General features: G+C 50.2%; 94 protein-coding genes, 9 tRNA genes, 1 rRNA gene, 2 pseudogenes and 1 riboswitch (2 of these 107 only partly in view). Of the genes and pseudogenes, 86 read left to right on the top strand and 20 right to left on the bottom strand.

Annotated features, from left to right (window positions below):
- From ACR9FF_RS05030 to ACR9FF_RS05080, 11 genes are all read left to right on the top strand, one after another.
- Positions 1–2,722 (top strand): 23S ribosomal RNA (locus tag ACR9FF_RS05030); it begins 213 nt to the left of the window's first position.
- Between the two features lie 126 nt (positions 2,723–2,848).
- Positions 2,849–2,923, top strand: a tRNA-Glu gene (locus ACR9FF_RS05035).
- Positions 2,924–2,949: 26 nt separating this feature from the next.
- Positions 2,950–3,025, top strand: a tRNA-Val gene (locus tag ACR9FF_RS05040).
- Positions 3,026–3,042: 17 nt separating this feature from the next.
- A tRNA-Met gene (locus ACR9FF_RS05045) sits at positions 3,043–3,119 on the top strand.
- A gap of 21 nt (positions 3,120–3,140) precedes the next feature.
- Positions 3,141–3,217, top strand: a tRNA-Asp gene (locus ACR9FF_RS05050).
- Between the two features lie 17 nt (positions 3,218–3,234).
- Positions 3,235–3,310 (top strand) — tRNA-Thr (locus tag ACR9FF_RS05055).
- A gap of 20 nt (positions 3,311–3,330) precedes the next feature.
- A tRNA-Leu gene (locus ACR9FF_RS05060) sits at positions 3,331–3,417 on the top strand.
- Positions 3,418–3,420: 3 nt separating this feature from the next.
- A tRNA-Gly gene (locus ACR9FF_RS05065) sits at positions 3,421–3,495 on the top strand.
- Between the two features lie 10 nt (positions 3,496–3,505).
- A tRNA-Arg gene (locus ACR9FF_RS05070) sits at positions 3,506–3,582 on the top strand.
- Between the two features lie 19 nt (positions 3,583–3,601).
- A tRNA-Pro gene (locus ACR9FF_RS05075) sits at positions 3,602–3,678 on the top strand.
- Positions 3,679–3,780: 102 nt separating this feature from the next.
- Positions 3,781–4,770, top strand: a complete 990-nt coding sequence (locus ACR9FF_RS05080) for a Gfo/Idh/MocA family protein (protein ID WP_435169469.1) — start codon at positions 3,781–3,783, stop codon at positions 4,768–4,770.
- Between the two features lie 54 nt (positions 4,771–4,824).
- Here the strand turns inward: ACR9FF_RS05080 and ACR9FF_RS05085 are convergent, their stop codons facing one another.
- Positions 4,825–5,322, bottom strand: a complete 498-nt coding sequence (locus ACR9FF_RS05085) for an SEC-C metal-binding domain-containing protein (RefSeq protein WP_201008468.1) — start codon at positions 5,320–5,322, stop codon at positions 4,825–4,827.
- A 186-nt stretch (positions 5,323–5,508) separates the two neighbouring features.
- On the opposite strand from ACR9FF_RS05085, the gene ACR9FF_RS05090 reads away from it, so the two are divergent.
- The 5 genes from ACR9FF_RS05090 to ACR9FF_RS05110 all read left to right on the top strand — a co-directional run bounded on the left by ACR9FF_RS05090 (position 5,509) and on the right by ACR9FF_RS05110 (position 10,768).
- Positions 5,509–6,747 (top strand): aminopeptidase, encoded by a 1,239-nt coding sequence (locus ACR9FF_RS05090; protein WP_435169471.1) that lies wholly within the window; start codon positions 5,509–5,511, stop codon positions 6,745–6,747.
- Between the two features lie 20 nt (positions 6,748–6,767).
- Entirely contained in the window at positions 6,768–7,043 is a 276-nt protein-coding gene (locus ACR9FF_RS05095; protein WP_435169473.1) for a YqkE family protein, read from the top strand.
- A gap of 178 nt (positions 7,044–7,221) precedes the next feature.
- Positions 7,222–7,845 (top strand): ribonuclease H-like YkuK family protein, encoded by a 624-nt coding sequence (locus ACR9FF_RS05100; protein ID WP_435169475.1) that lies wholly within the window; start codon positions 7,222–7,224, stop codon positions 7,843–7,845.
- Between the two features lie 172 nt (positions 7,846–8,017).
- Positions 8,018–8,752 (top strand): metallophosphoesterase, encoded by a 735-nt coding sequence (locus tag ACR9FF_RS05105; RefSeq protein WP_201008466.1) that lies wholly within the window; start codon positions 8,018–8,020, stop codon positions 8,750–8,752.
- 135 nt (positions 8,753–8,887) lie between these two features.
- On the top strand, positions 8,888–10,768 hold the full coding sequence (locus ACR9FF_RS05110) for an ATP-binding protein (RefSeq protein WP_435169477.1): 1,881 nt from the start codon (positions 8,888–8,890) through the stop codon (positions 10,766–10,768).
- Between the two features lie 48 nt (positions 10,769–10,816).
- Here ACR9FF_RS05110 and ACR9FF_RS05115 read toward each other — a convergent pair whose 3' ends face one another.
- The 3 genes from ACR9FF_RS05115 to ACR9FF_RS05125 form a co-directional block, all read right to left on the bottom strand.
- Complete coding sequence (locus ACR9FF_RS05115) at positions 10,817–11,053, bottom strand: NHLP leader peptide family RiPP precursor (protein WP_435169479.1); 237 nt, start codon at positions 11,051–11,053, stop codon at positions 10,817–10,819.
- Positions 11,054–11,128: 75 nt separating this feature from the next.
- On the bottom strand, positions 11,129–12,061 hold the full coding sequence (locus tag ACR9FF_RS05120; protein ID WP_435169481.1) for a hypothetical protein: 933 nt from the start codon (positions 12,059–12,061) through the stop codon (positions 11,129–11,131).
- Between the two features lie 24 nt (positions 12,062–12,085).
- Positions 12,086–12,796: a hypothetical protein gene (locus tag ACR9FF_RS05125; protein WP_435169483.1), complete on the bottom strand. Its 711-nt coding sequence runs from the start codon at positions 12,794–12,796 to the stop codon at positions 12,086–12,088.
- A 330-nt stretch (positions 12,797–13,126) separates the two neighbouring features.
- Between ACR9FF_RS05125 and ACR9FF_RS05130 the strand changes: the two genes are divergently transcribed.
- Positions 13,127–13,693 (top strand): hypothetical protein, encoded by a 567-nt coding sequence (locus ACR9FF_RS05130; RefSeq protein ID WP_116393621.1) that lies wholly within the window; start codon positions 13,127–13,129, stop codon positions 13,691–13,693.
- A gap of 25 nt (positions 13,694–13,718) precedes the next feature.
- On the opposite strand, the gene ACR9FF_RS05135 is transcribed toward ACR9FF_RS05130, so the two are convergent.
- Positions 13,719–14,591: an SDR family oxidoreductase gene (locus tag ACR9FF_RS05135; protein WP_435169485.1), complete on the bottom strand. Its 873-nt coding sequence runs from the start codon at positions 14,589–14,591 to the stop codon at positions 13,719–13,721.
- A gap of 241 nt (positions 14,592–14,832) precedes the next feature.
- On the opposite strand from ACR9FF_RS05135, the gene efeO reads away from it, so the two are divergent.
- From efeO to ACR9FF_RS05165, 6 genes are all read left to right on the top strand, one after another.
- Complete coding sequence (gene efeO, locus ACR9FF_RS05140; protein WP_435169487.1) at positions 14,833–15,699, top strand: iron uptake system protein EfeO; 867 nt, start codon at positions 14,833–14,835, stop codon at positions 15,697–15,699.
- A 4-nt stretch (positions 15,700–15,703) separates the two neighbouring features.
- Positions 15,704–16,993, top strand: coding sequence for an iron uptake transporter deferrochelatase/peroxidase subunit (gene efeB / locus ACR9FF_RS05145; protein WP_435169489.1), 1,290 nt, complete (start codon positions 15,704–15,706; stop codon positions 16,991–16,993).
- 18 nt (positions 16,994–17,011) lie between these two features.
- Complete coding sequence (locus ACR9FF_RS05150) at positions 17,012–18,835, top strand: FTR1 family iron permease (protein ID WP_435169491.1); 1,824 nt, start codon at positions 17,012–17,014, stop codon at positions 18,833–18,835.
- A gap of 43 nt (positions 18,836–18,878) precedes the next feature.
- Complete coding sequence (locus tag ACR9FF_RS05155) at positions 18,879–19,091, top strand: hypothetical protein (protein ID WP_015842624.1); 213 nt, start codon at positions 18,879–18,881, stop codon at positions 19,089–19,091.
- Between the two features lie 105 nt (positions 19,092–19,196).
- Positions 19,197–20,678, top strand: coding sequence for a glycoside hydrolase family 26 protein (locus tag ACR9FF_RS05160; RefSeq protein WP_435169493.1), 1,482 nt, complete (start codon positions 19,197–19,199; stop codon positions 20,676–20,678).
- 69 nt (positions 20,679–20,747) lie between these two features.
- Positions 20,748–21,452, top strand: a complete 705-nt coding sequence (locus ACR9FF_RS05165) for a hypothetical protein (RefSeq protein WP_116393627.1) — start codon at positions 20,748–20,750, stop codon at positions 21,450–21,452.
- A 39-nt stretch (positions 21,453–21,491) separates the two neighbouring features.
- Here the strand turns inward: ACR9FF_RS05165 and ACR9FF_RS05170 are convergent, their stop codons facing one another.
- A complete protein-coding gene (locus ACR9FF_RS05170) occupies positions 21,492–22,343 on the bottom strand; it encodes a lipase family protein (protein ID WP_435169496.1) in 852 nt (283 codons plus the stop codon).
- Positions 22,344–22,766: 423 nt separating this feature from the next.
- Between ACR9FF_RS05170 and thrS the strand changes: the two genes are divergently transcribed.
- Positions 22,767–24,680: a threonine--tRNA ligase gene (gene thrS / locus ACR9FF_RS05175; RefSeq protein ID WP_435169498.1), complete on the top strand. Its 1,914-nt coding sequence runs from the start codon at positions 22,767–22,769 to the stop codon at positions 24,678–24,680.
- Between the two features lie 29 nt (positions 24,681–24,709).
- Here the strand turns inward: thrS and ACR9FF_RS05180 are convergent, their stop codons facing one another.
- Positions 24,710–25,876: a magnesium transporter CorA family protein gene (locus tag ACR9FF_RS05180; protein WP_435169500.1), complete on the bottom strand. Its 1,167-nt coding sequence runs from the start codon at positions 25,874–25,876 to the stop codon at positions 24,710–24,712.
- A 173-nt stretch (positions 25,877–26,049) separates the two neighbouring features.
- Here ACR9FF_RS05180 and ACR9FF_RS05185 point away from each other — a divergent pair, with 173 nt between their 5' ends.
- Complete coding sequence (locus tag ACR9FF_RS05185; RefSeq protein WP_127495733.1) at positions 26,050–26,619, top strand: general stress protein; 570 nt, start codon at positions 26,050–26,052, stop codon at positions 26,617–26,619.
- Positions 26,620–26,695: 76 nt separating this feature from the next.
- Here the strand turns inward: ACR9FF_RS05185 and ACR9FF_RS05190 are convergent, their stop codons facing one another.
- A complete protein-coding gene (locus tag ACR9FF_RS05190) occupies positions 26,696–27,958 on the bottom strand; it encodes an NAD(P)/FAD-dependent oxidoreductase (RefSeq protein WP_435169502.1) in 1,263 nt (420 codons plus the stop codon).
- A gap of 24 nt (positions 27,959–27,982) precedes the next feature.
- Positions 27,983–28,846, bottom strand: coding sequence for an AraC family transcriptional regulator (locus ACR9FF_RS05195; RefSeq protein ID WP_201008454.1), 864 nt, complete (start codon positions 28,844–28,846; stop codon positions 27,983–27,985).
- A 191-nt stretch (positions 28,847–29,037) separates the two neighbouring features.
- On the opposite strand from ACR9FF_RS05195, the gene ACR9FF_RS05200 reads away from it, so the two are divergent.
- From ACR9FF_RS05200 to ACR9FF_RS05215, 4 genes are all read left to right on the top strand, one after another.
- A complete protein-coding gene (locus tag ACR9FF_RS05200; RefSeq protein ID WP_336789432.1) occupies positions 29,038–30,210 on the top strand; it encodes a galactokinase in 1,173 nt (390 codons plus the stop codon).
- A 31-nt stretch (positions 30,211–30,241) separates the two neighbouring features.
- Positions 30,242–31,228, top strand: coding sequence for a UDP-glucose 4-epimerase GalE (gene galE / locus ACR9FF_RS05205; protein ID WP_116393637.1), 987 nt, complete (start codon positions 30,242–30,244; stop codon positions 31,226–31,228).
- Between the two features lie 36 nt (positions 31,229–31,264).
- Positions 31,265–32,854, top strand: a complete 1,590-nt coding sequence (locus ACR9FF_RS05210; protein ID WP_435169505.1) for a UDP-glucose--hexose-1-phosphate uridylyltransferase — start codon at positions 31,265–31,267, stop codon at positions 32,852–32,854.
- A gap of 249 nt (positions 32,855–33,103) precedes the next feature.
- Complete coding sequence (locus ACR9FF_RS05215) at positions 33,104–33,574, top strand: hypothetical protein (protein ID WP_127495729.1); 471 nt, start codon at positions 33,104–33,106, stop codon at positions 33,572–33,574.
- A gap of 247 nt (positions 33,575–33,821) precedes the next feature.
- On the opposite strand, the gene ACR9FF_RS05220 is transcribed toward ACR9FF_RS05215, so the two are convergent.
- Positions 33,822–34,049, bottom strand: a complete 228-nt coding sequence (locus tag ACR9FF_RS05220) for a DUF1128 domain-containing protein (protein WP_283094360.1) — start codon at positions 34,047–34,049, stop codon at positions 33,822–33,824.
- Between the two features lie 150 nt (positions 34,050–34,199).
- Here ACR9FF_RS05220 and yyaC point away from each other — a divergent pair, with 150 nt between their 5' ends.
- The 21 genes from yyaC (at position 34,200) to ACR9FF_RS05325 (ending at position 54,920) form a co-directional block, all read left to right on the top strand.
- On the top strand, positions 34,200–34,730 hold the full coding sequence (gene yyaC / locus ACR9FF_RS05225; RefSeq protein WP_435169508.1) for a spore protease YyaC: 531 nt from the start codon (positions 34,200–34,202) through the stop codon (positions 34,728–34,730).
- 34 nt (positions 34,731–34,764) lie between these two features.
- Entirely contained in the window at positions 34,765–35,592 is an 828-nt protein-coding gene (locus ACR9FF_RS05230) for an alpha/beta fold hydrolase (RefSeq protein WP_435169510.1), read from the top strand.
- Positions 35,593–35,613: 21 nt separating this feature from the next.
- Positions 35,614–36,261 carry a DUF6483 family protein gene (locus tag ACR9FF_RS05235; RefSeq protein WP_435169512.1) on the top strand — a complete coding sequence of 216 codons (648 nt, stop codon included), beginning with the start codon at positions 35,614–35,616 and terminating at the stop codon, positions 36,259–36,261.
- A 31-nt stretch (positions 36,262–36,292) separates the two neighbouring features.
- Complete coding sequence (locus tag ACR9FF_RS05240) at positions 36,293–37,480, top strand: class I SAM-dependent methyltransferase (RefSeq protein WP_317980742.1); 1,188 nt, start codon at positions 36,293–36,295, stop codon at positions 37,478–37,480.
- A 100-nt stretch (positions 37,481–37,580) separates the two neighbouring features.
- Complete coding sequence (locus ACR9FF_RS05245; RefSeq protein WP_244935629.1) at positions 37,581–39,260, top strand: histidine kinase N-terminal 7TM domain-containing diguanylate cyclase; 1,680 nt, start codon at positions 37,581–37,583, stop codon at positions 39,258–39,260.
- 166 nt (positions 39,261–39,426) lie between these two features.
- Positions 39,427–40,512 carry an HD-GYP domain-containing protein gene (locus ACR9FF_RS05250; RefSeq protein ID WP_116393650.1) on the top strand — a complete coding sequence of 362 codons (1,086 nt, stop codon included), beginning with the start codon at positions 39,427–39,429 and terminating at the stop codon, positions 40,510–40,512.
- 87 nt (positions 40,513–40,599) lie between these two features.
- Positions 40,600–40,959 (top strand): hypothetical protein, encoded by a 360-nt coding sequence (locus ACR9FF_RS05255; protein ID WP_435169515.1) that lies wholly within the window; start codon positions 40,600–40,602, stop codon positions 40,957–40,959.
- Positions 40,960–41,232: 273 nt separating this feature from the next.
- Entirely contained in the window at positions 41,233–42,105 is an 873-nt protein-coding gene (locus ACR9FF_RS05260) for a YitT family protein (RefSeq protein ID WP_435169517.1), read from the top strand.
- A 23-nt stretch (positions 42,106–42,128) separates the two neighbouring features.
- Positions 42,129–43,178 carry a thiamine-phosphate kinase gene (thiL, locus tag ACR9FF_RS05265; protein ID WP_435169519.1) on the top strand — a complete coding sequence of 350 codons (1,050 nt, stop codon included), beginning with the start codon at positions 42,129–42,131 and terminating at the stop codon, positions 43,176–43,178.
- Positions 43,179–43,191: 13 nt separating this feature from the next.
- Positions 43,192–43,689, top strand: coding sequence for a tRNA (adenosine(37)-N6)-threonylcarbamoyltransferase complex ATPase subunit type 1 TsaE (gene tsaE / locus ACR9FF_RS05270; RefSeq protein ID WP_127495751.1), 498 nt, complete (start codon positions 43,192–43,194; stop codon positions 43,687–43,689).
- A complete protein-coding gene (gene tsaB / locus ACR9FF_RS05275; protein ID WP_435169521.1) occupies positions 43,682–44,503 on the top strand; it encodes a tRNA (adenosine(37)-N6)-threonylcarbamoyltransferase complex dimerization subunit type 1 TsaB in 822 nt (273 codons plus the stop codon). The genes tsaE and tsaB overlap by 8 nt, the downstream gene beginning before the upstream one ends.
- Entirely contained in the window at positions 44,503–44,988 is a 486-nt protein-coding gene (rimI, locus tag ACR9FF_RS05280; RefSeq protein WP_201008442.1) for a ribosomal protein S18-alanine N-acetyltransferase, read from the top strand. Before tsaB ends, rimI begins: the two co-directional genes overlap by 1 nt.
- On the top strand, positions 44,982–46,031 hold the full coding sequence (tsaD, locus tag ACR9FF_RS05285) for a tRNA (adenosine(37)-N6)-threonylcarbamoyltransferase complex transferase subunit TsaD (protein WP_435169523.1): 1,050 nt from the start codon (positions 44,982–44,984) through the stop codon (positions 46,029–46,031). Before rimI ends, tsaD begins: the two co-directional genes overlap by 7 nt.
- Before the next feature lie 894 nt (positions 46,032–46,925).
- Positions 46,926–48,467 (top strand): 2-isopropylmalate synthase, encoded by a 1,542-nt coding sequence (locus ACR9FF_RS05290; RefSeq protein WP_127495716.1) that lies wholly within the window; start codon positions 46,926–46,928, stop codon positions 48,465–48,467.
- Positions 48,468–48,937: 470 nt separating this feature from the next.
- A complete protein-coding gene (locus ACR9FF_RS05295) occupies positions 48,938–49,666 on the top strand; it encodes an ABC transporter ATP-binding protein (RefSeq protein WP_116393663.1) in 729 nt (242 codons plus the stop codon).
- 47 nt (positions 49,667–49,713) lie between these two features.
- A complete protein-coding gene (locus ACR9FF_RS05300) occupies positions 49,714–49,932 on the top strand; it encodes a hypothetical protein (RefSeq protein WP_116393664.1) in 219 nt (72 codons plus the stop codon).
- Positions 49,933–49,962: 30 nt separating this feature from the next.
- Positions 49,963–50,883, top strand: a complete 921-nt coding sequence (locus ACR9FF_RS05305) for a polyprenyl synthetase family protein (protein WP_435169526.1) — start codon at positions 49,963–49,965, stop codon at positions 50,881–50,883.
- A 127-nt stretch (positions 50,884–51,010) separates the two neighbouring features.
- Entirely contained in the window at positions 51,011–51,184 is a 174-nt protein-coding gene (gene comX / locus ACR9FF_RS05310; RefSeq protein WP_015842656.1) for a competence pheromone ComX, read from the top strand.
- A gap of 43 nt (positions 51,185–51,227) precedes the next feature.
- Positions 51,228–53,621 (top strand): ATP-binding protein, encoded by a 2,394-nt coding sequence (locus ACR9FF_RS05315; protein WP_435169529.1) that lies wholly within the window; start codon positions 51,228–51,230, stop codon positions 53,619–53,621.
- Entirely contained in the window at positions 53,599–54,255 is a 657-nt protein-coding gene (locus ACR9FF_RS05320) for a response regulator (protein WP_435169531.1), read from the top strand. Before ACR9FF_RS05315 ends, ACR9FF_RS05320 begins: the two co-directional genes overlap by 23 nt.
- 248 nt (positions 54,256–54,503) lie before the next feature.
- Positions 54,504–54,920, top strand: coding sequence for a hypothetical protein (locus ACR9FF_RS05325; RefSeq protein ID WP_435169533.1), 417 nt, complete (start codon positions 54,504–54,506; stop codon positions 54,918–54,920).
- A gap of 50 nt (positions 54,921–54,970) precedes the next feature.
- On the opposite strand, the gene ACR9FF_RS05330 is transcribed toward ACR9FF_RS05325, so the two are convergent.
- Positions 54,971–56,899, bottom strand: coding sequence for an ABC-F family ATP-binding cassette domain-containing protein (locus tag ACR9FF_RS05330; RefSeq protein WP_435169535.1), 1,929 nt, complete (start codon positions 56,897–56,899; stop codon positions 54,971–54,973).
- A gap of 137 nt (positions 56,900–57,036) precedes the next feature.
- On the opposite strand from ACR9FF_RS05330, the gene ACR9FF_RS05335 reads away from it, so the two are divergent.
- From ACR9FF_RS05335 to tatC, 6 genes are read left to right on the top strand one after another with little or no spacing between them, the layout of a single operon-like run.
- A complete protein-coding gene (locus ACR9FF_RS05335) occupies positions 57,037–57,651 on the top strand; it encodes a 5-formyltetrahydrofolate cyclo-ligase (protein WP_435169537.1) in 615 nt (204 codons plus the stop codon).
- A complete protein-coding gene (gene moaC / locus ACR9FF_RS05340) occupies positions 57,651–58,118 on the top strand; it encodes a cyclic pyranopterin monophosphate synthase MoaC (RefSeq protein ID WP_015842663.1) in 468 nt (155 codons plus the stop codon). The genes ACR9FF_RS05335 and moaC overlap by 1 nt, the downstream gene beginning before the upstream one ends.
- A 37-nt stretch (positions 58,119–58,155) precedes the next feature.
- Positions 58,156–58,647, top strand: a complete 492-nt coding sequence (locus ACR9FF_RS05345) for a MogA/MoaB family molybdenum cofactor biosynthesis protein (protein WP_116393672.1) — start codon at positions 58,156–58,158, stop codon at positions 58,645–58,647.
- A complete protein-coding gene (locus ACR9FF_RS05350; RefSeq protein WP_435169540.1) occupies positions 58,644–59,663 on the top strand; it encodes a molybdopterin-binding protein in 1,020 nt (339 codons plus the stop codon). The genes ACR9FF_RS05345 and ACR9FF_RS05350 overlap by 4 nt, the downstream gene beginning before the upstream one ends.
- Positions 59,664–59,704: 41 nt before the next feature.
- The gene (locus tag ACR9FF_RS05355; RefSeq protein WP_015842666.1) at positions 59,705–59,926 is read left to right on the top strand and encodes a twin-arginine translocase TatA/TatE family subunit; all 222 of its coding nucleotides are present in this window, start codon (positions 59,705–59,707) and stop codon (positions 59,924–59,926) included.
- A 37-nt stretch (positions 59,927–59,963) separates the two neighbouring features.
- Positions 59,964–60,776 (top strand): twin-arginine translocase subunit TatC, encoded by an 813-nt coding sequence (gene tatC / locus ACR9FF_RS05360; RefSeq protein ID WP_244935623.1) that lies wholly within the window; start codon positions 59,964–59,966, stop codon positions 60,774–60,776.
- 68 nt (positions 60,777–60,844) lie between these two features.
- Here tatC and ACR9FF_RS05365 read toward each other — a convergent pair whose 3' ends face one another.
- Positions 60,845–62,080 carry a sugar phosphate nucleotidyltransferase gene (locus ACR9FF_RS05365; protein WP_435169542.1) on the bottom strand — a complete coding sequence of 412 codons (1,236 nt, stop codon included), beginning with the start codon at positions 62,078–62,080 and terminating at the stop codon, positions 60,845–60,847.
- Between the two features lie 312 nt (positions 62,081–62,392).
- On the opposite strand from ACR9FF_RS05365, the gene glgB reads away from it, so the two are divergent.
- Entirely contained in the window at positions 62,393–64,423 is a 2,031-nt protein-coding gene (glgB, locus tag ACR9FF_RS05370; RefSeq protein WP_435169544.1) for a 1,4-alpha-glucan branching protein GlgB, read from the top strand.
- 28 nt (positions 64,424–64,451) lie between these two features.
- Positions 64,452–65,885 carry a glycogen synthase GlgA gene (gene glgA, locus ACR9FF_RS05375; protein ID WP_435169546.1) on the top strand — a complete coding sequence of 478 codons (1,434 nt, stop codon included), beginning with the start codon at positions 64,452–64,454 and terminating at the stop codon, positions 65,883–65,885.
- Between the two features lie 41 nt (positions 65,886–65,926).
- Here the strand turns inward: glgA and ACR9FF_RS05380 are convergent, their stop codons facing one another.
- The 3 genes from ACR9FF_RS05380 to ACR9FF_RS05390 all read right to left on the bottom strand — a co-directional run bounded on the left by ACR9FF_RS05380 (position 65,927) and on the right by ACR9FF_RS05390 (position 69,758).
- Positions 65,927–67,675: an alpha-glycosidase gene (locus ACR9FF_RS05380; protein WP_435169548.1), complete on the bottom strand. Its 1,749-nt coding sequence runs from the start codon at positions 67,673–67,675 to the stop codon at positions 65,927–65,929.
- A gap of 41 nt (positions 67,676–67,716) precedes the next feature.
- The gene (locus ACR9FF_RS05385; protein ID WP_116393678.1) at positions 67,717–68,520 is read right to left on the bottom strand and encodes an SDR family oxidoreductase; all 804 of its coding nucleotides are present in this window, start codon (positions 68,518–68,520) and stop codon (positions 67,717–67,719) included.
- A gap of 362 nt (positions 68,521–68,882) precedes the next feature.
- Positions 68,883–69,758, bottom strand: coding sequence for a helix-turn-helix domain-containing protein (locus tag ACR9FF_RS05390; protein ID WP_435169551.1), 876 nt, complete (start codon positions 69,756–69,758; stop codon positions 68,883–68,885).
- 189 nt (positions 69,759–69,947) lie between these two features.
- Between ACR9FF_RS05390 and ACR9FF_RS05395 the strand changes: the two genes are divergently transcribed.
- Entirely contained in the window at positions 69,948–71,723 is a 1,776-nt protein-coding gene (locus ACR9FF_RS05395) for a beta-L-arabinofuranosidase domain-containing protein (RefSeq protein WP_435169553.1), read from the top strand.
- Here the strand turns inward: ACR9FF_RS05395 and ACR9FF_RS05400 are convergent.
- Positions 71,720–72,619, bottom strand: a complete 900-nt coding sequence (locus ACR9FF_RS05400; RefSeq protein WP_435169555.1) for an AraC family transcriptional regulator — start codon at positions 72,617–72,619, stop codon at positions 71,720–71,722. The genes ACR9FF_RS05395 and ACR9FF_RS05400 overlap by 4 nt on opposite strands.
- Positions 72,620–72,772: 153 nt before the next feature.
- Here ACR9FF_RS05400 and ACR9FF_RS05405 point away from each other — a divergent pair, with 153 nt between their 5' ends.
- The 17 genes and pseudogenes from ACR9FF_RS05405 to groL all read left to right on the top strand — a co-directional run bounded on the left by ACR9FF_RS05405 (position 72,773) and on the right by groL (position 103,109).
- Positions 72,773–75,496 (top strand): glycosyl hydrolase family 95 catalytic domain-containing protein, encoded by a 2,724-nt coding sequence (locus tag ACR9FF_RS05405; RefSeq protein WP_435169557.1) that lies wholly within the window; start codon positions 72,773–72,775, stop codon positions 75,494–75,496.
- Between the two features lie 12 nt (positions 75,497–75,508).
- On the top strand, positions 75,509–76,999 hold the full coding sequence (locus ACR9FF_RS05410) for an alpha-L-fucosidase (RefSeq protein WP_435169559.1): 1,491 nt from the start codon (positions 75,509–75,511) through the stop codon (positions 76,997–76,999).
- Positions 77,000–77,270: 271 nt separating this feature from the next.
- Positions 77,271–78,365, top strand: coding sequence for a glycoside hydrolase family 88 protein (locus ACR9FF_RS05415; RefSeq protein ID WP_435172037.1), 1,095 nt, complete (start codon positions 77,271–77,273; stop codon positions 78,363–78,365).
- A gap of 33 nt (positions 78,366–78,398) precedes the next feature.
- Positions 78,399–79,838, top strand: a complete 1,440-nt coding sequence (locus tag ACR9FF_RS05420; protein WP_435169561.1) for a glycosyl hydrolase family 28 protein — start codon at positions 78,399–78,401, stop codon at positions 79,836–79,838.
- 92 nt (positions 79,839–79,930) lie between these two features.
- Positions 79,931–82,231: a helix-turn-helix domain-containing protein gene (locus tag ACR9FF_RS05425; RefSeq protein ID WP_435169563.1), complete on the top strand. Its 2,301-nt coding sequence runs from the start codon at positions 79,931–79,933 to the stop codon at positions 82,229–82,231.
- Positions 82,232–82,485: 254 nt separating this feature from the next.
- On the top strand, positions 82,486–83,463 hold the full coding sequence (locus ACR9FF_RS05430) for an ABC transporter permease (protein WP_435169565.1): 978 nt from the start codon (positions 82,486–82,488) through the stop codon (positions 83,461–83,463).
- Positions 83,464–83,574: 111 nt separating this feature from the next.
- Entirely contained in the window at positions 83,575–84,459 is an 885-nt protein-coding gene (locus tag ACR9FF_RS05435) for a carbohydrate ABC transporter permease (protein WP_435169567.1), read from the top strand.
- Between the two features lie 54 nt (positions 84,460–84,513).
- Positions 84,514–86,136, top strand: a complete 1,623-nt coding sequence (locus tag ACR9FF_RS05440; protein ID WP_435169569.1) for a DUF3502 domain-containing protein — start codon at positions 84,514–84,516, stop codon at positions 86,134–86,136.
- 1,692 nt (positions 86,137–87,828) lie between these two features.
- Positions 87,829–91,053: pseudogene (locus ACR9FF_RS05445) on the top strand (LamG-like jellyroll fold domain-containing protein); the annotation flags it as partial.
- A gap of 981 nt (positions 91,054–92,034) precedes the next feature.
- Positions 92,035–92,628 (top strand): annotated as a pseudogene (locus tag ACR9FF_RS05450) (chitinase N-terminal domain-containing protein); the annotation flags it as partial.
- A 91-nt stretch (positions 92,629–92,719) separates the two neighbouring features.
- Positions 92,720–96,256 (top strand): LamG-like jellyroll fold domain-containing protein, encoded by a 3,537-nt coding sequence (locus tag ACR9FF_RS05455; protein WP_435169571.1) that lies wholly within the window; start codon positions 92,720–92,722, stop codon positions 96,254–96,256.
- Positions 96,257–96,294: 38 nt separating this feature from the next.
- Positions 96,295–97,854, top strand: coding sequence for a glycoside hydrolase family 43 protein (locus tag ACR9FF_RS05460; protein ID WP_435169573.1), 1,560 nt, complete (start codon positions 96,295–96,297; stop codon positions 97,852–97,854).
- Positions 97,855–98,775, top strand: coding sequence for a glycosyl hydrolase (locus ACR9FF_RS05465; RefSeq protein ID WP_201008414.1), 921 nt, complete (start codon positions 97,855–97,857; stop codon positions 98,773–98,775).
- Between the two features lie 346 nt (positions 98,776–99,121).
- The gene (locus tag ACR9FF_RS05470; protein ID WP_435169576.1) at positions 99,122–100,288 is read left to right on the top strand and encodes a YhgE/Pip domain-containing protein; all 1,167 of its coding nucleotides are present in this window, start codon (positions 99,122–99,124) and stop codon (positions 100,286–100,288) included.
- A gap of 34 nt (positions 100,289–100,322) precedes the next feature.
- Complete coding sequence (locus ACR9FF_RS05475; RefSeq protein WP_435169578.1) at positions 100,323–100,913, top strand: TetR family transcriptional regulator; 591 nt, start codon at positions 100,323–100,325, stop codon at positions 100,911–100,913.
- A gap of 219 nt (positions 100,914–101,132) precedes the next feature.
- Positions 101,133–101,414 carry a co-chaperone GroES gene (gene groES, locus ACR9FF_RS05480; RefSeq protein ID WP_127495685.1) on the top strand — a complete coding sequence of 94 codons (282 nt, stop codon included), beginning with the start codon at positions 101,133–101,135 and terminating at the stop codon, positions 101,412–101,414.
- A gap of 66 nt (positions 101,415–101,480) precedes the next feature.
- Positions 101,481–103,109, top strand: coding sequence for a chaperonin GroEL (groL, locus tag ACR9FF_RS05485; RefSeq protein ID WP_127495684.1), 1,629 nt, complete (start codon positions 101,481–101,483; stop codon positions 103,107–103,109).
- 106 nt (positions 103,110–103,215) lie between these two features.
- Here groL and ACR9FF_RS05490 read toward each other — a convergent pair whose 3' ends face one another.
- Positions 103,216–103,743 carry a DinB family protein gene (locus ACR9FF_RS05490; protein WP_435169580.1) on the bottom strand — a complete coding sequence of 176 codons (528 nt, stop codon included), beginning with the start codon at positions 103,741–103,743 and terminating at the stop codon, positions 103,216–103,218.
- 93 nt (positions 103,744–103,836) lie between these two features.
- A riboswitch (purine riboswitch) is annotated at positions 103,837–103,940 on the top strand.
- A 139-nt stretch (positions 103,941–104,079) separates the two neighbouring features.
- On the opposite strand from ACR9FF_RS05490, the gene ACR9FF_RS05495 reads away from it, so the two are divergent.
- Both ACR9FF_RS05495 and ACR9FF_RS05500 read left to right on the top strand, forming a co-directional pair.
- Positions 104,080–104,682, top strand: a complete 603-nt coding sequence (locus tag ACR9FF_RS05495) for a xanthine phosphoribosyltransferase (protein ID WP_435169582.1) — start codon at positions 104,080–104,082, stop codon at positions 104,680–104,682.
- 3 nt (positions 104,683–104,685) lie between these two features.
- Positions 104,686–105,960 carry a nucleobase:cation symporter-2 family protein gene (locus ACR9FF_RS05500; RefSeq protein WP_435169584.1) on the top strand — a complete coding sequence of 425 codons (1,275 nt, stop codon included), beginning with the start codon at positions 104,686–104,688 and terminating at the stop codon, positions 105,958–105,960.
- A 78-nt stretch (positions 105,961–106,038) separates the two neighbouring features.
- Here the strand turns inward: ACR9FF_RS05500 and ACR9FF_RS05505 are convergent, their stop codons facing one another.
- The gene (locus ACR9FF_RS05505; RefSeq protein ID WP_116393704.1) at positions 106,039–106,329 is read right to left on the bottom strand and encodes a hypothetical protein; all 291 of its coding nucleotides are present in this window, start codon (positions 106,327–106,329) and stop codon (positions 106,039–106,041) included.
- 258 nt (positions 106,330–106,587) lie between these two features.
- Between ACR9FF_RS05505 and ACR9FF_RS05510 the strand changes: the two genes are divergently transcribed.
- Genes ACR9FF_RS05510 through ACR9FF_RS05520 form a run of 3 tightly spaced genes read left to right on the top strand, consistent with a single transcriptional unit; the run spans position 106,588 to position 108,851 of the window.
- Positions 106,588–107,448 (top strand): ABC transporter substrate-binding protein, encoded by an 861-nt coding sequence (locus tag ACR9FF_RS05510; protein WP_127495679.1) that lies wholly within the window; start codon positions 106,588–106,590, stop codon positions 107,446–107,448.
- Positions 107,449–107,464: 16 nt separating this feature from the next.
- On the top strand, positions 107,465–108,136 hold the full coding sequence (locus ACR9FF_RS05515) for an amino acid ABC transporter permease (RefSeq protein WP_116393706.1): 672 nt from the start codon (positions 107,465–107,467) through the stop codon (positions 108,134–108,136).
- Entirely contained in the window at positions 108,129–108,851 is a 723-nt protein-coding gene (locus tag ACR9FF_RS05520; protein WP_116393707.1) for an amino acid ABC transporter ATP-binding protein, read from the top strand. Before ACR9FF_RS05515 ends, ACR9FF_RS05520 begins: the two co-directional genes overlap by 8 nt.
- A gap of 88 nt (positions 108,852–108,939) precedes the next feature.
- On the opposite strand, the gene ACR9FF_RS05525 is transcribed toward ACR9FF_RS05520, so the two are convergent.
- Positions 108,940–110,202, bottom strand: a complete 1,263-nt coding sequence (locus ACR9FF_RS05525; RefSeq protein WP_127495678.1) for an alkaline phosphatase — start codon at positions 110,200–110,202, stop codon at positions 108,940–108,942.
- A 142-nt stretch (positions 110,203–110,344) separates the two neighbouring features.
- Positions 110,345–110,839, bottom strand: coding sequence for a CAP domain-containing protein (locus ACR9FF_RS05530; RefSeq protein ID WP_127495677.1), 495 nt, complete (start codon positions 110,837–110,839; stop codon positions 110,345–110,347).
- A 108-nt stretch (positions 110,840–110,947) separates the two neighbouring features.
- Here ACR9FF_RS05530 and ACR9FF_RS05535 point away from each other — a divergent pair, with 108 nt between their 5' ends.
- The 5 genes from ACR9FF_RS05535 to ACR9FF_RS05555 form a co-directional block, all read left to right on the top strand.
- The gene (locus ACR9FF_RS05535) at positions 110,948–111,427 is read left to right on the top strand and encodes a GAF domain-containing protein (RefSeq protein WP_127495676.1); all 480 of its coding nucleotides are present in this window, start codon (positions 110,948–110,950) and stop codon (positions 111,425–111,427) included.
- 149 nt (positions 111,428–111,576) lie between these two features.
- The gene (gene yjcZ / locus ACR9FF_RS05540; protein WP_015842688.1) at positions 111,577–111,699 is read left to right on the top strand and encodes a sporulation protein YjcZ; all 123 of its coding nucleotides are present in this window, start codon (positions 111,577–111,579) and stop codon (positions 111,697–111,699) included.
- A gap of 139 nt (positions 111,700–111,838) precedes the next feature.
- Positions 111,839–112,843, top strand: coding sequence for a CobW family GTP-binding protein (locus ACR9FF_RS05545; RefSeq protein WP_435169589.1), 1,005 nt, complete (start codon positions 111,839–111,841; stop codon positions 112,841–112,843).
- 109 nt (positions 112,844–112,952) lie between these two features.
- Positions 112,953–113,432: a hypothetical protein gene (locus ACR9FF_RS05550; RefSeq protein WP_435169591.1), complete on the top strand. Its 480-nt coding sequence runs from the start codon at positions 112,953–112,955 to the stop codon at positions 113,430–113,432.
- Between the two features lie 302 nt (positions 113,433–113,734).
- On the top strand, positions 113,735–115,343 hold the 5' portion of the coding sequence (locus ACR9FF_RS05555; RefSeq protein WP_435169593.1) for an EAL domain-containing protein. Its footprint extends 818 nt past the window's final position; 1,609 of the gene's 2,427 nt are visible here — the first part of the coding sequence; the start codon lies at positions 113,735–113,737; its stop codon lies off the right edge, out of view.

Below are 115,343 nucleotides of genomic sequence, written 5' to 3' on the forward strand. Positions count from 1 at the left end.
CTGAGGAAGAGAAAACAAAAGTGATTCCGTCAGTAGCGGCGAGCGAACGCGGATTAGCCCAAACCAAGGAGCTTGCTCCTTGGGGTTGTAGGACGTCTCACATGGAGTTACAAAGTTGTAGATTAAACGAAGAGGTCTGGAAAGGCCCGCCAAAGAAGGTAAAAGCCCTGTACTTGAAAGTCTGCAGCCTCCGAGACGGATCCTGAGTACGGCGGGACACGTGAAACCCCGTCGGAATCCGGCAGGACCATCTGCCAAGGCTAAATACTCCCTAGTGACCGATAGTGAAGCAGTACCGTGAGGGAAAGGTGAAAAGCACCGCGGGAGCGGAGTGAAAAAGAACCTGAAACCGTGCGCTTACAAGAAGTCAGAGCCCGTTAAAAGGGTGATGGCGTGCCTTTTGTAGAATGAACCGGCGAGTTACGTTCACGTGCAAGGTTAAGTCGGGAAGACGGAGCCGCAGCGAAAGCGAGTCTGAATAGGGCGAATTAAGTACGTGGTCGTAGACCCGAAACCGTGTGATCTACCCCTGTCCAGGGTGAAGGTGCGGTAACACGCACTGGAGGCCCGAACCCACGAATGTTGAAAAATTCGGGGATGAGGTGGGGGTAGCGGAGAAATTCCAATCGAACTCGGAGATAGCTGGTTCTCCCCGAAATAGCTTTAGGGCTAGCCTCGGTTAAGAGTGTCGTGGAGGTAGAGCACTGATTGGGTGCGGGGCCCGCCAAGGGTTACCAAGTCCAGTCAAACTCCGAATGCCATAGACATGTTTACCGGGAGTCAGACAGTGAGTGCTAAGATCCATTGTCAAGAGGGAAACAGCCCAGATCATCAGCTAAGGTCCCCAAGTGTGTGTTAAGTGGGAAAGGATGTGGAGTTGCAAAGACAACCAGGATGTTGGCTTAGAAGCAGCCACCATTTAAAGAGTGCGTAATAGCTCACTGGTCGAGTGACTCTGCGCCGAAAATGTAACGGGGCTAAACACACCACCGAAGCTATGGCATGTACCGTATGGTACTTGGGTAGGGGAGCGTTGAATGCGGATTGAAGTCAGACCGGAAGGACTGGTGGACTGCATTCAAGTGAGAATGCCGGTATGAGTAACGAAAAGACAAGTGAGAATCTTGTCCGCCGAAAGCCTAAGGGTTCCTGAGGAAGGCTCGTCCACTCAGGGTAAGTCGGGACCTAACGCGAGGCCGAAAGGCGTAGTGGAAGGACAACAGGTTGAAATTCCTGTACCACCGTAAACCGTTATGAGCAATGGGGTGACACAGAAGGGCAGTGACGCAGGCTGATGGAATAGCCTGTCCAAGCAGTGAGGCAGAGTTGTAGGCAAATCCGCAACTCGCGTAAGCTAGGCTGTGATGGGGAGCGAAAATTGCAGTAGCGAAGGTCATGTACTCCGGCTGTCAAGAAAAGCCTCTAGCCAGGTGAAGGTGCCCGTACCGCAAACCGACACAGGTAGGCGAGCAGAGCATGCTAAGGCGCGCGGAAGAACTCTCGTTAAGGAACTCGGCAAAATGACCCCGTAACTTCGGGAGAAGGGGTGCCTCGGTAGGGTGAATAGCCCGAGGGGGCCGCAGTGAAAAGGCCCAAGCGACTGTTTAGCAAAAACACAGGTCTGTGCGAAGCCGTAAGGCGAAGTATACGGGCTGACGCCTGCCCGGTGCTGGAAGGTTAAGGGGAGCGGTTAGGAGCAATCCGAAGCTGTGAACCGAAGCCCCAGTAAACGGCGGCCGTAACTATAACGGTCCTAAGGTAGCGAAATTCCTTGTCAGGTAAATTCTGACCCGCACGAATGGCGTAACGACTTGGGCGCTGTCTCAACGAGAGATCCGGTGAAATTTTAATACCTGTGAAGATGCAGGTTACCCGCGACAAGACGGAAAGACCCCATGGAGCTTTACTGCAGCTTGATATTGGACTTTGGTACGATCTGTACAGGATAGGTGGGAGCCTGAGAAGCATGAGCGCCAGCTTGTGTGGAGGCGACGTTGGGATACCACCCTGATCGTATCGGAGTTCTAACCTGCTACCCTGAATCGGGTAGAGGGACCGTGTCAGGTGGGCAGTTTGACTGGGGCGGTCGCCTCCTAAAATGTAACGGAGGCGCCCAAAGGTTCCCTCAGAATGGTTGGAAATCATTCGGAGAGTGCAAAGGCATAAGGGAGCTTGACTGCGAGACCAACAAGTCGAGCAGGGACGAAAGTCGGGCTTAGTGATCCGGTGGTACCGAATGGAAGGGCCATCGCTCAACGGATAAAAGCTACCCTGGGGATAACAGGCTTATCTCCCCCAAGAGTCCACATCGACGGGGAGGTTTGGCACCTCGATGTCGGCTCATCGCATCCTGGGGCTGAAGTAGGTCCCAAGGGTTGGGCTGTTCGCCCATTAAAGCGGTACGCGAGCTGGGTTCAGAACGTCGTGAGACAGTTCGGTCCCTATCTGTCGCGGGCGCAGGAAATTTGAGAGGAGCTGTCCTTAGTACGAGAGGACCGGGATGGACGTACCGCTGGTGTACCAGTTGTTCCGCCAGGAGCACCGCTGGGTAGCCAAGTACGGACGGGATAAGCGCTGAAAGCATCTAAGCGTGAAGCCCCCCTCAAGATGAGATTTCCCAATTTAGTAAGACCCCTTGAAGACGACGAGGTTGATAGGTTCGGGGTGGAAGCACAGCAATGTGTGGAGCTGACGAATACTAATCGGTCGAGGGCTTATCCTAAAACAACCCCCAAAAAGTGAAGTTAAGCGTTGCAGCTTATTCCGATTACTTTTCGGGGACCCCGAAAGAAACTTAAGGAATTCATTAATTCGCATCCAGTTTTCAAGGCGCAAATCTTGAATACAAGGCCCGTTGGTCAAGGGGTTAAGACACCTCCCTTTCACGGAGGTAACAGGGGTTCGAATCCCCTACGGGTCACCAATTTCACCCCAAGGGTAAAAAAGTATGGAGGCTTAGCTCAGCTGGGAGAGCATCTGCCTTACAAGCAGAGGGTCGGGGGTTCGATCCCCTCAGCCTCCACCATACGAGTTTTGTAATGCCGCGAGGTGGAGCAGTCCGGTAGCTCGTCGGGCTCATAACCCGAAGGTCACAGGTTCAAATCCTGTCTTCGCAACCAATTTTTTTTCGAAAGTAGCATGGAGCTGTGGTGTAGAGGCCTAACATGCCTGCCTGTCACGCAGGAGACCGCGGGTTCGAATCCCGTCAGCTCCGCCATTTTTACAAAGTTTTATGCCGGTGTAGCTCAGTTGGTAGAGCAACTGACTTGTAATCAGTAGGTCGTGGGTTCGACTCCTATCGCCGGCACCATTTTTCAACACAATATGCATGCGGTCGTGGCGGAATTGGCAGACGCGCTAGATTCAGGTTCTAGTGGTGTAACAGCCGTGGAGGTTCGAGTCCTCTCGACCGCACCATATGCGGAAGTGGCTCAGCGGTAGAGCATCGCCTTGCCAAGGCGAGGGTCGCGGGTTCGATTCCCGTCTTCCGCTCCATAATTTTTTTGCGGCCTTAGCTCAGCTGGATAGAGCGTTTGACTACGAATCAAAAGGTCAGGAGTTCGAATCTCTTAGGCCGCGCCATTTTTTCTTAATTGAATAACGGGATGTAGCTCAGCTTGGTAGAGCACCTGGTTTGGGACCAGGGGGTCGCATGTTCAAATCGTGTCATCCCGACCATTTCAATTTATTGGAGTCAGCAGACGTACTTGGTACGTAGGGCGGGCTTTTTTTAGTTTATGGACAATTATGGACAACTTAAAGATGAAGAGGTGAATTCTTATGCTGCGTATTGGGATTATTGGCTCTAACTTTATTACGGAAACGTTTATGAATGCGGCACGCCTGGTAGATAAAGTTGAGGTAACGGCGCTATATTCGCGTACGGAGGAGCGTGCAAAGGCTTATGCGGATGCACAGGGCATTCCTCATACCTTCACGGATCTGGAAGAGATGGCGCAAAGCAATCTGATTGACGCAATTTACATAGCAAGCCCGAATTCGCTTCATGCCGAGTATGCGATTGCATTTATCAAGCATGGGAAGCATGTGCTTTGCGAGAAACCTCTAGCTTCCAATGCTGCTGAAGTGCAAGCCATGTTCGAAGCGGCGCGGGAGAATAAGGTGCTGCTGATGGAAGCCATGAAGTCGACCGTGATGCCTAACTTTGAAGCGATTCGCGAGAACCTCCACAAGATTGGCAAGGTACGTACTTTCTTTGCTTCGTTCTGCCAGTACTCTTCCCGCTATGACAAATACAAAGCAGGAGAAGTGCTTAATGCTTTCCTGCCGGAATTGTCGAACGGCTCCTTGATGGATATCGGCACATACTGCATATACCCGCTTGTCGTACTGTTTGGCAAGCCGGATAGCGTCAAGGCTAGTGCGGTTATGCTGGAGTCCGGCGTGGACGGCAAGGGCAGTCTAATCCTGAATTACGGGGATATGGAAGCCGTCCTGCTGCACTCAAAGATCTCGAATTCGAATATGCCTGCTGAAATTCAGGGTGAAGAAGGCAATATGGTTATCGAGAGAATCAGTCAGCCGGCCAGCGTTCGGATCCAATACCGTGACGGGCGTCCCGAAGAAAACATCAGCAGACAGCAAGCGGATAATTCCATGGTATACGAGATTCAAGCTTTTGCCGAGCTTATTGAACGCGGCGAGCTTGAATCGCCGGTTAACTCCTATGCCAACTCTCTTGTTGTCATGGAGATTATGGACGAGGCACGCCGCCAGATCGGGCTTGCATACCCTGCGGACAAGAAGTAAGCTCATAAAAAAAGCAGGCTGTTCCGGATGGAAAATCCGAAACAGCCTGTTCGATTATTGAGCAACCGCTTCCGGGGTCGGCTCGTTTTGCTCCAGCTGCTGCATAAGGAAGCCGGAAAGCTCCTGATAACGCTTAGTGATCGTAGCAGCGGATACTTCATATTTTTCGGCAAGATCGTTTTTGCTCTTACCGGATTCGGTAACCTCACAGACCATATATTCCAACGCCGCACAGAATGCGCCGGATTTGCGATACGATGGTTTCGTCATATTCGTGAAATCATGCCAGATCATAACCGCCATTGCGATATGGTTAGGCTTGTAATCCTGTTTCATGGAAGCAATAAGTTCATGCGCCAGTTCTGCATATTGCGGATTAGCCCACGTGGATTCGTGGTCAACCAAGTGAACCAGTTCAGCTTCTGTAAAATGACGAATTGCATTGGAGGCTTTGCTTGTTCTAGCCGATTGTTCGTCCTTCGACATGCAGCACTTTTTATATTTCAAGCCGCTGCCGCAGTGACATTGTTCATTTCTACCTAGTTTAGACATAAGAGCTCCTTCGTGCGAAAATCTTTTATGCAAGAGTACATTCCTATATAATAACATAAAAAGAGGTATGGAAAAACGAAAAACCTTCATTTTCCATTCTTTTCGTCCGGGGTAATAATTTTCATACGCCCGGGACAAGAAGCAAAGAATAGTCATTATACATATTTAGAGAGGTGTGAATGAGCGATGACAAACGTTGCATTCGTTAACAATTTAACCAAGTACGCTGAACTAATCGCACGAGTAGGCGTTAATGTACAAAAGAACCAGGAGGTATTTATTACAGGGGCTATCGATCAAGCTGACCTTGTACGGCTTGTTGCCGAGCAGGCCTATTTGGCTGGAGCAAGCAATGTCCATGTCGATTGGACGGATGACAGCTTGTCGCGCCTCAAATACGAGAAGGCTGCCGATGAGGTATTTACCCGTTTCCCGGAATGGGAGACCGCCAAACGGAATTCCTTCGTTGAGCGTAATGCCGTATTTATCTCCATCGTTTCCTCCAGCCCGGATCTGCTGTCGGGCATTGACTCGCAGCGAATTGCCAACTTCCAAAAGGCTGCTGGCCAAGGTCTGCAAGCATTCCGCAGAGCGGTTCAATCCGATAAAGTGAGCTGGACCGTTGTAGCCGCGGCCGGTAAAGCATGGGCTTCCAAAGTATTCCCGAGCGTTAACGAAGAAGAAGCCGTCAACCAGCTTTGGGAAGCGATCTTCAAGGCGGTTCGCCTCCACTCGGAAGACCCGGTGAAAGCATGGGAAGAGCATAACGCTACGCTTCATTCCAAAGCGCAAGCGCTCAATGAGAATCATTTTGTAAAGCTGCATTATACGGCTCCTGGTACGGATATGACGATCGAGCTTTCGGATAAGCATATTTGGGTTGCCGCAGGCAGCGAAAACCAGAACCATGTTTCCTTCATGGCTAACATGCCGACGGAGGAAGTATTTACGGTACCGCAAAAGACCGGGGTTAACGGTTATGTGTCCAGCACGAAACCACTCAGCTACGGCGGCAATATTATCGATAATTTCAAGATTACGTTTGAAGCCGGCCGGATCGTGAAGGTAGAAGCAGAGCAAGGCCAGGAAACTCTTCAAAAGCTTGTTGATACAGACGAAGGCTCGCATTACTTGGGCGAAGTTGCGCTTGTGCCGCATGAGTCGCCGATTTCGCAATCGAATATTCTGTTCTATAATACTTTGTTTGACGAGAACGCATCGAACCATCTGGCAATTGGCAGCGGTTATGCGTTTAATATCGACGGCGGGAAACAAATGTCTCCGGAAGAGCTGGCCGAGAACGGCGTAAATGCCAGCATCACGCATGTTGATTTTATGATCGGATCCGCTGAGATGGATATTGACGGCATCAAAGCCGATGGAACAATCGTGCCGATCTTCCGCAAAGGGAACTGGGCATTTTAAGAACGGTAGGTGAGGATGAAATGGCGAAGAAGAAAAGAACGGCACCTGCTGCGAGCCACAGGGCGAATACAAGCCCTCAGCAGGAGCAGGGGACAACGTTAAAGGATATGCTTAGCGCTGACGTACTGCAGAAGCTTAAAGCCCAATCTGACGAGATGAAGGCGGCTGAGGAGCAGCGGAAGCAGAAAGCGCGGACGGAAGCCGAGGAGGCCCGCAAGAAGGAACAGAAGCGCCTGGAGAGCGATATGAGCTATCTGCTGGAGAACAGCAAGCTGGATTGGCGAAAATATAAGTAAGAGCAGGGAAGAGGCCTCTAAGCCGCGAGACAACGCGGTTTAGGGGCCTTTTCTTTTTTTGGGTAAGGCAGAATCGTGCTTGTCATCATATAACTATTAATAATAATATACAACTCCTTTCGCATAGGCATGGTATAGAAGATCGGGATTTTGGCGATTGCTGAGAGAAAGGGCTGAAATGTACATTGTACAGGTGACGACGATGAGAAAAAATTTATCGGGTAACAAGCTCCTTCTTCCGGAAGAGCTGCGGTTCCAGAACGTGACGGAGAGCAGGCTTACGATTCATGAGGTGTACGATCGCATATTGAATTTTATGGCGAGTGATCCAAGGGCGGCGTATCATTTTGTCATTGGGACAGACAGCCAAGGTTTTAACGGATATACGAAGTTCGTAACAGGCATCATTATCCGGCGGATGGGGAAGGGCGCTTGGGCTTGTTACAGGCAGGTTGTTGTCCCGCGCGAGCTGACCTCCCTGAAGGAGAAGCTGACGATGGAAACGGCTTTGTCCCAGGAGGTTGCCTATTATTTCGTGGATGGCGCTATCCAGCGGATGGAAGAGGTGCTGCTGCCATTCGTTTACCAGGGAGCTTCGCTTGATTTATTTATCGATATCGACGCAGGAACAGAACCAACGATTAATAAGACATCGCTTTATGTAGAAGAGATGATCGACCGGGTAAAGGGGATGGGAACGTATCTGGCAAGAGTGAAGCCGGATTCCTACGCGGCATCGGCTTATGCCAACCGCCATACGAAGAAGCCTGTCCGATTCAAAAAGCGCCATGGTCTTGTTTAGATAGACGGCGTTTCTTTTTTTTTCAACAAGATGAACAAGGTTTAGCTTAACCGGGAGCAGGACAAGTTCTTAAGCAGCCGCAGGCCTTATGGCCTGCGGCTTTTTTACGTTTCGGAAGGTTTTTTTTCGATAGCTGTAGAATGAAATACGTATAGGGGAAGGATGGGATGTCATGGGAAAGGAAAGGACGCTAGTCATTAGCGATATTCATGGGTGTTACGATGCTTTTAACCGGCTGCTCGAGCGGGTTAATTACGAGCCGGTAAAAGATCAGCTCATTTTGCTAGGAGATTTCGTCAGCAAGGGGCCGGACAGCAAGATGGTTGTTGAACAATCGGCTAGCCTGGTCCGGGAGCATGGTGCCATTGCGGTTCAAGGCAATCACGACGAGCGTTTCGTGGATATTGTTCGCAACAAAACCAAAGAGGCAAGGGAGAAATTCTTCCGCCATGGCGGCCGTCAGACCGTGTACAGCTATCTGAAGGGAAGCGATATGACGGGCAGCGAGGAGGATCTGCTGAACAGGCTTAGAGAGACGGTTCTCGAGCGTTATCCTTATCACGCGGATTTCCTCGAGCAGCTTCCTTATTACTACGAGGATAAGCATTTCATCTATGTGCATGCGGGACTGAATCCGAAATACCCGAACTGGAAGGAACAGCCGAAGAGGGATTTCTTATACATTAAGGATTCGTTCCACAGGGCGGATACGGTGGTTGATAAAGTAGTCGTGTTCGGCCATACGAAAACCGTTGATCTGCATGGCAGAGCGGATGTCTGGTACGGCAAAGGCAAGATTGGAATCGACGGAGGCTGTGCCAGCGGCCTTCAATTGAACGCGCTTGAGATTATCGGCGAAGAGGTACGGTCATTCTCGGTGCCTGCAAGAAGAGCAGCGATATCATAGTAACAATCTGGAGCGGATATTCCGCTCCTTTTATTTTTAAGATTTTTAATATATAAGAGAAAGGTGAAGGATATAATCGAAAAATGTCGAACTTATGAGTAATAAGAACTATTTTCCAATATTTGAGGTGTAAAGATGAAGGCCTTTCTGAAGTATACGATTTTCATTTTATTATCTATAATAGTCATCACTTCAATAAGCCCCACAATCACCTTTGCGAATACAGAAGAATCAGCGTCGAAAATACGAATCACAGAGTGGCAGCTTCATCCGGGGAATGATGAGGATAACAAGATACCGCCTGCCGATGGCTGGATTACCGTGAAGGAAAACGAGAAGGAGCCGGTGTTGCCGAAAGGGACAAGTTCGTTATGGGTAAAGATTGAGCTGCCTTCAATCTCGTGGGCAAATGCAGGATTGCTAGTAAGTAAAGCATACGCTCAGAATGTTATTGCATATAGGAATGGAAGTAATGTATTTGAAACGAAAAGGAGTCATTCTTATGATGTAAATCGCTTTGTTGTTCCGTTGGAGCGTACATCCGAAAATGAAACCCTTTACATACATTTGGTAAATAAAACAGGCAATATCGGGATCTCGGGCATTGTTCTTGGTGAATATTCGAAGTTATACAGAGCTATTCTTATGAAAGATATAGACAATATCATTCTTGGAGCAGCTTTTATTTTCATTGCTGCGCTCATGTTTTTTTGTATGATTTTTTTGAAAAGGGTTCATGTAGCAGGCTGGAAATCACTTAGCAGTCTTGTTTTTTCAATTGGCTGCATACTGATTTTCTACTCGCCGTTTCTGTATACGATAAATGAGAACTATGGATTAGTTTATGCAACTGGTTTTGACCTGACATCTAATTTAATTTTGCCTTCTTTGTTCTTCTTTTTAGAGACATACTTTGGAAGAGGGAAGTTTTCAATCATTCGTATTTTTAAAATCTATGCTTTGTGGTTAATGATTGTATCTTCTATCTGTTTATTTTTGAACCTTCTGACGAACAATGCTTTTTATTATGTTTATTACTTCGTTGCAACCGCCATGTTTGCAATAGGGGTTATTGCTGGTTGTCTTCTCATATTTGGCATTCTAGTGGTTCACAGCTTCAAGAAGCATAAGGATGCGTTAATTCTTTCAACAGGTATCGGGATATTTATATTGTTTACTGTTGCAGACATTATTCAATATTATTCTCATTCTAGAAACTATGAGTTTACGTATTGGAAATGGGGAATAGTCTGTTTCGTGTTCACACTGGTAGTTATGTTGGGTAGACAGATTGTTCTTAGTTTCGAAAAAGTTGTTACATATTCCAGACAGTTAGAGATTTATAACAATGAGCTTCAGCGATCAGAGAAGTTGGATATGATTAGTCAGCTTGCAGCATCGGTTGCCCATGAAGTTCGAAATCCGTTGCAGGTTACACGGGGATTCTTGCAGCTCCTGGAAGAGAAAAGTGGCAGCAATAAAGAAAAGAACTATATGCTTCTTGCGATCAATGAGTTGGACCGTGCTTCCGAAATAATTACCGACTTTCTGACCTTTGCCAAGCCCCAGCTTGAGCATGTTTCTGTATTAAATATAGCCAATGAGTTCAAGCATATCGGTACTATTCTGATCCCACTAGCAAATATGCAAGGCGGCCAAATCAGATTAAATATACCCGACCATCTGCAAATTCATGGGAACTCCTCGAAATTCAAGCAGGCCTTTATTAATATGATTAAGAATAGTATCGAGGCTTTGAAAAATGAGGGCCGTATTGAAATAAGCGGTCATATGGAAGGAAACAGGGTTGTTATCTGCATAAAGGATAACGGGGAAGGCATGACCGAAGCGGAACTTGTTAAGCTTGGGGAACCTTATTATTCCAACAAATCTAAAGGTACAGGCCTTGGACTTATGGTTACCTTTAGCATTATTGAAGTAATGCAAGGGGATATCGTATTTAAGAGTACGAAAGGGATAGGAACAGAAGTTATGGTTACTTTCCCAACGGCGTAAATAGGAAAACCACTCCTAAATGGAGTGGTTTTTATTATTTGTTTTTAATTACCAAGATGGAAATTCTTCTGAAGATGCAGATTTTAATGCGGAGGGTTTCGGCGGGATCACCAGGTAGGCGTGATCTGGCGTTTCTTCCACGGCTGTTACTTCGATATGATCTGGAATTTCTACGCCAAACGCATCTTTGATAGCCGCTTTAGGGTCATTCAATAATTGTTGCTTGAATGCATCGTCTTCCCAAGCCTTTTGAATAATTTGATCCCTAGTAATCTGATTCGACAAACTAACCCCTCCAATTATGCTAATAAAATACTACTCGAGTAATAGAATTATAGCATAACTATTGGTTATATTATACTATTTTATCTGAAAATTCGACAAAATATAATCCAATCCGCCTGATAATAAAGTCCTTCTCGTCTGTTCTACCCGATTCGTGAAGCTTGCTATCCCTTCATAGGTGAATTGGCTGAAAGAAAGGAGCGGCGCGTTATCAATTTCGCCATTGCCCAGGAAGCTGAGAACTTCCTTGCTGCGGTTGCAATACTCCGTCATGAGACCACGGTCATAGATATAAGACTCGACTTCTTTCGTTAGAAGGGGGTGAACAGATTGACGCTTGGCATGAATCATGGATAACAGGCAGTTATAATTTCCCTCGGTCAAGTCATCCTCCCAATCGGTTAGATCATCCGCCATTTGAAGAAGAACAAGGCTGTAGTCAACAAGTTCTTCCACATTTGCAATCTTCTCCGGTTGGCCGGCAAGCAGAAGAACGCCGGTGCTTGCCAGCTTGAGTGGCGAAGCTTTTTTCGCGACCCGCACAATGTCTGTCATGAAATAATCATGCTTATCCTCATGAACAACGGCTGAAGCCCATTCGTTTACATAGCGCTGGCGATAACTCCAGAAAGGAGAGTTAGCGGCAAACAGTTCGCGAAGAATGGCTTCCAACTCGATATGGAATAAATGGGCGAGCGCGAGCTGTTCCTTCCAAGCAGCTGGAGTCTCGTCCATTACGTCGTCCTGCAGGAAATAATAGAGCATGCTGAACACATTGGATAGAGAGAGCATACGGCACTGATCGATAGGAATCGTAGCAGACTCATTAATCCAATAGGGCAGCAGATAACAAATATAGTTCTTGGAGCTCTCTCTCTCAAAGACATCAAACTTGCGGAGGTAAGCTAATCCGGACTCGTTAAATGGCTCGGGGAAATGAGCGATTCGGCGTTTGGCTTCCGAGAATACCAGTTGCAGCTCTGTACGATACGGATCAAAATAGTTCATGTGCCCGTTCCCCAATTGCAAACTTTATTCATCGCGCTTCATAACCTCCATCAAAGCAACAATCTTGACGGAATTGAATTCCTCCGGAGAAAGGCGAGAGAGAAGAGTTTCTTTAATGGACTGCTTCTCTTCCGGCGTCAAGCCGTCCTTCGCTTTATCGGCGAGCCCGGTTAATTCCTTCATGGAGAATTTGCTGAGCAGCAGCTCGGCCGCTTCATCTTTATTCTTCACAACAAGCTGGCCGCCTGTGGACGGCTTGTCCGCCGGCTTAGTATTTTCCTTACCACCGCTTGCCGCGTTACCGGAATTAGAACCTGATTGATCCGGCTTTTCCGCATTTGTACCTTCGGCTTTACCGCCGTTGCCGGCATCGGTAGAGACGGAGCCCTGCAGGGCTTCCACAGTTTTTTTATCAAAATATTTGGAGTTATCGGCGATGATCTGCTGAACGGCAGGATCCTTCTTGAACGACTCGATTTCATCGGTGGTCAGAATTTGATCGGCCATTTCATTCATCATTTTGTTGGATAAGTAGTGGAACCCGATCTTGTAACCCGCAAATCCGACGACGCCAACGATGACGATCACGGTCAGCAGTCTGGTCCATATCACCGTGCTTTTCTTTAATGGCTTTCGGGAGCCGCCGGGATACTTGATCCAGGCTCTGCCGTCCTTGCTTTTGTACTTTTGAATACCTACGAGACGGAGGGGCGTATTCACCTTTTTGAATTCCATTTGTACCGAAATCTCCTTTTGTATCCCAGCTGTAATGTGGCTTATTATACCATATATAAGTAGATTACTAGAAACCGATCTAGTCCCAATTCCTCACCTGATCATTCGAAAGAACTAGCGGCAAACTAATTTACACTTTCCTGCCTATTTGTTAAGTTTTGATTGAGAAATACTAATACTTCCATTAAGATAAGAGAAACACTAGGTAAATTTTCCAGAACAGGACCAAGGTCGTGGATAGGACTGTACCTCAGCAGGTTAATGAAACCATGGCTCCTGCATTAAAGTTAGATGAGAAGCGTTACTTCTTTAATGTGGAGGTTGTCGGGCATGACAAGAGAGCTGGAGGTTTACGTTGTCTTAACGGACACGGGAACATTATTTACGAGAACGATTAAGTGGTTTACGAAGGATCCGCTTAATCATGCGTCGATCGCGTTTGACAGCGGGCTAAACGAAGTGTACAGCTTCGGCCGGAAAAACCCGCAGAATCCGTTCTTCGCCGGCTTTGTGAGGGAGAATATGCGCGGGCAGTTATTCGCCGAAGCCAGATGCGCCTTGTACCGCTGCCGCATACAACCGGCTGCTTACGCCAAGATGCGCGGCGTTATTGCGGAGATGGAACGGAATAGGGAACTGTACCGGTATAATCTGATAGGGGTTATCGGACTGCTTTTTAACACTAGGATCATTAAGAGGGATTACGCCTATTTTTGCTCGGAATTTGTGGCATCGGTATTCGAGAAGAGTGGGGTCCATCTTGTAAATAAATCTTCGTTTCTTGTAACGCCGGGGGATCTAGAGAATACATCGAAGCTGGAGCTTGTGTACGAGGGCAGGCTGCAGGACTTATTAGATAAATGCATAAACGAGGAAGCTGGAAAACGCCTTGCGTAATAGACGCAAGGCGTTTTTGCTTTTTTTAACCGTTTACAACTTCGCCGCCGTTAATGTGGATGAATTGGCCGGTCACATAGCTGGAATCCTGGGAGGCCAGATATACATAAGCCGGGGCAAGCTCATACGGCTGACCGGCCCGTTTCATTGGCGTATCCGAGCCAAAGGTGGATACGGATTGCTCATCGAAGGTGGACGGGATAAGCGGAGTCCAGATTGGACCGGGAGCAATGCCGTTGATCCTTATGCCGCGTCCGGCCAGGTTGGTTGCAAGCGCTCTTGTAAAAGAGACGATGGCGCCTTTGGTAGCGGAATAATCAATTAAGGTCGGATTGCCTTTATAGGCGGTGATTGATGCCGTATTAATAACGGATGCGCCTTGCTTCAGATGAGGAAGGGCGGCTCTCGTCATAAAGAACATGCCAAATACGTTAGTCCGGAACGTCTTCTCAAGCTGCTTCGCCGTAATATCTTCAAGCCGCTGCTGCACATGCTGCTCGGCTGCATTATTCACAAGAATGTCCAGCTTGCCAAAGGTCATCACCGTCTGCTCAACGGCATTCCGGCAAAATGCTTCATCCCCGATATCTCCGGGAATTAACAGGCAGCGTCTTCCGGCTTGCTCGATCTCCTGTTGAACAAGCTTGGCGTCTTCATGCTCATTGTAGTACACGATGCTTACGTCGCAGCCTTCGAGGGCGAACGCCACCGCTACCGCACGGCCGATACCGCTGTCTCCTCCGGTAATAATGGCAGCTTTATTTTCAAGCTTGTTTGCCGCTTTATATTGATCGGTTTTATAGATTGGAAGCGGGTTCATCTCGGATTCTATGCCTGGTTGATGCTTCTGATGCTGGGGCGGGAAAACCGCGGTCTTGTTACTTGATGATTGTGACACAGGGTAAAGCCTCCTTTTCTGGATATCCGTTCTTGTCTATTAGTGTGGGAAGTTGGAAGGCCTGCTATACACTATGCTTGAGCGGAGGCGGAGGAATAGGCGAAAGCCTGTCCATATGCGACAAGTGTCTAATAAAGGGTTAGTGCTAAAAATGCTAATTGACAATGATTATCATTGTGAATATACTCATTGGTAGTTCATTACGGAATTATATATTAATGGGATGAGGGGTTAAGGATTCATGAAAATCAAGGTAGCTGCGGTAGTGCTGGCAAGCACGATCGTATTTGCGGGATGCGGCTCGAACAATAACAATGCGGATAATGCTAAAGAGGCTGCCGCGAATACTACAACAAATACAGAACAATCGGCGCCAAAGGTGGAGAACTGGGATGAGATTACCGGCCAATACCGCCAGTATGCTCTCGATCAAACCGATAAGCTGGTTGCCGAAACCGATAAATTTGTTCAAGCGGTGAAGTCCGGCGATGTAGAGACGGCGAAGTCGCTGTACGCGCCAACCCGGATGTATTACGAGAGAATCGAGCCTATCGCGGAAGCTCTTGGCGATCTGGACCCTAATATCGATGCACGCGAAAATGATGTAGAGGAGAAAGACTGGCGCGGTTTCCACCGCATCGAGCAGGCGCTTTGGGTGAACAACGCAACTGCCGGCGCGGAAGATTATGCTTCCCGGTTACTTGACGATACGAAGACGCTTCGTGCCTTGATCGAAACGGTAGACGTAGAACCTAGCTTGCTCGTAACGGGAGCGGTTGAGCTGCTAAACGAGGTATCCTCTTCGAAGGTAACCGGCGAGGAAGAGCGCTATTCGCATACGGACCTGTATGATTTTGCGGCTAACGTGGAAGGCGCGAAAAAAATCTACGAGCTGCTGAAAGCCGAGCTGAACAAGCAGGACGCTGAATTGGAAGCGCAAATCGGCACAAGCTTTGATAACCTGGAGCAGGCACTCGCAGCGTATAAGAGCGGGGACGGATACGTTTCCTATACCGATCTGAAAGAAGAAGATACCAAGAAGTTGAGCCAATTGCTTGACGCATTAGCTGAACCGTTGTCCCAAATGGGAACGATTCTGGGAGCGTAATGAGATGACAACAGACAACAAGAATAATCAAGCTGGAGACAGCATCTTGGAGAAACCGATCAGCCGTCGGGATATTTTGCGGCTGGCCGGTGTTGGAGGCGCCGGGCTATTGCTTGGCGCTTCAGGCGTTGGAGCGATTTTCGGAGCAAAAGGCAGCTCCGCCTCGGTTGCGGCCAAGGCAAGCAGCGAGGACAGGATAGAATTTTACGGCAAGCATCAGGCCGGCATAACGACACCCGCGCAGGATTTTCTGATGTTCGCTGCCTTTGATCTGTCAACGAATTCGATTGATGATGTGCGCAAGCTGTTCAAGGCCTGGACGGAAGCTTCCGCATCCATGGCAAAGGGCGAAATGATCGGGGAGGTCAATGATAATCTGAATCTTCCTCCTGCCGATACGGGCGAAGCCGCGGGACTGAATCCTTCAAAAACAACGATTACGTTCGGCGTAGGACCGTCCTTTTTTGACTCCAGATTTGGGCTTGCCTCCAAACGGCCGGCTGCGCTTGTGGATTTGCCGGCCTTTGGCGGCGATGAGCTGCGCGAGGAATGGTGCGGGGGCGACATTGGCGTTCAGGTGAATGCCAACGACATGCAGACGGCCTTCCATGCGATCCGCAATCTGGCCCGCATCGCAAGGGGCAAGGCGGTGCTGCGCTGGACGCAGGAGGGCTTCCAGCGTACCGGCGGCGCCGATCCGAAGGGAGCAACTCCGCGCAATCTAATGGGCTTTAAGGACGGTACCGGCAATCCGGATACGAAGGACGAAGCGTTGATGAACGACGTCGTATGGGCGCAGAGCGGTGACGGCACGCCGTGGATGGCAGGCGGCAGCTATATGGTTGTCCGCCGCATCCGGATTCGGGTGGAAGTATGGGACCGTTCAACCCTTGGCGATCAGGAAGCGACATTTGGCCGGCATCGCGACAGCGGTGCGCCAATCGGCTCCAAGAACGAGTTCGATTCGGTGGACCTCGCCAAGAAGGATGAGAAAGGGAAGCCGCTTATCCCGGTAAATTCCCATGTTGCGCTGGCGCGGGGGAACGGCTCGGTCAAAATCCTCCGGCGATCCTATTCCTATTCGAGCGGCATGGATAACCGGACAGGGCAGTTTGATGCAGGACTCTTATTTATTTGTTATAACCGCGATACAAGAAAGCAGTTTATTCCGATGCAGCAGAAGCTTGGACAGATGGATGCCCTGAATGAATATATCGTTCACAACGGCAGCGCCGTATTTGCCTGCTTCCCTGGCGTACGCGAAGGCGGCTATATCGGCGATACGTTATTGTAGAAGGGAGAATGACTTGACATGACCGGGCAACATCAACTTAAAGCTTTAATCTCCCGAGTATTGCTGGTTCTAGTTGCGGTGTGGATCGGGACGTTTGCCGCAGCTTCAACGATTAGCCTCGGCAACACCGCTTATGCTGCGGATGCGTCGTCATCCGAACAGCTGGGCAAGCTGCTGCCGCTTGTTGGCGGCGCTCTTGCCGCGGCGGGCGAAGGTGATTGGCAGGATGCCAAGGATCATATCCGGCAGGCGAATGAGAGCTGGGAGCAGCTAAAGACCGGGGCGAAGGCAGACTCTGCCGATGTATCCTCGGCCATTGCTCACGCCACGGAAGCGTTGGATCAGGCGGCGAATAAGCCGGATGAGGCGAAGGCGGCTTTATCGGCGCTAGCGAAAGCGATCAATACGTTTGTGAAGAGCGAGAAAGCAGCCGAAGTGCCGGCGCTGTCAGGGAAAGACGCTGCCGCAAGCCTGCTGCCTCTGGCGGAGAAGCTGCTCGGCAGCATTGAGGCCGGGCAATGGGAGCAGGCGAATGCCGCATACAAGCAAATCAACGACGGTTGGCCGCCGATTGAACAATCTATCCGCAGCGAGAATTTTACCGTGTATGGCAAGCTGGAGACGAGCATGAGCATGATCCGGATTGCCTTGCAGGCCGAACCTCCACGTGCCGAGGATGCCAAGACTTATACAACAAACCTGATTACTCTTATCAATGACTATAAAGACGGGAAAATCGCAGCTGCAAGCACGGATTCGGAAGGGCTGACCATTGCGGATTTAATCGCGATATTAAATCAGGCATCGAATGATATTGCAGCGAACCATTATGCCGAAGCAAACGGTCAGATGCAATCCTTCATCAGCAGCTGGCCTGCCGTTGAGGGCCAGGTGTCAATCCGGTCCGCCGCGGTCTATCAGAACATCGAAATCAAGATGACCGATGTGTCCAAATATCTGCTGGCCGCAAATCCGGTACCGGATAAGGCGGAGGCGGTTATCCAAGAGATCCGCGGTCAGCTCGAACCGATGACGTCGGAGGCCAAATATACGGCATGGGATGCCGGAATGATTTTGCTGCGGGAAGGACTCGAGGCGATTCTTGTTCTTGCGGCATTGCTTGCTTATTTGAAACGCACGGACAATCAGTCCAAAAATGTCTGGGTATGGTCGGGCGTATGGACGGGATTGCTCTTGAGTATTGCCTTGGCCGTACTGTTGACTACGGTCATTGCGGAAGCAACCGCGGGCAGCGCGCGGGAAGCGATGGAAGGGATTACGGGACTTGTATCCGTGCTTCTGATGCTTTCCGTGGGCAACTGGCTGCACAAGAAATCGAATCTGCAGGCTTGGAACAAATTTATCGATGACCGGATGGGCAATGCGCTCGCCAAGGGAAGCTTGTGGTCCCTATTTATCGTTTCGGGCCTCGCGATTTTGCGGGAAGGCGCGGAGACGACAATCTTCTATATCGGCATGGCGGGCTCCATCGATCCCGTTCAGATGATCCTCGGAATCGGAGTCACGCTTCTCCTGCTCTTGATTATCGGCTTTGCGATCATCCGCTTTAGCGCGAAGCTGCCGATCCGTCCGTTTTTCCTAACGGCTTCGGCTCTCATCTATTACCTGGTAGTCCGTTTCCTAGGGGAAAGCATTCATTCGCTTCAGGTCGCTTCATGGCTTCCGGCGCATTCCTCGGGATCTCTTGCCACCATTGGTTCCCTGGGCGTATACCCGACATGGGAGACAACGATTCCGCAGTTGTTCGTTCTTGCGGTTATATTAACAAGAATCGGAATTGTGCAACTTCGCAAAGTCCCGGCCAGGGGGCTTGCCGATTGACGTTTCACTTGATATGCTGAGTACATTAAAGTGAGGTGATCATATGTCCGCCAATGAACATAATGAGGTTCAAGCTGAGGCGCCAGCGCAAGCTAAGCCGCTTACACAAGCTGAACGCGCGAAGCAGCTTCTTGCTCAGAAGAAGCAAGGGCAAAACGGAGCAGCCGGTCAGAAGCATCAATCGACTTCCACGCAGGCTATGAAGAGCCAGAATACGAAGAAAGTAAACAACCAGCGCAAAAAAATGGGTGTTTAATAAAAACATGCAGGGGCTGTCTTTAACTAGTCTATTCGGGACTAGGCAAAGGCAGCCTTTTTTCATAGCGATAGACACGCCCGAATACGTATAAATGCCGCCTCTTTGCCTCATCCTTGGAATAGAGAAGAGGAGGAGGTTCCCCTGCTGAGCTATTGGTTAACGCATCGCCGCAAGCTGCCCGGCCTGATGCTCGTCTGCGCTCTCATCGTCATGCTGGAAGGGGCGGAAAGCGCTGCTAGAAAACAACATCCGCTTGCTAATCCAAGCACCTATGCGGCTGCCGTACAAGTGGAAGAGGCACGTTATTCGGAGTGGACCATTCATGTCTCATCCTCGCATCCGAATTATCGGCTGGCGAAAGCCGAGCCGGTGTCCGGAGCCTATTTAGGTGCCTATGTGCTGCAGAACTCAACCATCCATAATAGCATGGCGGAGTTCAATAACTTAGCAGGGAAGCAGCATGCCAGCTTTTTTAAATATGTCGGTTACGGAGAGCCGTTCCCGTCCGATTGGGTGACTGAAGTAAAGGAAGCGGGCGCATTCCCCCACATTGCATGGGAGCCTAACGACGGGCTGACCAAGGTGAAGGACGATGCTTACCTGCGGACATTTGCCGAAGCGGCGCGCAAGGCCGATGTGCCCATTTTTCTGCGTTTCGCATCCGAAATGAACGGAACCTGGACGAATTACAGCGGAGACCCGGATCTCTATATCAAGACTTGGAGAATGGTTCATGACGTATTCGAGAAAATAGCCCCGAAAACGGCCATGGTCTGGACCGTGCTTAATGTGCCGGAGCGTCCGATTGAAGCCTATTATCCGGGTGACAATTACGTAGATTGGGTAGGAATCAACGTCTATAACGTAAGATATCATAACGGAGATATCCGGCAGCCGTCCGATTTCGAAGATCCGCTTCAGATGCTTGATTACGTGTATAACCGGTTCAGCAGGACAAAGCCGATTCAACTGTCGGAGTATGGCGTTACCCACTATACGGTGACCGACGGGGTGAAGGATAACGCTTTTGCCATTGCGAAAATCAATCGTCTGTATGCCAATCTTCCCAGGCTTTATCCAAGGGTTAAGGCTGTCTTTTATTTTGATGTGAACAATCTTGCGGAATATAATGAGGTACGGCGCATTAATGATTATTCCATCACGAATGAACCCCGGATCCTTGAAGCCTACAGACGGGCCGCAGGCAGTCCTTATTATTTGAGCCGTTTAGAGGAGGACTTTGGAAGCGGGAATTCCGCAATCGTAAACCAGCCGTTTACCTACCGCGGTCATATATTCAAGCTAGACGGAGAGCTGTATGTGGACGAGGAATTTTTCAGCCGGATCCTTCAGGCGGACGTGAAGACGATGAAGGACGGGACGATTCAGCTAATCCGATGGGACAACGGAATACCAAGAATGGCGCAGGTCCCGTTCGTTCCGCATAAAATATGGAGCGGTTACAAATTGAACGGCATTACCCCGTTATGGCGGGACATAAAAGCTCTCCCCCTTGTTCTGTCAGCCAAGGAGCTTGGCTACCGGATCAGCTGGAACGGAATTCACATCTACATGGAGGAATGAAACCGCTTATCCCCCCGCATAATGAAAGTACACAATTCCATTAACACAGCATGAACGGAGGGATGAATCATGACAGCGATCAGCGGCTCGCCTATACGGATTTACCTGCTGGCTGGCGTTGCTACAACCAAAGGCTATTTTGATGAATGCAGGAATCAGCTTGACCGGATATTTCGGGCGGATGGCCGCGAGCCAATCATTCATATTCTGCACCCGTATGGAGATGTAAGCCGTAATCTGTACCGGCAAATTGTTGAAGTCGGCACGGATCTTACCAACCGCTTGTCCATTGGCCGGATCGGCGGGCGTGCGGCATTCCAGCAAGTGAAGGAAACGATGAAGAGCGAGGAGGAGCCGATCCTTTTTATCGGACATAGCGGGGGAGGAGCAGCAGCCTATCAGGCGGGGAAAATGCTGCATCAGCAGCGTCTGAACCGGAATTTCCGGATTGTACAGGTGGGCTCGCCTCGTATTCCGATTCATCCGGAGCTGCGGGATAAAGTATGCTTTCTCCATTCCGTTGATACGGAAGGAAAACTCACCGATCCGATCAGCCGGATCGGTACTTGGGGAGGATGGTCGGCAGAAGGGGCATCGGTGCCTCGCTGGAACCGGTTCAAATATTCCCCGTCTATTGTGGAAGGGATTCCGTTAATCGGCGGACATGCTCATTATTTTTGTCATCAGACTCCTTACGTGGATCAGAATTCGGTATGCAATTTGGATAAGACCATTAACCGGGTACGGAACTGGCTCCTTCAATCCTGGACCTGAAAACGATAAAAAACTCCGCAGCTTTGCGGAGTTTTTTGTTCAAGTTAGCGGGCACCAGCCCGGCGGCTCCGAGCAAATCGCTTCGGCGAACTGCGGCTCCTCGCCGCATAAGTCGGCAAAATAGCTGCTCAGAATATGATTGCCGGAAACCGAGCCCATCCGGAAGGCGCGTTTTACCTCGCCTTTGACATGCATATAGAAATACGTTTTCTTCGTATCCGGAGACTGATAAACAAGCGGAGGCAGATGGGGAACGATATCGTATTCGTTTTGGAGGCGCCAATGCGTCTCGACCGTATTGTTGTATAGCTTGACGAAGCGAGTATCCCCGACCCTTGGAGCGCCAAAGGTATAGACGATGGGCGCGGTAAACGGTGTGTTGACGGCAATATCGAGGGCAGCTAAGGTAGCCAAGGCTCCGCCTAAACTATGGCCGGTAATAAATAACGGTTTTTCTACCGGCAGCTGCTCGATCAGATCAAGCACCTGCGAGCGGGTGGATGTATAAATGTCGGTAAAGCCTTTGTGGGTTTGGCCGGCATTTTTAACGGGACGGTATGTCGTCTGTTGGGCAATAAAATCCGATACCCAGTCCACGGCTGAACCGGAGCCCCGGAAGGCCAGAACGGAAGAACGGTCCGATTGCAAAACAAAGCCAAAGCGTTCCTCGGTATCATCATAAGCTTTGGCAGAGAAAGCCCCCACTAGTTCATACCCTCGGGGGACAAGGAAAAGGCCGTCCTTATTCTCGAATTGTGAGTAAGTCTGTCCAGCAATACCGGCAAGAAACAGGGCGATGCGGAGATCAAATTGCTGCGGCTGGCCTTGTCTCATTGGCCTTGGCAACGCCGTCGTCGTATTAGAATTGGACCTTCTCGTTGTTTTTGCCATATACGGATCCCTCCGCTCTTATCTTGGGCTGGTTATGTATACTATGTCTGGGCGCTTGTATGGGGAACTGATTCCTCTTGACTTTTTGAAATAAAACATTGTAACATAATAGCAATTTCATACGAAGGCCATGACCAAAGACATGATCTCCTTCCCTATAACCGCCCAGAGAGAGAAGCCCCGGCTGAAAGCTTCTTCGGTGAAAGATCGGGATTACCGCTTTGCAGCCGTCACCTGGAACCCGCAATTGCGGCTGTACACGTAACCGACTGATCCCCGTTAACGGATTCCAATGAGCATCGTCGCGCCGGTTACGCGCGGGATGGAATTAGGGTGGAACCACGAGCAGAACGCACTCGTCCCTTGCAGGGAGAGATGCGTTTTTTTGCGTTCAAAAAATAAGGAAGAATTGGAGGAGCAAAAATGGAGATTCAAGCTGTTTGGCCAGACGGAAGCATAAGGAGGGTATTGCAAGGCACGACCATTGCGCAGGTAGCGGAATCAATGGATGCCGATTGGAAGAAAACGATAATAGCGGGGGCAATCGACGGCACGATGACCGATCTTGATGATCCGTTTGGCGATGGTAGCCGAATCGACATGATTGCTCTGGACAGCCCGGAAGGGCTTTATATTTCCCGACATAGCACCGCGCATGTGCTTGCGCAGGCAATCAAACGGCTGTACGGCAGCGAAGCCGTAAAGCTGGGCATCGGACCGGTTATCGAGGACGGCTTTTATTACGATGTAGACCTTGCCCATACGCTTTCGACCAAGGATCTGGAAGCCATAGAGAAGGAAATGTGGAGCATCGTTAAAGAGAATTTGCCGATCAGGCGGAGAGTTGTATCGCGGGAGGAGGCGCTGGCTCTTTTCGAAGAAAAAGGGGAGCCGCTCAAGCTGGAGCTGATCCGGGATTTGCCGGAGGGCGAAGTAATCCGTATTTACGAGCAAGGGGAATTTGCGGACCTGTGCCGCGGGCCCCATTTGCCTTCAACCGGGCGAATCAAAGCCTTTAAGCTGCTTCACGTGGCAGGCGCTTATTGGAGGGGCAATTCCGACAATAAGATGCTTCAGCGCATCTATGGTACAGCATTCCTCAACAAGACGGAGCTAGCCGACTATTTGTACCAGCTGGAGGAAGCGAAGAAGCGGGACCACCGCAAGCTGGGCAAAGAGCTGGAGCTGTTCATGTTCTCGGAGGAAGCGCCGGGGATGCCGTTTTACTTGCCCAAGGGAATGGCGATAAGGACTGCGCTGGAAAGCTTCTCCCGGGAGCTGCTTAACCAGAACGATTATGAAGAAGTCCGCACGCCGTTTATGATGAACAAGCGGATGTGGGAGCAGTCGGGACATTGGGATCATTACAAGGACAACATGTATTTCACTAAGGTTGACGAGTCCGAATTCGCGTTAAAGCCAATGAACTGCCCGGGGCATATGCTGATCTTCAAGAACAGCTTGCGCTCCTATCGGGAGCTCCCGGTACGACTGGCGGAGTTCGGCCAGGTACACCGGCACGAGCTGTCGGGGGCATTAGGCGGCATGATGAGGGTACGCACGTTCTGCCAGGATGATGCCCATCTGTTTGTCCGTCCGGATCAGATTGAAGCGGAAATCGGCAAGGTCATGCATTTGATCGGTGAGGTGTACAAGGTATTCGGGTTTGCTTATACCGTCGAGCTGTCGACCCGGCCTGCCGATTATATGGGCTCGGATGAGCTGTGGGATGAAGCCGAGCAGTCTCTAAAGAATGTGTTGGATGCACAGGGAGTGAACTATCGCGTTAATGAAGGAGACGGTGCCTTTTACGGACCGAAAATCGACTTTCATATCGTGGACGCCCTGAAGAGAAGCTGGCAGTGCGGAACCATCCAGCTTGATTTCCAGATGCCGGAGAAATTTGATCTGTCTTATATCGGCGAAGACAATAAGAAGCAGCGGCCGGTTGTTATCCACCGCGCGGTTTACGGTTCTCTCGACCGGTTCATCGGTATTCTGATCGAGCATTACAGCGGGGCTTTCCCGATCTGGCTTGCCCCGGTGCAGGCCAAGGTAATACCGGTATCGGAGCATGAGCTGGATTACGCGCTTCAGATTAAATCGCAGCTTATTCAAGCGGGAATTCGGGTAGAAGTGGACGCCCGCAGCGAAAAGCTCGGCAATAAAATAAGGAAGGCCCAGCTTGAGAAGGTTCCTTATATGCTTGTCGTCGGGAAAAACGAGCGTCTAAGCGGCAGCGTATCGGTCCGCAAACGAGGCGAGGCGGAAGGATCCGTGCAGCAGCCGGAAGAGATCGCCGGAGCGATTATAGAGGAACTCCACAGCCGGAGATAGGCATGCAAAAAAGGCGCTTCCCGACGATTTTAGATCGTCTTGGAGCGCCTTTTGCGTGAAAGCTGGGACAGGTTCGGTTCCGTCTCCATACTTTCGCTTCTATCGGTTAACTGTTCTTCGAGCATTACGGCCTGCTTTTTGCTTTTCTTGTTTTTATTGGAATCCCGTCCCGTGAGCAAATCGCCGGTCCAGCCTTTTTGCCATAACCAGACATAAATCAGGATGGTGATGACAAGGATAACGACGCACATCCCCGCAAAGCCCAATTGATGAGTATCCCAAGGAAGCGGCTTGAAGTTTGTTCCCCATAGGGCACCTATAACGGTAGCAGGCGTAAAGATAACGGTGAAGATGGTCAGCGTCTTCATAATATCGTTGCCGCGGAAGCTGGAGAGCGCGTCATCCATCGAAATCAGCGTATCGATCTCGAGCGCGTAATGCTTCAACAGAGAATCAATCCGGTCCAGCTTGTAGGTGGTACGTTTGAATACTTCCGTCTCGGTCAGCGTGTCCATAAAAGCCTCCTGGGCAGCACCGTACAGCTCGCGGATAGGGATAAAAAGATGGCTCCAATGCAATAAATCATAGCGGCGTTCAAAAATGACGTCGAGGAGCCCCGTTCTATTCGAGATCCGCATGGCCTGCTCAAGCTCGCCCAACCTTTTTTCAAACCCGTCGAGTCCCGTGTGGAACGGTCCAAGCAGCTGCCCCAGCATAATAAAAAACGCTTCGGGAGCGGATGCGCAGTCTTTGAGCCTGGAAGTAACCGAATCATCCTGCAATCGAATCATGAGACGCAGGTCTGTATGCAGGGTAACAAGCTTATCCACGGTAAGCCAGAAGTGAAAAGGCTGCACATCGGTCATTTCCTCCGATGCCTGCAGCATCAAGGTGCCAGATACGATTGTACCGTGATCGGCATAATGCGCCACGGTAACCTTATTGACCTGTCTGCCCCAGCACTCGTCCAGCCAGCTTGAGCATTCGGGAAGGAGGCGCTTGCATGCCAATTGTTCTTCCATGTCTTCGTCTGTTACAGGAGGTGCTGTAAATGTCATAGATGCCTTAGACGTTTCCGTTTTTTTTCGATTGTCTTTGCGCTTTGGCAGTTCCTCGGTCGTCTCCATCGGAGGCCGTTCCAGCTGAAGCACATGCCATTCCCAGTCGTCGGGATAGCGAAGCATCCGGTGAATCATTTTTTACCTCCTGTTCATTCCTGTCTAAATTCCGATTTCCATGTCGCTTACTCTTCATCATAACCTGAACGGCTTTCTTGCACAACCTTCCTATAACCGAGATTAAACGAGATTGATTGCGGGTGAAACAGGGTATAACTACCTTGAAGGAAGAAGAGGAGGATGATGAGACAATGGCTAAAATAATTGGATCATTCGCTACACAGCAGCAGGTAATCGATACTATTCATTCCCTTGAGCAAGCCGGCTTCGTCCAAGGGGAAATGAAGATCCTCGCGAAGGATAGCGAGCATTCCCGGCGAATTGAAGCCGAGAGCGACATCCACGTCGACGAATTGACGGAGCTGGCGCAGACGGCAAACGAAGCGGAGAGGGACGAAAGCCGCGGAAGGGCTTGGACTGGGGCAGCTTTTATCCCGGCCATCGGTTTGACGGGAGGCGGCTCATGGAACCCGGGATTTGCGGCTGCGGGGCTGACGGCGATGGGAAATACGCTGACCGGCGATTATATTTTCGGCGATGAGGATCATATCGAAGGGGCTATGATGGCGCTTGGACTCGAGGAGCAGGAAGCAGCCTCCTGCCGCGATTCCATTCGGGAAGGCGCAACCTTAGTCATAATCGAGACGGAAGAGAGCAAATCCTTGCTGGATAAGGATGGCGGCCCAGATTTGTCGCGTCTTGGCATCGCGGAAGGCATTTACAGGGAGAACGGAGCGAAACGGATTTTTCACGGCTCCTGATTTCTCTCCGGAAATAGAAGAAGGGATTCGGCTCTTGGCTGAATCCCTTTTTGCGTGCTGCTGCGTCGCAACCGACTTATGCTTGAAGGGTTGGCCGCTTAAGTCCAACGATATCGGCGAGCGGATGATAACCCTCTTTAATGAGAGCAATCAGAATATTAGAGGCGATCATGCTGTAGACCGTGCCGTTGCCGCCGTAGCCCAGGCAGTAATAAACACCGGGCACACCCGGATCCTCGCCTACAAAAGGCAGATTATCGACCGATTCTCCGAAGGTCGCGCTCCATTCGTATTCGAACGGGGCATCCAGCATCGGGAAGTGTGCGGTCAGCTTGTTATACAGCCTATCTATTCGTTTAGTCCGCTCCCGCTCGCCTTCGATGGGATGCTCGGTCGGTTCATCCAGTCCTCCAATGATCACTCGTCCGTCCATAGTCGTTCTCATATATAAGTAAGGTCTGTCGGTTTCCCAGATCAGCATCTGTTTATGCCAATGAAGCAGCTTGTTCTTGTCCTGTACGGCGGTTACGGCAGCGAAGGAACGGTTCATGACTGGCCTGATCAACTGTCCCCGAAGCTCTTCGGGTTCATATCCAACGGCGTATACGACTTTGTCCGCCACAACGACATGTCCGCTGGCGGTTGCAAGCCGATGCTTGCCGTCTGCTGTACTCTCATGAGACACCACATCCGTATGCTCGAATATGCGCGCGCCGTTTGCCGTTGCCGCTTCTGCCATTCCGTGAACGAACCGGAACGGATTAATTTCGGCATCGCCGTTCGTAATAATCGCTCCGGAGCGGCGGAAGGGGAAATGCTTCGAAATCGTGTCCGCTTCCCAAAAATCGACATCAAAGCCGTTCTGCCTCAGGGTCTCGTACTCCTTCCGAAGCTTCGGAAGATCCTGCTCCGAGCTGGCGTAATAAAGGCTGCTTCGCGGCACGAAATGGGAATTGGCAGACAGCTTGCCCGAAATTTTGCCAATCTGCGCAACGGCATCCTTGCAGGCAGCATAGAAGCTTACCGCAGCCTGTCTTCCGATCTGCCCGATCAATTCGCATAGCATAATATCATTGGAAAATTGCAATAATCCCGTATTGGCGGAAGTGCTTCCGCCCGCAATCGTCTCTCTCTCCATAATGGCGACGTTGATGCCGCTATTCTGCAACGCATAGGCACACATGGACCCGGACATTCCGCCCCCGATAATGGCTACTTGCACTTGTATGTCTTCCGACAGGGCGGAATATTCCTTGTATTGCTCCTCGGTTGTCGGCCAGAACAACCGTCCGCTGTGCAGCTCCTTCATAAAGATCACCTCGCCCGTTAATATGCCCAATTATGGGCTAACCTTGAATACCCGTTACGACTTCATTTGACGCATGGATTCGCGGTAGGCGGAGGGGGATAAGCCGTAGAATCGGCGGAATTGCTTGGAGAAATACAAGGAGTCCTGAAGCCCGACGGATGCCGCTATCTGCTCGATAGTAAGTCCTTCGCGTTCCCGGATCATTTGCCGGGCCTTGTCGATCCGGAGCTTGAGCAGGAACGTAATCGGCGATTCGCCTGTATAACGTTTGAATACCCGAGAAAGATAAGCGCGGTTGTAGCCGAAGGACTCGGCCATCTGCTCGATCGATACGGGCTGGGCGTATTGGGTTGATAAATAATGAATCATTTGCTGGATCAGCTTATCGGTGTCATCTACATCCGTCATAGCTCCGTTATCTTCAGCCAATTGATGAACCGTGCAGAATTCAGCCAGCAGCAGCTGCAAATAACCGGCGGCTTTCAGATGGGCTGCAGGATCGTTTTTGCGAAAAATGCTGAAAATGTGGTTGTACAGGACGCCTAAGCGCCTTATCGCAGCCGTCTCGGCGACGGGATTGGCCACGGAGAAGCCAGCCGCCTGCACAAGCTCCGCTGCCTGCGGGCCGTTAAAGGCGACCCAGCGGTAAAGCCAAGGCTCGTTGGCATCGGACACATAGCTGACAAGCGCCTCGGGTTCGATCAGGAAGGTATCCCCAGCCCGAAGAAGATAGCTTTTTCCTCCGCAGGTGAATTCTCCTTTCCCTTCAAGCACCGTATGCATGAGGTAAAAATCATATACTTTAGGTCCCCGCTGATGAGACGGTTTGGTTTGGCTCTCGCCTGCAAACAATACATTCATGTGCTCGTTGTACGTAATGACGGGATTGGAAGCTACCTTATAAGTATCTTGCCTCATCTTTGACGGCACCTGCCTTCCGGTGTTGGATTTACGATAATCCCATTTTATCATGCCAAGAAGCTTGCTAAAAGTCACATAAATCCATGTAAAAAGCACTTTGCGCCATTTTGCTCGGGCAATCGCTTGCGTTATACTGAAAACAGAACAAAGGCTTCAAAAATTATACAAAAAAGGACTGTTGCAAGCATATGGCCTCTATCGAGCAGCTTACACAACAATTTATACAGCAATTCGGCGGAGAAGCCGCTGAGATCAAAGCTTTTCACGCACCGGGACGCGTTAATCTGATTGGCGAGCATACCGACTATAACGGCGGTTACGTATTCCCGGCAGCACTTACGTTCGGCACAACCTTGCTGATCCGCAAGCGCGATGACCGTCAGCTTGGACTCGCGACGACAAACTTCCCTTCCTCCAAATCGCTAGACATCGACAACATCGCATACGACGAAGCGGATGACTGGATGAACTATCCGAAAGGGATCGTTTACGAACTGGAGCAAAAGGGTATCAAATTCAGCAGCGGTTACGATCTGCTTTTCCATGGCGAGATTCCGAACGGCGCGGGCTTGTCCTCTTCCGCATCGATTGAAGTCGTAACGGCTTACGCTTTGCTTACGATGGAAGGCCAGCCTACGGATACGGTTCAAATTGCCCTTCTGTCCCAGAAATCGGAGAACGAATTCAACGGCGTGCAATGCGGCATCATGGACCAATTCGCAGTAGCTAACGGCAAGAAGGACCATGCGATTCTGCTGATGTGCGACACGCTGGAGTACGAACTCGTTCCGTTCCAATCCGGCGCTTACAAGCTTGTCATCGGCAACACGAACAAACGCCGCGGCCTGGTAGACTCCGCGTATAACGAACGCCGCTCTCAATGTGAGCAGGCCGTTGTTGACCTGCAGGCGGCATTCCCTGAGCTGAAGCTTCTGGGCCAAATCAACCTGGAGCAGTTCAACGCAAACAAACATCTGATCAAGGATGAAGTTGTCCGCAACCGTGCACAGCACGTAGTCGAAGAGATCGACCGCGTTCTTCGCTCGATGGATGCCCTGAAAGCCAATGATCTCGAAGCGTTTGGCCAATACATGAACGGTTCGCATGATTCGCTCCGCGATTTGTACGAAGTAACGGGTCCCGAGCTTGACGCGATGGTTGCGGCTGCACGCCAGGTTCCGGGTGTGCTTGGCTCCCGCATGACGGGCGCGGGCTTCGGCGGCTGTACCGTATCGCTTGTTCACGAAGACAGCATCGAACGCTTCAAGGAAGAAGTAGGACGCAAATATACGGAAGCAACGGGACTTACTCCGGACTTCTACGTATGCAGCATCGGCAATGGTGTAGAACAGCTTCAATAATATAAAACATAGAGAAAGTGGGATGAGGAGTATGGCAGTATTGGTAACCGGAGGAGCGGGCTATATCGGTTCGCACGCCGTGGCTGCTCTTGCAGAACGCGGAGAAGAAATCGTGGTAGTCGATAATCTGCAGCAAGGTCACCGAGAGGCGGTTGTTGGAGGCAAGCTGTACGTAGGCGACCTTCGCGATGCGGAATTTATGGATACGGTGTTTAAAGAAAACAAGATTGACGCGGTTATTCACTTCGCGGCAAACTCGCTGGTTGGCGAGAGCATGACAAACCCTGCGAAATATTATCATAACAATGTGTACGGTACGCTATGTCTGCTGGAAAAAATGATCGAGCATGACGTAAAGAAGATCGTCTTCTCTTCGACGGCGGCAACTTACGGCGAGCCCGAGAACGTGCCGATCGACGAATTCGACCGCACGCTTCCAACGAACACTTACGGCGAAACGAAGCTGGCGATGGAAAAAATGATGAAGTGGTTCGATGTCGCTCATGGCCTCAAATACGTATCGCTTCGTTACTTCAACGCAGCGGGCGCTCACGCCAGCGGCAAAATCGGCGAAGATCATAGCCCGGAAACCCATCTGATTCCGATCGTGCTCCAGGCTGCGCTTGGCCAACGTCCTCATATCTCGGTATTCGGCGACGATTACGCAACGCCGGACGGCACTTGCATCCGCGATTATATCCATGTGAGCGACCTTGCCGACGCCCACGTCCTTGCCGTAGATAAGCTTCGTCAAGGCTCGGACAGCGCGATTTACAACCTTGGCAACGGCCAAGGCTTCTCCGTCAAAGAAGTGATTGAGATTGCCCGCAAGGTAACGGAGCGCGAGATCAAAGCGGTTATCGAGCCTCGCCGCGCAGGCGACCCGGCTACGCTTGTTGCATCTTCCGCACGTGCCCGCAAGGAGCTGGGCTGGAACCCATCCCGCGCAAATCTCGAGGACATTATTCGCAGCGCCTGGAACTGGCACGTCAATCACCCTAACGGCTACAGCAACTAAGCAGCCGCTTAGGAACGGAAAGGAGCTTTTTACATCATGACAGTCAAAGAAAACACGACCGTTACCGCAGCGGAAGCGCTTGTCCTGATCGACAGGCTTGTCCAATTTGCCCTTCGCCAAGGAATGATTGAGCCGCTTGACGTGAACTATTCCCGTAATGCGCTGCTGGATTTGTTCAAGTTCACGGAGCCGCATGAAGGCGAGATTCCGGAGGAAGAGCTGGACAGCCCGGTATCACTGCTGGAGCCTTTGCTCGATTACGGTTATTCGATCGGCCTGATCGAAGACAACATTTTGACTTACCGCGATTTGCTGGATGCCCGCATTATGGGGCTGCTTATGCCGCGTCCTTCCGAGGCTGCGGCTGCGTTCCGCAAGACAACGGCAGAGGCCGGCATCAAGGCGGCAACGGACGCTTTTTACAAGCTGAGCATCGATTCCAACTATATCCGGATGGACCGCATCCAGAAAAATAAATACTGGCTGCACGAAACCGAATACGGCGAACTGGAAATTACGATCAATCTGTCGAAGCCGGAGAAGGATCCGAAGGAAATTGCTCTGCTCAAAACCTTGCCGCAGGCGCATTACCCGAAATGCCTGCTGTGCGAGCAGAACGTCGGCTACGCCGGCCGCGCGGATCATCCGGCACGCCAGAACCTGCGCGTGCTGCCGCTGACGCTGGATAACCAGCAGTGGTACTTCCAGTATTCGCCGTACGTGTACTATAACGAGCACAGCATCGTGTTCAAAGGCGCGCATGAGCCTATGGTAATCTCGCATGGCACCTTCAAGCGCCTGCTGGACTTCGTGGAGCAGTTCTCGCATTATTTCATCGGCTCCAATGCCGATCTGCCGATCGTTGGCGGCTCGATCCTAAGCCATGACCATTTCCAGGCTGGACGCCATACCTTCCCGATGGAGAAGGCAAAGCCGGTAGCTTCGTTTACCGATCCGTCCTTGCCGGGCGTACGCTTCAGCATCGTGAATTGGCCAATGTCGGTTGTCCGCGTAAACGGCGCTTCCAAGGAAGATGTCCTGCAGGCAGCCTGCCGGATGCTCGATACATGGCGCGGCTACAGCGACGAAGCGGTTGACGTGCTTGCTTTTACGGCTAACGGCGACGGATCGCTTACTCCGCATAACACGATTACTCCGATTGCAAGGCTGCTTGATGACGGTGCTTACGAGATTGATCTCGTGCTCCGCAACAACCGGACCAGCGAAGAGCATCCGATGGGGATTTTCCATCCGCATCAGCACTTGCATCATATCAAGAAGGAAAATATCGGCCTGATTGAGGTTATGGGTCTAGCCGTGCTTCCTGGCCGCCTGAAGGCTGAGCTTGAACAGATTGCCGGTTATCTGACCGGCAAGACCGAAGCGCTCCATAGCGAGCTGCACAGCGCGGACCATCCGCTCCGTCTTCACGCGGAATGGATTGAATCGCTGGTAGCCCGCTATGGCACTTCCAATACGGATGAACAGGCGCAAGCTATCGTGGAAGGCGAGACAGGCTCCAAGTTCTCCGAAGTATTGAAGGACGCTGGCGTGTTTAAGCAAACCGAAGAAGGCCATGCCGCATTCCAGCGTTTCCTCGCTGCATTCGGCCTGAAACAAGCCTAATATTCTAGGTCTAAAGCCGTCGTATTGCCCTTGGGACATATACGACGGTTTTTTCATATGAGGAATGTGCAATAATACAAATCTGTAAAGAAATTAATTTGTAAATCGAAAAAAATTATGGTATTTTTTATATGAAAATATAAACTATTCGCATTGTTATATTTTTATGAAAGATACGTGTTCTTTTTTGATAAAGGGGAAAGTCAACGCTTATCTGAGCATTTATTTCAGGTTAACGGAGGGGTCAAAATGCCGGAAGCAATTATGCCTTTAGATGATTTCTTGCAGCTGAACGCCGAGGAGCAGATCGAAAAGCTGAAGCGCTGGAAGATGGATTATACGCTTAAGGATATTCGGGAAGCTTGGAATTTCAAGCATTCGGCGCAATATTATATGCTGCTCAAGAAGCTGCGGATTTACGAGCGTGTGGTGAATAAATCAGATAAGTTTTACCCGATGCAGGACCAGCTGCTGGTTCAACAGGGCGGAGCGAAGGAACGCGCCTGGAGAGGTCGCAGCACTTATGCCCAGCAGGACGAACAGCCGGCAGACCATTTCAACTACCAGTTGAATACAACGCTTACAGGCACGGAGCTGGCGGAAAAGCTCGAGCGTCTTGCGTTCTTCCTGAAGGGGGAGCAGAAGCCGGTGCAAATCAGCTTGACCATCGAATCGGCTGAGGCAGGGGCTTCTATGGAAGCCGAGGAAACAAACGAATAAGAGACAGCAAAAAGGGGAGCTCCGATTGGGATAGGAGCCCCCCTTTTTTTATCAATAATCGGTTATTGAACATCTGTCTAAAAAAATGCTAGTTAATGGCTGTTAGTGGTAAAGATTGTAATAAAGAATGTTACTTTCAGAGTACGGCTAACATAAAGCTAGGGCTGAAGGCTTCGTTCCGAAGTCTTATGGGTAAAGGAAAGCACCGGCGGGTGTTGAACGCCTGCCGGTGCTTTCCTTAATGATGCTATTTGCCGCGCAGCTTGCCCAGCTCCGATACCAGAGCTTCAACCTCGCTGATGCTGAATTTCTCCTTCGAAGCAACAACTTCGTACAAATCGCGGATATCCTCGTATTGATCAATGCTGAAGTGGGAAGCCTGCATCGCTGCCGCTGTCGCCATTCTTAGCTTTGTTTTGATGGTCTCGATCATAAATTCCACGTTCTGCTGGGTTTGTTCTTCCAGATTCACCATGATTAGTCCCCTTTCCGTACATCTTGTCATTATTCTCGCCATTGTAACATATTTCACGCATCCCATGCCTGTAAATTGAACCATACCGCGTAATTCGGGTACAATGAAAGAAACTACCATTTGTACGAACAACATAAAGCAGGTGTATTCATGTCAGGGAAGACAATCGTTCAAGCGGATAACGGGGTGGAGGGTCTTCAGGCATTTCTGGCTCATGTAGCGGAAAGGCATCCCGACCGCAGCCGGGTCGTATTCCTATGTATCGGTACGGACCGCTCCACCGGAGACAGCTTTGGCCCATTGGTAGGCACCAAGCTGGAAGAGCGGGGTTGGCAACATGTCTTTGGAACATTAAAGCAGCCCTGTGACGCAAAACGGTTCGCGGAAGCGCTGGAACAATCGGCCGAGCGGGAGAATGCCGTGATTATTGCGGTTGATGCCTGTCTTGGCAAGCCGCTGTCCGTTGGAAAGTATATTACGGCGGAAGGACCGCTCACGCCCGGTCAAGCAACTGGGGCCAGGCTGCCGGCCGTTGGCGATTACAGCATTGCGGGTGTCGTTAATGCCAGCAGCCATAAGCCGTATATGACGCTTCAAACGACCTCGCTGTATACCGTCATGCAAATGGCTGAGACGGTTGCGGAGCTGGTGGATCAGGCCTGGAAGCAAACTTCCGGCTAGGCTGGACAAATAACTTTGTTGAAGGAGCAGACGAATGACTCAACTTACCATCGCCAATCACACGATCATGCTGCCAAGCGGCATCTCGTTAGCTTATTACGATTCCCGGACGGATAAAAAGCCGGTTGTGGTGCTGCTGCACGGCTATTGCGGAAGCTCCGCCTATTGGGAGCGGGTTGCAGAGCCGCTTGCCCGCCAAGCCCGCATTATTGCGCTCGATCTTCGCGGACATGGACGCTCATCCGCAGAGACAGGACCTGAAGAGACGAATTCTATGGAATTGTATGCGGACGATCTGGCAGCCATGCTGGAGCAATTGAAAATAAACAAGGCATGCGTTCTCGGCCATTCGCTTGGAGGATATATTACGCTTGCGTTTGCCGAGCGCTTTGAAGAAAAGCTGTCCGCTTTCGGGCTGGTTCATTCCACTCCGCTGCCCGACGGCGATGCGGCGAAGGAAAACAGGGATAATGCCGTAGCCGCGATTAAAAAGGACGGCGTAAGCGCATTTGTGGAGGGACTTGTTCCGAAGCTTTATTCCCCGGACAATAAATCGGCGATGCCGGATCAGGTAGAACGTTCCATCGCCATTGGCAGAGGCACAAGCGCGGCTGGCGCGATTGGCGCGGCCAAAGGGATGAAGGATCGTCCCGACCGAACAGAGGTGCTGAAGCGGACAACGCTTCCGGTGCTGCTGCTCGCTGGCGAGCAGGATCAAATTATTCCCGCGGAACGCACCTTTGTTGTCGACGGGGCAAACGTTACCCGCGAGAAGCTTGCGGATGCCGGACATATGGGCATGGTGGAGCGCCCTGAAGCTTTCGCGGAAGCCGTGCTCAGTTTCATAAATAAGCTTAATTAGCCATTAGGGGAGGGGAACAGGTTGTTTCGTCGCGACTACTTAATGAACATGATCGAACAGATGACGGAGGCCGTCGGGCAAATCCTGCAGTTGAAGCGGGAGCTTAAGCATCAGGACGCCTTGCTCGTAATCGATGAGCTGCTGGATAAACGGTTTGGACTTAGCGGCAAGCTGATCCGTTCCTTGTCCGACAAGGATTTGATGGCGGTGCTGACTACAAACGGCGTTATGGAGACGGACAAAATACAGGCGATAGCCGTAACCTTGAAGCAGGAGTCGGAGCTGCATGCCGAGCTCGGCAACGAAGATGCCAGCTTTGCGTCCGGTTTAAAGGCGCTGCAGCTCTTTATGAGGCTGTCGTTAGTTGACGCCGAGCCTACGCTTGCGAACCCGTCGAAGGAAGCGGGAGAGCTGCTTGAGCAGTTAAAAGCGTATGAGCTTCCGGACCATGCCAAGCAGCTGCAAGCCGAATGGCTGGAGGGGGAGGGCCAGTTCGCGGGGGCAGAGGATGTCCTGTATGAGCTAATGGAAGATGGAGCGGTAACCGGCGAAGAGGTCGAAGCCTTCTACCGCCGCTTGTTATATTGCGATGACGAGAAGCTGGAAGCCGGCGGATTGCCCCGCGAGGAAGTTCAATACGGGCTTGATTCGTTAGCGGCAAATAAATAAAAGCAAAGATCCATAGGAGTGACTTTTCAATATGACAGAAGAATGGCAGCAGTCCATACAAAAAATCGTAGAAGCAGGAGAACTGCTGCAGGGAACGCTAAGCCAGCTGCGCCGCAAGGATGGCGCGGCTGCCCCCAAAACGGTGGTGAGGCCGGTTCAATTGAAGAACGGGCTCCATCTGCAGTTCGAATACCATTACAGCAATAAAGTAACCCATGATAACGTAAAGCCGGAGCTGGCGGGCGCCAGAATCGTCGAGCTGCTCGAAGGCGATTACAAGCAGGCATTGTTCAAAACGCCAACGGAGGATCTCCAGCTGCTGTTCAGCAAGAAAGGAAAGGCAACGATTCTCAGCAAGCCGCCGACCGGAACGGTAAAGGCTTCGGCGGAGCTGCAGCATAATCGCCAGAAAAACCGGATTCTGGCGGAAGGAACCGCCGCGCCTTTTCTCGTGGAGCTTGGCATTATGTCGAAGGACGGAGCCGTGCACGCAAAGAAACAGGACAAGTACAGACAGATCAACCGTTTCCTGGAGATGGTGACGGATGTGCTGCCCAGCCTTCCGGCGGACAAGCCGCTTACGATTGTCGATTTTGGCTGCGGCAAATCGTATCTGACCTTTGCCTTGTACCACCTGCTGGCTGTCGAGCAGAAGCGGGAGATTTCGATAATCGGCCTGGACTTGAAGGCGGACGTGATCGCTTTTTGCCAGGAGCTTGCGGACCGGCTTCACTATGACAAGCTGAAGTTTCTGGTGGGGGACATCGCTGATTACGAGGAGCTAAACGAGGCCGACATGGTCGTTACTCTGCATGCCTGCGATACGGCCACGGATGCCGCGCTTGCCAAGGCAGTCAAATGGGGAGCTTCGGTCATTATGTCCGTGCCTTGCTGCCAGCATGAGTTGTTCAGGCAGGTGGAGAGCGACGCGTTGTCTCCGATTCTGTCGCAGGGACTTCTGAAGGAGCGCTTCTCGGCTCTTGCTACGGACGCGGCCAGAGGCACCTTGCTGGAGGTGCTTGGCTACAAAGTACAGATGCTGGAGTTTGTAGATCCGGAGCATACCCCTAAAAATCTGCTCATTCGAGCTGTCCGCAGCGGGCAGAAAGGGTCGGCGGAAAAGTGGGAGCAGTACGAGCGCTTCCGCAGCTTCCTGCACATATCTCCGTCTTTGGAACATATGCTGGCGGACCTTTGGCCTACCTCGTCCGAAAAATAATACGCAGGAAGTCCTATGGAAAGAATTGTCGATTGAAATAACATTTGCTACAATGGCAATAGATGGATAGACAATGGATGGGTGAACCGTATTGGAATCGATGATGTGGCTGGATTTTAGCATGTTCCTCGTACTGCTCGGTTTGTTTTTCTACGTGTTTGCTGTCGGTACCATTACCGTGCTGCACAAAATTTATTTCGCGCTGCATCTGGTGTTGATGGTTTGGCCGCTTACTCAATTTATTGCTCAAACGATGCCTGGTTCTCCATACAGGCTTTTTTATCTTTTGGCTTCTTACTCCGGATTGTCCTTGGTAGGCGTAGGGTGGTTTATCTTTGTTGTTTTTATGACGGGACAAGCCCAGTTGATACGTACGCGGCGGCTTATTATGCTGTCGGTCCCGGCGCTGATCTCCGTTGCGTTTGTCGTCGTAAATCCGGATCGGCTGTTCCTCTCCATTAACGAACAGTTGACGGATAAGCAGCTTCAAAGCGGACCGTTATACTGGTATATGATCGTTCAGCTGTTCTCTTATATTCTCGTATCCCTGGTGATCATGGGTTATACGCTCCGCCGCGGCGTGTCCGTCCGGCAGCAAATGCTTGTCCGAACGGCCATGAACGGGGTATTCGTGCTTGTTTTGTTCGGATTAGGCGATTTTTTCGTCAATATTATCCTTATTAACTATTTTTCCTCTTATTTCTCGATCTTCTCCGTAGGGATTACCTTGTCCGCGGTGTATCTTGTGCACGCGATTACGAGACACCGGGTCTTCGACATCATTCAAATCGTACAGCGAGATGTGATGAACACGATCTCGACAGGTATCATCGTCTTGGATGAGAGCGGGGTCGTGCTCGAGTTTAACAAGGCGATGAAGCCGATCTTGAAGCTGAAGATTGGCGAGCGGTTTTCTCCGGAGGCGCTTGCGGTCCATCTTCCCAAGCCGATTCGGAAGCAGTTCAACCAATTCCTGCAGGAGCAGAAGCTGTGGCCGATGGAACGTCAGGAGCTGGAGATTTCGCTGCATAATAACGGCCATTACCGTTATATCGTTGTGCAGGCCGCTCCTATTCTGAGCCAGAAGAAGAAGGAGCTGCTCGGCCGCCTTTTGACCTTCCACGACGTGACGGAGCTGCGTCTGCTGGTGGATGAGACCAATACGCAGAACGAGCTGCTTCAGGACAGGAACCGCGAGCTGTTAATCATGCAGGACGAGCTGTTCCAAGCCAACAAGAAGCTGGAGCATATGGCGATTACGGACGGATTAACCGGCTGCTATAACCGGAGATATTTGCTGCAGCAGCTGGAGCATGAGATTGCGGTAAACGTGCAATACGGCATTCCTTTTTCGATCTTCCTCTTCGATATCGATTTATTCAAGGCCATTAACGATCAATATGGCCATCTAGTAGGAGACGAAGTGATCTGCTCGACGGTCGAAGCGGTGAAAAACACGCTGCGTTCCGCCGATATTCTCGCCAGGTACGGCGGTGAAGAATTCACGGTCTACCTGCCTCATACGACCCGGGACCAGGCGGATATTATTGCCGATATGGTTAAGGAATCGGTAGAGCAGAATGTCGTCAGGACGGGCCTAGGCAGTCAGTCGGTCAGAGTAACAATCAGCATGGGAGTCGTTTCGGTAGAGCAGTTCGACAAGCGAGCTTTGGATGATCCGAAGGCTTTCCTGAGAGAATTGCTTGCCCAGGCTGACGCGGCATTATACGAAGCAAAATACAGCGGTCGCAACCGTATCGTCAAGCGTAAGCTGGCTTGATGGCAGACTCGGCAAACTAAGGGGTAACAGACCTGGTATGCCGAGTTTTTTTGTCATTATTTTAAGAAACAATGATAGATATCCTTCCATGATGGTCAGCCCAACGTATATCTGATAAAATAGCTTCGTACTGTTGATTGAGTATCGATCGAAAGAGGTATGAGCGATGAGAAAAGTGCAAATTGGATCGGTCAAACCTGGGGACAAGCTTGCAAAACCGATATTTCAAGATAATGGACGGGTTCTGCTTGGCGAAGGCGTAGAGCTGAATGATCGTTATATAAATCGGCTTCAAAATTTGGGCGTGGATATTGTTTATATTGAAGACGGCATGACAGAGGATCTTATTCCCGAGGATACGCTCAGGGACGAGACCCGCCGGCAGGCGGTGGAAGCGATCTATAAGACGATGAATTCCTTCAAGGACCAGTCGGTTGTAATGAAGGGCAGGGCGATCGCCCCGGATTTGGGACGTACCTTTCGCAACGTGTTTGGCCAGATTATGACGGATTTGACGGCTAGGCCCAACATGATGGTCAATCTGACGAATATTCATGTCGCCGACGCTTATTTGTTCCATCATTCGGTGAATGTCGCAATGCTTGCCGGAGTGATGGGAATTGCGAAGGGTTATAACCGCAACCAGCTGGAGGAGCTTGGCATCGGAGCGCTCCTGTTCGATATCGGAATGACCAAGATCCCGCAAAAGCTGATTGAGAAGGTAGGACCACTGACAGCCGAAGAACGGGTAGTGATGGAGAGTCATACCAAGGAAGGCTTTGATATTTTACGCAAATATCATGATATCTCCGTCGTATCGGCGCATTGCGCGCTTCAGCATCACGAACGTTATGACGGCTCCGGTTATCCGCGCCGGCTGAAGCGGGACGAGATTCATATGTATGCCCAAATCGTGGGAATTGCGGATGTCTATGATGCGCTAACCTCTCCGCGGCCTCACCGCAAGCGGTATACGCCTTCCGAGGCGATTGAATTCCTGTTTGCCGCAGGCAATACTTACTTTGATTTTGATCTGATCAAGCTGTTCTGCAAGCATATATCCATATATCCGGTATCAACGACGGTACTGCTCAGCTCGGGACAGGTTGGGGTTGTGTCTCTTAACAGCGAGCTTGCCCTGCATCGGCCAAGAGTCCGGATTATCCGGGAAGCGGACGGCAAGGAACCGGCTTCGCCGTATGATCTGGAATTAAAAGACGAGCTGCATTTGACGATCATCAAGGAATTGTAATTTTGGACGGACGTGCATAGGATTCTATCCATACCAAGCTATCACTCTCTGAATATTCTAATAAAGAATTAGGAGGGAGGGTGACAAATGGCTGCTAGAATAAGACCGACTTTAAAAAGTCCTTCCAAAGGCAAGGGAAAAGTAATTAAAAGAACGGCCCAATTAGCACCTCAGCAATCAGGCCCGATTTTTAACAGATTGACAATCGTTTGGGTAAACGAGGAAGGGATTCCGTTTAACACTACCGGCTTTTTTGCTAGATTATCCAGAGGGAACACAGTTGTTTCCACCGCGAATTTCGACCGCTTTGGCGTAATTCGCTTCAATAATATTACGATTCTTACAAATGCAACGTTTACGCTCCGGATCTTCCGAAGCGCCGACGGAGCCTTATTCCGTACTAGAACGATTCCATCCGGCGTAGAGACATTTGCCGTTATCGGTTAATTCGACGAACTAGATTCAAAGCGGCTGTGCTAGTTATAACGTGCACAGCCGCTTTTTTATTTCTAATAGGTTAATGAGAATTGATTCAAAGGAATCCCCGAGCAATAGCGACCGGAAGAACATCATATGCGTGATTTGCTTCTTAACCTGACATCCTATGGGACAAGTTTCGAGGTGGATTGCTATATTCTGCACAGGCCGGTCTTTGAATATCTTGTTTATTAAGGTAAAATAATCGTAATTAGCGAGTTCGGGGGGAGGAACAAGCTACATATGACGGGACATGCACAGCACTTAAAGCTGCCTAAGCTGGAGCTGCTTCGCAGGGTTATGTTTATCACGCTGGGAGCGGCTCTTGTTTCAGTAGGATTGGAGATTTTTTTGGTCCCCAATCACATTATTGACGGCGGGATCGTCGGGATATCGATTATCGTATCCCATTTGACGGGACTGCCCCTGGGTATTTTCCTATTCCTTCTTAACCTGCCTTTTTTGGTGCTTGGCTACAAGCAGATTGGCAAAACGTTCGCGATGTCGACCCTGTACGGGGTAAGCGTGATGTCGCTTGGCACCTTCTTGCTTCATCCCGTTCCGCCTTTGACGGAGGAATATTTTCTTGCCTCGATATTTGGCGGAGTGATTCTGGGGATTGGAGTCGGTATCGTAATCCGTTTCGGCGGATCGCTCGACGGCACGGAGATTATCGCTATTTTGTTTAACAAGCGTCTGCCTTTTTCGGTTGGCGAGATTGTGATGTTTTTTAATTTGTTTATTCTCGGAAGCGCGGGTTTTGTGTTTGGCTGGGACCGCGCGATGTATTCGCTCGTCGCCTATTACATTGCCTACAAGATGATTGATATTACGATGGAAGGCTTCGAAGAATCCAAAGCGGTCTGGATCATCAGCGATGAGGCCAGAGAGATTGGCTCGGCCATTATGGACCGACTTGGGCGCGGCGTGACGTATCTGCATGGGGAAGGCGGTTTTTCCGGTGGGCAGAAGCGGATTATTTTCTGCGTCATAACCCGTCTGGAGGAAGCGAAGATGAAGTCCATTGTGCAAGAGCTGGATCCTTCGGCGTTTCTTGCGGTTGGCAATATTCACGATGTGAAGGGCGGCAGATTCAAGAAGCGGGATATTCACTAAAAGGATAGTTGGGAGAAAAGGCAGTGGACGAATTTGCAAGCATCCGCCATTGGACTTCGGGGCGGCAAAGCGAAAGCTGGCAGCGGGAACGCGGAGTCCGGCTTGGCATTGGAGACGATGCGGCGCTTGTTGACCCTGCCGCTCCGATTGCCGGCGTAGCTTCACCGTATGAATACATCATGGCGATGGATACGATGGTAGAGACGGTGCATTTTAACGAGGTAACGATGTCCTGCGAGGATATCGGCTATAAAGCGCTCGCTTCCAATGTGAGCGATATAGCTGCCATGGGCGGCGTGCCGCTTCAGGCGCTTGTTTCGGTAAGCGTGCCGAGGCAGGTAGGGCCGGAGCAGATGCGCCGGCTCTATGATGGATTGTACGCTTGCGCCGAGCAATATGGCGTAGCGGTGATTGGCGGCGATACCACCTCGTCGCCGCAGCATCTTGTTGTCGCGGTGACGGTGACAGGCGCCGTCGAAGCGGGCAAAGCGCTGCGCCGGTCGGGGGCAAAGCCCGGCGACGCGGTTGTATTGACCGGGCCCGTCGGCAAGTCGGCGGCCGGGCTGCATTTCCTGCTCGCGCAGCGGGAACGCGGCGCGGATAGGCTTGCTGGGGAACGGGCGGCGCAGCTTGTGCGGGCGCACCGCCGGCCGTCTCCGTCGGTACGGGCGGGACGTCTGCTGCTGGCGCGGGGTACTTGCCATTCGCTTAACGACGTAAGCGACGGTCTTGCCAGCGAGGCTTGGGAGATCGCTGAAGCATCGGGGCTTGCCGTATCTTTATTCGAGCGGCAGCTGCCTCGAAGCGGCAGTATGGCCGCTTATGCAGGCGCGGCTGGCATCGATCCGCTGGAATGGATGCTGTACGGCGGAGAGGATTATGTGCTGCTCGGGACGATGGAGTATGGCGATGCGGCAGCGGCACAGGAGGCTTTCCATGCGGAAGGGCTGCCCTTTTACATCATTGGGGAGACGTCGGCAGGAGAGCCGGCGGTCGAATTAATCCGCGCGACGGACAGAGGCGAGCTGAGGCAGCCGCTGGCTAAACGGGGCTATAATCATTTTGAGCAATAAGCAGGTGAAGAAGATGACGATCGAAGGACAAGTTGTGCTTAACGTACGGAGCGAGCAGGAAACGGCCTTGCTTGCGCAGCGGATTGCCGGACTTGCGAAACCGGGCACGGTGCTTGCGCTGGACGGAGACCTTGGAGCCGGCAAAACAACCTTTTCGCAAAAATTCGCGAAAGCCATAGGCGTAACGGATATCGTAAACAGTCCGACGTTTACGATTATTAAAGAATACGAGGGGGCTGCGATGCCCTTTTATCATATGGATGTGTACCGTTTGTCTCTGGAAGAGGCCGATGAGCTGGGGCTGGACGATTATTTCTTCGGCGACGGGGTTACGATCGTGGAATGGGCAAGCTTGATTGAAGAGCTGCTGCCGCCGGAGCGACTGGAAATATATATTGCGCATGAGGGCGGCGAGGAGCGCCAGTTCCGGATCTCCGGAATCGGCGAGCCGTATGCCTCTTGGAGCGATGCGTTTTCGAATGAGATGGGAGCAGGGAATAACGATGACTGAACGAATGGCTGGACCGGTATTAGCGTTTGATACTTCAACCGCTGCTTTTGCTGCAGCGATCTTGGATAAAGGCCGTATTTTGGGGGATATGCAGTCGCTTGCGGAAAGAAACCATTCCGTGCACGTCATTACCCATATCAAGCAGCTGATGGAACAATGCGGCGTAACGTCCAAGGATGTAGGCGCAATCGCGGTTGGCAGCGGGCCGGGGTCTTATACGGGGATGCGGATTGCGGTTGCGGCAGCAAAAACGCTCGCTTGGGTATGGGGCAAGCCCCTGATCGGCGTATCCAGCCTTGAGGCGATCGCCTACGGTGGCTGGCATCAAGCGTCAGGCATTCCGCTTGGTGCAGCTTCTGCTTCCGGAGCCGGCACAGGCGAAGACTGGGTGCTTCCGATTATGGATGCCCGGCGCGGACAAGTCTACACGGGCGGCTACGCGATGTCGGCAGATGGCGAGTGGAGCGGCTTTGCGGCGGACGGCGTAAGACTCATGCATGACTGGGTGGACCGGATTGCCGGAGAAGCGGAAAGGCAGCAGGGGCAAGTAAAACGGATTTGGGTTATTGGCGATCTGGCGCTGCACCGGGAAGAAGCAGAACGTCTTCAGGCTTTATGCCGTGAGAATCAGTCCGGTGCAGAGGTGCAGCTGCTGTCTTACGAGCTGGAAGGCCGCGCGGTAGCCTGGCTTGGCCGGGAGCGTCTGCTTAAAGGCGAGATCGCGGACACGCATGGACTTACTCCTAACTATACCCAGCTGGCAGAGGCGGAAGTAAATCTTCGCGCCAAGCAGCAGGGGGAGGCGAAGTCCTAATGCTGTCCGATCTTGTTTTTCGTTCCATGACGGTAGCGGATATCCCGTCTATCGTTGCGATTGAACATGAGGCGTTTGCCACTCCGTGGACGCCGGAAGCGTTCAAAAACGAGCTGACAAGCAATATGTTTGCGCGTTATATGGTGATGGAGCATGACGGCCAAATTATCGGCTATGGCGGGATGTGGGTCATTGTGGACGAGGCGCATGTCACTAACATTGCCGTGCGCTCCGATCACAGGGGCCAAGGGCTTGGAGAGCGGCTTTTAACCGAGCTGCAGCGGACGGCGGCTTTTTTCGGCGCGAATAAAATGACGCTGGAAGTACGCGTGTCCAACGAGATTGCGCAGGGCTTGTACCGGAAGCTGGGCTTTAAGCCTTCGGGCATCCGTCCGGCTTATTATTCCGATAATAACGAGGACGCGTTAATTATGTGGGCGGATCTCAATTCCTATCAGCCTGCAACAGAGGAGCAAGAATGGTGAGCACAACAAATCAGGATGCCGTCATACTGGCGATCGAAACAAGCTGTGACGAAACTTCGGTCGCTGTCGTACGCGGCGGTAAACATATACTATCCAACGTGATCTCGAGCCAGATCGAGATTCATAAACAATTCGGCGGCGTTGTCCCCGAGATCGCATCGCGCAAGCATGTCGAAGTCATTACGCTTATGATCGAGCAGGCTATAGAGGAGTCCGGCCTTACGCTTCAGGATATCTCAGCGGTAGCCGTCACGCAGGGCCCGGGTCTTGTAGGGGCTTTGCTGGTTGGGATCGTTGCGGCGAAAAGCCTTGCGATGGCGCTGGACGTGCCTTTTATCGGGACGCATCATATCGCGGGTCATATTTATGCCAATCAGCTTGTTCATGAGCTGGAATACCCGTGTATGGCGCTTGTCGTTTCCGGCGGGCATACGGAGCTTGTTCTGCTGGAGAGCGAAGGCAGCTTCCGCATGATTGGCCGTACCCGCGACGATGCGGTTGGCGAGGCCTACGACAAAGTAGCAAGAGCTTTGAAATTTCCTTATCCCGGCGGACCTCATATCGACAGGCTTGCTTCGGAAGCGGAGGCGGTCATTGAGCTGCCGCGCGCATGGCTGGAGCCCGATTCTTATGATTTCAGCTTCAGCGGCTTGAAGTCTGCCGTCCTTGCCGTTATCAATCAGACGAACATGAAAGGCGAAACGCTGGATGCCGGCGCTCTTGCCCGCGGATTCCAGGAGTCGGTGACCGAAGTACTCGTCGAAAAAGCGCTTCGCGCCGTCCGCGCCTTTGGCGCCAAGCAGCTGCTCTTATGCGGCGGCGTAGCGGCGAATAAAGGGCTGCGCGCAGCACTCGCTTCGCGCTGCGACAAGGAAGGCGTGCCGCTCTTGGTTCCGCCGCACAAGCTCTGCACGGACAATGCGGCCATGATTGGCGCCGCGGCCTTTTTGAAATGGCAGAAGGGGGAATTCACTTCGCTGGATATGAAGGCGGAGCCTAATTTCTCGCTGGAGGGCTGGGCTAAGCCATCCGTCTCTTCATAAATATTTTTGTTTTTATTTTAATTCTTGGAATTGACAGAATATTTGTTGGAGAATATAATGGGTACCAATAGTTCAAACTTCATACTGTGCAAACGCTAAGAACAGGAGTAGTAAGGCTAATCCGGGTTTAGAGAGCTGCGGGAAGGTGCAACGCAGTCGAAGGATACCTGAAACTCGCCTGGGAGCGGAGCAGCGGATAAGCGCGGCTGGCCATGGATAGCCCGCAAGTACGTTGCTACGGTTAACCCCCGTAACAGGGTGCGCATTCGTCAACATCCGGAGTTGGCAATGTGCCTAAGGTGGACATTCAAAGCTGTTTAACTTTGCAGCAGTAGATGTCAACAAGGGTGGTACCGCGCAGGTTAATGATAGCCTGTCGTCTCTTGATTTCAAGAGGCGACAGGCTTTTTGGTGTCTTTGAACTAGGATTGGGAAGTTTCGTGCTTCGCACAGACGAATAAACATTCGCTATTTCATATACAAAACGCTGGGAACAGGATCAGTAAAGCAATAGAGCGGGAACACAGCGCAATTGAGGAATCAGGCAGAGCCTGATCGGAGCAATTGCCGCTGCAGAGAGCTGCGGGGTGGTGCGACGCAGTCGAAGCTTAAGCTTGAACTCGCCTGGGAGCGGAATGATGGAGGCCGGCCGGCTGCTTAATAGCAGCAAGAGCTTATGGCGAGTACATCGTTACGGTAAACCTCCGTCATCGGGTGTTCAAGCGGGTCGGACCCGCATGAAGCTAAAGTTTAGCCAGCACGGCTGGCTGCTTCATGAAGGTTCCGGCCAATGAGAGTGGTACCACGGCAGCTCAATTACGGGCCTGTCGTCTCTTACACAGAGACGGCAGGCTTTTTTTGTTCCCCAAAAAACACATAACGGAGGGTATTCCCATGAAAAAAATTCAAATCTTCGATACAACTTTACGCGATGGCGAGCAGTCGCCTGGAGCTTCTATTGAGCCTGAACGCAAAATCATTATCGCCCGCCAGCTGGCGAAGCTGGGCGTTGATATTATCGAGCCGGGCTTTGCGATCTCCAGCCCCGGGGAATTTGCGGCTATCCAGCAAATTTCCCGCGAGCTGCAAAACGTTGAGATCTGTGGTTTTGCCCGCGCGGTGAAGGTCGACATCGATGCTGCCGTCAAGGCGACGCAGGATGCGGCCAAGCGGCGCCTGCATCTGTTCATCTCTTCCTCGGATATCCATCTGAGCCATCAGATTCGCAAGACGCGGTCGGAAGTCGTTCAGATTGCAAGGGATATGATTTCTTATGCGAAGCAGTTTGTTGACGAGATTCAATTTGCCGCAATGGACTCTACCCGTTCGGACCGTGATTTCGTCATTGAGCTGGTCGAAGCGGCAATTGAATCGGGAGCTACGATCATTAACCTGCCTGACACGCTCGGTTATGCTCTGCCAAATGAAATGGTCGATCTGTTCACGTCGGTACGCCGGCAGGCGCGAGGCGGAGACAAGGTTCGCTACAGCACGCATAATCATAACGATCTGGGCATGGCGGTCGCGAACAGCCTGGCAGCCGTGCAAGCGGGGGCAACGCAGGTTGAGGTTACCGTAAACGGCGTTGGCGAACGGGCCGGCAACTGCTCGCTGGAAGAGCTGGCGATGCTGATCGAGACGCGTAAATCGGCGCTGCAGATCGAGACCAATATCGAGCAAAGCGAGATTTATACGACCTCTCATATGGTCAGCCGCGCGATGCATTATCCGATCGCCTATAATAAACCGATTGTTGGCCGCAATGCCTTCCAGCATGAATCCGGCATTCACCAGGACGGCTTGCTGAAGGACCGCAGCACCTATGAGATCATGGATCCGGAAGCTATGGGAATCTCCCGCAGCATGATTATTCTGGGCCGCCATTCCGGCCGCCATGCCATCAAGCACCGTTTGTCGGAATACGGCATTGCGGTAGCGGACAACGAATTGAACGATGTGTATAACAAATTCAAACAAGTTGCCGACGAGAAAAAGATCGTCACCGATGACGAGCTGATCCGCATTGCCGGCGAAGCGACCGAGACGCAGCCGGATCCATACAAGCTGATGGACCTGCAGGTATTGGCCGGCAGCCAGAAGTCCCGCATTGCTTCGGTTACTATTCGGGACGGAGAGGACGGCCAGGAGCGTTCCTACTCCGGTATGGGCGAAGGGCCATTGGAGGCGGTAATCCACTGTATCCAGCAGGCGATTCCCGTAGCCGCCCAATTCGAGGACTTGGAGCTGCATTCGTTATCGACGGGAGAGGATGCCCACGGCGAAGCGGTTGTGAGCATTATTATCGAAGGCGAACGCTTCCGCGGCACGTCCATTCATAAGGACATCATTTACGCGGCTGCCCAAGCTTATGTCGCGGCCTGCAATCAAGCGGTTATGACAAGCAGAAAACAGGTCATAGAAGAAAATGTCGGTTAATTGGAATAGTTATCCACAAAATCGCGACTGTTGTGCATAAGAGGAAAAAAACGGATAAATACAACGTTTTTCCTGTGCATAAAATTGCGTGCAAGTCGTGGATAGTTTTTACACAGCCTGCCTGTGGATAATGTGTATAACGTGGATAGTTGCAGGGATAAGGAAGCTTTTGTAAGTAATTAGTGACATTAACCTTTACAAATCACGCTTTGTTATCGACAGAATTAACTAACAATTCACGTTTTATTGTGGATAAACCTGTGGAAAAGGTGGACATTTCCCCGAAAGCACGAATTTTGTGCTCTCGGGGCTTTTTTTGTCCATTGCGCCCCCGCAAACCATGCCGCAAAAAAATTGCGTGAATCTGCAGCATGGTTTTCGGTGAAAACACTTTCAAATTCAGGTAAGGTTAAATTACTAGATCACGTTACGGCGAGTAGGTATTCCGGCCTGAATGGAGGAGAACTGCAGTGAACTTAGAGACGGTCATTCAAGTAAACTCGATTTGCAAATGCTATGGTCCGTACAACGCTTTAAATGAAGTCTCCTTTGAAGTAAACAGAGGCGAGCTGTTCGGCATTATCGGGACAAGCGGGGCAGGCAAAACCACCCTGCTGGAGATGCTCATGGGACTTCGCCGACCTGATCAGGGAACGATTGAAGTACTTGGCATGGATGCCATTATGGAAGCCAAGCAGCTGAAGGAATATATCGGAATGCATATGTACAGCAATTCGCTCGTAGACAATCTAACGGTTCGCGAAGCGCTGGAATTGTTTCAATCGTTTTATATCAAACAAAATGACATCGATCGGATTATTGCGGATCTGGAGCTGGAGCCGTACGTGAACAAGCCGGTGAAACGGCTGTCCGGCGGCTGGCAGCAGCGCATCGCGCTTGCTTTCGCGCTGGTGAACGATCCTGAAATCATATTCCTCGATGAGCCGACAACCGGGCTTGATAAGCAGGCGAGAGCCGATTACTGGGCACTGCTTATGAAGCTGAAGAGTCAAGGCAAAACGATCGTTATGGCATCCCATGACATGGGGGAAATGCAAAGGAATTGCGATCGCATTGCGGTGCTGCGCAAAGGGGATATCGTCAGATGCGATTCTCCGCAGCAGCTCATCTCCCAAATTCCAGAGGGCTGTTTTTCGATGGAAGGCGTATACGTTCATTTCGCTTACGCGGGAATGTAGCCTTGCCTAGATGATCAGGCCTAGTTTGAAGGAGGACTTTTGCGCATATGGAGCCTAGAAACGACACCAACGAAAGTCCGTCCGTTCATCGAAGCCAGGTGATAGAGAAGCGCATGGAGATGATTGCCGTGCTGCTCGATAAATTAAATGGGGAGGAGATCGTCCAACAATCCAAAACCAAGAAGCAACCTCAAAAGCGAAAGGGGCGAAATAACGACAAGCTGATGCAAATAGTTGGCGGCATATTCTTTCATCGTATAAGATAAGGATGACACTACCGTGACGGAGGTCAGAGGATGGAAGAACTAGTGCCTATGATCGGGCATGAGATGCTGCGGATTTCCGATAAGTATTTCACTACGGAGCCGCTTCGCGGATATGCCCGTGCTTTTATACGGGAAAAGCAGGCCGAATCGATGAGATTCGGTCTTTTGACCGTGCTTCATTACCGGATGTTCGGAGGGGAATCGGGGCAGATCTATCAGGCTGCCGCGGCTGTGGAACTATTTATTCTTGCTTCGGATATTCTGGATGATTTGCAGGACGGGGACGCGCCGCATCAAGCTTGGTCCCAGGTGCCGCCGGCGGCTGCGATGCAGGCGGCGGCCTCCTTCATGGTGCTTTCGCAGCAGGCGGTGCTGGAGCTGGAGTTCGATCAAGTCTTGCTGCTCCGGGTGGCCCGTATGATGAACGGCCAATTGCTGAAGGCGGCAAACGGACAAATGCTGGATTTGATGAATGCCGTGACGGACGAGGATTCCTATCTCGCCATGGTTCAGCATAAATCGGCGGCGCTTATCGTATTCGCCTGCATGGCGGGGGTCATGCTGGCAGGCCGGGAATGGCATCCCGTCGTTGCGGAATATGCCGAGGAAGTAGGAATGGCGGCCCAAATTAAAAATGATATTAAGGACCTGCTTCGCTGGGATGACAAGAATGATTTCATTTTGCGCAAAAAGACCCTGCTTACCCTGTTCCTTTTGGAGGAACTGGCAGAAGGGGATCGATGGATTTTGGACTATTTCGAAGGCAGGCTGCAGTCGGAGGATGTCGCAGGCAGGCAACAAATGCTGGAAGAAGCGTGCGACCGGACAGGGGCGGCATTATACGGCTCGGTGCGCATGAGGATGCATTTTAACCGGTTCCAGGAACTGCTCGAAGAGGTACCGGAGACCGCCTCGGCTAAGGACAAGCTCCTAGAGATTTTCTCCAGCTAGAGCCTTTCTTCACAAACCGCAATGACGATTGCGGAAAATACGGGACATGTTGGCGTTTGCTGTCGAAAGATTTCCTGCTATAGTAGAATCAGAATTTGATTCTACTATAGCAGAGGAGGAATTTTAAATGTTGAAAGATGCTATTCGTTCGCTTGCTGCAAGCAAAGAGAAAATGTCGATGGTGATGGGTGGACAGCTGCAATTGGCTGGCGTATCCGCAGCTGAGCACAAAGCACTCCAAGATGCGCTGAAGAATCAAGACGAGAAAAAAGGTAATTACACGCTGGCTGTTTGGGGCTAATATAGCCATAAAACGACTTCATGCGAGTGCAGGAGGAGATACGATGTTTAGACCAACTCTTAGAATTTCAGCACCTCTCTTCCTGATTACATTTCTCGTCATTTTGCTCTATTTGACCCTTACGATCATCAAGGAGCCTTTTATAGGCGTCGAGCTAGTGCAAGGTTCAAAGGGAGATTATTTCGTGAAAGCTCTCGAGCCTGCCGGACAAGCGATTAGCAAAGGCATCTTGGTCGGCGATAAAATTATTTCCGTGAACGACGCGCCGGCAGGTCAATATAGTAATGTGAAGAAGTTTTTTTCCATTGAGAAATCAGATTCCGTGCTGGTCGAGCACAGTAATAGGGAACAGCAGTTAATAGAGTTTAACCGGGGCTGGTATGGGGATCATTCCAGTTGGGAATGGTTCATTCAGCTGTACATACCGCTTATTTCGCTGATCCTGTTCGCAGGGTTTTCTTCTTTTCTGTATTCGAAAAGGAAAAATGACAGCGCGGCATTGATGCTTATGCTGTTTTTTGCCACGATTGGGTTATGCTATTACTCCTCGGCGGCATCCTATCGAAGCGATCCTGTCGGATTTTCGATTATCTATTTCGTACTCCCTTCAGTGCCGATTATTTTCCTGCAGTTTATGAATCAGTACATGAAGCGGTATAATGTCGTCTTCATCAGCAAAGCCGGATTAATCGGAATGCTGAGCACGTTTGGCGCAGTGGAGCTGGGCATGCTGCTGTATGTCTGGACGGACCTGGTGTCGAACAGCGCGTTTGTCTACATACGGATGTTGTATTACGGTACCTTGCTTATCGGGAATTTCATCTGCATCTATCAGCTCGTCAGAAAGTTTCTGCAGTACCGCAAGACGAAGTTTAATTCGTTATTCAAAATCACGCTGGTATCGCATATTGTGGCGTTTACGCCGTTTACGGCAATGAACCTGCTGCCGCTCTTTATAGGCGGGGGACAGATTTTGCCGGCTGCCTTTACTTCGTTATTTTTGTTTGTGCTGCCGATCGTTTATTTCTATCTGCTCACATCCAATCAGCTCTTTGACATTGACTTCATCCTGACAAGGTTTAAATATTATACGCTTCTGTCCGCCCTGCCGGCTCTTCTGCTGACGCTTGCGATTATCGGAGTGCTGAATGGAAAGGCAGACGTATCCTGGATTGGTTACATTCAAATTTTCTTGACTACTTATGTAGTGATGACTCTCTTCTTGTACGTGAAGGAGCAAATCGATCATAAGTTCCGGCCGAAGCTGTTCAAAGCCATGTACAGCTATCAGGACAGCCTGGACCGATTCTCCCGCAAGGTTGCAACCGTGATGAAGAGAGCGGATTTGGAGGCTGTGCTGAAGCAAGAGATCAGCGACCTGCTCCCGGTTAACCGGATTGATTTTGTCCTTGTGGATCAGGCAGACGGCTCCGTGCACAAGCTGGGTGAATCCGACGAGGAGAAAGGAACGTCCTTGTTCCTGCTTCAGGTGGCGGAGTCGCTGCAGGTTGGCGAAATGGTGGAGCTGCCGCATGGCATAGGGCTTGTAATCGGCCGACAGCGTTCCAAGTACCATGTCGTCTGGATCGGTTCGAAGACAAACCATACCCGGTTCAACTCGGACGAGCTGCGTTGGTTAAAGACGCTCGCGAATTATTCCAGTATTGTCTTTGAGAATCTATACCTGATCGAAGGCCTGATTGAGGACCTGGAATCGGAAGTGCGCAAGGAGCAGACTACCGCCCCTTGGGTTCTGCGGTTGTTGTTCTGTCTGTCGGAGAACGAACGCAGGAAGCTGGCTGCCGATCTTCACGATTCCGCGCTGCAGGACCAGTTAATCTGGTACCGCAAGCTGGAGGGTTTGATGAACGATTATCCCATCTCGGACAATCTCAGCGATGAGCTGAACGAGATCAAGGAAGGCTTGCTGGACGTTATTCACCAGATCCGGGAGACCTGCAATGAACTGTGGCCGCCGCTTCTGAAAGAGATGGGCGTCATCGAAGCGGTTGAATCCATCGTGGAGCACTCGCAGATGCGCGATAATTTCGCCGTTGATTTCCGGCCGAAGCCGTTTGCCCATCCGCTTAACGAAGAGCAAATTACAGCCATTTACCGGATCGTGCAGGAATTGCTCAGGAACGCTGCCAAGCATGCGCAGGCGAACCGGGTTACCCTGGAGCTTGAACAGCGGAAAGGAAAAATCTACTTCCGCTACAAGGATGACGGTATCGGGATGGATGTTGATTATATGAAAGCCTCCTTTGAGCATATGGGGCTGTCCGGCATTAAAGAGCGGGTAGCGAGCCTTGAAGGGGAGATTACGTTCCGGTCGAAACGCGGAAGCGGGCTGGAGGTTGTAATCAACTTGCCGGAGACAATGACAACCGGTCGTTCGGAAAGGGGATTATTGCGTGATTCGTATCTTATTAGTTGATGATCATCCTTCCGTTGGTGAAGGAACCAAAACCATGATCGAACAGGATCCTGAAATGAAGGTAACCGTCGTGCTATCCGCCATGGAAGCGCTCGATGCCGTCAATCATGACCCCTTTGATATTATATTGTGTGACCTGAATATGCCGGGAATCAGCGGTCTTGAGCTTACGAAGCGGCTCATTCAGCAAGATCCCGACCGCCGGGTTCTTATCTATACCGGCTATGAGATCAGCACCCATTACAACCTGCTGATTGAATGCGGAGTCTCCGGGTTTATTTCCAAGACGGTATCGAGAGAGCAGCTTCATAACAACATCCGCTGCGCGATGCGGGGGGAAGCGGTTATTCCGATAACCCTACTGAAGCAGCTGCGGCGTAATGAAGTGAAGATTACCCGAGCGGAGAAAGCGATCGAAGAGATCTCGATTAATGAACGGGACCAGGATATTTTGCAGGAAGTGGCTAACGGCAGCAGTAATAAGGATATCGCTGCCAAGCTTCATATGAGCCAGCGGACGGTAGAATACAACTTAACCCGTATTTTCGAGAAGCTGAGCGTGCGTTCAAGATCCGAAGCGATTGTAGAAGCCAAACGGCTTGGCCTCATTCGCATGGAGCAATTTTTAACTTAATTGATGCTTACCCCGACTTCTCGCGATTCACCGCCGGTGAGCGTGAAAGTCTTCCTATATGGGATAGCTGCGGCGGAAGCTGCGGAAACGTATCCCCATGATTTGTCTATGTAAGATCACCCTAACTTTTGGTTTCCCTCTCAATGCTTACGCCTATATGGCGTAAGCATCTTTTTTATATAAAACAAAGTATAATTGTATCCATAAGGTTTACAGCATACATATGAGTGCAAGGTGGAGGCAAAGCAATGAAATATATATGGTTATGGGTGGTCTATATTATCCTCTTTACGATGGCTGCTATCGGTCTGGAAATATGGGAGGGAAACAAGATTACGACGACGGAATATTACGGGCTGAGCAACATGGGCAGCATCTTCGTTATGTTTTGCTTGCTTAGCAGCATTATTCTATACGCGGTGACTTTCTTTCCGTTAACTTTGCTTCTTACGAGGTTCGTAAAGCTATTACCTGCGAGAATCGTCTTATATTCCATTGCCGGGGGGATAGTCGGAATATGGGTGTTTGATCAATTTTATGATTTGGGGGACGACTATTACGTAAAGGGATACGGTCTTAACGTAAATAGTGCCCTTATTCTGTTTGGGCTGGCAGGATTCCTCTACTCCATCATGGACAAGCTTTTGGAGAGGAAAAAGATATAAAAAAAACCTCCCCGGCGCCATCACTGGGATGCGCGGGGAGGTCTTGGCGCTTATTCGCTTAATTGTTCCCACTGCTCATAAGCGGCGTTAAGCGATGTGCGTTTACCTTCAATTTTGGCTTGAATCTCTTGGATGGCCATATAGTCGTTAAAGATAGCCGGATCGGTTAATTGAACCTCATATTCGGCTATCTGCTCCTCCAGCGAAGCGATCTCCTGCTCAAGCTGCTCCAGCTTGCGAAGGCGGCTCCGCTCTTCCCGTTTGGCTTGCTTATCCATTTCGTAGGAAGTTGGAGCTTCCGCAACAGGCTGGTTGGATTTGCTGGCCAGCTTTGCCGCTGCTTCGAGGCGGGCTTCTTCCAGCTCGGCTTTCTTCTCGATCATGTCATCATAATTTCCTAGGAAATGCTCGGTTCCTGTCGGAGTTAGTTCGACGATACGTTCCGCCATTTTGTTAAGGAAATAACGGTCATGGGAGATAAAGAGCAAGGTTCCCTCGTAATCGAGCAAGGCGGACTCAAGCACCTCTTTGCTGAACAGATCCAGATGGTTGGTAGGTTCGTCCAGAATGAGGACGTTTGCCTGCTCCAGCATCAGCTTGGCTAGCGAGACGCGCGCTTTTTCCCCGCCGCTGAGGGAGGAAATGCGCTTTAGGACATCCTCGCCGCTGAACAGGAAGTTGCCAAGCACGGTACGCACGCGGGCTTCCTCCATATGCGGGTATGTGCCCCATACTTCCTCTAGCACCGTATTGGACGGTGTTAGCCCGGTCTGCTCCTGGTCATAGTACCCAAGCTTGACGTTAGAGCCCCAACGGACGGTGCCGGCCTGCGGCTGTCTTTGTCCGACCAATACTTTTAGCAGCGTTGACTTGCCAATCCCGTTTGGTCCGATGAGGGCAACCGTTTCGCTGCGGGACAGCTTGAAGGAAACGTGCTGGAACAGCTGGCGGTCCTTCTCCGGAAACTTGACGGACAGGTCGGCGACATCCAATACGTCTTTGCCCGTCTGGCGCTCGATCTCGAACGTAAAACGGGCTTTCTTCAAGTCGCCAAGCGGCTTGTCGAGCACATCCATTTTATCGAGCGCTTTACGTCGGCTTTGAGCACGCTTGGTTGTGGAAGCGCGGACGATATTGCGCTGAATGAACTGCTCCATCTTGGCGATTTCTTCCTGCTGCTTCTCGTATTGCTTCATGTCGGCCTCGTATTCGGCAGCCTTCAGGTCTATGTACCGGCTGTAGTTGCCCGTGTAGCGTCTGGCGGCATGCCGTTCGATCTCTACGATGGTCGTAACAAGGGCATCGAGGAAGTAACGGTCATGGGAGACGACCAGAATGGCGCCGGAATAGCCTCGGAGATAACCCTCGAGCCAGGTCAGCGTAGGGATGTCCAGATAGTTGGTAGGCTCGTCGAGCATGAGCAGATCCGGTGCCTGCAGCAGAATGCGGGCAAGCGCAAGACGGGTCTTCTGACCGCCGCTTAAAGTGCTAATCAGCGTGTCAGGCGGGAAGCTTCCGAACCCCATCCCGTGAAGGACGCTGTTAATGCGGGTGTTGATCTCGAAGCCGCCTTGCTCGCGGAACCAGTCGGACTTGCGGGAATAACGGTCGAGAACATCCTCGTAACGCTTGGGATTGTCGTGAAGAGCCGGATCAGCGATTTGCTGCTCCAGCTCGCGAAGCTCTTGTTCAGCTTCGATCAGATGGGAGAATACGGCGCGCATTTCCTCAATGATCGTGCGGTTCGATTGAAGACCGCTGTTCTGGGCCAGATAGCCGATCCGTGTTTCCTTGGCTTTATGAATGGCACCGGAGTCGTAGGAGAGCTCGCCCGCGATAATTTTGAGCAGTGTCGATTTGCCCGCGCCGTTTACGCCTACAAGTCCTACCCGTTCGCGTTCCAGGACTTGCATCGATATATCGGATAAGATGACGTCTATGCCATAATTTTTACTGATATTGGATAATTGAAGCAGCATGAATAATACCTCCAACAAATAATGACAGGCTTTTCCGTTCCATTATATATTACCAGTCGCCATTGGCGAAAGTTGCATAACAATGGTAAACTACAATTAAACAAAAAGCATGTATGGGAAGGCTGAGCCGGGGAACGATGAATGAACAATCAAACGGGATGCCGCTGGACAAAGCGGCGCTGCGAAAGGCTATCACAAAGCTGCGTGACGGCATTCCCCTTGAAGAGCGTATCATCCGGTCGGAAGCGGCATGCCGGTATTTAGCGAATTGGATGATGGATCGCGGAGTGACAAGCTTTATGTGTTATGTGCCATTCCGTTCCGAACTGAATACCCGTTCATTGATTGAGTGGGGCTGGAAGACGGGAGCGGAGGTTGTTGTTCCGAAATGTTATCCGGCGGACCGGTCAATGACTTTGCATAAACTAAGCAATTGGAGCGGTCTTAAGGCAGGAGCCTACGGTATTCTGGAGCCCGACCCGGATAAGTGTCCGGCGCTGCCGGATACCTACGTTCCAGGTCTTGTCGTTACGCCGGGGATCGCTTTCGATCCAAAAGGCGGGCGTCTCGGCTACGGCGGCGGATATTATGACCGTTTTGCCGAGCGGCTGGCTCGCGAGCAGGCCGATGTAACGTGGCTTGGCATCGCGTTCGAAGATCAGCTGGTCGACGATATTCCAATGCAAGCCCATGACAGGCGAATGGACGGTATTGTAACGGAGCTTTCAGCAAGAGTTTGGAGTGAACGCTAATGGAACTGACGCATTTTAACGAGCAAGGCCGGGCGCGGATGGTTGACGTCAGCGATAAGGAAGTAACGGCGAGAACGGCAACCGCGCGTACGCAGGTGAAGATGAACCCGGGTACGCTGGCCCGCATTAAGGAAGGCAGCATCGGCAAAGGGGATGTGCTTGCCGTGTCGCAGGTAGCTGCGATTATGGCCGCGAAGAAAACATCGGATTGGATTCCGATGTGCCATCCGCTTCCGCTTACGGGCGTAAATGTTACCTTCGGGGATAACGGACAAGATGAGCTGTATATTGAAGCAACGGTCAAGACAACCGGCAAGACAGGAGTAGAGATGGAAGCTTTAACAGCTGTCTCTGCCGCCGCGCTTACCGTGTACGATATGTGCAAGGCGCTGCAGAAGGATATGGTCATCGGTCCCACATACCTGATTGAGAAAACAGGGGGCAAAAACGGAGACTATCGGATTTGACAACCCATGAGCGGATAAGGGATGGGAGGAATAATAGATGCGGTGGAAAGTAGCGATATTGACGGCAAGTGACAAAGGCTCGCGCGGTGAACGCGAAGATACTAGCGCACAGGTTATTCGCGAGCTGGTAGAGGAAGAACTGGGCGGAGAGATTGTCGATTACCGGATCGTGCCCGACGAGCAAGACGAGATTATCGCGGCCATGATCGAGATGACCGAATATTATCAAGCGGATCTGGTCTTAACGACGGGCGGAACTGGTCTGGCGCAAAGGGATGTAACGCCTGAAGCAACGCTTAAGGTGGTTGACCGCCTCGTACCCGGTATTTCGGAAGCCATGCGGATGGGCGCCTTGCAGAAGACCCGCCGCGCAATGCTCTCCCGCGGGGTATGCGGCATTCGCGGACAAGCTCTGATTATTAATCTGCCCGGCAGCCCAAAAGGCGTCCATGAGAGCCTGATGGCGATTATGGATCAGCTGCCGCATGCCTTGGAGATCGTCACCGGCACGCATGGAGATCACGAATGAGCGGATCGGATACGATACTGAAGGAAGTTCCGGTTCGGGAAGCGGTTGGTCTCCGGCTTGCCCATGATCTTACGCAGATTATACCCGGACAGTTCAAAGGACGTTTGTTCAAAAAAGGTCATGTCATTACGGAAGCGGATATTCCAAGCCTGCTGGATATCGGCAAAGAGCATATTTATATTATGGAGCTGGGCGAGAGCGAGCTGCATGAGGATGATGCGGCCATCCGGATGGCGATGGCGCTTGCCGGAGAAGGAATTGCGCTGTCCGATCCGCATGAGGGCAAGGTCAGCTTGAAGGCTGCAATGCAAGGTCTTGCATTAGTAGACCAAATTCTCGTGGAAGCGATTAATGAGCTTGGAGAGGTTGCCTTGGCGACGGTGAAGACGAACAGCGTCGTACAAGAAGGCCGGGCGCTCGCTGCTACCAGAGCCATTCCTCTTACCGTGCCTAAAGCAAAGGTTGAAGAGGTGGAAAGACTGGCTGCGGAATATAGAGCGGCCAATGAAGGGGAGGCTCCTCTTCGGGTCGTTCCTTTCCGCAAGCTGCGCGCGGGACTTCTGACAACCGGCGGCGAAGTATTTTCCGGACGCATTCAGGATAAATTTGGTCCGGCCGTCCGTTCCAAGCTGGAAGCGTTTGGCTCGGAAGTAGCCGAGCATCGTTTCGCGCCGGATGACCGACAAATAATTGTCAAGGAAATACACTATTTGCTAGAGCAACGTTATGATATGATACTAGTGACCGGCGGAATGTCGGTTGATCCTGATGACCGGACACCAGGCGCGATAAAAGCGTCCGGAGCGGATATTGTCAGCTACGGCACGCCAATGCTGCCGGGCTCGATGCTGCTTATGGGTTATTTGAACGGCGTGCCGATTATGGGATTGCCGGGCTGCGTCATGCATGATCCGTATACTTCCTTCGATGTACTGCTGCCTCGTATATTAGCTGGTCAGACTATCGTGAGAGAAGACATTGTCCGTATGGGATATGGCGGTTTGAACAACGGTTAGTGTAGTACATAAGCGTATAACGATGAGGAGGAAGATCGAGGATGTCTGGAATTGGCGCAACGGGATTTATTTTGCTCGCAATTGTCGCTTTGCTGTTGTTTGGACCAAACAAGCTGCCTGAGCTGGGACGCGCATTCGGGCGCACGCTGAAGGAGTTTAAAGCAGGCGCAAGAGATATGATGGATGACGAGAAAGACAACAAACGGGTTGAAGTGAACCGTACGGAAAATATCGAAGTGGATAATAAGCGGCTTCCGGACTAAACCGGGCCCGCTTTTTTGCTGAAAGGGGGCTATAAAGATGAGTACATCACAAGACAAGGCTTCCGGACAGAGCTTCGACCGGGCCCGGATTCGCGAAGAAGGCTTGATGCCGCTATTCGAGCATCTTGGCGAGCTGCGGAAGCGGATTATTTATATGCTGATTGTTATCGTACTAGGCCTTATTATCGGACTCGTTATAGCCGAACCGGCCTATAACTTCCTGATGGAGCAAGAGCCGGCTAAAGGCTTGCAGCTGCATGCGTTCTCCTTGTGGGACGGCATCGGCATTTATATGAAATTTGCCTTTGTTATTGCCCTATTGCTGGCTATTCCGTTTACGGCCTATCAGCTGTGGGCCTTCGTGAAGCCTGCGCTTAAGCCGAATGAACAACGGGCAACCATTAAATACATACCGTTTGCGCTCATTATGTTCCTGGTTGGCCTATCTTTTTCATATTTTGTCGTGTTCCCGCTGGCCTTTCATTTCACGCGAAAAGTATCGGCGAATCTTAATCTGGAAGAAACGATTGGGATTACGCAGTACTTCTCCTTTATGTTTAATATTTTGATACCGATCTCACTCTTGTTCGAGCTGCCGCTTGTTATTATGTTCCTGACGGCCATCCGGATTCTTAACCCGGTAAGGCTCCGCAAGATGAGACGGATTGCTTATTTCCTTATGATTTTTATCGGTGTCGTTGTGACGCCGCCGGACTTCGTATCCGACAGCCTGGTTGCGATCCCCCTTATTATTCTGTATGAGATAAGCGTGCTGCTGTCCGGAACGGTATACAAGAAACAGCTTGCTGCTGCCGAGAAACGCGAAGCAGAGTGGGCAGCGGGGCAATAACCCTGCGTTAAGCCAAAAAGACCTTGGGACTCCCAAGGTCTTTTTTGGCTGCGTCGGCATTCGCCGGATTAATAACTCATGGCATTATCTTTGTACAGCTCTCGTCCGCCGAGCAGGGCGGCAAGAGTCTCGCGGCTCGCGGAAACGGCTGTCTTGCGTCCGGAAGCGACTCTCTCGCCCGGGCCAACAACGGCGACTTGCTCGCTTTGAGGAGCGCCAATAACCGCGCCGTCCTCGATAACCGCGTTTTCTCCGATAATGGCCTTATGAATACGGACATTCCGCCCGATCCTTGCGCCCGGCATAATGATGCTCTCGTATATCAGGCTGCCTTTGCCAACATCGGCACCGTCGCTGATAACGGAACGCTGCGCAACACCTTCCATCCGGCTATTGTCATGAACAATGCTGTCCCGCTGCGCAGACAGGTTTCGGAGAGCGGGACGCAAAGGGCTTTGGCGTTTTTGGCTGCTGCCATACAATGGCCAATGTGGCTCGGACAGGCTTAGCGTACCGTCAATCAGCTCCATATGCGCTTCCCACAAGCTGTCGACCGTGCCGACATCGCGCCAGTAGCCTTCATAAGGATAAGCAGTCAGGCTTGCTCCATCCTGCAGCAGCATCGGAATGACATCTTTGCCGAAGTCATGGCTGGAAGCGGGATTGCCGGCGTCTTTCAGCAGCACCTCCTTCAGCTTGTCGGTACGGAACATATAAATGCCCATGGAAGCCAGGTTGCTTCTTGGACGGGAGGGTTTTTCCTCAAATTCAACCACGCTGTAATCCTCGTTCGTATTCAAAATGCCAAAGCGGCTTGCTTCATGCCACGGGACGCGCTTGACCGCAATCGTAGCGGCTGCTCCGCTTTTGACATGCGCCTCCAGCATCGGTCGGTAATCCATTTGATAGATATGGTCGCCGGAGAGAATGAGAACATGCTCCGGATTATGCTGCTCGATATAGCTTAGATTGCGATAGATGGCATCAGCTGTCCCTGCGTAGTATCCGTTTGGAGAAGCTTCGGAAGCGGGCAATAACGCAATCTCACCCAGATGCTTAGGCTGCACGGCGTTCAGCCATGCTTCTCCGCCGCCGATATGACGTTGAACGGTGTCCGCGCAAAATTGAGTCAGCACGCCAATCCGTCGAATTCCCGAATTCATGCAGTTGCTAAGCGGGAAATCAATCATCCGATACTGTTCTCCGAAGGGGACAACCGGTTTGGCCAGCGCCGTCGTAAGGGGTGCAAGCCGTTTGCCTTCGCCGCCTGCCAATAACATCGCCATGCAATTCATCTGTGTCATTCTATATTCCTCCAAGCTTTCTCGTATTAGGATGGTATAATCGAAAGTGTCCTTGTATCATCTGCTTACACCAGAGCTTCCGCCTTTGAAACAGCTGTTTCTATAAAGCTATTAGCGGGTATTAAACATTCTGGAATGTGTTTTTTGGCTTACGAAGCAAGAATTGCCGCCAAAGCAGGCGCCAATTCTTTAAGCAAATCCTTACGATGCAAAGAATTGCTACAAAAGTGGTAGCAATTCTTAAGCACATGCTTACGAAGTAAGAATTGTCACCAAGAGCATGTGACAATTCTTTTTAGGAGGTTGGAAATATTGAAACGAAGCAACAAGCTTAGCGCAGACGATATTTATCAATTCCGCGAAGGAACATGGCTGAACAGCTATCGGAAGATGGGCGCTCACTTAGCGGTGGAAAAAGGACGCAGCGGCGTTCGTTTCACGGTGTGGGCACCAAACGCAAGACGTCTTGCCGTCGCATCGGACCGCAATAGCTGGGACGGGTTCAAGGAAGCCGGCTATGAGCTGGAGAAGGTCGGAGAGTCGGGGATATGGAGCGGATTTATCGAGGGCTTTGGCAATGGAGATTTGTATAAATACGATATAGAGACAAGGGCTGGCGGCAGGCAGCTGAAGGCGGATCCTTATGCGTTCAAGGCTGAAGTGCGGCCTCGCACGGCGTCGGTCATCTGCTCATTAGACGGCTACGAATGGCAGGACAAGAGCTGGCTTCGCGGACGCAAGCCGCTGTTTGGCCAGCCTATAAATATTTACGAGGTACACGCCGGCACATGGAGGCAGCATCAGGATGGGCGGCTGTATACGTATGAAGAGCTGGCGGAGGAGCTGCCCGCCTACGCGGCGGAGATGGGGTACACCCATATCGAGCTGATGCCCTTGGCGGAGCACCCGTACGACCGTTCCTGGGGTTATCAAGGGACGGGCTATTTCGCCGCAACAAGCCGGTATGGGGATCCTCACCAGCTGATGGCTTTTATAGACCGCTGCCATAGTCTGGGGCTTGGCGTTATCTTGGACTGGGTTCCCGGACATTTCGCAAAGGATGCGCATGGCCTGCGTCTTTTTGACGGCAGCCCGCTATACGAGAATGCGGATCCGCTGATTGCGGAGAAGGAGCAGTGGGGGACCCTTGCTTTTGATTACGAGAAGCCGGAGGTATGCGGTTTTCTGATCTCGAATGCTTTGTTCTGGCTGGACGTGTACCATATTGACGGTTTTCGGGTAGACGCGATTACGAGCATGCTGCTCCGGAACTTCGACCGTCCGGATGGGCGTTGGCGGCCGAACCGGCATGGCGGCAAGGAGGATTTGGAGGCGGCAGCCTTTTTGCGAAAGCTGAATACGGTGGTGAGGACGCATTTCCCTTATGCGCTTATGATGGCGGAGGAGTCGCATGCCTATCCGGGCGTGACGGTTCCGCCGGAGCAGGGAGGATTGGGCTTCACCCATAAATGGAATATGGGCTGGATGAACGATACGCTGAAGTATTTTTCCCATCAACCCGACGAGAGAAGCAGGCATCATGGCTTGCTGACGTTCCCGATCTGGTATGCCTTTGACGAGAAATACACGCTGCCGCTGTCTCATGACGAGGTGGTTCACGGGAAGAAGTCGCTGCTGGATAAAATGCCGGGCAGCTACGAGGAGAAGTTCTCGGGTCTGCGGCTGCTGCTTGGCTATATGATGACGCATCCGGGCAAAAAGCTGCTGTTTATGGGCGGCGAATTCGGCCAGTTTATCGAATGGCGCGATGAGGCGGAGCTGGACTGGCTGCTTCTCGAGTATGAACAGCACCGCAAGCTGCAGGATTTTGTCCGCGCATTAAACCGCCTGTATATAGAACAGCGTTCATTATGGCAGCTGGATTCCTCGCCGAAGGGGTTCGAGTGGATCGATTTCCAGGATGAGGGGCAAAGCGTCATCGTATACAGACGTAAAGGCAGGGCTAACGGGGAGTCGCTGATCATTCTCTGCAACTTTCATACGCATGCCCATACGCGGTACCGGATAGGAGTTCCGAGCCAGGGCGGTTATAAAATATTGCTCAATAGCGACAGCCTTACTTACGGCGGCTCCGGATTCATGGAGCTTGCCGCCGCGGAAGGGGCGGTCGTCCGGTCGGAGCCGGTAGTCTGGCATGGCCGCAAGCATAGCATTGAGCTGCCGCTTCCGCCGCTTTCGGTCGTTATTCTGAAACGCGAGAAGGAATCGCGTGCTGCCGTCCGCATGGAGCAGGAGCCGCAAGTCTTGCATAAGGAGCTGGCTCTCCCGGTACCGGGCAGCAAGCGCAGAGGCCGGCAGAGGGAACGGATTGCAAAGGTATAAGAGTCGAGAGCCAAAGGGGAGAGGGATCTTGAAAGTATTGTTCGTGGGGGCGGAATGCGCCCCGTTTCTGAAAACTGGCGGGTTAGGCGACGTGCTTGGCGCGCTGCCGGCGGCACTGAAGCCGTTAGGGGTTGAAGCGCGCGTCATACTGCCGCTCTATACCTCCATACCGGAGCGTTACCGCTCGCGGATGAAGACGATTGCGGAGATTCGGGTATCGGTCGGCTGGCGGTACGCGTATTGCGGAATCAAAGAACTGGAGCATGACGGTATTATTTATTATTTTCTTGATAACGAGCAATATTTCAAAAGAGGCTCCGCATACGGGCATGACGACGACGGGGAGCGATTTGCCTTCCTATGCCGGGCCGCGCTGGAGGCTCTCTCCGCAATCGGCTTCTGGCCCGATCTCATTCATGGCCATGACTGGCATACCGGCATGATTCCCGCGCTGCTGCGCCATCATTACAGCTGGCGGCAGGAATACGCGGGCATTAAGACCGTATTTACTATTCATAACCTGCAATATCAGGGTAATTACCCGCCGCATGTATTGGGAGATTTGCTCGGTCTGCCTCCGCATTATTTGACTTACGATCATGTGGAATTTTACGGATCGGTCAGCTTCATGAAGGCCGGCATCCAGCTGTCTGACCGAGTTACAACCGTGAGCCCTTCATACGCTTGGGAGATTACGACGCCGGAATACGGCTGCGGAATGGAAGGCACGCTGCGCGGCAGAGGGGACAGTCTGGTTGGCATCGTTAACGGAATTGACGACGGTTTATACAATCCGGCATCCGATTCGCAATTACAGGCTCGGTATTCCGGCGATGCTCCGGAGGCCAAGCTTGTATGCAAAACCGCCCTCCAGTGGGAGCTTGGCCTGCGCGAGGATGTTGAAGTCCCGCTAATCGGCATGGTTGGCCGGCTGACGGATCAAAAAGGGCTTCCGCTAGTGCTCGAGCAGCTGGACGAGCTGATGCACAGCGAAAATGTTCAGCTTGCTTTGCTTGGAACAGGCGATCCGCATCTGGAGCATCTGTTCCGCGAAGCCGAGCATCGTCACAAAGGAAGAGTCGTCTCTTATATTGGCTTTGACGACGGTCTCGCCCGCCGGATTTATGCCGGCTCGGATTTGTTTCTCATGCCTTCGCAATTCGAGCCTTGCGGAATCAGCCAGCTGCTTGCTTTGCGTTACGGCAGCCTGCCGATCGTAAGGGAGACGGGCGGCTTGCGCGATACGGTGCACAGCTATAACGAATACACGGGGGAGGGCAACGGCTTTTCCTTTGCCCCCTATAACAGCTGGGACATGCTGTACACGGTTCGCCGCGCTTTAGCTTTATGGAGGAACCAAGAGGTGCGCCAAAAGCTGTTAACCCGCGCTCTGCAGGGCGATTACAGCTGGAACCGTTCGGCGCAGCAATACAAGGAGTTATACGAGGAGCTTTTGCCATAACGAATGGGGTGCCGGACGAATCCGGCACCCTTTCATTTGTATTATTCGATTTTACGCCACACAATCCGGTAGCCGTTAGGCTCGAGCCCGATAACAAGCTTGCCGTCAGGGTTGTCGATCGGCTCATCGGTCAAGGCGTCGCGCCATCCGCCTTCGTTCATCGGATGCGAAAGCTCGGCCGGCTCGTCCGACCGGTTCATCCAAATCGTGAAATGCTCCTTGCCGTCCAGCCGCTCGTAAATGAGCGAGCCGCTGTCTTCATCCGCTAACAGGACGCGGAAACGGCCGCTGCGAAGGGCGGCACGCTCCTTCCGAAGCGAGATGAGCAGCTTGTAGAAATCAAACAGCTCCCGGTTCTGATCCTCTTCGCTCCACACCATGCATCTGCGGCAATCCGGGTCCTCTCCGCCCTCCATGCCGAATTCATCGCCGTAATAGACGCATGGCAGACCCATAGAGGTCATCATATATACAACGGCTTGCTTCACACGGCTCGTATCGCCGCCGCACCTCGTCATGACGCGCGGAATATCGTGGCTCGACAGCAGGTTGAACAGCGTCTCGTTCGTCTGCTGCGGATACCGCATGAGCAGCCGGTTCATTTTTTCCGCGAATCTCGCCGGCGGGATGGCACGGTCTGCGAAAAAGCTAAGCACCAGCTCCGTAAACGGATAGTTCATGACGGAATCGAACTGATCGCCAAGAAGCCAGCGCAGCGAATCGCTCCATACTTCTCCGACAATAAAAGCTTCCTTATTAGCATCCTTGATGGCTATGCGGAAATCGCGCCAGAAGTGATGGTCGATTTCGTTGGCCACATCCAGCCGCCAGCCGTCGATTCCCGTTTCTTTCATCCAGTTCACCGCGGTTTCGATCAGATACTTTTTCACATCCGGATTGGCCGTATTCAGCTTGGGCATATTGCCATAGAAGCCGAAGGTATCATAGTTCGGTATGCCGTCCTGAACTTCTACGGGAAAGCCGTTCAGATGGAACCAGTCTTTATATTCCGATTGCTCGCCCTTCTCCAGTACATCCTGGAAAGGAGGGAACTGTTCGCTCGCATGGTTAAACACGGCGTCCAGCACCACGCGAATTCCATGATCATGACAGGTCTGGACCAGCTTCTTCAAGAGCTCCTTGTCCCCGAAATGAGGATCAACCTCCCGGTAATCGGTCGTGTCGTATTTATGATTGGAGGGCGAACGGAAGACCGGCGTCAAATAAACGGCGTTAACGCCCAGCTCGTTCAAGTGTTCGATGCGGTTCATAATCCCTCGCAGATCCCCTCCGAAAAAGGATTCTCCCTCCGGCTGCTCTCCCCATGGGCTAGTGCCTTCCGGATCGTTCGTCTTGTCCCCATTCTCGAAGCGATCGGGGAGAATCTGATAAAAGATCGCTTCCTTCGCCCATTCCGGGGCTTCGAACAAATCTATGGAATGAATGTAATGCGCTTCGAAATAACCGCCAGCCGGCGTAGGCTCCTCCTCGGAGAAGCCGTCTTCCGTCAGCCAGATTGTATCTTCGCCGCTATGCAGCCGGAAGCCGTAGCTGAATCGTTTGAATTCCGGCCGTATAACGGCTTCCCAATAATCATGCAGGCCGTCGGCCGCAATGAGATCCATTTCGACTTCCTGGTAATGATGATCCCAATCATATTTATCTCCAGCGATTGCAACAACCCGCTCGACATCGCCGCGTTTGGTTTTAAGACGTAGATGGAACGTTTCCGGATCATAGGCATACGACCATCTATGGCTGGGGGAATGATAGATGCTTTCTCTTTGCAAAACGGGTCATCTCCTTTTCTCTACACTCCATTCAAATCGGATTAACCGCGAAGAAGCGACTCCGCCCCGTCGATATAGACCGAGGTCCCGGTGATATGGCTTGCCTCGTCCGAAGCGAGAAACAGCACGAGATTCGCAACCTGCGAAGGCTTCCCGGGTCCATCCTCAAGAGGATGACCGCCTTCCGGGAACTCGACGGGGATTCGAATCTCTTCGAGCTCCGGCTTGGGCTTGGTAGATTGATCAATGTTCGTCGAAATGGCACCCGGGCAAATCGCGTTGACGCGGATACCGTATTCCGCAAGCTCCAGTGCCGCCATGCGGGTAAAAGCGGTCTCGCCGGCCTTCGAGCTGCTGTAGGCGCTGAAGCCGAAATTCGAGAACACGCGGTTGCCGTTAATGGAGCTCGTTATGATGATGCTGCCGCCTTTTTCCTTCAGGAGCGGGATCGCGTGCTTGACGGTCAGAAACGTCCCGGTCAGATTGACGCTGATCGTAGCTTCCCATTCTTCCTTGGACATATGCTCAATGGGAGAAATAGTGCCGTTAATGCCTGCGTTGGCAAAAACGATATCCAGCTGCCCAAACGCGGAGATTGCCTTATCGTAGGCTTCCGCCAAGGAATGCTCGTCCGATATATCGGCCTCGACGGCAATGGATTTGGCTCCAAACGCTTCCGCCTCGCGGCAGACGACGGAGAGCGTCTGCCGGTCGCGGTCAAGCAGAATAAGATTCGCTCCTTCCTCCGCGAACCGGACCGCGGCGGCCCGTCCGATACCGGAACCGGCACCGGTTATTAACGCAACTTTTCCTTCTATGCGTCTTGCTGTTGATTGACTGGACATGTACATCTCTCCTTTATGGCTTTTGCTAGTTAGTACACGGGATCCGGCCATCGTTAAACAGGCAAGAGACACAAAGTAGATTCTTAACGCGCCAATCAGAATGGAAGAGCTATTCTATTCACTTATAAACGTGAATAAATTTATAAGGAGCAGAATGCTCCTCATGGGAGAGGGAGGTCCGGATGAAGAGTCATCTTATCAGGATCGGAGGAGATAGCATGAGCTTCCTGGAGATTATCGCCTTGCTCACGCTTCTATTAAAGATCGTGGAGTTGACTCGGAAAAAGGACTAGTACTTTTGTTCAAAAAATGGAGGGGGCTGAAAAAGCCACCCTCCATTTTTATTAACAAGAAGCCGCTGTTTATTTTCTATAGATCCGGCTCATATATTCCGATGGCGAGCAACCCATTATTTTACGAAACACTCTACTGAAATAAAAAGGGTTTTTAAATCCAAGCAAATCACTAATTTCGGAAACATTGCGCTCGGAATCTTTCATAAGTCCGATTGCTTTGTTCATGAATAGTCGGGCGTTGTACCCGTGAATGGTAGATCCTGTTTTCAGCTTGAAGATTTCGCACAGATAGCTGTAATTCATATCGAGACTAGCCGCAAGTTCCTTGGAGTTGATCTCATAATTATTCTTGTTCTCCAGATAATCGATAATTCGCAGAACCGTACGGTCGGATTTGGTTGGAGGGTGTTCTTTCATAGATTCTTGATATAGCTTTAAATACAGCTCCATGGTTTGCAAGCTCAGGGAAAGTGCCCGAAAGGGATCGGAGGAATGAAATAATTGAATAAGAGCATCCAGTTTATTTTCCAAACCTTTAGTTTGAGATAGCGTTCCATGTTTGGGCAGCGCAATGGACTTTCGATAATCTTCTTGCGCATCCATGACGGCAGGGGAGGCAAACAGCTTATTACTATTCAAATCATGCAATGTATCCCCATCCCCATTTAAATGACCGAAAAAATGAATCCAATACCAGGATGTTCCGGCAGGCGTTTTTGGCTCTCCCCAGTGAGATATTCCGCTTTTTAAAAAGAGGAACTGCCCTTTTTTAATAATATATTCCACCCCTTCTTCCCATACTTCCATCTGGCCCTCGGCGACAAAGAGAAAAACATCAAAGTCGAGCAGTCGACTCGGGTGTGTGTACAGGTTATTTGCCGTGTGAAATCCAAATTCTTTGATTTTAAGTATCTGATCAAAGCGTAAAATAACTTCATGCACATGAAAAATCCCCTTCATTTTGATGCGTATCGCTAATTGTAAGATGCCCCTCGTACTTTGTCTATTACTTTGATAAACCCAAATATAAGATATGCAATCCAAAGTGAGGGAATTCAAAGCGTGGACTTTCCCGTTTAAAATGGGGGTGTTGCAAGAAGTATGACATCGCGAAAAGAGGGGGGAATCAATATGTTCGTCAATTTTAAACTTGATGAAGTCAAGCTTACTGACCAAACATTTGCTTGCCGAAGAGCACTCGTAAAAACGTATATATCTGAATTTAACGTGGATCGCCTTATGCATAATTTTAAGATCAATGCCTGTATCCCGTCGAATGCTGAACCCTTGGGCGGCTGGGAAGACGGCGAGTGTGGTCTGAGAGGCCATTTTGTGGGACATTTCCTCTCAGCTTGCGCAAAATTCGCTTTTGCCGATCAGGACGGACTATTAAAAAGCAAGGCATCCGCGATAGTTGACATGATGGAATTATGCGCCCAACCAAGCGGATATCTGAGCGCGTTCGAAGAAGAAAAGCTGGATATCTTAGAATTTGAGGAAAATAGAAAGGTATGGGCGCCTTATTATACCCTACACAAAATCATGCAGGGTTTAGTCGACTGTTATTCCTATTTGGGTAACACCAAGTCATTGCATCTTGCTGTTAACTTAGCCCTTTATGTTTATAAGCGATTCGAGAAGCTCTCTTATTGGAAAATCGATGGAATTCTCCGCTGTACAAAATTGAATCCGGTGAATGAATTCGGGGGGATAGGAGATACGATTTATACTTTGTATGATTTGACAGGGGATGATCGGCTGTTCGAGCTGGCAAACAAGTTCGACAGGATGTACTTTGTTGATAGGCTTGAAGCCGGACACGACATCCTTGAAGATCTTCACGCCAATACGCATCTTCCCATGGTCATTGCAGCTATGCATCGGTTTTCGATCAGCGGTGAAACGAAATACAAAGAAATGGCCATAAATTTTTATCAATTTTTGCAAGGAAGGACCTTCGCCAACGGTAATAGCAGCTCCAAGGCTACTGCTTATATTCAAGGTAGTGTCTCTGAGAAATCAGAGCATTGGGGAGGCTTCGGTAAGCTTGGGGATGCTTTAACTGGCGGTGAAAGCGAAAGCTGCTGTGCTCATAATACGGAGAAAATTTTGGAGCGATTGCTTGAATGGTCCGGGGCGGTTGAATATCTGGATCATCTGGAGACGCTGAAATATAATGCCGTCTTGAACAGTGCAAGTGCGAAAACGGGCCTCTCGCAGTACCATCAGCCTCTTGGGAGTTGCGCGATTAAGAAATTTAGCGAGCCATATGATTCTTTCTGGTGTTGTACCGCGTCCGGAATTGAAGCGATGAGCGAACTTCAAAAAAACATCTGGTTTAAAAACGAAGGCACGATCTTGCTTAATGCTTTTATTTCTTCTACGGTTATTTGGAGAGAGCAGAATGCGGTTATCTCGCAAACAAGCGAATTTCCTGACAATCTAACGTCTAGGCTCGTCATCGAAGTTACGGAACCTACGTCATTTAAACTGCTGCTGAAAAGACAAGCCATTAAAGGGATTAAAATCAATGGCACGCCTATCGATGTAATGGAGGACAACGGTTATATCATCGTAGAGCGTACTTATAATAATCGCGATATCGTCGATATCGATATCCATGCAGACCTGAAACGGGTTCCACTTCAAGGCTCCGAAGACATTTCGGCAGTCATGTACGGCAATATTTTGCTTGCTCAGGTTGGCCATCAACGAATACAAGAGGATATCACCGACTCTAACCTCCTCGAGAAATTCATTCAGCTTCCAACGGTGGATTTGGCTTTTTCCGTAGAAGGGCATCGGGAGATGAAATTCATTCCGCTGTATCGAGTAGAGGAAGAAGAATACACGGTTTATAGCGATTGGACGGGGCAAGCCATGCCGCATGGTCGTTGTTCGCTTTAGTCAGCCGTTTTGGGAATTTGAGCAGAACGCGATAAGCGATACCGGCTTGCCGGCATTCCATAGTTTATTTTGAAGGCCGAGCAAAATTGCTCTAGAGACGAGTATCCGACCGTTTCCGCGATATGGCTGATTGTCATGCTCGTCGTGGTAAGAAAATGGGCAGCTGCGCTTAACCTGGCCATGTTACGCTTTTGGGTAAACGTCATGCCGTAAAATTGTTTGATCGTTCTTTCCGTTTGTCTAACGCTTAAGCCCAATGTGCTCGCAAGCGCTTGTACGGTAATGAAGCTATATTGAGAAAGAAAGCTGTGTTCGATGGTGGCCAGTCGTTTGTCGTCCGGCGTTTGCAGCGGTGTCGGCGAGACGGAGACGGCCATCTGGTCCCCCATATAATTCCGAATGAGCTTGACGACAATCTGTTCGAGAATGGTGCCTACATACCAGTGATATCCAATAGATTTGCGGGTCGTTTCGAATGAAAGCTGTTCGAACAGCTCCATCAAGTTTTGCGAATCTTGGCCGAACCAGAATGGAGTTTGCGCGAAGGTTTCGGTTAAGATATCAAGTTCCGGATCCCGAGTAGGCTCGTAATCCAGCAGCTCGAAGCAAATACAGTATTCCGACATAGGATCCGAAGAGTTCGTGATCTGCTCATGGACGACATCAGGGCCTGTCATAAACAAGGTGCCGGGGATGATCGGATAACTGCGGCCGCTTGCAATCAACGTTCCTTGCCCGAGAGGAATAAAATGCATTTCATAGCTTCGTTTGCTATGGCTGTGCTCTGGAAAAGAACGATAAAAAATGCCCAACTTGATATAGAGCACATTCAGTGCAAGCCCGCCGACTGTGATCTTCAGATTCGTATTTTCCAAGTGGATCGGCGGTAAATTCATGCTCCATTCGCTCCTCAGACCGTTTATGCTCCCATTATAACAGATCTGCGAATTTGCGACATTTAGAGCGAGGATCTGTCGTTCTAGTGAATGCCGCTTTATAGGAGGCGATCGTTATAATAATAGTCAAACGAAGTGAAGGAGAATCCAAGCATGACGAAAGATTCGAACTCTGTACGCCTGTACGAAAAAGGCAATTATGCCGGCACTTATACCGAGATTCCAGCGTTCAATTCCGGTCGGGCGTGGCGGGACGGAATGGTTAGCGGAAACGGCGAGAACGGGTACGTCACGTCCGGATCGCCGTATGCTGACACCTTTATTTTTCAATATATGTGGTTCAACTATCCGTCCGGCGATCCGAGGGCGATTCCGGAAGAACTGACGGGACAGCTTGCCGCGGCCAGGAGGAATGTTTTTGATCTTAACGATCAATGGAAGATTACTTTTCCGGACGGGTCAACCAGAAGAAGAACCTTTTTGTACAGCTATCATCCTGGACATCAGCTCAGATTAAACGTCAAGAACAAGGGAGCCGTGTCCGGCTATGAAAGATGGACGAACTATGAGACGGCGGAAACCGGCGTCCGTTATTCCGATGATTGCGGCGAGTGGATCCGAACGTCGTTTACGTCCAGGGAAGACAATGTATCGATTACGAAGATCGCGCAATCGTCCGCCGGCGCCAAGATCAACATGATCATTTCCATTGATGACATTTCGGGCATGTACAAAGCGCGGGACGGGTTGTCCGAGCTGACTGCGCTTCAATACAAGAAGCTCGTTGATCCGAATGCGACCTATATCGCGCAGGTTGCCCATTATCCGTCCTACCCGGGCAGCGAGTTGATCGATGGAGGGTACGCCTGCCTGACCCGGGTTGTGGTCGTTAACGGAACCCAGAAGAGAGTGCTGCTGGCGGACACGAATGAACCGATGAATGTCGGAGAGGAACGGAATCCGGCGATTCAAGTCATCGATGCCGACGCCGTCTATTTAATTACGCAATCGAACCGAACATTTGATATGGGCAAAATCGATGATTTTGCAGGTATGACGCAATACTCGATCGTTGACGGTCTGTTTCAGAATACGAATGCTGTCGCGGAAAAATATAAGGACGTTTCCGGCAAATTCGACTACAATGCCGCCCTTGCGCCTCATGCTCTAAAGCATGCCGCGGAATTTAACGCCGTGCGTTTTTCTCTTGCTGGCGACGAGGACGACAAAATCTCAGACAATGTAACGCTGATCAACGCGCAGAAGGCTTCCAAATCGAGGATCAATCATGCTTTTATGGAACAGGTGTACAACCAGGGGCGATATGCCTTGATTTGCTGCAGCGGCTCAAGCGCGCCGCGGTTGTATGGCATGTGGACCGGAGAGTGGAATCCGGGCTGGCGCGCCATCTATACGCTTGACGCCAACGTGAATTTGCAGGTCTCTCCCATGAATACAGGCCATATGTCGCATGCCCAGCTTGGGTATATCACCTTCTTCTTGAGAAATGCGCCCGATTTTGAATACAATGCTCGAATGGCCTACGGGATGCATGATGCGCTTCAGGTGTCGGTCAACTCGGATATCGACCGCGGGATGCACGTGGAATACGACAATGACTATCCGTTTCAATATTGGAATGCGGGAGCAAGCTGGTGTTTGCTTCCCATCTTCGAATATTGGCAGTGCTGCGGCAACGGGCAGATCCCGATCAACGATTACATGAGAATCCATGAACTGAAGCCTATTCTCAGCGTACGGGACGGGGGGCTGACGGATGGAGAATTCGAAAAGCTGCTCGAAAAGGGATATTTGGATTTGGAAAAAGATATTTTGCTTCCGCTGTTGACCAAGCAGGCCAATTTCTGGGAGCAGCTATGTACGCCGGAGTACTATACCGATGTAAACGGCAACGCGTGCTATGAGGAAGGCAAGTCAGTGCTAAATCCAGACGAGAAATATCTGCTCATCCCTACCTATTCGCCGGAGAATAACCCGATTGGTTACAACAGCACGCTTACGGCCAATGCCACCATGGATATTTCGGCAGCGAGGGATGGACTGCATATGGTCATAACCGTGGAACAAGCGGTCATGCGCGAAGGATACGAAGCAGCGGTCGAACGATGGGAGTCTTTGCTGGGACTGCTGCCGGACTACAAGGTGGACAAGGACGGCGCTTTGCGCGAATGGGCGATGAATGAATATACGGAGAACAACAATCACCGCCATTTGAGCCATCTCTACCCGGCATGGCCAGCATACGAGACGCAGAACGATGCGGAGCTCACGAAAGCCGCCATTACCGCGATGGAGAACCGAAACAAATACAATACGTCGGACGCCACGGCGGGGCACGGCTGGATGCACAAGGCGCTGGTCTCTGCGAGATTAAAGGACGGCAACGAAGTAGCCGCTGCCCTTCTGCCGATGATGACGGATTCCGGTTATTACGCATCGCTGATGACGGACCATGACACAAACAGAAGATGCGATACTTATTGCACAGATACCTTATTCGGTACTGTGGGAGCCGTTAATGAAGCGCTGCTATTCTCCAACACCGGTGAAATTGAGGTTCTTCCGGCACTACCCTCCGAATGGCAATCGGGTTCCATTCATGGGTTGATGGCAAGAACCCGGGTGGAGGTCCGCGCTTTAACATGGGATCTCTTATCCAAAACGGTGAGCGTTACCTTGAATTCCATTGTTAATTCCAATGAAATCAAATTAAAATTGGGCATCCCTTGGACAAAAGCCACGGTCAACGGAAGAGAAGCAGCGGCTCTTGAAGGGACATATGGGGAATATCTCCACCTATCGCTGAATTCCGGTATAGACGTTACCGTCGAATTTACGTTATCCGATTCCAATTAGGAGGTTTTACTTTTGCTGAAGACAGAAATCACGAAGGGTCCCTACGAACCAACCTTTGATTCCTTGCGGACGTTCGAATGCCCGGATTGGTTCCGGGACGCCAAGCTTGGCATCTGGTCGCACTGGGGCGCTCAATCGGTTCCGATGTACGGAGATTGGTACGCTCGCAATCTTTACGTCGAAGGCTCGGAACAGTACCGCTATCACATCCGGCACTACGGGCATCCATCGCAATTCGGTTATAAAGACATCGTGCAGCTGTGGAAAGCCGAGAAGTTCGATCCCGAAGAGCTGATGGACTTGTACGCAGCGGCAGGAGCTAAATACTTCGTAGCGCAGGCTATGCATCACGACAACTTTTTCAATTACGACTCCAAGATCCATCGGTGGAATTCCGTGAACATGGGGCCGAAAAAAGATATCGTCGCGTTATGGAAGCAGGCTGCGGTGAAGCGGGGGCTGCCGTTCGGCCTGACCGAACATCTGGGCGCTACGTTCAGTTGGTTCCATTGGAACAAAGGGCAGGACAAGGAAGGACCGTACAAAGGCATTCCCTATGACGGCAATGATCCCGAGTACGAGGATCTGTACCTGCCGAACCGCGAGCATCACGACCCGGGCAAGAAAATGTACGATCTGGACCCGTGGTATACGCCGAATCAATGGTGGCATAAGCGTTGGTTCGATATCGTAAAGGAAGTCATCGACCTGTATCAACCGGATCTTCTGTATTCTGACGGCGTGGTGCCGTTCGTCAACACATGGGACAAATCTGACTTTAATCCCGATCATCCTGATTACCAGACGGGGCTGCACGCAGTTGCGCACCTGTACAACACAAGCGCGTCGCTTAACGGCGGCGTAAACAGAGCGGTGTATAACCAGAAGGACCGTAAGAAAGAGATTTACAGCATCGGTGTGATGGATATCGAGCGCAGCCAAGAGCCGGATATCAAACCGGAACCGTGGCAGACGGACACCTGCCTGGGCGACTGGTTCTATAATGTAAAATCCGTCTACAAGAAGCCGGGGCATGTCATCGAGATGTTTGTAGATATCATTGCGAAGAACGGCAATCTGCTGTTGAACATTCCGCAGAAGCCCGATGGCACGATCGACGATGAATGCAGGCACATCTTGAAGGAAATGGCGCGGTGGATTGAAGCCTGCGGGGAGGGGGTATATGGCACCCGGCCGTTCCGCGTGTCGGGCGAAGGCGGCACTCGCGTCGTTATCGATCACTTTAAGGAAGACAAGGCGGAGTGGACCTCGTCGGATTTCCGGTTCACGCAGAAAGACAGCACGGTCTATGCGTTCCAGATGGCTGTGCCGCAAGACCGTCTTGCCGTAATCCGAACGTTCGGTTCGGAGGAGAAGGTGAAGAACGTGCGGCTGCTTGGTGCCGGAGAAGTACCGTTCCAGCAATCGTTTGGCGCACTCGTCGTTTCGCTGCCGGAGTCGCTGCCAACGGAATACGTCAACTGCCTTGCCATCGAATTTTAAACATAGGCTTGAATGGAGAAAAGAGCAACGAATGCGTTTGCTCTTTTCTTTTTGACCAAGTTTGAGTTCAAATCGCATCGGGATACGCTGCAGCGTGTTTTTGAACAGGTTCAAAAACCATCAAATCGGCGTTTTGATAAAACGAGAACTTGAACACTCATAGATAGTGATATTAAAGTGAAAGGGAAAAGGCTTCGAGGAGGAGAGCGGTGTGTTACTGGCGAGCGATCGACAATGGGTCAGCGATGTTATTGGGAAAATCACGGCCAAAATGGACGTGGTGAGCGAAAGATCGCAATATAAAATTCCCTACACAACAATTAACGGTACGCATGACCATCGACCGGATATGAAACCGGGCAGCGATCCGGCGGACGGAATCAGTTGGTGGACGAACGGTTTCTGGGGCGGCATGATGTGGCTGATGCACCACGAGACGGGCAACGAAAAATATAAGGACATCGCGGTTAATTCGGAAGAGCTGCTTGACGAATGCTTTCATATCTTCCATGGCTTGCATCATGATGTCGGATTTATGTGGCTCCCTACCAGTGTGGCCAACTACAGAGTAACGAAGAATCCGAGATCTAGGAAGCGGGCGCTGCACGCGGCGAATTTGCTCGCAGGCCGCTTTAATCTAGCCGGGGGCTTTATCCGCGCATGGAATGATTTGGATGGGGCGGATACCCGAGGCTGGGCGATTATCGATTGTATGTTGAACATTCCTTTGCTTTATTGGGCTACGGGAGAAACCGGGGATCCAAGATACAAGCATATCGCCATGCGTCACGCGGATACAGCAATGTCCGCATTTGTTCGGGCAGATGGCTCCGTCAATCATATCGTCGAGTTCGATCCATACGAGGGTTCGGTCTTACGCACCTACGGCGGCCAAGGCTACGAGGATGGTTCCTCATGGACTCGCGGACAATCCTGGGGACTTTACGGCTTTATGATGAGCTTCACGCATACAGGGAAACAGGAGTATTTGGATACGGCGAAACGAATCGCGCATTATTTTATCGCTAATATTCCTGAAAGCGGTATCATTCCAATCGACTTCCGTCAGCCGAAGGAGCCGGCTTACCAGGATTCAACGGCGGCTGCAATCGCTGCCTGCGGACTAATCGAGATAGCAAAGGTTGCTCAAGAGCATGAAAAGGATTTGTATTTAAGCGCCGCTCTGAAACTATTAAAGACGTTGGATGCTTCTTGCTGCGACTGGAGTATGGAGGTGGATCATCTCCTTATCAATGGTTCTGCAGCCTACCATAATCCGGATCGACATACGCCTATTATTTATGGCGATTATTATTTCATCGAGGCCGTTTTCAAGCTGAAAGGAAACGATTTGTATTTATGGTAACGTATGATGAGCCTACGCTGGGAGGAGAACTTCGTGAGCTATTTAAAGATTTGGGAAGCGCCCGCAGGGGCGGTTGGCCGGGATGATTTTGAGGTAAGCGTCCGTATCCCCGGAGGGAATTGGGAGCCGCTTTTCGTGTATGAAGCGAAGGTGGATATGCACAATGTTAGACAGGCTTCCATGTCTTATTTTGACATGGGTGGTGGACCGGTGGAGGTACGGGTTGAGAACCGGAAGGGGCCTATTCACCAAGCTGTCATCCGCCCGCTCTCGAAGCGGATCCCGTTCGAAGTGGAAGGTGCGACCGTTACCTTCCGATTGGAAGAACCGTGCAAGCTGTCTATTGAAGTGAACGGGGACCGATTTGGCAATTTGCATCTTTTCGCAAATGCACCGGAGGACAATCCGCCGAAACCGGATGACCCGAATGTGCTGTTCCTGAAGCCAGCCATTCACAGAATGGAGGATATTCAACGTTTGGCGAATCATCCGCTGCCTGGGGGAGCGGCACCGGAGGTGATTTATTTCGGGCCAGGGATGCATTATCTGGAGGAGACGATCTTCCGTATTCCGTCCGGGAAAACCGTCTATATTGCCGGCAGCGCTATAGTTGTAGGTTCCCTTGTTTGCGATCATGTACAAGATGTCACCATACGCGGCAGAGGTGTGATATATTTATCTGACTTCCACCGATTCTCCGCCTTTCGGGGCGTTAGGATTATGTTCTCGCATCATATTTCAGTGGAGGGTATCGTGCTGCTCGATCCGCCGCATTACAGCATTTACATCGGCAAGTCCGAGCATATCCGGATCCGCGATTTCAAATCCTTCAGCACGCGGGGATGGTGCGACGGCATCGACATGATGTCCAGTTCGCATATAGAGATTGAGGATGTGTTCCTGCGGACGTCCGACGATTGCATTGCCGTATACGGCAGCCGCTGGGATTATAAAGGGGATTCGCGCTGCGTAAGCGTCAAAGACTCCGTCTTATGGGCCGACGTTGCACATGCAATGAATATCGGCGGACATGGAGACTATCGCCGGGGCGGTGACTTGATCGAGGATATCCAGTTCAGCAATATCGATATTTTGGAGCACCATGAGCCCCAGCCCGGTTATTGGGGGGCCATGAACATTAATGTTGGCGATAATAACACGGTGCGGAACGTCACCTATGACAACATCCGTGTGGAGGATTTTGAACTAGGCCAGCTTGTGGACATCCGTATCGTGTGGAACGAAAAATATAACCCTGTTGCCGGTAAACGCATTGAGAATATACATTTCCGGAATGTGACCTATAAAGGAAAAAATGAGCATAAAAACCGCATTTACGGATTTGACCGGGAGCGGACCGTGGACGGTGTCACCTTCACCAATTTGCGTATTAACGGCGAGTTGATTCTGGATGCGGAGCAGGGGCATTTCGACATTAATGAGCACGCGTACGGCATTCAATTTCTAAAGTGACAAAAGGACGGTTCAGGGCGAACTGGGGGACTGGATTACAAGATCGGTTTCCCGGGTCGTTCTCCCAATAGATATAATGAGGGGGTAGCCAAATGAAAGTAGAACGTGTGGGGGGAAGGCTAACACGCCTCTTTAGAAGGGATACTTTATTAATAAAAATCTTATCGTCCTATTTCATTATTGTTATCGTTCTATTATCCGTTTTTTCCTTTGTCTTGTTTCGCACTTACAGCAATAAAAGTATAGAGCAAATCAGTCAAACCTCTGAAAACTTTATTTCGCAATCCTATTATATTGCAGATACAATGCTCATTAATGTCTATTATAACTTTTATCAGTTATTTAATAATAGTATGGATAATGATCTTAATTACGGTTTGTATGTTGATAAACCAGATCAATTTGCCGATCAAGATGCATTAAAGAAATTAAAGCAATATGTGAAGTCAAATCCTCTTATCGGCTCCATTTATATTTATAATTCAAAGGCTGACAGAGTATTATTCAGTATATCCGAGGTAGGAGAAGGGATTCAGTCGACAACGGATTTTTTGGATCAAGATATACTTCGTATCCTGAGGAATAAGGAACGTAACGTTTCGAATGAATATTTTACAAGAAAAGTGGATTATGTAATAAGTAATAACAATGTAAGCGAAAATTTCTTGACCCTGGTTCTTGCAAACACTTCAAATAAGGGTGAAGTTGAATCGTCATTAGTCATTAATTTAAATCAAAGAATACTGCAACAGATGGTTACTAATGGAAGTGCCGGAGATCTCAATCAAGTATTGATCATGTATAAAAACGGCAATGTATTATCCCATGATGACACTTCTATGATCAATAAAAATCTTGCCAATGAAAGCTTTGCGAAACAAATCATGCAGTCTAACAATGAAAAAGGCAGCTTTACAACGAAGATTAACGGTAAGGAATCATTGGTCAGCTATGTGAAAGCAAAGCATTTAGGCTTAATATTTATAGGCATTGGCGAATATAGCAAGCTGTTATCGTCGGCCTATTCCATGCAAAAGACATTATTGTTTTTAACCGTTATTTTTATGCTTGCGGGTATCCTTTTAGCTGTCTATTTTACATCAACCATCTATAATCCCTTCAGAAAATTGCTTCATAAATATAGACTGGATTCAAACCGTTTATTGAATGATAAGAAGAAGACCTTACTAAGTAAAATAGTTAATGGGGAACTGGACGAAAAAATCTTCGACAAAGAGTATAGGATGGAGTGCGGGGTAAGTCTGGACGCTCCGTTCTTTTTGACCCTTGTCCTTAAAATGGATTCTCTTGAAAAGGTTCTTTCAGGCAAATGGTCGAAAGACGTCAGATTGGTTAGATTCGCCATTATTAATATTGCATGTGAATTTTTTAGGGAAAAAGGCTTTAAGGTAGAGGGCGTTGATAACGGAAATGACTATGTCAGTATTATTTTAAATGTCAATCATAGAAGTGACGAGCTTTTGGATAACCTGCTCGATACGGTAAAGGAAATGCAAGACAAAGTAGAGAAATATTTGAAGATCTCGGTATCTGCGGGAATAGGGGACATTGCAGAAGGGATTGAAGGAATAGGCAAATCCTTTCAAAATGCGCTGGCAGCTTCGAATTATCGAATTATTTTCGGCCGAAAAGCAGTCATACAATATGGCGAAATCGCTCAGCGAAATGATAATGTTCTCCAGGAATATCCTTATGATATTGAGAAGAGAATGATCGAAGCCATAAAGGAAAGCAATTTAAGAAAAATTGACGCAAGCCTTAATGAGTTTTTTGAAAGGCTTGCTTTATATAGCGCGGATGTCATCCAAATAACGGTGCTGCAGTTAGCCGTGTTGCTTACAAGGACGCTAAGCGGTATCGCCAAGACGAGTATAGAGAATGGAGAATACAGCATAAAGGTACTGGTGTCCGAGATTCAAACCTGCGAAACGTTGGAAGAAATAAAAACGTATCTCTATTCACTCTGCTTCAAAGTTGTAGAGACCAAAGGCAATGATTCTAAAGAAAATGTAAAAACCGTGATTGCGAATAAAATTAGAGATTATATCAGGCAGCATTATAATAGTATAAACCTATCAACGGATACAGTGGCCAAGTATGTAGAGCTGTCTCCGAATTACGTCAGGTCTATTTTCAAAGAGATAACGGGTATATCCTTGTCGGATTATATTACGCAATGCAGGATGTCGGAAGCACAGCGGCTTCTGATTGAAACGAATGATCCTGTCAGCAGGATTGCCGAATTGGTCGGGTATCCGGAGAATAGCAAGCACTTCTTTACCGTATTTAAAAAACACTTTGGCAGAACCCCGGAAAATTATAGAATGAGTATCCAGAATGACGAGAGTCCAAAAGCAAACTTCGAATGGTAAAGCGAAACAGAAAAAGAACCGGCAGCATCCACGCTGTTGGTTCTTTTTTTGTTGTAAACTGCCTGAGTTCAAATAGCATCGGGATACGCTGCAGCGTGTTTTTGAACAGGTTTAAAAACCATCAAAGCGGCATTTTGATAAAACGAGAACTTGAAGACTCATGCAGGTGATATTAGAGTCAGAAGGGAAAAGGCGTTCCGTATTTCCACGACGCGAGCCGAGAGATTTTTTTAGCATACGGGGGGATGATCACTATGAATGTTGCTTTGAGCAGCAATAAAGCGGACAGCGTTGTTAAGAAGAGAAAAAAGAGCTTCCTATCAGATGTAAAACAAAATTTCTATTTGTATTTATTAGTTTTGCCAGGCATTTTATATTTCGTGATTTTCAAGTACCTGCCAATGGTAGGGATCATCGTGGCCTTTCAAGACTTTAATACGGTGAAAGGGCTTTTTAAAAGTAAATTCGTCGGTCTGAAAAATTTCGAGTATTTCTTCACTTCAAAGGATTGGCTTGTTGTAACCTGGAACACGTTGTATTTAAATCTGTTGTTTCTTATTACCGGTTTGTTTTTTTCGATCCTGATTGCCATTGTGCTGTCTGAAATCAGCTCCAAGTATTTTAAGAAAGTGACGCAATCGCTTGTCATTTTGCCGAATTTTATATCCTGGACATTAGTTTCGATGTTTGTTTTTGCCCTACTATCGACAGATGTAGGATTAATTAATTCCGTTTTAAAAGCGTTGGGCTTTATTCAGGAAGGACAGGAAATCAATTTTTATGCCAACCCGAGTCTATGGGCCGGAATACTGGTTGTTCTAAAAATATGGAAAACCGCAGGCTTCGGTTCCGTTGTCTATCTGGCTGCTATAGCGGGCATTGACCAGGAAATCTATGAAGCAGCCAAAATGGACGGTGCCAGCCGTATGCAATGCATTACAAAGATTACTTTGCCGCAGCTTAAAACGACAGCAGTACTGTTGACCTTGTTTGGCATCGGGGGCATCTTCCACGGGGATCTTGGAATGATCTATGCGATTGTAGGCGATAACCCTTATTTGTATGACACGACCGATGTTATTGACACTTACGTATTCAGAATGCTTAGACAAATGAATGACATGAGCATGTCTACTGCAATCGGACTTTATCAATCCTTTGTAGGCTTTATCATCGTATATATAACCAATTATCTTGCCAAGAAATATGATTCGGATTCCGCTATTTTTTAAAATATAAGAAAGTATAGGTTTTTATACTATGCTTATATTTCATTCGCGAAACGTATGCTGCTCCTCCAAGGGACGGCGCAGCCGTTTTCACTTGAGGAAGGAGATAAACAAATGAAAAGCAGCTTGGAGAATAAAGCATTAAATCTATTTTCTTATCTGTTCATGGCCTTGTTTTCAATATTTTGCATTGTGCCTTTTATCCTTATTTTATCAAGCTCCATATCAGACGAAAAATCCGTACAATTGACCGGCTTTGCTCTTATTCCTAAACAATTCTCGTTGTTTGCTTACAAGGTCATATTCCAGGATAACGCCATATTCAGCGCTTACAAGACAACGATCATTTTCACGGTTGCGGGTACGATCCTTTGCCTGATCATTACCAGTGCGATGGCTTATGCCATTTCCGTGAAAACGTTTACCCACAGAAACAAGATCGCCTTTTTCGTCTATTTTACGATGCTGTTTAACGGAGGTTTGATACCTACCTACCTTCTTATCTCCAAGTATTTAGGTTTAAGCGATAATATCTTGGTTTATATTTTACCGGCCTTGGTTAACCCGTTTAATATGTTTCTGTTAAGGAACTTCTTCAAGCAAATACCGGATTCGCTGGCGGAGTCCGCCAAAATAGACGGTGCGAATGACATCTATATTTTATTTAAAATCATCCTTCCGCTAGCAAAACCTGCATTGGCAACGATCGGATTGTTTTATGGACTCGGTTTCTGGAACGAATGGTTTACAGCCACTCTATTTATTTCCGATAAGGATCTGTATTCTTTGCAATATCTGATCATGAAGGTATTGAGAGAAGTGGACTTTGCCAATCAATTGAATCAAATGCAAGGAATAACATTAGCTAATTATGTCGTTCCAACCAACACGGCCAAAATGGCTACTGCCGTAGTCACTGTAGGTCCCATCATTTTTGTGTATCCATTTCTGCAAAAGTACTTTGTTAAGGGATTAGTAGTTGGAGCTGTTAAGGGCTAAACCCGCGAGAGCGGTTTAGTATATAGGATTGAATAGTAAAAGGGAGGACTAAAAATGAACAAAAAGTTTGTTGTATTACCGATTGCTGCAACCATGCTTGCCGCGTCAATCGCTGGATGCAGCAAGGCATCAAACGAGCCGAGCGAAAGCACTGCGCCCACAAGCAACACGGCAGAAAGTACAGCGCCCGCAACAAAGGATCCGGTTACGCTTAATATTCGTCTGTTCGGGACCGAAAACGGGATGTATCGCGATGTGGATCCCGTCATTAAGGAGTTTGAGAAACGGACGAAGGATACGCTTAATACGACCTTGAATCTTACCTTTACACCGCCTGCCGACTATGGTCCAAAGCATGAATTATGGATCGCATCGGGAGAGGACATCGACCTCTTTAACCCGTGGTCAAAGGATAAATTCGCCAGAGACGGCGCATTGGCGGATTTAAGCGAATACTTTAACAACCCCAAATATCCCGGGCTTCAGAAGGCTTTCTCAGAAGAGTATATCAATGATAATAAGATGAACGGCAAGCTCTATGCCATTCCGCTTACAAACGCTTTCATGGATATGGAAGGTGTCTGGTATCGGAAAGATTTGTTGACCAAGTATGGGATGAAGGATATCAGCAGCTATGATGATTTGTATAACTTCCTTGAAAAAGTAAAAGAAAACGAAAAAGACATGAACCCGTTTGGAAACTATGGCAACACTGCCTTCTTCAAGCTATTTACGGATATCAATGCACAACAGCTTGAAGGGAACGTATTTCCATTTATCGGCGGCTCAAATCCGAAGAAAAATTTCGTGTACGTTCAAATCGCCAATGATGGGAAATCCGTCGCGGGTGTGGCAGCTTATGGAGATCCGGCATCGGAATGGGCGAACATTAATCCTAAGTACGGTCTCGATTATTTGATGAACCAGTTTAACCAAGCGAAGCGGTTTAATGAATTTATTCCGGCAGATACTTTGACAAACACGACTGGAACAGGAAAGCCTGTCGCTGCGGGATACGGAACATTAAATGGGTTTACTGGGGAAGAAGCCAAGCAAAAGGCGTTAGATCCGAATGCGGAGCTTGGTTTCTGGCCGATCTTCAAGAACAATCAAGAAATGACACCTGGAACACAATCTACGGATGGCAAGGCATGGAATTTCATTGCCATACCTGCTTCTTCTAAAAAAATTGATAGAGCAATGGAATTCCTGGATTGGATTTTCTCCAGTCAGGAGAACAATGACTTATTTACGTATGGTATAGAAGGTAAAAATTGGGGGCCTGTAGGAGATAATCAGTGGAAGATTCCGGATGGAGTCGATCCGACTAAAAATTATGCTTTCCCTGCCTTCGAGTTGACTTGGAATCCGAATTTCCATCGAATTCCCGCAGGATTGCCGGAGCAGATTCAACACTATTATGAATATCAATTTAAGCCGGATACCTATAAGAAAAATGTATTGGCTGGATTTACATTCGATCAAGAGCCTGTAAAAAATGAAATCGCCAAATGCAGCACTGTTATGGATAAGTATCTTCCATTCTTATTGTCCGGCTTCGGCGACGTTAATGATAATTTGTCGAAGATGAATAAGGATTTGAAGGCTTCGGGTGTAGAAAAAATTAAAGAAGAATTGAAAAATCAAATCAATGCCTTCCTTGCCCAAAAGCAGTAAAACGCTCTGAAGTCATATCGCAATAAATGAGGAGCACCAGTCGATTCTTGTCAATCAGATCGGTAGGTGTTCCGATCTCAAGCCTATCTTCGATAGAAAGAGAGGCTTGGTCGGTTATGAAAACGCTTACAATCTCAGAGGTGACTTTGCGGTAAGTGGAGACTTGGACCAGTGAAGGCTGATTATCGCAGGCAGGCTGAACTCGCTTCGGCGGTTTAGTATAGATGTACATTTAAAATTTGAGAGGAGCGCAGTAATGAAAATGAAATTAAAACAGGTCGACCATTTTGCCCGCCAGGGGCTCAATCTTGAAAGGAGGTCTTTGAGATGAAAGGGTTTCTGCCCAAATGCAAACGCTCTCTTTCTATCGTATTGTCTCTTCTCATTTTAGGCGGCATCATCCCTGTCGGCCATGCAACCGTGCAGGCTGCCGAATCTTCAGGCATTGCACCTTATACCCCTTATGTATCCAATGTGCCAACGCCGCAAAATAGCGCAATCATCAATCCGAACTATGACCGAAGCTATGACGACTATGTGGTAAAAGGTCCGACAGGAATCGTCCATCCGGGTATTCTGCAATCGCGATCGGATCTGAACACCATGAGGGATATGGTATGGCTCGGTAAAGAGCCTTGGGCATCTGCATTCGATGCGTTCAGAAGGTCAGCCGAATCTTCGAAAAATGTAGCGATCTATGGGAACGGAGGAACGCAAAAGGAGTTCACTTATCCTCAAGTCTCCGACAGCAACGGGGACAAGCAATTGCGTCAGGATGCCACGACAGCCTATCAACAAGTGCTCATGTGGTACATCACGGGGGATGAGGATTATCTGAACAATGCCAAAAACGTATTGGACGCGTGGGCCAATGGGCTTAAGCAATTTTTCGATACGACGGAGCCGGCCAATTGGGATACGATCTCGAAGGTGTGGGGAGCATCCAGCGTTCTCAGCTCCGGGGTTGCAGGTCAGAAGATGGCTGCCGCGGCAGAAATTCTTCTCTATACGCCAAGCTCCGGATGGTGCCGGGACGCACAAGGCAATATCGATTATGAAAAAAAGAAGGTCTACGATAATTTCTTAAGACTCATCTGGCAGGAAACGAACAAGTGGTTCGGATTTTATAATCAAGCGGCTGTAGGGAACATGGGGTATATGTCCATTTCCATCTTCCTGGATGATATCAACGGTTATAATGAAGCGGTGGAGCGGTTTGCCGTCAATAAAAAAGCCGTTGACCAAGATAATGCAAGCGGGGCAGAAAGTATCAATTTCTCGCTCGCCGCGGCGATAATGGATAATGGAGAGGTCGTCGAGATGGGACGCGATCAGGGTCACTCGAACCTTGACGTGGCGACATACGGCGCAACGGCCAGAACCATTCATGTCCAAGGGACGAAGCTTGATCCTGTTACCGGGGTTCCGGTTGCCGAGGGCGGAGTAGACCCCTTCGAATTTCAGGATCAAAAGCTGCTAAAGGCCCTCTCTTATTATACGAAATACAATGCAGGGTACGATGTGGAATATTTCCCTCATATCAACGGCGTGGGACAAAAGACCGGGTGGACCGGCATCAGTCCGAGAGGTGGATCCATAACAGAAGCCGCTTCCATCTACAACTATTATAAATATGAGAAAGGATATTCCGGCGGTAAATATGACGAATTGTTCAAATATCCCGAGATCTTGATGGAGCATCCTGAGGTTCCGGCCATCGATACACCGGGGTCTGGCCAGCTTCTCTTTACCCCTGCGAACGGGGCCTTGGACACGGAGCCGAAGGGGCCGCCGCAGCCTTTGCAGGAAGCGGGAAATTTATATGGTCTATATAACCGGTACCCGGCTGTACCTTTTTCCTCCAACAACGCAGTTTGGTTTAAGAACGGCTTTGTAAAACCTGGAATCGCCAGTTATCTGGACGAGAACGGTTACATCCAATACAAAGCCGAAGGGACGATGAACGGCAACTGGTTCGGCTACGAAAATTTCGATTTCGGTTCGGTTCCCGCGGATACGCTCGCGTTCACCTATGCCCAAAACTCGACGGCCGGGTCGACCATTACGATGTACGTTACCGACCCTGACGTGAAGCTGACTGACGAGACCATGGCCCTGACGAAGCCGACAGCCATCTTTAAGGTCCCCCATACAGGCTGGTGGACCATTCCGAACACCTATGTTCAGAAATTCGAAAACATCGGCGATACACTGAAAGGCAAGAAGAATCTGTATTTCAAAACGACAGGTTCCAATAATGCCTATAATTTTGCCGCCGAAGCGCGCTGGTTTCAATTTTCCGGCGGTTTTGCCAAAACCGATAACAAGGCGATTGAAGCTCCAATTACGAGCGAAACAGGTTATGTGAAGGACGAGGTGTCGGATAACATTACCCTGACAGACGGCGGTTATATCGGATATCGCAACATGAATTTTGACAGCGGCACCGTACAATTGCTGTTGGGTCATAAAGCTGCGGGAAGCGGCGTGCTTGAAATGAGGCTTGGAGGCCCGCAGGGCCAGCTCGTCAAGAGCTATCCGATTGCGGATACGGCAGGCAACACGGTGACCGCCGCTTTCGACCATCAGAATGATGAGATTATCTACGGCAATAACGGAGGCAACAACGATTTTTATCTGGTCTACAGAGGGTCCGGCGCCTTGACCTTTAACAGTTTTAAATACGTAACGCCATCCTCTTCCGGATCGATTCAGTCGACAAAGCGGCAGGGCGGAAGCTATCTTTCCGATCTGTACGGCAATGCCGAGAAGATGGGGGATCATGTCGTATTACCAGGAGACAGCTCCGCATTAACCTATCGCAATGTCGATATGGGGGCCAAAGGCGATGACCGGCGCTTTATGGTATTGCGGGTGAAGAGCAACGAGCCTGTTGTCATAAAAGCCATCGATCTTGGCAATGGAGATGCGGCTGCCAATACCGTAGCTGAATTTGCCGTTCCGAATACGAACGGCGAGTTCGTCACGATCCCATACGATTTGGCGAAATCGGGTTATGCGTCTCGAGAAGGCGCGATTTATCTCAGGCTGCAAGCTACCGGTGGAACTGCCGATGGCCGAGTGGAAGTCGATTACTTCAGTTTTGACAATGCCGATATCCCGTTTGTCGATCTGTTGCAAACGGTATCCATCGAATCCGATCATCCGAGCGATTCATCGATCGCAACGGCTGGTGATACCGTGACCTTATCGTTTACCGCAAGCGAACCGATCGATAATGTTGCCGTTTATTTCGGCAGTACGAAGATGGATGCTGTTTCCACAGATGCCCGTCATTTTACCGTGAAGCAAAAGCTTGGAGAATTCTATACGCTTGGCAAAGTCCCGTTCCGCATCGACTACAATCAAGGCGCAAATCTCGGCAGATCGGTCAAACTTACGACTGACGGCACCAAGGTGACTATCGTTAACGAAGAGGGGCTCCTCAACGATGTATTCAAGACCCTGCCTTTGACTGATTCTACACCGGGGCGAAGCATGGATACGACCGTTCAGCAAGTGGGCTATATGTTTGACGGGAATATAGGTACCGGCTCCGATTTTCGCTCCGAAAACGGAGGCGTGGGTTGGATCGCATTTGACCTCGGGGATCAGGATAAAGTGCAATTAACCCAAGTAAAATTGCTTGGAAGTCAAGGCCTTCCTGCCCGGTCGGCAGGTATTGTCATCCAGGGAACCAATCACATCGGTGATGAGCCGTGGGTGACGTTGACCGCCCCAGCTGTAAATACGGTAAATTGGCAAACATTCCCGGTTCAGAATCCGAAAGCCTATCGTTATATCCGGATTTACAATAGCATCAATTGGTACGGCAATGTTACCGAAGTCAAGTTCTTTGGTAACGTCATCCATGAGGGAAGTCCGGCCATATTGGATACGGTAACGCTAAAGTCGGATAATCCGGAGGATTCTTCCTTAGCCGTGACGGGGAACACGGTCACCTTGAATTTTGCTGCCGGTAAAGCTCTTGAGAATGTCAAGGTTTACTTCGGCGATAAATGGATGGAGGCCGCATCCGACGACCAGCTTCATTGGAAAGCACAATCGACGGTTGGAACTGCTTATCAAACGGGTAAAATGACATTCAAAATCTTGTACGATAACGGGCCTGTCGTGACCGGTACGACGGACGGTACGTCGGTAACGGTCATTGACCCGCTTCAGCTTGCACTCGATAATGCGACAACGCTTCCGGCGGGAGATTATTCAAGATTGAGTTATTATCTATTCAGCCAAGAGGTGGAACGCATCAAAACGGAAATGAATGCTCCTGGTTATACGGATATGAAAATCGCCAAGGAGCTTTACGATGCGAAGAGCCTGCTTGCCCGCAACCCATTATCCTTCTATTCGTTTGAAGGAAACGCGGATAATGCATTCGGTTCTTCCAACGGGACGGTTTCCGGCACCCCTGCGTTCAAGGAAGGGAAAGTCGGGAAAGCGATCGAATTGAACGGCACCAATAGCTATGTCACACTGCCCGCTAAGCATCCGTTGTCCAGTTACAATGAGATCACCTTGTCAACTTGGGTGTATTGGAAAGGCGGAAAGGATTGGCAACGAATCTTCGACTTCGGTAACGGTACTACCCAATATATGTTCCTAACGCCGAAAACGGGTAATTTTATGCGGTTTGCAATTAAGAACGGCGGCGCTGAGCAAATCGTGCAAACCTCGCAGCTCGCAACGAATACGTGGGTTCATGTGGCGGTGACACTCGGGAACGGCAAGGAGAAGCTGTATGTGAACGGTGTGGAAGTGGCATCCGCTAACGTCACGATCAAGCCGGGCGACTTCAAACCGACGTTAAATTATCTCGGAAAAAGCCAGTTTTCTTCAGATCCGTTGTTGGGCGGCATGCTGGACGAATTCCGTATTGATGATCATGTATTAAGCGCTGCTGAGATCCTTCAGTTAGCAAACAATACGGCGCCACACGGGGACTATTCCTTACTGAATTTCTTGCTGGATAAAGCTGCAGCGCTTGATGCCAAGCTTTACACCGAATCGAGCTGGCAAGTGCTGACGGATACGGTTACGAACGCCAAAGCTATGCTTGCAGATGCCAGCCAAGATGCGATCGATGCAGAATCTGCAAGTCTGCTGCAAGCTATGGAAGCACTGGAAAAACGGGAGATCAAAATCACGTCGTCGCTTGATCCTTCGTCTCCAAGCGGCCAGAACGGCTGGTATACGACACCCGTTACGGTGAAGTTGTCTGGTTACGAAAATATACAGTACAGCCTGGATGGCGGAAGCAGCTGGAGTGTCTACGACGCGCCTGTTATCCTCGGGAAGGAAGGCACGAACCAGATCCTGTATCGTCCTGAATCGGTAACCGATTCGGTCTATCCGAAATCGGCGGAGGCGAAGATCGACCTGACCGCGCCTCAACTCACGATCTCCGGTGAAGCGTCCTATACGATTGATCAGACGGTGAACATCATATGCGAAGCGGTGGACAGCGTCTCCGGCGTGACCAACTCGCCGTGCAACGCACCGCTTGTGGATGTCAAGGCGTATACGCTGCTGCCGGGCGTTCATAAGGTGACGGCGGAAGCGGAGGATGCTGCTGGACACCGCTCATCGGCTGAACATTCGTACAGCGTCACCGCGACGTTCGACAGTCTGTCTGCACTCACCGAAACCTTCGCGGCCGAAACAGGAGCAGCTGATTCGCAGCTAGTTGTGGCATCCCTTCAGCAGCATCTGGCAGAGGCCAAAACGAAAGCGGCCGAAAGGAAAGGTGCGGAGGCTCGCAATCTGCTGCAGGCGTATATCGCAGACGTGAACAAGCAAAGCGGCAAAGTGTTCACTGCCGAACAGGCGACTGTGCTGATTCGTTGGGCGCAGTGGCTGCACGACGTGACGCCGCTTGCGAGCGGCGCTCCGGGCAAAGCGGTCCTATCCGACAACAACGGGCATGACACGGGGCTGAAGGACGGCAGCTACACCGTCACCATGAACCTGTGGTGGGGGAACAACGGCACCGAGTTCAAGCTGTACGAAAACGGCAAGCTAATCGCTACGCAGATGCTGACGGACAACTCGCCGGAGGCGCAAACCGTGAAGACCGATATCGCTGGCAAAGTAAACGGTACGTACACGTACACCTGCGAACTCACGAACATCTTCGGCACGACGAAATGCGATCCGCATGTCGTCACCGTCACCGACGCCGCGCCGGGCAAACCGGTCTTGTCCCATAATAACTGGGACGGCGACGGGAATTACGATGTTACGATGAACATGTGGTGGGGAACGAACGGTTCCGAGTACCGCTTGTACGAGAACGGGACATTGATCGATTCGCAGACGCTGAGTGAAGCGACGCCTACGGCCCAAAAGGCGGCAACGAGCATCTCCGGCAGAGCGCCGGGCGTATACTCGTACCGCGCCGTATTAGTCAATGCGGCTGGCGAGACATCCAGCCAAACGATCACGATTACCGTCAAGGAGCAAAAAGGTTGATTAACGAGTCAACTTGCGCATAATCATCGAAGCCCCCAATCGAATCTTCGTTAAATTGGGGGCTTTTTCTTGAAGAATGGAGGAATAAGAAATGGACCTGGTCATAAAAAGCAATCGCCGCCAATTCTTTTTAGTCCTTATTGTTTGTTTTACGTTAGTCATGACCTTTACAGGCTTTGGAGGTGCCGGAACAGCGAATGCGGCTGTTTCGCCGCTCATTACATCTTACAAACCACAAGCGGTAAACGCAGATGTGAATGCTTCCTACACGGATGCTAACGGATCAACGGTATCAGCAACGATCCATCATCCGGGCATTGCCATGACGCTGGCCGATCTGGACAATATGCGCGACCATGCAAGAGCAGGGGACGAGCCGTGGAATACGGCGTTCGAAGCCTTTGCCGCCGACTGGCAATCCAGGCCGAATCCAAGAATCTTATATGAAGTCGGCAATGATCTATTCGTTAATATACGCGGTCCGTGGGCCTTTACCGATGCAAGTGGTAAATACTGGTCCGACCCAAGCGATTATGTGGGAACGCGTGCGAATACGGATGCCTTAACCGCTTTTAAACAAGCCGTTATGTGGTACATTACCGGCGATGAGACGTACCGTTCCAGTGCGATGTATATCGTCAGATCTTATTCCGGCATCCAGTCTGTTGCTCCTCATACGAACTTCCGTTTTGCGACGATGACTTATTTGCTGGCGGCAGCGGCAGAAATTTTGCGTTATTCCGACACGCCTACAGCAGGTTTGAAATGGACAGAAACCGACACTCAGAATTTTATCCATATGATGGAGCTTTGCTCGGTCACTTATAACGCACATTCTTTTTTCATGAATCAACACCAATTTACGGTTATGGGAACGATGGCGCGGGCGATCTTTACCAATGACCTGGAAATGTATGCGGAATCCGTAGAAGCAACAACAGTGAATGCAGAAGGCGATGATGGGGGAAGGAATGGTTCGATCAAACATGAAATGCGATGGATGACCAAAAACGAAAGGACAGGAGCGCCGCTCGATCCGTCGGATTACCATGTGCAATTAATGGAAATGGGCCGCGATGTGGGACATTCTTATGCCAATATCGCCGGACTGTCAACATTGGTACAGACCATCTACGCCCAAGGAACGAAGGTTGACCCGGCAGCAGGAACAATCTCAACGGCTGCTAATGCGGTAAATCCATTCCATTTTCTGAACGACAGGTTGCTGGAAGGGACCACGTATGCTCTAAAGTATCATCTGGGATACGATGTGATGTGGACGCCCGCGGTGGCAAACCAAAGCTATTCCGGTCAGATATTCGATCAGATCAATCCGGATCAAAGAGGCAGAATTGATGCGTTCTACAGTGTTTTGTACAACTATTATAAATATATCGAAGGGCAGGATATGACCCAGGAAAAATACAAGTATTTGGCCTATGCGTACGAAACGAGAATGCCTGAGGTTGCGGGAAAGGATTATCCGCTTGCCATGTTATTGTATACGCCTGACGCGGCAGAGACGGATGGACTGAGCAACAGGATCATTCTAGGCAATATAACTGGACTGAAAGCAGCAATAGCCGGCTCGGATGCGATCAACTTAAGCTGGACGGCAGTACCGGACGCACTTGGTTACAACATCTTTAGATCAACAGAGGAAAATGGAACTTATACTCAGATTAACAGTGCGCCAATTACAACAACGTCTTATAGCGACACAAGCTTGAATCCAAATACGATTTACTTTTACAAGGTCCGTGTATCCGGAGGATCAACGTTCGCCGTTGTATCGGCCACAACGGGAGGAGACGGCATTCCGGCTTTTGATGCAAGCAGTTATGTTCTTAACGTCAATCATACGCATCAATCCGTATTAAGGGTCATTCATCCGGACGGAAGCAATCAGGTTCTTACAAGTCAAGCAAGCTTCACTTCATCCGATCCGGCTGTGGCAACCGTCGATTCGGCAGGCTTGGTGACCGGGATTGGCGCAGGTACGGCTGCGATTACCGCGACCTATAACGGGCAAGCGTATCATGCAGCTGTAAAAGTCAACGTCGACACCCATTTAAAAGCCTGGTATAAATTTGACGAAACAAGCGGAGCTTCAGCCGCAGACGCATCCGGAAACGGCAATACTGGAACGCTGAATGGCGGTACGGCCTGGATTACGGGTAAAATCGGCAACGCTGCGGATCTTGCCGGAACAAACGGCTATATTGCCCTTCCTTCCAGCCTTGTCTCCGGGGCTGACACAATCACCATTTCAGCTTGGGTGAATCTGGATAGCGCTAAAAACTGGACGCGAATTTTTGATTTTGGTTCCGGGACTTCGACCAGTATGTTTCTTACTCCGAAAAATGGTGCCAATGGCAAAATTCGCTTCGCGATCAAAAACAATAATTCGAGCGAGCAAATCATTGACGGGCAGTCTGCGCTGGCAACGGGAGGCTGGCATCATGTAGCCGTTACGTTAAACGGTTCGATCGGCACTCTCTATGTTGATGGAGCTCAAGTGGGGAGCAATACGTCGATGACCATTAAACCGTCCGATCTGGGCGCAACGACGCAGAATTGGATCGGCCGTTCCCAATATAGCTCCGATCCGTATCTCGACGGACGAGTGGATGATGTCAGAATCTATAATCGCGCGATAAGTTCATCTGAAGTTGCGAGTGTGATGAACGGGCAAACCTTGGAATCCGTAACGGCAGCACCGACGGGTGTGATAGCTGCGACAGCAGATTATAGATCGATTAACGTAAGCTGGCCAGCTGTACCAGGAGCAACGGGTTATCAGGTATACGTCGCCGATTCATTAGCTGAGAATGCCGTCTATACCAAAGTTAATAGCGATTTGATTACAGGAACGTCGTATACCAGCCTGGGTTTAAAACCGAATACGGCCTACCATTACAAGGTAACGGCAGTAAATGCAATAGGAGAATCGGACATGTCGGCAATTGCTTCCGCAACAACCGATGGTATGCCGATGGCCACCCTCCTGTCCTGGTATAAATTTGACGAAACAAGCGGGGCTTCAGCCGCAGACGCATCCGGAAACGGCAATCCTGGAACGCTGAATGGCGGTACGGCCTGGATTACGGGTAAAATCGGCAACGCTGCGGATCTTGCCGGAACAAACGGCTATATTGCGCTGCCTTCCAGCCTTGTCTCCGGGGCTGACACAATAACCATTTCAGCATGGGTGAATCTGGATAGCGCTAAAAACTGGACGCGAATTTTTGATTTTGGTTCCGGGACTTCGACCAGTATGTTTCTTACTCCGAAAAATGGAGCCAATGGCAAAATTCGCTTTGCGATCAAAAACAATAATTCGAGCGAGCAAATCATTGACGGGCAGTCTGCGCTGGTAACGGGAGGCTGGCATCATGTAGCCGTTACGTTAAACGGTTCGACCGGCACTCTCTATGTTGATGGAGCTCAAGTGGGGAGCAATACGTCGATGACCATTAAACCGTCCGATCTGGGTGCAACGACGCAAAATTGGATCGGCCGTTCCCAATATAGCTCCGATCCGTATCTCGACGGACGGGTGGATGATTTCCGCATTTATGACCAAGCCCTTCCTGCTGACGAGATTGCTGCCCTTGCGGGATTGTAACAGGCGGAAAAAATTCAAAGGCAAAGGATGGGTAGGTTATGGAAGTTAACTACCATTTATTATCGAAGAAGGGAGCTTGGGGAGATCAGGGGGATGGCACCTATGTTAATCCTGTCTTGCCCGGCGATTATAGCGATCCGGATGTCATTCGGGTCGGGGATGATTATTACGGCATCTCCTCTACTTTGCATTGCTCTCCGGGGATGGCGGTGCTGCATTCCAAGGATCTTGTGAATTGGAGCATGATCGGACATGTTGTTCAAGATTTGACAAGCATTGGCCCGGAATACAATTACGATCGCATGAATCGTTATGGCAGAGGGGTCTGGGCCGGCGCCATCCGATTCCATAAGAATAAATTCTGGGTTTATTTTTTCACGCCCGATGAAGGATTGTTTATGAGCACGGCTTCCGATCCGGCTGGACCTTGGGAGCCGCTTCATCGGGTTTGGGAGGTCACTGGCTGGGATGATTGCTGCCCATTCTGGGACGATGACGGACAAGGCTACCTGGTTGCCACTCATTTTGCCGATAACTATAATATCCATTTAATTAAACTTAGTGAAGACGGCAAAGAGCTGCTGCAGGACAGTGATAGGATTATCCATCAATACAAAGGGAGCGAAGCCAATAAGCTCTACAAAATAAACGGGATTTACTATTTCTTCCACAGCGAGGTGCGAGCTCAGGAAGGCTTTGAAGCCCGAGTTGTCATGATGTTAAGGGCAAGGCATATTTATGGTCCTTATGAGGAAAAGGAAATTATTCATACCCACGGAAAGGAAATAGACCGGGAGCCGAATCAAGGCGGACTGGTCGATACTGTTACCGGGGAATGGTATTTCATTAGCCACCAGGGATCGGGCGATTTTGAAGGCAGACCGCTTCACTTGCTGCCCGTAACATGGGTGGACGGATGGCCGATCATTGGAGAAGATACGGACGGCGACGGAGTCGGAGAAATGGTATGGGGAGGCAGGAAGCCGATTAACGGCCATCCCACGACGGTTCTTACCACGAATGACGATTTTGACCGGGCGGTGCTTAAGCCGTATTGGGAGTGGAACCATCAGCCAAGAGCCGACAAATGGTCGTTAACGGAACGGCCGGGCCACCTGCGTCTATACGCATGCCAACCGATCGAGAAGGGCAATTTTTTTACCGTCTGCAACGTCATTACGCAACGGGCGTTCAGAACCGTTCATAATATGGCAACCGTAAAGCTGGATATCGGCGGCATGGCGGACGGGCAGGAAGCGGGAATTTGCCATTTTGCGAAAACCTATTGCACGATTGGCGTACAGCAACGGAACGGGACAAGGATCCTGAAGTTTAATCATTCGGGTACGGTAGAATGGGGTCCGGAATTAAAGGGTTCTACCCTATGGTTAAGGTCTGTATGGAACGTAGACGGAATCAGCCGGTTTGAATATAGCGTCGATGGCGTACAATTCACGAGCTTTGGAGACGCGTATCAGCTGGGATGGGGAAATTACAGGGGCGACCGGATCGGGTTATACAGCTATAACTGCGAAAGTGAGCAGGGTTATATCGATGTAGATCAATTTAATTATTGGGTTGCGAGGAGTGGAGAATGAATGAAATCGCCATTGTTTAGGGATCCCATTTATGACGGCGCGGCAGATCCAGTCGTTATTTGGAATCGGCAGGCCAAGGAATGGTGGTTGATCTATACGAACCGCCGCGCAACGCAGGAGGGGCCAAAATTCGGGTGGGTGCATGGCACCGATCTTGGTGTTGCTTCTTCCTCGGATGGCGGATCAACCTGGTTATACCGGGGAACCCTGGAAGGTCTCGAAACGGAATGGGGCAGAAATACGTTCTGGGCGCCTGAAATCATTTGGCATGACGGGCTGTACCATATGTATGTCACTTACGTCCACGGCGTACCGGAAGATTGGACGGGCAAGGCTCGTATCCGGCATTATACAAGCTCCGACCTTATTCGTTGGGAATTCCAGTCCACGCTTGGCATTAGTGAGGAGAACGTGATCGATGCCTGTGTGTACCAGCTGCCTAACGGCATGTTTCGAATGTGGTTTAAGCAGCGGAATCATACCTACGCTGCAGAGAGCAAGGATCTGTATGATTGGCAGCCGATTGGTCCGGTCATAACCGAAAGAGGCCACGAAGGACCGAATGTGTTCCGCTTAAAAGGATATTATTGGCTTATCATAGACGAATGGAGAGGGCAAGGTGTTTTCCGTTCCGATGATCTGACGGTATGGGAACGAAACGGAATCATTCTCGACCAGCCTGGCAGGCGTGAGGATGACGGGACGATCGGCCTTCACGCGGATGTAGTTGTGCAAGGAGAAGAAGGATATATCTTTTATTTTACTCATCCAGGCCGTGTGAAGGGGCATCATGAAGATTCGAACAGTTATGAATTTCGCCGTTCGTCCATTCAGGTTGCCAAGCTGGAGGTTGTGGACGGAGTGCTGATCTGCGACCGCGACAAGGAGTTTGAGTTGAATCTGGAAGCGGATGATCGATAAGATGGAGGGAAACTCCTCTAAACTCGAGAACAGATAATTGTGATCCTCCAAGTAAGCCCACCACCAACAGGGGTTCATCTGTTCTCTATCCTAAGATTGATCTGATCTAAGGTATTGAAATCCTGCGAATAAAAAATTAGGGAGCTGACGGCTACAGCTTTTTGAAGTTAAAGTCCCATAAACAAAGAAGACGCCGCCAGAAAGGCGTCTTCTTTGTTTAATAAAGATTTATAAGTAAGTTAAGGACTACTATCCCAAATCCATCGTTGACATAAAGAAACTTCCTTGTTAATGTATTAAACAGTTGTTTTAAACATATGTTTAATACGAGATATAGATAGAGGGAGTGGAGAAATTGAAACATTCTTTGCAGGCATTTATGAAGCGCCCGACCACATGGGTAGGGATTATTACGGCACTTATGTTCCAAATCATATTCTCTTTGATTTGGATGACGGGCTATGACGGGGTAACCGATCGTGCCAATCAGCTGCATATTGCGGTTGTCAATAAAGACCAGCAGCTTGGAGAGCAGGTAGCGGCTAATCTGCTTAAGGAGCTGCCGTTCCAGATGTCCCGGCTGGATGATTTGGACGCTGCCCAGCAGCAGCTGGACGACCGGAAGCTTCAGATGATTATTTACATGCCGGAGGATTTTACGCAAAAGGCGGCGTCTCCAGGCGGACACGCCAACATTCAGTATTGGATTAATGAGTCGAATCCTGCTTTAATTAAAAGCATGATGAACGGGGTAGCCGAGCAGGTTACGGCCGAGGTAAACAAGCAGGCGGTAGCCGCCGGCGTGAAGACAACGCTAGGCGTGGCTGCCCAGATGCCGGAGGAGCAGGCTGCAACGGCTGCGCAAAGTTTGGCTGAGCGCGTAACAGCGGATATTCAGTCGACTAACGCCATACATGGCATGAACAATCAGATGGTGCCGATGATGATGGTGCTTGCTTCTTATGTAGGCGCCATGATTATGGGGATGAATCTGGAGCAGTCGGCAATGGCCGTTCAGGCCAGCGTCAGCCGCTGGAGAAGATTCGGGGCAAGAAGTATCATTAATATTGCGGCAGCAGCTGTTGTATCATTAGTAGGCTCGGCATTGCTGTTATCGCTTGGCGGACAAATCGAGCAGGGCTTTTTCCATCTATGGTTATTTGAAATGCTGTTCCTGCTCACCTTTATGTTCGTATCGCAAATGTTTCTCTACCTGTTCGGGATGGCCGGCATGCTGTTCAACATTATGCTTCTGTCGGCGCAGCTGGTATCTTCGGGTACGATTGTGCCGCGGGAGCTGTTATCGGATTTCTATACCGGGCTTGGTTCCGTTCTTCCCGCAACGTATGCGGTTGAAGGAAACATGAACTTACTGTTTGGCGGACCCGGCGTAGGCCATGAGGTAGCGATTCTCTTCCTGATTACGGCGGTAGCCGTAGCGGTGAGCGCTGCGGCGACGGGGCTGAGACGCAGTGCGGTTCGAAAGCAAGAGGCAGCGGTTGCGGCCAAATAATTCGATTTAAATAGATTTGCTGGAGGATTAGACAATGACAACGAATGAGAGCGATGTGAAGTCCCGCATTCTGCTTGCGGCAAAGAAGCTGTTTGCCAGTCAGGGCTTTGACGGGACAACGGTAAGGCAAATATGCGAGGAAGCGGGCGGGGCTAACGTCGCTCTCATTTCGTATCATTTCGGCGGGAAAGAGAATATGTTCGCGGCTTTGTTCGATGCGTATTTTCCTAGCCAACAGTTTGCTGACGTGGACAAAGACCTGCCTCCGCTTGACGGCGTGAAGCTGGTTATTTCGGAGGTCTCCAAATTTCGGTATAACGATCCGGAGCTTGTTCAGATTATCCAGTATGAAATCCTGCTGAACACTTCTCGCATCGACAAAATCCGCTATTACGTTATGCCGCTGTGGCAGGCGCTGCGGAAGTGGCTGGAGGCAGGCCGCGAGCAGGGCGTGTTCCAATTCAACTCGGTTGATCTTACCGTGTACTCCATCGCGGGCGTATTGTTGTTTAATCGCAACTCCGAGTACTGGCAGGCTATCCGCAGCGAGGGGCCTCATACGCTGGATTATACGATCGAAGAGATGACTCATTTTATTTTAGGCGGCTTGCAAGTGAAGCTGTAATTAAGGACGGCATGCGCTTATATGCGTATGCCGTCTTTTTGCTAGGGCTATAATGGTGAAGGTGCCTTGAGAGCCGATGTTAATTAACTGCAAAATTGGTCCAAGACACTTGAAATCGGACTGGAAAATGAGTATGATAAAAATGGTTGTTAGCACTTCAAGCTTACGAGTGCTAATATAAAACAATAAGCGACAAATTTTTTAAGGAGGCTATTTTCAATGATCAGACCTTTGGGTGAACGCGTATTGATCGAACCGATCGCAAAAGAAGAAACGACTGCAAGCGGCATCGTTTTGCCGGATACAGCTAAAGAAAAGCCGCAAGAAGGCAAAGTGGTGGCAATTGGCAGCGGTACGCTGAAAGACGGCGTTCGCGTTGCGCTTGAAGTTCAAGTTGGCGACCGCGTCCTTTTCTCGAAATATGCGGGAACAGAAATCAAATACGACGGCAAAGAGTATTTGATTATGAAGGAAAGCGACATTCACGCGATCTTTGGATAAGCCCGTTTCCTAACATAGAGGGCAAGGCGGAAGATACTTATTATACTTTTTGGGAGGTAACTGGTAATGGCAAAAGAAATTAAATTTAGCGAAGACGCTCGCCGCGCAATGCTGCGCGGTGTTGATCAACTTGCAAACGCGGTTAAAGTAACGCTTGGTCCTAAAGGCCGCAACGTGGTGCTGGAGAAGAAATTCGGCAGCCCGCTTATCACAAACGACGGCGTTTCCATCGCGAAAGAAATCGAGCTGGAAGACGCATTCGAGAACATGGGTGCTCAGCTCGTTAAAGAAGTAGCAACAAAAACAAACGACGTTGCCGGTGACGGTACAACGACGGCTACCGTTCTGGCTCAAGCGATGATTCGCGAAGGCCTGAAAAACGTTACGGCTGGCGCTAACCCTATGGTTATCCGCAAAGGCATCGAAAAAGCGGTTAAAGCTGCTGTAGAAGAGCTGAAAGCAATCGCTAAACCAATCGAAGGCAAACAATCGATCGCGCAAGTGGCTTCGATCTCCGCTGCTGACGACGAAGTAGGCCAACTGATTGCGGAAGCTATGGAAAAAGTGGGCAACGACGGCGTTATCACGGTTGAAGAATCGAAAGGCTTCGTTACTGAGCTTGAAGTGGTTGAAGGTATGCAATTCGACCGCGGCTACGTTTCCCCGTACATGATTACGGATACGGATAAAATGGAAGCTGTCCTCGACAACCCATACATCCTGATCACGGACAAAAAGATCTCGAACATCCAAGAGATCCTGCCTGTTCTGGAGAAAGTCGTTCAATCCGGCAAACAGCTCCTGATCATCGCGGAAGATATCGAAGGCGAAGCGCAAGCTACGCTCGTACTGAACAAACTGCGCGGCACATTCACTTGCGTAGGCGTTAAAGCTCCAGGCTTCGGCGACCGCCGCAAAGCAATGCTGGCTGATATCGCTGCCCTGACTGGCGCGCAAGTGGTTACGGAAGAGCTCGGCCTTGAGCTGAAATCCGCTACTGTGGACCAACTCGGTTCCGCTCGCCAAATCCGCATTACGAAAGAAAACACGATCATCGTTGACGGCAGCGGCAACCCTGACGACATCCAAGCTCGCGTTAACCAAATCCGCGTGCAGCTGGAAGAAACAACTTCCGAGTTCGACCGTGAGAAGCTGCAAGAGCGTCTGGCTAAACTGGCTGGCGGCGTAGCGGTAATCAAAGTCGGCGCGGCTACTGAAACTGAATTGAAAGAGCGCAAGCTCCGCATTGAAGATGCCCTGAACTCGACTCGCGCAGCGGTTGAAGAAGGTATCGTATCCGGCGGCGGTACAGCTCTGATCAACGTATATAAAGCAGTTGCGGCTATTCAAATTGGCGGCGACGAGCAAACAGGCGTTAACATCGTATTGCGCTCCCTCGAAGAGCCGCTTCGCACAATCGCTGCGAACGCTGGCCAAGAAGGTTCCGTTATCGTTGAGCGTCTGAAAAACGAAAAAGTAGGCATTGGTTACAATGCTGCAACCGGCGAATGGGTGAACATGTTCGAAGCGGGTATCGTTGACCCTGCGAAAGTAACTCGTTCCGCTCTGCAAAACGCAGCTTCCGTAGCGGCTATGTTCCTGACTACAGAAGCGGTTGTTGCCGACAAGCCTGAGAAAGACAAACCAGCTATGCCTGATATGGGCGGCATGGGCGGTATGGGCGGCATGATGTAAGAATCGGACAGAGTACGTCCGATTCGGAAAAAATCAGTCATCTAACAAGAGAGGCTGCAAACGCGCTGAACAGCGCGTCTGCAGCCTCTCTTTATTTTAATCCGTATTATTTCCGATTCAGTATCCCCAAGTATTCATGCCACGGTCCTACGTCCGTAACATAACGGTTGGCCATAACCCTGACGATTTGGGCGATATGCGTCATGTCATGCACCGCCCAAGTAGCGATTAACTCCCGTACCTTTACGACGCCAAATGCAGGATGGGAGCCAGTCCGCTCAAGACTTGATTCATCCTTCACGAGCTCCTCGAGCCTCGCGATATTATGAGTCCGGATCGCAATAAATTCGAGCAAGGACTGTTCAAATGATCGGGCAGAGGCTTGATTCAAATGAGCGTAACGGTCAAAGGAAGGGAAGGGCGCATGTTCGCCTTCTGCGAGGATAAATTCGAGCCGCGGAATCCAGTTGTTTTTCTCCCCCTCAATCAGATGCTCAATGACCCTCCGCACATTCCAAGTTCCTTCTCCTTCGTTGCATGTCAGCCAGCCATCGGACAAACCGGATAAAAAAAGCTGCAAGGTTTGCGGTGTGCGTTCCAATACTTCAATCGCTTCCGTGAGATTAAAATTCATTTGCTTGCTCCTCTCCTAGAAACCGTTCTGCCTTAATAGCCTATCATAAAAAAATACCACTTGTAATCTGGCCTTCATTCCTAGTATGATTAGAAATGCATTTTTAAAAAGACTCATATAATCATGGGAATATGGCCCATAAGTTTCTACCGGATAACCATCGCAACTATCCGACTATGAGTGATCGCTGTTTGCATTTTTTCTTTATTGTGCTTTTCCGTACTGGAAGCAGTAGGAAAGCCTTCGAATGTAGTTCAGCGTGCACGAATTAGTTTAACGTGGGACAGGCCTAATAGGGCTTGTCCCTTTTTTTATTCAACTAGAGGAGCGAAAAAGATGAAAAGGCTGAAAGATCGAATACGCGAAGAAGGATTAATTTTGTCCGATACGGTGCTGAAGGTGGATTCCTTCTTGAATCATCAAGTAGACACGGAGCTTGCCTTGGAGATTGGCAAAGAATTGGTGGCCCGGTTTACGGACAAGACTATTACGAAGGTGCTTACGATTGAAGCAAGCGGCATTCAATTTGCGATGGCTGCGGGTATTGCGCTTAAGGTTCCGTTTGTATACGCCAAGAAGAAAAAGGCGGTCACGCAGTCGGAGCAGGTCTATTCGGCGTCTGTTCATTCCTTTACGAAGCAAGAAACGTATCAGGTGACGGTTTCGAAAAATTATTTGGGACCCGGCGACAAGGTTCTTATCGTTGACGATTTTCTCGCAACGGGCGCTGCCCTGGTTGGTTTGGTTCAGATCGTGAGAGAATCCGGCGCTGAGCTTGCCGGCGTTAGCTGCGTCATTGAAAAAGGCTTCCAAGAGGGCCGGGGATTGCTGGAGCAAATGAATGTCAGCGTCGAGTCGCTTGCAACCATCTCCAGAATGGCGCCGGGGGAAATCGATTTCGAGGAATCGGCCAAAGAGCTTGTAAAGGAGACGGTATAAGGGATGCTGGGCAAACAGAGGGCATTTACATTAGGATTTCAGCATGTCTTGGCGATGTACGCGGGCGCGGTTGTTGTTCCGTTAATCGTTGGAGGCGCACTTCACTTGACTCCAGCGCAGATGGCCTACCTGATCGCGGCGGACCTGTTCACTTGCGGTCTTGCAACGATTCTGCAGGTGCTGGGTACCAAATATTTCGGCAGCCGACTGCCGGTTATCCTCGGCTGCACGTTTACGGCGGTGGGCCCAATCATAGCGATTGCGTCTGCCTCGAATCTGGCTACGGCTTATGGAGCAATCATCTTATCCGGCCTTTTCGTCGTATTGGCAGCACCGCTATACGGGAAGCTGTTGAAGTTCTTCCCGGTCATCGTAACCGGTTCGGTCGTTACCATCATTGGACTTTCGCTAATCCCTGTTGCCATGAATAACGTTGCCGGCGGACAAGGCAGCGCGGACTTCGGATTGCCTCGCAATCTGTTGCTGGCACTTGGCACGCTTATCGTCATTTTGCTCGTGAATCGGTTCGCCAAAGGCTTCTTGCGCTCCATATCCGTGCTGATTGGCCTTGCCGTTGGCACGATCGCCGGATACGCGATGGGAATCGTCAGCTTTGCGCCCGTAAACGAGGCTTCCTGGTTCAACATCGTTCAACCGTTCTACTTCGGTACGCCGCAGTTCAGCCTGACGGCCGTGTTCACGATGATTATCGTCAATATTGTTAGTATGGTGGAATCCACGGGCGTTTATCTGGCTGTCGGTAGAGCAACGGATCAGAAGGTGGAGCAGAAGCAGATTATTAACGGTCTCCGCTCGGAAGGCGCGGCCATTATGCTCGGCGGATTATTTAATGCATTTCCGTATACGGCCTTTTCGCAAAATGTCGGTCTGATCACGCTGACTCGCGTAAAAACCCGCGATGTTATTTTTGCGGCCGGCGGCATTATGGTTGTGCTTGGACTGCTGCCGAAGCTTGCGGCGATTACGACGGTGATCCCGAATGCGGTGCTTGGCGGTGCGATGGTTGTCATGTTCGGCTCCGTTGCGGCTTCCGGCATCTCGATCTTGTCCGAAGTAAATCTGCGCGAGGAGCGCAATCTGCTCATCGCCGCATGCAGTATTGCCGTTGGCCTTGGATCCTCGGCGGTGCCTCAAATCTTCGACCAGCTGCCGGACTTCGCCAAGATGCTTCTGCAGAACGGGATCGTAACCGGATCCGTTACCGCTATTTTGATGAATTTGCTATTATCCGGCAAGAACGGCTCTGAAGACGCTTAAAGTTTCAGGCCGGTTGTTTGTGGGGATGTAACCTGATAAGGGTTGCATCCTTTTTTGCTTCAATGAATTGTTCAAGAGTCATTTCCCCTTAGCCAGTTGAAGCCTAAGCTCGGCGTTTTTCACGGACAATTGCTTGGCCAGATCCGTTTGCGATTCCGTTAATTGATCGGCTTGGGCGCTGAGCTTTTTGATTTGGGTCAATTTACTCTGATCTGCCGGCGAGGAACCGTCAGGTTTGTCTTTTTGCAGCTGTTTGATTTTAGCGTTAATCTTGGCAGCTTTGCTTTTATTTTGGACAATCTGCCGGTCTATTTCAGCGATATCCCGTTTTAATCGGCTAATGATCGATGACGTAAAACTGATGGACATGGTAAGCACCTCATAATCGAATTGGGAAGCATGTTTCATTCAGCTATAAATTCTACTATAAAAGGAGTATGTCGTATATTGGCTTCTTGTACTCGCCGCCTTCGAGTGAGGATGAGGTTATTTGGGAATGCTTCCTGTAGTAGGGCCAACGACTTAGCGAAGCTGAAAATTATGGGAGAAAAAACCTGTATCTTTATACGTGATAATGAATTATAATCAACTGGTTTTCTAATGATCAGACATCAGGAGTTGAATGACATGACGTTGAAAAAAAGCTTGGTTCTTATGCTTACATTAGTTGTTGTGTTTACGCTGGCGGCATGCGGCGGCAAAAACAACGCGAATAATTCTTCCTCTAACGAAAGCCCGGCCGCATCCGCGGATAACGGTGCCGCAGAGGCTACCGGCAAGCTGGCCGATATTAAGAAAGCCGGAAAAATCGTCCTCGGCACAAGCGCTGAATACGCGCCGTACGAGTTCCACAAAAATATTGACGGTAAGGATCAAATCGTAGGCTTCGACATTGAGATCGCAAAGGAAGTTGCGAAGGATCTTGGCGTTGAGCTGGAGATTAAGGATATGGACTTCGGCAACCTGCTTGCCGAGCTGAAGCTTGGCAAAATCGACTTCGTTATCGCAGGCATGACGCCGGATAAGGAACGCGCCAAAGCGGTAGACTTCTCCAAGATTTATTACGAAGCTAAACAAGGCGTTCTTGTTCGTGCGGAAGATAAAGACAAATTCAAGACGATGGCTGACCTGGAAGGTAAAGCGATCGGCGTTCAAATGGGCTCCACGCAAGAGAAAATCGGTCAAGGCATTAAAGGCGCCAAGCTGAAATCCTTGGGTAAAACGACGGATCTGGTACTTGAGCTGAAATCGAAAAAGGTTGATGCTCTCATTGCCGAGCTTCCGGTTGCGCAAGGGTATGCCAACGTAAACTCCGATCTCGCATTAACAAGCATTTCGCCTGAATACGAGTCCGGCGGTTCCGCTGTAGCGGTTAACAAAGGGGAAAAGGATCTTCTCGCCGAGATTCAAAAGACGCTTGATCATCTGACTGCGGACAAGAAGATTGATCAATGGGTATCCGAAATGACGCAAATCTCCGAGAAATAAAAGGCAGGTAGACATCATGGAATTAGCGTATCATTGGGATTTTTCTTTTCTAAACGACTATGGTTCGTACTATTGGACCGGCATTAAAAAGACGTTGGAGGTATCGCTGCTTGCCGTTCTTAGCGGCCTTGTGCTTGGTACTCTCGTGTCCCTCCTCCGTTTGTCGGGACTGTGGCTGCTTCGTTTCATCGGAACGGTATATGTTGAAATCGTTCGCGGTACGCCGCTTCTCGTACAGTTGTTCTTGTTCTATTACGGACTTCCGATCTTCCTTGGCTTTGACATCGGTATCTTTACGGCCGCTTATCTGACCCTTACCGTAAACAGCGGCGCTTATATTGCCGAGATCATGCGTGCGGGTATCCAAGCGGTGGATAAGGGTCAAATGGAAGCCGCTCGCTCTTTGGGGATGTCGAAAGGATTGGCGATGCGTCAAATTATCCTTCCTCAGGCATTCAAAAACGTATTGCCCGCGCTTGGCAACGAGTTTGTCGTTGTCGTAAAAGAGTCTTCGGTATTGTCCGTTATCGGATACGCCGAATTGACTTACCAGGCAAATGCGATTAGAGGCGCCACCTATATTTCCATTGAGCCGATGCTTATTTCCGCGTTGATCTATTTCGTCTTGATCTTTACGTTGTCCAAGCTGCTTGGCATTGGCGAACGGAGGTTGAAAACAAGTGATTAAAGTAACCGGACTTAAGAAGTCATTCGGCAAAGCGAATATTCTGAACGGCATTGATGCGGAGATTGCGAAAGGCGAGGTTGTCGTCGTCATCGGGCCAAGCGGCTCCGGCAAAAGCACCTTTCTGAGATGCCTGAATCTTCTCGAGACGCCTACGGACGGCGTGATCGAGTACGAAGGCAAACGCCTCACGGACCGCAACACGAATATCAACGAGCTTCGTCAAAGCATGGGCATGGTGTTCCAGCAGTTTAACCTGTTCCCGCACAAGACGGTGCTGCAGAACATTACGCTTGCTCCTACCAAAGTACAGAACGTGGCAAAGGATGAGGCGGACAAAATCGGCCTTGAGCTCCTGCGCCGCGTAGGACTTGAGGAGAAACGGGATGCGTACCCGAACCGCTTGTCCGGCGGCCAGAAGCAGCGCGTAGCGATTGCCCGCGCGCTTGCGATGCGACCGCATGTGATGCTGTTCGACGAGCCTACGTCGGCACTTGATCCCGAGATGGTCGGCGAGGTGCTTGACGTGATGAAGTCGCTTGCGAAGGAAGGCATGACGATGGTCATCGTAACCCACGAGATGGGCTTTGCGCGCGAGGTAGGGGACCGCTTGTTGTTTATTGACGGCGGGCAGATTGTCGAGCAGGGACCGCCGCGTGAAGTATTCGCGAATCCGCAGCATCCAAGAACGAAAGAATTCCTTAGCAAAGTGTTATAAGGATATAGAAATAAAGAAAGAGACTTCGCATGGCGGATTAGCCAAGAGAAGTCTCTTTTTTGCATAGCGGGGAATGTTCAAGCGGGGCTTACTTCTTGATCGTAATATTCAAAGCTTGAGCCAGCTTGTTGAAGATGGAGGTATTCTCGAAAATGCCCGTGAACAGCTCCGAGCCTGCGCCTGTTGCCGTAACCGGAACGTCAACGCCCGTATGGCCGGAAGTTGTCCAGTCTACGACAAAGTTCAATTTGGAATTCGCGATCGCGAACGGACCGTCTTCACCGGAGATGGTTTTGCCATCCGTAGACTCGTCGGAATCGTCTACCTCTTCAACGGAGAAGCCGCCTGTTTCGTGGTCGGCAAGAACGAGCACAAGCGTATCCGGATGCTGCTTCGCGAAGTCCTTCGCTACTTTTACGGCTTTGTCGAGCTCTTGACCGGCTTTGATCGTGAGCTTCGCGTTATTGTTGTGAGCCATTTCGTCCGTAGCTTCCTCTTCAACCATAAGGAAGAAGCCTTTTTTGTTTGCGGAGAGAGTGTCCAGCGCTTTTTTCGTCATGTCGGCAAGAGGGACGATCGGGTTGTAGACATCGCCTTGTCCTTCCGGCTTTTGCTGGAACATTTCTTCGTTAGCGAACAGGCCAAGCAGCTTGCCTTTTGCTTTGGTCATGTCCGTTTTGTTCGTTACGTACGTATAACCAAGCGACTTCGCCTTTTTCACCAGGTCGCCTTGCGTTCCTTTGCTTTTCTCGGAAGGATCAGCTGGCGTCTCATCGTCGAAAGCACCCTTGTTGCCTGCAGGGTACCAGAAGTCTTCGCCGCCGCCGAGCAGCACGTCAACCTTCGACTTCGTCAAATATTGCAGGGCGATATCGCTTTGCTTGGAGCGGTCTTCTACATGGGAAGCGAAAGCCGCGGGCGTTGCGTCCGTAATCTGGCTTGTCGTAACAAGACCGGTAGACATGCCTTTATCCTTCGCGTATTCCATAATCGTTTTTACGCTTTTCTTGTTTGCGTCCACGCCGATTGCGCCATTGTACGTTTTTACGCCGCTTGCATAAGCGGTTGCGGAAGCGGCGGAATCCGTGATGGCCGTTGTGGAGCTTGTATGAATGAGGCCAACGTAAGGCATCGAGTCCATAGCCAGTTGTCCGCTTTCGCCTACTGTAGCAAGCCGGATGGCATCACGCTGCGCGGTGCCCATGCCGTCGCCAACAAAGAGAACGACGTTTTTTGCTTTTTGGGTTGCAGCGTTAACCTGGTTATTGCTCTTAATGCCTGTATACCCCGTAACAACAAGTGCGGCTGCTGCTGTTCCAAGCAGGGCTGTCTTCAAAACTTTGCCTTTCATTCTTGGATCTCCTCCTATTTGATAGCGCGATTTCAACTGCATCTTACAAAGTTTCTATTAGGAGAATGTATAGGAGAAGTAAAGCTTTTGTAAATTAGTTACAAAAATAGGAGTAAAGTTGGATCTGGGTGAAAAATCAGATCTATAGTCTTACGAATTCCTGTACCCAATAAGTCCGGTAGCGGCTGTCATTTGTCCCGGGTGCATATCCGATTCCCAAATGCGTATATTTAGGAGACAATATATTGGCCCGATGGCCCGGGCTGTTCATCCAGGCTTCCATAACAGCGGCCGGTGTGCGTTGACCGGCAGCGATATTTTCCCCGTATGCCGTCCATTCCACGCCAAACTGCGTCAGCATTTGTCCCGGAGTACCGTATGTGGGGGATAGATGGTCGAAATAATGGTTGTCTCGCATATCCTGCGCTTTGGCTTCAGCCGCCTCAAATAGCACTTCCAATCTGCTGAGAGGCTGCAGGCCGGCGGCTTCTCTCGCTTGGTTGACCAGGGCAAACCCTTCATCTTCAAAGTTTTCCTGCAAAGGATAGAGCAGATCCGTTTTTGTGTTTTGATTTTCCGTATTCGTTTTCTTCGTTGCGCTCGTTTTTTTCCTTGCTGCGGTTTTCTTCTTCGTCACCCAAATTATCCCCCTAATCGCTCATGCTGCTGGAATATGATATTCTATTCATACGATCAAGTCTGGTTTGGATGGTTGGTCAGGTTGATAGAGTAGGAGTGATATAAAATGTTTAACGCTAGCTTGTATACGGGCACAAGAGAAGAGAACTATACGCTGCTTATCAAGCAATTAACGGGACTGGTAGAGGACGAGGGCAGCCGGATCGCCAATTTGGCGAATGCCTCGGCGCTTCTTCAGCAGTTCCTGGATGATATTAATTGGGTTGGCTTTTACTTGCTGGAAGGGGAAACGCTTATCCTTGGGCCTTTCCAAGGCAAGCCGGCCTGCACGCGTATCGCGGTTGGCAAAGGGGTATGCGGAGCGGCCGTGGCGCGCAAGGAAGCCGTTCTCGTCGAGGATGTCCATCAGTTCCCCGGGCATATTGCCTGTGACAGTGCTTCCAATTCCGAGCTGGTTATCCCGCTGTACAGCGGCGGTCAGATTATTGGCGTGCTCGATATCGACAGTCCGTCGTTCAGCCGTTTCGACGAAACGGATCTTAAATATTTGACTATTTTTAACGAGCGCTTAGGGGAGTATCTATAATTTCGTCCTGAAAAAGGGGTACATGCTCAGTTTTCTTGGCAATGTGCATCATTCGTTAAAATTCAGCAAACGCACAATTTTGATGAATGCCTATACCGTTTGGGTTTTTAAACATAGGATACTGTACATTAGTTAAAGGAGATGAACAAATGAGCTACGGAGTTGGTCCTGTTGCAGGTGCCGGTTGCGGATATGGTGGCGGCAGTGCTTTTGGATTCATTCTTGTCCTCTTCATTCTGTTGGTCATCATCATCAGATCCGTCTGGCTTTAATGTCTGATTAAATAAAAAGAGGCTGCCCCCGCCATTTTGGCGCGGGGCAGTCTTTTTTTTCGTTGCGGCGTGACATGGTTGCAGCCGGATGCCGTAGCGCTATAATGAAGGGATGACAGACGGAAAGGGAAGAGCAGCGATGAACACAAACATTATACCGATTTATTTGCTGTCGGGGTTTCTTGGCAGCGGCAAGACTACGCTACTAACCGGTTTGCTGGACCATTGGCAGGCGCAAGGGCTTAAAGCGGCCGTTATTATGAACGAGCTTGGCGATATTAATCTGGACGGTCAGATGGTCGGAGATAAAGTCCCGATGTCGGAAATGCTAAGCGGCTGCATCTGCTGCACGATTCGAAGCGATCTCAGCCTGGAGATTAAAACTCTCATTGACACGCATCAGCCGGATGTCATCGTGATTGAATCAACCGGTGCGGCCAATCCGATGGAGATTATGGACGGCGTAACGGAGGCTGCCCTGTATTGCCGGATTGAGCTGCAGAGCGTCATTACGGTCGTGGACGGACCAGAACTGCTGCAGCGGAGCCGAAGCGGGAAAGGCAAGACGTTTAAGCTGATGCGCGATCAGATCCGGTGTGCGACAAGGCTGCTCCTGAACAAAGCGGATAAGCTGGCTCCGGACGAGCTGGTGGAGGCGCAGCAGCTGGTTCGCGACATCAATGCAGTTGCCCCGGTTATGACGACGGTCCGCTGCCAGGTGGAGGATTGGGCTTTCATCGAGCGGCAAGCGGAGGATGCTTCGCAGCTATCCGGCGTCGGCGTACATAAAGGAGAGGCGGAAAGTGAACACGCGCATCGCGATTCGCATCACCATCATCATACCCATGAGCATGTTATGGTCATGACGCATTACCTGAACGGAGCGGTCGACAGCGTAGCGTTTGAGGCGTTTCTGAAGCAGCTGCCGGATCATGTGTACCGGGCGAAGGGCATTGTAACGTTCTCGGATACGGCGAGCCGCTTCTTGTTTCAATACGCGTACCGGGAAACGGACTTTATCCGGATCACGCCGCAAGGGGAAGTGAATGACGTTGCCGTCTTTATCGGCGAGCATTTCTCGAAGGATGCCGTGCTTGAGGAGCTGCGTAAGCTCGAGCGTGAGCCTAACCATTCGACAGAATAATCGGCAATGCGACAAGACCATGTCTATCCAATCGTATGCTTGGGAAAAATAATCCATGAGGGGCATCGAGCTCCGGCATCACGAATTGGATAGGAAGGTGTGGCAAGGCATGAAAAGAAAAATCATCGGCGCATTCGCAGCGACTATGCTGCTGCTATCGGCTCCAGTCTACGCGGCGCAGCCGGAGGAGAAGGCTCCAGCAGCTCAGGATAACCGGATGGATGATGGCCCTAAGCATGGCCATCATCATCATGACGGCAAATTCGGCAAAAACTCGGAAGAACATCGGATGGAGAAGCTCCGTTATATGGCTGATTACTTCGGTATTAAAACGGAGGGCAAGACTGCGGAGCAGCTCAGAACGGAGCTGGAAGCGGCAAAGCAGAAGGATAAAGCGAAATGGGAAGCGTTCAAGACCGAGCATAAAGCGAAAATCCTGGAGCATCTGCGTCAGAAGGCCAAGGAAAACGGCATTGCAACGGAAGGCAAAACGGCGGAGCAGCTTCGCGAGGAGCTCCATAAGCTTCACCGGATGCACCACAAGAGCGATGCTCAGCAAGAGCCGCAGCGGGATGTCAAACAAGGCTGAACAAAGCCAGGACTATAGAATCAGAGGTAAAGAGGCTGCTCCGTTAGCGAGCAGCCTCTTTTATTTTCACAATTTTAGTAAAGTTACAAAATTCGACATTATCCTGTCGAAGAATTGATTATTCTGTCATATTAATTCCTAGTTTTCCGTTGAATTTATCACATTTTGTCAAGTATACTAGAACCATATCATAAATTGGAAAATACGCATGAGTAGGTCTATGGACAGAGAAGGAGGATAGAATCTTGAGGAAAATAAGGCTCAGCATCGCACAGAAACTAATTACTGCATTGGGAGTTCTAATGCTGACGTCTTATTCTTTGTTAGTTTCTTTCTATCTCACCAAGCTCTATCATACCAGCCTGGAGAAGGGCGAGCTGCTCGCGCAAAAGCAGTCTATACAATATATCGACCAATTCACTACTTCTATTAATACGAGTCTAGCATCTCTTACTACCATAAGAGATGCTTTGCTTCAAATGCGCTCGGATGGCGTGCAGAACCGTTCTTACGCCGTACATATGCTCGAAACCGTTGTCCGCAACAATCCGGATCTGATTGGCTGTTACACGGTGTGGGAGCCGGATGCCTTTGATCGGAAGGATGCGATGAACCGTTTGGCGAGCGGCTACGATGACGACAGCGGAAGGTTTGTTCCTTATATCGTGCGTACCAGCGACGGCTTAAAAGCAATCCCCACCGTAGATTACAACATGCTCAATGGGGATGGAGACTTTTATCAGGTCGTCAAGCAATCGAAGACATTCACCTTGTTTGATCCTTACCCCTACAACCTGAACGGCAAGGATATCGTCGTCACTTCTTTTATTCTTCCGATTCTCGATGAGAACGGACAGTTTCTCGGGATTGTCGGCGGCGATATCTCGCTTCAGACGGTGCAGGACAAGATCCGCAGCATCCGTCCGCTGGGCGGCCATGCAAGCATCATTACGTCCAATAACTATTATCTGGCTAACGGCGCTTATCCGGGCCTTGTCATGAAGCCTTATGAGATGTGGGAGGGCGGGGGCTCTATTAACAACTATAAGAAGAGCTTCTCCACTATCCAGTACACGCCGGACCGGCATGCGAGCGGTCAAATGTTCCGGATGCTGATTCCGATTCGGATTCAGGATTTTACGTGGCATTTCGAAATGGTCATACCAAAGGGCAATATGCTGACGCAGTATTATTCGTCGTTATGGAGCTCGATTCTGATAGCTGCCGCCACGGTTGTACTAATGTCTTTGCTGGCTTGGTTAATGCTTCAGAAAATTGTTCTGGAAAATATAAAAAAGGTCATTCAGGTTACTTCAGCCGTTGCGATCGGCAACGAGAAGCTGAAGCTTGATATCCGGTCGAACGACGAGTTCGAGACGATGGCCAATCATTTTAACCGGATGGTTGATTTCCGCAAGGAAGCCGAGCATCTGATCCAGCATCAGGCGACCCATGATCTGGTTACCGGGTTCCCCAACCGTTACGGCTATTCGCGGCATGTGGAGACAAAAACGGGCAGTAACGGTCAATTTGCTTTGCTGTACATCGATTTGGACCGTTTTAAGATTATTAACGAGACCCTGGACTATACGATGGGGGATATGCTCCTGAAGCAGGTTGGCAACCGGATCGTTCAAGTAATGGGTCAGTCCGGCCGGGTATTCCGGTTTGGGGGCGACGAGTTTGTCGTGCTTTTGGACGACATCAGCTATCTGGGACAAGCAACGGCAGCTGCGGCGCGGATTTTGAGCGTGATTGCAGAGCCCATCAAGATGAAGGGACGACTCTTCTATCTGACGGCGAGCATCGGGATGAGCGTTCATCAGGAATGGACGCCTGAGACTGGCGACCGTCTGGTGAAAGAATCCGATATTGCCTTGTATGTAGCGAAGAAGCAGCGCAATACGTACA

Source organism: Paenibacillus glycanilyticus, from assembly GCF_051200795.1.
GTDB classification, from domain to species: Bacteria; Bacillota; Bacilli; order Paenibacillales; family Paenibacillaceae; genus Pristimantibacillus; species Pristimantibacillus glycanilyticus.

Bases quoted from the DNA above. Each gene is read 5' to 3' on its own strand.
- ACR9FF_RS05415 (WP_435172037.1), top strand. From the start codon at position 77,271: ATGGACGTGGTGAGCGAAAGATCGCAATATAAAATTCCCTACACAACA.
- ACR9FF_RS05400 (WP_435169555.1), bottom strand. From the start codon at position 72,619: ATGAATTTACCGCCGATCCACTTGGAAAATACGAATCTGAAGATCACA.
- ACR9FF_RS05335 (WP_435169537.1), top strand. From the start codon at position 57,037: ATGAATGAACAATCAAACGGGATGCCGCTGGACAAAGCGGCGCTGCGA.
- ACR9FF_RS05165 (WP_116393627.1), top strand. From the start codon at position 20,748: ATGACAGCGATCAGCGGCTCGCCTATACGGATTTACCTGCTGGCTGGC.
- thrS (WP_435169498.1), top strand. From the start codon at position 22,767: ATGGAGATTCAAGCTGTTTGGCCAGACGGAAGCATAAGGAGGGTATTG.
- ACR9FF_RS05355 (WP_015842666.1), top strand. From the start codon at position 59,705: ATGTCTGGAATTGGCGCAACGGGATTTATTTTGCTCGCAATTGTCGCT.
- ACR9FF_RS05495 (WP_435169582.1), top strand. From the start codon at position 104,080: ATGAAAAGGCTGAAAGATCGAATACGCGAAGAAGGATTAATTTTGTCC.
- ACR9FF_RS05490 (WP_435169580.1), bottom strand. From the start codon at position 103,743: ATGAATTTTAATCTCACGGAAGCGATTGAAGTATTGGAACGCACACCG.
- ACR9FF_RS05545 (WP_435169589.1), top strand. From the start codon at position 111,839: ATGAACACAAACATTATACCGATTTATTTGCTGTCGGGGTTTCTTGGC.
- comX (WP_015842656.1), top strand. From the start codon at position 51,011: ATGTTGAAAGATGCTATTCGTTCGCTTGCTGCAAGCAAAGAGAAAATG.
- ACR9FF_RS05535 (WP_127495676.1), top strand. From the start codon at position 110,948: ATGTTTAACGCTAGCTTGTATACGGGCACAAGAGAAGAGAACTATACG.
- ACR9FF_RS05385 (WP_116393678.1), bottom strand. From the start codon at position 68,520: ATGTCCAGTCAATCAACAGCAAGACGCATAGAAGGAAAAGTTGCGTTA.
- ACR9FF_RS05105 (WP_201008466.1), top strand. From the start codon at position 8,018: ATGGGAAAGGAAAGGACGCTAGTCATTAGCGATATTCATGGGTGTTAC.
- ACR9FF_RS05425 (WP_435169563.1), top strand. From the start codon at position 79,931: ATGAAAGTAGAACGTGTGGGGGGAAGGCTAACACGCCTCTTTAGAAGG.
- ACR9FF_RS05500 (WP_435169584.1), top strand. From the start codon at position 104,686: ATGCTGGGCAAACAGAGGGCATTTACATTAGGATTTCAGCATGTCTTG.
- tsaD (WP_435169523.1), top strand. From the start codon at position 44,982: ATGGTGAGCACAACAAATCAGGATGCCGTCATACTGGCGATCGAAACA.
- ACR9FF_RS05395 (WP_435169553.1), top strand. From the start codon at position 69,948: ATGTTCGTCAATTTTAAACTTGATGAAGTCAAGCTTACTGACCAAACA.
- ACR9FF_RS05150 (WP_435169491.1), top strand. From the start codon at position 17,012: ATGACCGGGCAACATCAACTTAAAGCTTTAATCTCCCGAGTATTGCTG.
- groL (WP_127495684.1), top strand. From the start codon at position 101,481: ATGGCAAAAGAAATTAAATTTAGCGAAGACGCTCGCCGCGCAATGCTG.
- yjcZ (WP_015842688.1), top strand. From the start codon at position 111,577: ATGAGCTACGGAGTTGGTCCTGTTGCAGGTGCCGGTTGCGGATATGGT.
- ACR9FF_RS05255 (WP_435169515.1), top strand. From the start codon at position 40,600: ATGGCTGCTAGAATAAGACCGACTTTAAAAAGTCCTTCCAAAGGCAAG.
- ACR9FF_RS05510 (WP_127495679.1), top strand. From the start codon at position 106,588: ATGACGTTGAAAAAAAGCTTGGTTCTTATGCTTACATTAGTTGTTGTG.
- ACR9FF_RS05475 (WP_435169578.1), top strand. From the start codon at position 100,323: ATGACAACGAATGAGAGCGATGTGAAGTCCCGCATTCTGCTTGCGGCA.
- ACR9FF_RS05305 (WP_435169526.1), top strand. From the start codon at position 49,963: ATGGAAGAACTAGTGCCTATGATCGGGCATGAGATGCTGCGGATTTCC.
- ACR9FF_RS05455 (WP_435169571.1), top strand. From the start codon at position 92,720: ATGGACCTGGTCATAAAAAGCAATCGCCGCCAATTCTTTTTAGTCCTT.
- ACR9FF_RS05215 (WP_127495729.1), top strand. From the start codon at position 33,104: ATGCCGGAAGCAATTATGCCTTTAGATGATTTCTTGCAGCTGAACGCC.
- ACR9FF_RS05260 (WP_435169517.1), top strand. From the start codon at position 41,233: ATGACGGGACATGCACAGCACTTAAAGCTGCCTAAGCTGGAGCTGCTT.
- moaC (WP_015842663.1), top strand. From the start codon at position 57,651: ATGGAACTGACGCATTTTAACGAGCAAGGCCGGGCGCGGATGGTTGAC.
- ACR9FF_RS05460 (WP_435169573.1), top strand. From the start codon at position 96,295: ATGGAAGTTAACTACCATTTATTATCGAAGAAGGGAGCTTGGGGAGAT.
- ACR9FF_RS05240 (WP_317980742.1), top strand. From the start codon at position 36,293: ATGACAGAAGAATGGCAGCAGTCCATACAAAAAATCGTAGAAGCAGGA.
- ACR9FF_RS05525 (WP_127495678.1), bottom strand. From the start codon at position 110,202: ATGAAAGGCAAAGTTTTGAAGACAGCCCTGCTTGGAACAGCAGCAGCC.
- ACR9FF_RS05405 (WP_435169557.1), top strand. From the start codon at position 72,773: ATGACGAAAGATTCGAACTCTGTACGCCTGTACGAAAAAGGCAATTAT.
- ACR9FF_RS05290 (WP_127495716.1), top strand. From the start codon at position 46,926: ATGAAAAAAATTCAAATCTTCGATACAACTTTACGCGATGGCGAGCAG.
- ACR9FF_RS05435 (WP_435169567.1), top strand. From the start codon at position 83,575: ATGAAAAGCAGCTTGGAGAATAAAGCATTAAATCTATTTTCTTATCTG.
- ACR9FF_RS05365 (WP_435169542.1), bottom strand. From the start codon at position 62,080: ATGACACAGATGAATTGCATGGCGATGTTATTGGCAGGCGGCGAAGGC.
- ACR9FF_RS05110 (WP_435169477.1), top strand. From the start codon at position 8,888: ATGAAGGCCTTTCTGAAGTATACGATTTTCATTTTATTATCTATAATA.
- ACR9FF_RS05300 (WP_116393664.1), top strand. From the start codon at position 49,714: ATGGAGCCTAGAAACGACACCAACGAAAGTCCGTCCGTTCATCGAAGC.
- ACR9FF_RS05515 (WP_116393706.1), top strand. From the start codon at position 107,465: ATGGAATTAGCGTATCATTGGGATTTTTCTTTTCTAAACGACTATGGT.
- ACR9FF_RS05325 (WP_435169533.1), top strand. From the start codon at position 54,504: ATGAAATATATATGGTTATGGGTGGTCTATATTATCCTCTTTACGATG.
- ACR9FF_RS05170 (WP_435169496.1), bottom strand. From the start codon at position 22,343: ATGGCAAAAACAACGAGAAGGTCCAATTCTAATACGACGACGGCGTTG.
- efeB (WP_435169489.1), top strand. From the start codon at position 15,704: ATGACAACAGACAACAAGAATAATCAAGCTGGAGACAGCATCTTGGAG.
- galE (WP_116393637.1), top strand. From the start codon at position 30,242: ATGGCAGTATTGGTAACCGGAGGAGCGGGCTATATCGGTTCGCACGCC.
- ACR9FF_RS05315 (WP_435169529.1), top strand. From the start codon at position 51,228: ATGTTTAGACCAACTCTTAGAATTTCAGCACCTCTCTTCCTGATTACA.
- ACR9FF_RS05220 (WP_283094360.1), bottom strand. From the start codon at position 34,049: ATGGTGAATCTGGAAGAACAAACCCAGCAGAACGTGGAATTTATGATC.
- efeO (WP_435169487.1), top strand. From the start codon at position 14,833: ATGAAAATCAAGGTAGCTGCGGTAGTGCTGGCAAGCACGATCGTATTT.
- tsaB (WP_435169521.1), top strand. From the start codon at position 43,682: ATGACTGAACGAATGGCTGGACCGGTATTAGCGTTTGATACTTCAACC.
- groES (WP_127495685.1), top strand. From the start codon at position 101,133: ATGATCAGACCTTTGGGTGAACGCGTATTGATCGAACCGATCGCAAAA.
- ACR9FF_RS05125 (WP_435169483.1), bottom strand. From the start codon at position 12,796: ATGGAATTCAAAAAGGTGAATACGCCCCTCCGTCTCGTAGGTATTCAA.
- ACR9FF_RS05550 (WP_435169591.1), top strand. From the start codon at position 112,953: ATGAAAAGAAAAATCATCGGCGCATTCGCAGCGACTATGCTGCTGCTA.
- ACR9FF_RS05095 (WP_435169473.1), top strand. From the start codon at position 6,768: ATGGCGAAGAAGAAAAGAACGGCACCTGCTGCGAGCCACAGGGCGAAT.
- ACR9FF_RS05180 (WP_435169500.1), bottom strand. From the start codon at position 25,876: ATGATTCACCGGATGCTTCGCTATCCCGACGACTGGGAATGGCATGTG.
- ACR9FF_RS05440 (WP_435169569.1), top strand. From the start codon at position 84,514: ATGAACAAAAAGTTTGTTGTATTACCGATTGCTGCAACCATGCTTGCC.
- ACR9FF_RS05330 (WP_435169535.1), bottom strand. From the start codon at position 56,899: ATGCTGCTTCAATTATCCAATATCAGTAAAAATTATGGCATAGACGTC.
- ACR9FF_RS05505 (WP_116393704.1), bottom strand. From the start codon at position 106,329: ATGTCCATCAGTTTTACGTCATCGATCATTAGCCGATTAAAACGGGAT.
- tatC (WP_244935623.1), top strand. From the start codon at position 59,964: ATGAGTACATCACAAGACAAGGCTTCCGGACAGAGCTTCGACCGGGCC.
- ACR9FF_RS05350 (WP_435169540.1), top strand. From the start codon at position 58,644: ATGAGCGGATCGGATACGATACTGAAGGAAGTTCCGGTTCGGGAAGCG.
- ACR9FF_RS05155 (WP_015842624.1), top strand. From the start codon at position 18,879: ATGTCCGCCAATGAACATAATGAGGTTCAAGCTGAGGCGCCAGCGCAA.
- ACR9FF_RS05090 (WP_435169471.1), top strand. From the start codon at position 5,509: ATGACAAACGTTGCATTCGTTAACAATTTAACCAAGTACGCTGAACTA.
- ACR9FF_RS05465 (WP_201008414.1), top strand. From the start codon at position 97,855: ATGAAATCGCCATTGTTTAGGGATCCCATTTATGACGGCGCGGCAGAT.
- ACR9FF_RS05345 (WP_116393672.1), top strand. From the start codon at position 58,156: ATGCGGTGGAAAGTAGCGATATTGACGGCAAGTGACAAAGGCTCGCGC.
- ACR9FF_RS05120 (WP_435169481.1), bottom strand. From the start codon at position 12,061: ATGAACTATTTTGATCCGTATCGTACAGAGCTGCAACTGGTATTCTCG.
- ACR9FF_RS05080 (WP_435169469.1), top strand. From the start codon at position 3,781: ATGCTGCGTATTGGGATTATTGGCTCTAACTTTATTACGGAAACGTTT.
- yyaC (WP_435169508.1), top strand. From the start codon at position 34,200: ATGTCAGGGAAGACAATCGTTCAAGCGGATAACGGGGTGGAGGGTCTT.
- tsaE (WP_127495751.1), top strand. From the start codon at position 43,192: ATGACGATCGAAGGACAAGTTGTGCTTAACGTACGGAGCGAGCAGGAA.
- ACR9FF_RS05100 (WP_435169475.1), top strand. From the start codon at position 7,222: ATGTACATTGTACAGGTGACGACGATGAGAAAAAATTTATCGGGTAAC.
- ACR9FF_RS05085 (WP_201008468.1), bottom strand. From the start codon at position 5,322: ATGTCTAAACTAGGTAGAAATGAACAATGTCACTGCGGCAGCGGCTTG.
- ACR9FF_RS05130 (WP_116393621.1), top strand. From the start codon at position 13,127: ATGACAAGAGAGCTGGAGGTTTACGTTGTCTTAACGGACACGGGAACA.
- ACR9FF_RS05200 (WP_336789432.1), top strand. From the start codon at position 29,038: ATGGCCTCTATCGAGCAGCTTACACAACAATTTATACAGCAATTCGGC.
- ACR9FF_RS05195 (WP_201008454.1), bottom strand. From the start codon at position 28,846: ATGAGGCAAGATACTTATAAGGTAGCTTCCAATCCCGTCATTACGTAC.
- ACR9FF_RS05185 (WP_127495733.1), top strand. From the start codon at position 26,050: ATGGCTAAAATAATTGGATCATTCGCTACACAGCAGCAGGTAATCGAT.
- ACR9FF_RS05230 (WP_435169510.1), top strand. From the start codon at position 34,765: ATGACTCAACTTACCATCGCCAATCACACGATCATGCTGCCAAGCGGC.
- ACR9FF_RS05250 (WP_116393650.1), top strand. From the start codon at position 39,427: ATGAGAAAAGTGCAAATTGGATCGGTCAAACCTGGGGACAAGCTTGCA.
- ACR9FF_RS05430 (WP_435169565.1), top strand. From the start codon at position 82,486: ATGAATGTTGCTTTGAGCAGCAATAAAGCGGACAGCGTTGTTAAGAAG.
- rimI (WP_201008442.1), top strand. From the start codon at position 44,503: ATGCTGTCCGATCTTGTTTTTCGTTCCATGACGGTAGCGGATATCCCG.
- ACR9FF_RS05245 (WP_244935629.1), top strand. From the start codon at position 37,581: ATGATGTGGCTGGATTTTAGCATGTTCCTCGTACTGCTCGGTTTGTTT.
- ACR9FF_RS05210 (WP_435169505.1), top strand. From the start codon at position 31,265: ATGACAGTCAAAGAAAACACGACCGTTACCGCAGCGGAAGCGCTTGTC.